Raw genomic sequence first — 115343 nt, 5'->3', positions numbered from 1 at the left:
CGCGATCCTGCACCAAACGCGAGAGGGCCGATGCCCTGCTTGGAGAAGTATTTGCAGTATTGATGCGGCTAATCGGTGGTGCGGATTTGCCTGGAGTGGAGGGGACTGACTACCATGAGGGCCGAGATTGAAGGGAAACACTGTTCAGTTTCGTCATAGGCTCCTTCTGGCCTTCATTTCGGGCGGACTTCTTCGGGAGTCCGCCACTTTTCGTTTTCGCTTTTTACTTCCCGTTTGACTTGTCTTCTTTTCCTGCAGACCTTGCGGCGCGGGGATGTCTTCTTTTTTCTGTTACGTGTTGATTCCGTGCGCCGGTGCGGCGTGACGCCTAACGCCAATGCGCATCGGCACAGCCGTGCTGCGCGATGGTCTGCAATTGATCTTGTATGGATTCACGTTGGAGGATGTCTGTACGCAAAACAGAGACATGACCGCCTTCCTTGCGCAGTTCGTTCGTGAGTTGCACAAATTGCGCCGCGTTCAGCTTGCGCAGGGCACAGGCCGCGTAGAGCCGCGCTTCCTTGGTGGCGGAGCCGTCGTCGATCAGCCGCGTGAATAGCTCCAGCGCGGCCGGGGATTGCAGCAAGCGGCGATAGCGTTGTTCGCTTTCACTGATGTGGCCGATGAAACCGACCTGGCCGAGGGCGAAGGTGGGGGTCTGGCGCAGGAGGGAGAGATCGTCCGCTGCGCTCTCCGTGGCATGGATGCAGGGAGGTGTGAGCAGCAGCAATCCATACATTGCCAGTGATCGTGACAGCGGCAAGCATCTCTTTGGTTTCATGGCAGTTTCTTCCGGGCAGGGGAGGGGGGAAACGGCATGATGCCTCAACAAGCAAGCCGTGATGTGCTCCTGGCCGCCCATACGATGAATGAAGCAGCACATGTCGAATCATTTGGATAAAAAAATCGGCCGCACAAAAGCGGCCGATCTTGAATCACGAGAATGCAGTGCAGGCAATCAGTAACGATACCCCAGCGTCAGCAAGATGGTCCGGTCATCCCCCAACGCCACCGCACGCGCCAGACCGCCCGCGTAATAGTGCGTATTGAAGATGTTCTTGACGTTGAGCGCAGCGCGCCAGCGTTCGGCGTTGTAGGCCACGCCGGTATCGGCCAGCACGTAGCCGGGCAGGGTATAGCCATTGGTGCGCATCATGCTCTGGCCGTGCACGCCGCCATTCCACTCCCATCCGGCCAGCTGGCCCTTGAAGCGATAACGGGCGCTGGTGGTGAAGTTGTGGCGCGGGACGTTGTCCAGCCACTGGCCCACGGTGGTGCTGCGCTGGCCGCCGTCATCGGTCACGATGGCCGCCGTATAGGAGTAGCCCGCGTTGAGGCTCAGGCCATTGCGCAGGTCCGAGGTCACGCTGATCTCGCCGCCCTGCGAACGCTGTTCACCCACGGCAATGTTGAAGCCGGTGTTGTTGGGATCGCTCACCAGCACGTTGCGGCGACGCAGGTCGAACACGGCCACGTTCACGCTGGTGCGGCCTTCGTCGAGGTCGAACTTCACGCCGGCTTCCCATTGCTTGCCGGTCTCGGGCTTGAAGGTGCCGCCGCTCACATCGGTGCCGCTGTTGGGATAGAACGAGGTCGCGTAGCTGATGTAGGGACGTACTCCGCGAACCAGCTCATACATCAATGCGGCCGAGCCCGTCGTGGCGCTGGCCGGATTGTCGGTATGCGCGCCGGTGCGCAGGTTGGTCGAGTAGGTCGAGACATTGTCGTAGCGCAGGCCGGTCAGCAATTGCCAACGTTGGCCGAAGCTGATCTTGTCGCGTGCATACAAGCCGGTATCGCGGATGCTGGTCGAGGTGTAGGTGGTGGGTGTGGTCGGGCAATTCAGGCGCGCGCCATACACCGGGTTGTAGACGTTGAGCGCTGCCACCGTGCAGGTGTAGGAGAGCGTGTCCTCGCGTGAATTGAGATAGTCCGTCCCCAGGGTGATCTCGTGCTTGCCGAAGTCCGTATTGAAGCTGCGCTGGATATTGGTATCGATGCTGAAGGTCTGGCCTTCATAGGTCTGGTCCGTACCGGTGCGCGTGAGACTGCGGCCGGTGCTCGACAGGACATTGTTGGCCACCAACTGCCCGCTCATCTCGAACTGCTGGTAACGCACGTTGTTGTTGAGCGTCCAGCCGTCATCGAAGCGGTGCGTCAGCGCATAGCCGATGCGGGTCTCGTTGGCCGCATAAGGACGCGCGCCCGGCTCGCCGATGAAGAGGCTGCGCGGCAGCGCGCCGTTGACGTTGCTGTTGATCGAGCCCGACAGCGGCAGCCCTTGCTGGCGCACGTAGTTGCGTTCCTGGTAGCTGGTCAGGATGGTGAAGTCGGTACGCGCACCCAGGTCCAGCGACAGCGAGGGCGCGATGTAGCGGTTCTTGAACCACACGTTGTCGGTGGCATCGTTCGAGTTGGAGATGAGACCGTTGATGCGGAAGGCCTGCTTGCCGTTTTCCGACAGCGATTTGTTCAGGTCCACGGTGCTCTGGTAGAAGTCGTGGCTGCCCACGGTCACGTCGACGTTGGCGAAGTCATTGCCCTGCGGACGCTTGCTGACCATGTTGACCAGCCCGCCCGGCAGCACCAGCCCGTACAGCAGCGAGCCCGGACCCTTGAGCACTTCGACCTGCTGCAGGCCGAACAGCTGCTCGGCCACGCGCGAGCTGGCGGTGGTGCGCAGGCCATCCAGATACAGCGAATCGGAAGCGACCTGGCCACGGATGATCAGGTCATCCCAGCCGCGCCGGCCGTATTGCTGCGCGACCACGCCGGGCACGTTCTCCAGCGCATCGGCCAGCGACACGGCTTGCTGGCTGTCCAGCATGGAGCGCGTGACCACCGATACCGATTGCGGGGTTTGCGACAGCGGCGTCGTCGATTTGTTGACCTGGCTTTGGGTGGCCTTGAACTTGGTGTCGTTGACGCCATCGGCCACCACATCGACGGTGGGCAATTGCGCAGCGGCCGCGCTGTTGTCCGTGCCGGCAGTCTGCGCCAGGGCGGTGGAAGCGGGCAAAACGGAAAAGGCGAGGAGGACGGCGAGGGCGCCGGGAGAAAGGGAGGGCATGAATCAGATAATAATGAGAATAATTACTATTCATGATATCGCATTCTTGTGCTTGGCAACAAATATTTACTGATCGTTTGCATCTTGTCGCCTGGCGCGCGTGAAGTGCGTTTGGTGCGTTGCATCAATCAGGAGCCAGGGTTCAGACCTTGAACGGCGGGAATGAAGCAGTCGCCCGAAAGCGCCCGTCTCATGCGCCGATCCATTCATATTGCCGTGCGAGAACGTGAGCGTGCCATTCATGGCATCTGTTCAAATTTTTCATCTGAAATAAGTTTGACCCGCTGGAATCCCGCTGCTATCTTGGAACCGGTTCCAAAAGATTCATATAAACGAGCAGCCCGGAACCTTCAGGCAAATCAACCGACGCAGTTCAACGATTTGGCGGGCAATAGTGAGACAAAGCACCAAGACCGGCACCGACCGGGTCACCATCGCGCAAGTGGCGCGGGAGGCCGGGGTGTCCAAGACCAGCGTATCGCGTTACCTGGGCGGCGAATTCGACGCGCTCTCGGCACGTCTGCGCGACCAGATCGGCAAGACCATCGCGCGACTGGGCTATCAGCCCAGCCAGATGGCGCGCGGGCTCAAGGGTGGCCGCACCCGCCTCATCGGCATGCTGGTGGCGGACATCCTCAACCCCTATTCGGTGGCCGTGCTGCATGGTGCGGAAGCGGCCTGCCAGAAGCATGGCTACACGCTCATGCTGTGCAATACCGGCAATGACGAGGCGCGTGAGAAGCAGTCCCTGGCGGCCCTGCATTCCTACAGCGTCGAAGGCCTGCTGTTCAACACCCAGGGCCGCAACGTGACGCCGCTGCGCGAGCTGGGGCAGGCGGCCTTTCCGGTGGTGCTGCTGGACCGGCACGTGGAAGGCTGCGACTTCGACCTGGTCGGCCTGGACAACGTCAAGGCCGCGCAATTGGGGACGCAGCACCTGCTGGCCCAGGGCTATACCGATATCGCGCTGGTGGTGCAGCCCCTGTATGGCGTGAGTTCGCGGCAAGGGCGGCAGGCGGGTTTTTTGCAGGCGATGGCGCAGCGGCCCGATTGCCATGCCGAGACGCTGGAAGTGGATGTGGACCAGCCCGGCCATGTGGCCACGATCGTGCGCGAATATTTCCTGCGCCGGGCAGCGGCCGGCAGTACGGGGCGAGTGGCGCTGCTGGCCGGCAACGGCATGGTGTCATTGCAGATCGCGCTGGCCTTGCAGAGCATGACGCTGCGCTTTCCTGACGATGTGGGGCTGCTCTGTTTCGATGAACTGGCCTGGTCGCCCTTGGTGGGCAGCGGCATCAGCACCATCGAACAACCGACTTATGACATCGGCTTCACGGCCATCGAACGCTTGCTGGTGCGCATCCATGGCGAGCGCTCGGTACGCATGGAAATGCTGCTGGACCCCCGCCTCATCTGCCGCGGCTCGACTGCCAGTGTGGAAGGCCATCCGCAGCGCGCGCTGGTGCGCGGTATTGCCGAGAAGATTTCCCCGGCACCGACGGGGCGGATGAGCCAAATTTAAACGCGTTGCTGGAACCGGTACCAAGACGCGGGACGGCTGACGTGATGATGCGCCCGATTGGTAAGACCTTGAAACAGGACTGCAGAGCTGTTCAGTAAAAGGGAAGCCCGTATTTCAGCCTCACGCAATCGTATTAATCGTATTACGGCCTTCCGGCCGCATCACAGACCTGCAAGCGGGAAGCACAAGCAGGCAGCAACAAAGAGGGGCAACGAGTCCATGCGGCCACGCGAGAGCGGGTGCGGGACCCGGCGCCTGTCGCACCCAACGGACTGCCGTCCACACGGCATTGATTGATCAGGAGACCAGGATGAGCATCAAGAAAATTTTCAACGCAAAATTCGTCGCACTGACGCTGGCCGCAGCCTGCGCAGTGGCAACCGCCGCCAGCGCCAGTGCGCAGAGCATCGCCGAGCTGACCAAGAAGGGCAAGATCACCATCGGTGTGGTCAGTGGCACTCCCCCGTTCGGTTCGGTCGATGCCAAGGGCGAGCCCATTGGTTATGACGTCGATGTGGCCAACCTGATCGGCAAGTATCTCGGCCTGCCGGTGGAGATCGTGCCACTGGTGCCGCCGGCCCGTATCCCGGCGCTGGAATCGGGCAAGGTCGACATGCTGGCCGCCACCCTGGCCCCTACGCCTGAGCGCGCCAAGTCGGTGCTGTTCACGATTCCCTACAGCGGTTTCGAACTCTCCATCGTCGGTCCGGTCGGCAGCAACTACAAGAAGCTGGACGATCTGGTGAAGAAGAAAGTGGGCGTCTCGCGCGGCTCCACCAACGACACCGCACTGACCCGCCTGGCCCCTCCGGGTACGGTGCTGGTGCGTTTCGAGGATGACTCCACGGTGACCCAGGCGCTGCTCTCGAACCAGGTCGATGCCATCTCCATTCCCAACACCATGGCCAATGAAATCGTCAAGAGCCGTGGCCAGGGCAAGATCGAAGTCAAGTTCCCGTACTCGGTGCAACCCAATTCGATGACCGTGCGCAAGGGCTCCTACGAGCTGCAGCAGTGGCTCAACAACTTCATCTACTACGTCAAGCTCAACGGCGAACTCGATGCCATCTCGCGCAAGTGGGCCGGTCCGCTGCCCAACCTGCCGGTGTTCTGATTCCGTCCTGCGGAATCTGTCTTGCAGAAGCGGCTGCGCAGCCATGAACTGCGCAGCCTGAGAAGAACAGATCACGCGCCGTTCAGGGGATGAACGGACGGCGCGGGTTTGTCGGAGGAGCACACGATGCATTACGATTTTCAGTTCGCGTTCATCTTCCAGCACCTGGATCAGTTGCTGGTCGGCGCTCTGCTCACCATCCGGTTGAGCGCGCTGTCGATGATCTGCGGTTTGGCCGTCGGCATTTTCGGCGCCATCATTTCCATTCACGGCAGCGCACCGGCGCGGCTGGCGGTCACCTCCTACGTGGAGCTGATCCGCAGCACGCCTTTCCTGGTGCAGCTGTTCATCATCTTCTTCGGCCTGCCTTCCATCGGCGTACAGGTCGATGCCAACATCGCCGCACTGGTGGCCATGACGGTCAACCTCGGGGCTTACTCCACCGAGATCGTGCGGGCCGGCATGATGGCCATCCACCCCTCGCAGATCGAGGCAGCGCATGCGCTGGCCATGACGCGCGGGCAGGTGATCCGGCATGTGGTGCTCACGCCCGCGCTGGAAAAGGTCTATCCGGCACTGGCCAGCCAGTTCACGCTGATGATGCTGGCCTCCAGCATCGTCTCGGCCATCTCGGCCGAAGAGTTGACGGCCACGGCCAACCTGCTTGATGCGGAGACCTTCCGCAGCTTCGAAATCTACCTGGTGGTGATGGTGCTCTACATCCTGCTGGCATTGCTGTTCCGCCTGGCCTTCTGGCTGATCGGACTGGTGGTCTTCAAACGCCGTCGCCGCCTGGGCGTGGCTCGTCCGAGGAGGATGTGATGCTCGCTGAATTTTCCTTTGATAATTTCCTGTTCCTGCTGGAGGCGGCGCGCTGGACGCTGCTGCTCTCGGTGCTGGCTTTCGTCGGCGGCGGCATCGCCGGTTTCATCGTGGCCCTGATGCGCACCTCGCACCTGGCGCCGCTGCGGCTGCTTTCGGCGGTGTACATCCAGATCATCCAGGGCACGCCGGTGCTGATCATCCTGTTCCTGTCCTTCTACGGACTGGCGATCTTCGGCTACAAGCTCCCGCCCATGGTGGCTGCCACCATCGCCATGACGATCTATTCCAGCGCCTATCTGGGCGAGATCTGGCGCGGCTGCATCGAGGCCGTGCCGGTGCCGCAGTGGGAAGCCTCGACCGCCCTGGCCATGACGCGCTGGCAGCAGCTGCGCTACGTGATCCTGCCGCAGGCGGTGCGTATTTCGCTGCCGCCGACCGTGGGCTTCCTGGTGCAGATCGTCAAGAACACCTCGATCGCCTCCATCATCGGCCTGGTGGAACTGGCGCAGGCCGGCAAGCTGGTCAGCAATGCGACCTTCCAGCCTTTCCTGGTCTTCCCCATCGTGGCCGGTATCTACTTCGTTTTCTGTTATCCGCTGTCCCGTTTCGCTTTTGCCCTGGAGAGGAAATACCATGCCCATCGTTGAGATTGACAACATCACCAAGCGCTTCGGCAGCAACCAGGTCTTGAACGGCATTTCGCTGTCGGTCGAGCGCGGCCAGGTGGTGGCCATCATCGGCCGTTCGGGCTCCGGCAAGAGCACCATGCTCCGCTGCATCAACGGGCTGGAGACCATCGATGGCGGCAGCATCACCGTGGCCGGCCACAAGCTCACCAACAAGCACGAACACCTCATCGAATTGCGCAAGGATGTGGGCATGGTGTTCCAGCATTACAATCTCTTTCCGCACCTGACCGTGGAGGAGAACATCATGCTGTCACCCCGCATCGTCAAGAAGACCGCCACCGACACCGCCCGCGAGACGGCCATCAAGGTCTTGAAGCAGGTCGGCCTGGATCACAAGCGCGACGCCTATCCCGAGCAGCTCTCCGGCGGCCAGCAGCAACGCGTGGCCATTGCCCGCTCGCTGGCCATGGAGCCGCAGGTGATGCTGTTCGATGAAGTGACTTCGGCGCTGGACCCGGAACTGACCGCCGAAGTATTGAAGGTCATGGAAGAGCTGGCACGCGGCGGCATGACCATGCTGCTGGTCACGCACGAGATGGAATTCGCGCGCCGGGTGGCGGACCTCACCGTCTTCATGCACCAGGGCAAGGTGTGGGAGGCGCGGCCTTCGGAGGAATTCTTCGCCGATCCGCAGACCCCGGAAGCCAGGCAGTTCATCGGTGCAGGGGCACTCAAGTGAGTCCGGTCCTGGTCGCCGCCTCGGCCTATGGGGCGGACCTGGTGCGGCGGGTCGGCCATGCCGACCTGGTCCCGATGGTGGCGGCGGCCGGGGCGGCTGGCCTTGAAATACGGCGTGAGCTGTTCGATGGTCCGCAGGACCTGCCTGCCTTGCGCGCACTGCTGGAGCAGCACAAGCTGTTTTCGGTGTATTCCGCGCCGTTTGAATTGTTCGGTGCCGACGGGCGATTTGATCGAGAGCAGATCGGCCAGGCGATGAATGAGGCCGAGGAGATCGGCGCGCGTTTCCTGAAGGTATCGCTCGGGCATTTTTCTGCAGGCAGTGACCTGCAATCGCTGCTGCGCTTCCTCTCGCATTCCCCCATCGAAGTGCTGCTGGAAAACGACCAGACCCCGCAGGGCGGACGGCTGGAGCCCATCGTCAGCTTCCTGGCGCTGTGCACCGGCAATGGCTATGCCTTCGGCATGACCTTCGATATGGGCAACTGGCACTGGCAGGGCGTCGATCCCGAGACCGCCGCGCGTTCGCTGGCACCGCACGTGCGCTACGTGCACTGCAAGGGCGTGCAGGAGGACAAGGGCAAGCTCAAGGCCGTGCCGCTGCAGGCCCAGGATACCCACTGGCCGTCCATGCTGGCGCATTTCCCCACGGGCATCTTGCGGGCCATCGAATTCCCGCTGGTGGGCACGGATCTGGAAGAAACGACGCGCCGCCACGTGGCGATGCTGGCGGCCGTCTGAGGACAAGCACTATGACGATGCAACTGGATGTGGTGACTTGGGGAGAGGCCCTGGCCTTGCTGGTGGCTGACGAAGTCGGCCCCTTCGAGGAAGTGGAGAAATATACGCGCCGACTGGCCGGTGCCGAGACCAATGTGGCCATCGGCCTGGCACGCCTGGGCTTGAAGGTGGGTTGGGCCAGCCGGGTGGGCAATGATGCCTTTGGCCGCTTCATCCGCAAGCGGGTGGCGCAGGAAGGGGTGGACGTCAGCCACGTGTTGACCGATATGGAATTCCGCACGGCCATCCAGTTGAAGGCCAAGGCGGTGGATGGGGCGGATCCCGCCATCGAGTATTACCGCAAGGGATCGGCGGCCAGCCACCTGTCGCTGGAGGATTTCGACCCGGTGTATTTCGGCGCGGCACGGCACCTGCACGCCACCGGCATCGCACCGGCCTTGTCGCCCACGACGATGGCCTTTGCCCATCACGCCATGGAGTTCATGCGGGCGCAGGGCAAGACGATTTCCTTCGATCCCAACCTGCGGCCGATGCTGTGGCCCTCGCGCGAAGTCATGGCGCAGCAGTTGAATGCGCTGGCCTTCAAGGCCGACTGGGTGCTGCCGGGTTTGTCGGAAGGCACGCTGTTGACCGGATATGAAGATCCGCGCGCCATCGCCGGCTTCTACCTGGAGCGCGGTGTGAAGATGGTGGTCATCAAGCTGGGCGCCGAGGGCGCTTACTGGCGCAACAGTGAAGGCGAGGGCAGGGTGGCCGGGGTGCCGGTGAAGGAAGTGGTCGATACCGTGGGGGCAGGGGACGGCTTCGCCGTGGGGGTCATCAGCGGCATGCTGGAAGGCTTGCCGGTACCCGAGGCCGTCATGCGCGGCAACCGCATCGGGGCGTTCGCCATCCAGGTGGTGGGTGACATGGAAGGCTTGCCTACCCGGGCCGAGCTGGAGGCGGCTTCGGCCTGATTTGACTTTCACAGGAACTGCCATGAAGCCGCACGTCGTCGTCTACAAAAAATTGCCCGAGCATCTGCTGCAGCGCCTGGAGGCGGAATGTGAGGTCACGCTCTTCGACCGTATTACGCAAGACAACCGTGCGGATTTCCTCGCGGCACTGAAAACCGCCCATGGCATGATCGGCGCCAGCCTGCCGATTACCAACGAGATGCTGGAGGGCGCGCCGCAACTCAAGATCGCCTCCACCATCTCGGTGGGCGTGGACAATTTCGACCTGGATTATTTCCGCCGGCGCGGGCTGATGCTGGCGCATACGCCCGGCGTGCTCACCGAAGCGACTGCCGACACCATCTTTGCCTTGATCCTCTCCACCGCGCGCCGCGTGGTGGAACTGGCCGAATACGTCAAGGCCGGACGCTGGAAGGGCAGCATCGGTGAGGCCCAGTTTGGCGTCAACGTGCACGGCAAGACGCTGGGCCTGATCGGCATGGGCCGCATCGGCTCTGCGGTGGCGCGGCGGGCGCATCATGGTTTCGGCATGCCGATCCTGTATCACAACCGCCGGCCCGATCCCGAGGCCGAGCGCGAACTCGGTGCGCGCTACGTCAGCCAGGACGAATTGCTGGCCCAGGCGGACTTCGTCTGCGTGATGCTGCCCTTGAACGCCGATACCGAACGGCTGATCGGCGCACGCGAATTCGCGCTCATGAAGCGCAGCGCCATCTTCATCAATGCCTCGCGCGGACGCATCGTCGATGAGGCCGCGCTGATTGCGGCCCTGCAGGACAAGACCCTCTACGGTGCCGGCCTGGATGTGTTCGAAGTTGAGCCGCTGCCCGCCGAATCGCCCTTGCTGCAACTCCCCAACGTGGTGGCCTTGCCCCACATCGGTTCGGCCACCCATGAAACCCGGCTGGCCATGGCCGAGCTGGCCGTCTCCAACCTGCTGGCCGGCCTGCGCGGCGAACCGGTACCCCACCTGGCGGTCTGAACGGCGCGGTGTTGCCTATGGGCAGGCCGCGCGTCAATTCCGCTGCATGAAGTTTTTTTCAGCTTCTCTTCATTTCCTCTTCCGCTCACGTGAATCTTTGGTGTATGCTGCGAACATTAAAAAGAACGATCGTGCTAAAAACCGGTAGGCACCCCGTTTTGCTTTTATAATCCTGCGGAAGTTTACGTTTACGTCAATTCCTTTTTGCAAGGGCCATGCGATGAAAGTATTAGTACCAGTCAAGCGCGTCGTGGATTACAACGTCAAGGTGCGCGTCAAGAGCGACGGCAGCGGCGTCGATATCGCCAACGTCAAGATGTCGATGAACCCGTTTGACGAAATCGCGGTGGAAGAAGCCGTGCGCCTGAAAGAAGGCGGCAAGGTCACCGAAGTGATCGCCGTCTCCGCCGGCGTGACCCAGTGCCAGGAAACCCTGCGCACCGCCATGGCCATTGGTGCCGATCGCGGCATCCTGGCCGAAGTGGCGGCCGATGTCGAACTGCAACCGCTGGCCGTGGCCAAGATCCTCAAGGCCCTGGCCGAGAAGGAGCAGCCGCAGCTGATCATCCTGGGCAAGCAGGCCATCGACGACGACTGCAACCAGACCGGCCAGATGCTGGCTGCCTTGCTGGGCTGGCCGCAAGCCACCTTCGCCTCCAAGGTGGTCCTGGAAGAGGGCAAGGTCACCGTGACCCGTGAAGTGGACGGCGGCCTGGAAACCCTGGCCCTGGCCCTGCCGGCCATCATCACCACCGACCTGCGCCTGAACGAGCCGCGTTACGTCACGCTGCCCAATATCATGAAGGCCAAGAAGAAGCAGCTCGATACCGTCAAGCCCGAAGAGCTGGGTGTGGACGTGGCCCCGCGCGTGAAGACCCTGAAGGTCACCGAGCCTGCCAAGCGCAGCGCCGGCGTGAAGGTGCCGGATGTCGCGACCCTGGTCGCCAAACTGAAAAATGAAGCCAAGGTGATCTGATCATGACCGCACTCGTTATTGCCGAACACGACAACGCCAGCCTCAAGGGCAGCACCCTCAACACCATCACCGCCGCAGCGCAAGCCGGTGGCGATGTCCACGTCCTGGTGGCCGGTTCCAACGCCAAGGCCGCCGCTGACGCTGCCGCCCAAGTGGCAGGCGTAGCCAAGGTGCTGCTGGCTGATGCTCCGCAATTCGCCGATGGCCTGGCCGAAAACGTGGCCGAACAAGTCCTGGCCATCGCCAAGGATTACCGCCACATCCTCGCGCCCGCCACTGCCTACGGCAAGAACATCCTGCCGCGCGTGGCTGCGAAGCTGGACGTGGGCCAGATTTCCGACATCACCAAGGTGGAGTCGGCTGATACCTTCGAGCGTCCCATCTACGCCGGCAACGCCATTGCCACCGTGCAGTCGATCGACCCGATCAAGGTCATCACCGTGCGCACCACCGGTTTCGATCCGGCCGCACAGGGTGGTTCGGCGGCCGTGGAAAGCATCCCGGCCGTGGCCGATTCGGGCAAGTCCAGTTTCGTGGGCCGTGAAGTGGCCAAGTCGGATCGTCCCGAACTGACCGCTGCCAAGATCATCGTTTCCGGTGGCCGTGGCATGGGCTCGGCGGAAAGCTTCAAGATCCTGGAGCCGCTGGCCGACAAGCTCAACGCTGCCATGGGCGCGTCCCGCGCCGCTGTTGACGCAGGCTACGTGCCCAACGACTGGCAGGTCGGCCAGACCGGCAAGATCGTCGCGCCGCAGCTCTATATCGCCGTCGGTATCTCCGGCGCGATCCAGCATTTGGCCGGCATGAAGGACTCCAAGGTCATCGTCGCCATCAACAAGGACGAGGAAGCGCCGATCTTCTCGGTGGCTGACTATGGCCTGGTGGGTGACCTCTTCGAGGTCGTCCCCGAGCTGGTCAAGCAGCTTGGCTGATCTGTCCTGAATCGTAGTATCCGCCCCGGCTCAAGCCGGGGTGTTTTCGTGTACCCAAGGAACGCCGGCAGAGCGTTCCCAATGGAGGTTGGAGATGAGTTACACCGCGCCCGTAAAGGATATGTTGTTCGTCATGAACGAACTGGCCGGTCTGGCAGCCGTGAATGCGCTGCCCGGCTGCGAGGATGCCACGCCAGAAACGGCCGAGGCCATTCTCGAAGAAAACGCCCGTTTCTGCAGTGAAGTGATCGCCCCGCTGAACCATTCCGCCGACAAGGCGCCCAGCAGCTGGTCCGACGGCAAGGTCACCACCAGCCCGGGTTTCAAGGAGGCCTTCCGCCAGTTCGGTGAGGCCGGCTGGCAAGGCGTGCAGCATCCCGTGGAGTTCGGCGGACAAGGCCTGCCCAAGCTGCTGGCCACGCCCTGCATCGAGATGCTGAACTCGGCCAATCTCTCCTTCGCGCTGTGCCCGCTGTTGACCGATGGCACCATCGAAGCGCTGATGACGGCCGGCACGCAGCAGCAGAAGGAAACCTTCATCGCCAACTTCATCTCCGGCAAGTGGACCGGCACCATGAACCTCACCGAGCCGCAGGCCGGCTCCGACCTGGCACTGGTGCGCACCCGCGCCGTGCCGGAGGGCGACGGGACCTACAAGCTCTTCGGTACCAAGATCTTCATCACCTATGGCGAGCACGACATGGCCGAGAACATCGTCCATCTGGTGCTGGCCCGCACGCCCAATGCGCCTGAAGGCGTGAAGGGCATTTCACTCTTCATCGTGCCCAAGTTCCTGGTCAATGCCGACGGTTCGCTGGGCGCGCGCAATGACGTGCACTGCGTCTCGATCGAACACAAGCTGGGTATCAAGGCCAGCCCGACTGCCGTGCTGCAGTTCGGCGACCATGGCGGCGCCATCGGCACCCTGGTCGGTGAAGAGAATCGCGGCCTGGAATACATGTTCATCATGATGAATGCGGCACGCTTCGCCGTGGGCATCCAGGGGCTGTCGGTGTCGGAACGTGCCTACCAGAAGGCGGTGTCCTATGCCCGCGACCGCATCCAGTCGCGCGACCTGGCCGGCTCGCCCGGTCCGGTGGCCATCATCCACCAGCCCGATGTGCGTCGCATGTTGATGTCCATGCGCGCCCAGATCGAGGCGGCGCGGGCCTTGTCCTATGTGGCCGCAGCTACCTCGGACGCGGCGCACTTCAGCGATGATGAAGCGACCCGCAAATCCAACCAGGCCTTCTACGAATACCTGGTGCCCATCGTCAAGGGCTGGATCACCGAGATGTCCGTCGACGTGACCTCCACCGGCGTGCAGGTGCACGGCGGCATGGGCTTCATCGAGGAAACCGGTGCGGCCCAGCATTATCGCGACGCCCGCATCCTGCCGATCTACGAAGGCACGACGGCCATCCAGGCCAATGACCTGGTGGGCCGCAAGACCGTGCGTGACGGCGGTGCCGTGGCCAAGGGCATCATCGCCCAGGTGCGCCAGACCGTGGCCGAGCTGCAGGGCGATGCGCAACTGCAGCCCATCGCGGCGCGCCTGGCCGACGCCGCCGATGCGCTGGAACAGGTGGTCGAGTATGTGGTGGCCAACGTCAAGAGCGATATCAAGGCGGTCTTCGCGGGCAGCGTCCCGTACCTGAAGATGGCTGGCGTGGTGCTGGGTGGCTGGCAAATGGCGCGTGCGGCAGCCATTGCGGCGGGCAAGCTGAAATCCGGCGAGGGCGACGGCAAGTTCTACGAAGCCAAGTTGGCGACCGCGCGTTTCTACGCCGAGCAGATCCTGCCGCAGGCGCTGGCCTATCGCACGGCCGTCGTCGATGGCGGTGCGGCAGTCATGGCGCTGGCTGAAGAGCAGTTCTGATCAGGTCTTCAGACAAAAGCCCGGAACAACGCCTTGGCGATGTTCCGGGCTTGTTCATTGGGAGGAGATGGCAGGGTAGCAGGTCAGCCGAAAGCCCCGCCGGTGAAGAGCAGGTCAAAGCTGCGCGCCAGCAGGGCGATCACGCCCATGGCGCCCAATCCCACGGTCAGGACCAGGATCAGGGCCAGGATCCAGTGCGATTCCGAGTTCTTGCCGCTGCCGGCGTTGTAGCGTGCATCCCACTTGTCGTCGGGCGTCAGGCCCAGCACCAGCGCTTCCAGGCAGGCAATGAGCACCGACAGCACGAAGGGCAGGCCGGTGAAGAGCTTGGGCGCCTCCGGCCGCGCCGCCATCAAGGCCAGTGACAAGGGAATGGCCAGGATGTGCAGCCAGCCGAAGCGGTCACGGCTGCCGTGGAGATAGAAGCGGTGCAGGCCGATGCTGCCGAAGACGGTGGCCAGGAAGGTCGTCAGGGTCTTGTTCTTGTGGCGGGGTGCGGAAGGCAAGGGCATGCTGCTCGTCTCTTTATTCTGTTGTAAGCCGTCAGAGATGAATCTGGCGGCCATATCGTTCGTGGTCAGGTCTGGCAGCAGTATAGCCGAGGCCCTGGCGCCGGGTGATTTCCGTCAGGACAAGCTGCCACGCGGCAGTCCTGGCCGGAGGAGGGGCAAAAGTGATGCCAAAAGACATCACTTTTGCCGTGTTTTGGGGAGTTTGCGGGGCGTTGTGCGTTGGTCTCTGGCACAAAAGCGCCAAGCAACTTGCCCGGGTGGGCGGAAGTCCGTTATAATCTGCGGCTTTTCCGTGTCCGTATTCTTACTGGAACCATTATGGTCGTTATTCGTTTAGCTCGTGGCGGCGCCAAGAAGCGCCCCTTCTACAACATCGTTGCAACCGACTCGCGCAATCGTCGCGATGGTCGTTTCATCGAGCGCATCGGCTTCTACAACCCGGTCGCTTCCGGCAAGGAAGAAACCGTGCGTATCGCTGCTGACCGTCTGGCTCACTGGCAAGGCGTTGGCGCACAACTGTCGCCGACCGTTGCTCGCCTGGTCGCTGAAGCCGGTTCCAAGGCTGCTGCTTAATACAGGTTTTCCTGTCTGATTCCGCGCCGGTTCTGCTGGCGCAAGGATGAAGAGCAGGTCTGGTGTACTCATGACTCATCCAGCCCAGGCGGGGTTCTCCGCACCCGACGATCTCGTGACCGTCGGCCATGTGACCGGAGCCTACGGAATCCAGGGCTGGATTCGCGTGCGTCCTTATTCTTCCGAGGCAGATGCCTTGTTGAATGCCAAGACCTGGTGGCTGGAGAAATCCGGCCAGCCCAAGCAGGATGTCGATGTCATGCAGTCCAAGGGGCACAGCGGCGATGTCGTTGCGCGCCTGACCGGGGTAGCGGACCGCAATGCGGCCGAAGCCATGAAGGGAACGGTGGTCTCCATCTCCCGCAAGCACTTCCCGGCGCTGGATGACAATGAATTCTACTGGGTCGATCTGATCGGCTCGGCAGTGGAAAATCTCCAGGGTGAACAACTGGGCGTGGTGTCCGACATGATGGACAACGGCGCCCATCCCATCCTGGTGGTGAAGGCCCCGGTGCAGGAAACTGCGCCAGCGCCGCAACCGCAAGCCGCTGCCGATGCAAAGCCGAAAAAGGGTGCCAAGGAGAAATCCGCGGCGGCGCCCGAATTGCTGATTCCGTTTGTCGACCAGTTCGTCAAGACGGTGCAGCAGAGCGAAAAAAAGATCATCGTCGACTGGGACAAGGATTACTGACCTTCAAGGTCAGTTTTTTCTTTTCCGGCTCGCTGATGTGAGCAGATTCAACAGATTCAAACGAGTCAAAAGAACCCAGGAAATGGAGGCGTGATGCAGTTTGATGTCGTCACTCTGTTTCCCGAGATGTTCGCCGCGCTCACGCAGTCCGGCATTACCCGCCGGGCGCTGGAGCAGCAGCGCTGGGGCTTGCAGTTGTGGAATCCGCGTGAATTCACCACTGACAATCACCGCACCGTGGATGACCGCCCCTATGGCGGCGGTCCCGGCATGGTGATGCTGGCCAAGCCGCTGCAGGCTGCCATCGAGGCGGCGCAGCAGCGGCAGCAAGCGCTTGGCTTGTCCCGGCCGCGTGTGATTTATCTTTCACCGCAAGGCGCACCGCTGACGCATGAGCGCGTGGTGCGGCTGTCGCAGGACAGCGGGGCAGTGTTGCTGTGCGGTCGCTATGAAGCGATTGACCAGCGCCTGCTCGACAAGTGTGTGGACGAGGAAATCAGCATCGGCGACTTCGTCCTCTCCGGCGGTGAATTGCCGGCGATGGCACTGATGGATGCAGTGATCCGGCTCTTGCCGGGTGCGCTCAACGACAGTGCCTCGGCCGTGGAAGACAGTTTTGTCAACGGATTGCTGGATTCGCCGCATTACACGCGTCCGGAAGTCTATGAAGGTGCACCGGTGCCGTCCATCCTCCTGGGCGGGCACCATGCCGAGATCCAGAAATGGCGCCGGCAGCGGGCACTGGAAGCCACGCAGAAGAAGCGCCCCGACCTCATCGTCAGGGCCCGCGAGCAGGGCTTGCTGAGCAAGACCGATGAAAAGTTTCTGGGCAGTTTGCCGCCGCAGTAAGCCTGCACGCGAGCAGATCGCCCGAGTGAAGTTTTAGCAGCAAATGCAGTACCGCAGGCCCGGCAACGGACCTGCACCGTGCGGTGGCCGATGTCACCGTGTTTGAAACCCCATCCTCTACCGGGCTTTACAATCGGCCCTCGTGGCAATGGCGCCGGCAAGATGGTTACAGGAGCAAAAAATGGATCTGATCCAGCAACTCGAGCAAGAAGAGATCGCGCGTCTCGCCAAGAACATTCCCGACTTCGCCCCCGGCGACACCGTGATTGTCAACGTGAACGTGGTTGAAGGTACCCGCAAGCGCGCTCAGGCTTACGAAGGCGTGGTCATCGCCCGCCGTAACCGTGGCCTGAACTCCAACTTCATCGTCCGCAAGATTTCTTCGGGCGAAGGCGTTGAGCGTACCTTCCAGCTGTACTCGCCGCTGATCGCCTCGATCGAAGTCAAGCGTCGTGGTGACGTGCGTCGTGCCAAGCTGTACTACCTGCGCGAACGTTCGGGCAAGTCGGCACGTATCAAGGAAAAGCTGCCCAGCCGTGCGGCAAAGGCTGCTGCTGCCGAGTAATCGGTCGCCTGTTGATGCGTCAGGAAAAGGGGTGTCTCGCGACGCCCCTTTTTCGTTTCTGACACCCAATTGAAGTCCTGACAACCTCACGATCAAGCGAGCACAACGTGGCCAGTTTCGATCCCGTCAATCTGCCTGTGGATGCCGTCGCCGGCGAAAGTGCGCTGGAGGCCGCGCGCCTGAATGCCGACTGGCTGCGCCAGCGCTTCGCCGACCCGCCGCGCTGGGAACCCGAGCACAGCGGCGACCAGATGGCACGTCTGGCCGAGTCCAAGGGACGGTTCCGGCTGGCCTCGGTGCTGATCCCGATCGTGCTGCGCGAAGAGGGGATGACGGTTCTCTTCACTCAGCGTACAGCTGACCTGAAGGATCACGCGGGACAGATCAGTTTCCCCGGCGGCCGCCGCGAAGACTATGACGGCTCGGCCATCGAGACCGCTCTGCGCGAGACCGAAGAGGAAATCGGCCTGGCGCGCCAGCACATCGAAGTCATCGGCTCGCTGCCTGATTACTTCACCGGCACCGGTTACCGGGTCACGCCGGTGGCCGGACTGATACAGCCGCCGTTCGAGGCCGTGGGCGATCCGCGTGAAGTGGCCGAGATCTTTGAAGTGCCGCTGGCTTTCCTCATGGATGGCCTGAACCATCAACGCCGCTCGGTCGAGCTGCCGGCGCCGGTGGGCCGTCGCAGCTTCTATACCATGCCCTATGACCGCTACTTCATCTGGGGTGCAACTGCCGGCATGCTGCGCAACCTGTTCCACTTCCTGCGCAGTTAGCGACAGAATTTGTCGCCTCTCAGCTACGCAATGTCGCTGTTAATGTTCAAATAAGTAAAAATCCGTGACATCGCGCTCTTGATTGTGATCAACGAATCAATTGTTTGATTCCCATCTTGCACTGCGCTATCGTACGGGCTACAGAGACCCCTAAGGCAGCTTGATGACATTTCTTTCCATTCTCTTTGCGCTGTTAATCGAACAACTCAAACCACTGCGCGCAGACAATCCGGTATACGCGTCGATCAAGTCTTTCGCGGCCACCATCGAAGGCTGGTTCAACGCCGGTCACGCCCATCACGGCCGCCTGGGCTGGGTGGTGATGGTGGGGGCGCTGACGGTGCCGGTGGCGCTGGTCTACTGGCTGCTGCTGCATGTGAGCCTGGTGGCGGCTTTCGCCTGGAACGTGCTGGTGGTCTACATGACCCTGGGTTTCCGCCATTACAGCCATTACTTCACCTCCATCCAGCTGGCCCTGAACACGGGCGACGAAATGACCGCCCGCACCCTGCTGGCCGAATGGACCAAGCTGGACACCACGGCAATGGATGTGAGCGAAATTTCCCGCATCGCCTCCGAGCGCGCACTCATCACCACGCATCGCCACGTCTTCGGCGTGTTCTTCTGGTTCCTGATGCCGGCTGGCCCGGCGCTGGCCGTGATGTACCGCGTGGCCGAATATCTCTCGCGCGCCTGGAACGAGCCGGATCACATGAAATATGAAGCCTTCGGCCGGTTTGCCGCCCAGGCCTTTTACTGGATCGACTGGATTCCGGCGCGCCTGACGGCCTCGGCCTTTGCGGTGGTCGGCAACTTCGAGGATGCCATCTACGCCTGGCGCAACTTCGCCAACCGCTGGGACGACGAGGCCGCCGGCATCATCCTGGCTGCCGGTGGCGGCGCCATGGGGGTGCGTTTCGGTACCGAGAAGGAAGCGGCCGCCGGCATCATCCTGCCGGCCGATGCTGCCACGGTCGATTCCATGGCCGAAGAAACCGACGGCCTGCCCGGTGATACCCCCTCGCCGCGCACCCTGCAGAGCACCGTGGGCCTGGTCTGGCGCGCCTTGCTGCTGTGGATGTTCCTGTTGCTGCTGCTGTCGGTAGCGGTGTGGATGGGCTAAGCGAATTGTCTTTGAAGAAGCGGGCTCAGGCCCGCTTTGTTTTTGGGAACGCGATTCTCGCCAACCCGGTATACTTCCAGCTTCACTTCAGAAGGCCGCCACATGCAGGGATGCATGCTTTGCCCGCAAGGCATGAGCGGCACGCAGTAGCCGGGGGAGACCGGTAGAAGCCAAGTCTTCTATAAGATATAATACTCAGTACCGCAGGCACCCAGGCAGTGGATCGCCGAGGCACCGCGGACTCCAGGGCTCCGGTCCCACCAGGACAAGGGCATTCGGTTGCAAGCGCTTTAGAAGAATGCATGTATGGCTGATCCCATCAAACCCGCAAACGCACCGGCCAAAGAATTCATCATCCTCGGCAAGACCTCGGATGGCCGGCAGTTCCGCCCCAGCGACTGGGCGGAGCGCCTGTGCGGCGTGATGTCGTGCTTCCGTCCCGAAGGCAGTGGCGGTCGCAATGCACACCTGAAATATTCTCCCTACGTGCTGCCCACCCACATCGATGGCGTGCGCTCGGTGGTGGTCAACGAAGCCCTGCGCGAGCTGGAGCCGCTGGCCTATCACTTCGTGGTCAACTTCGCCAAGGACAACGACCTGCAAGTGGTCGAGGCCTGTGTGCTGCCTGATCCGCCCAAGGACAACAAGGCCGGCTGATTGCCTGCCGAGCATTGCCGACCCCTCGCCAGCTTCATGCCGCCGCTTCCTGCGGGCGGTCCCGCCAGCAGTTACACTAGACGTCATCTTGTCGGTCTCGTCGGTGACTCAGCCTTCAGCTTGCGCCAGAGTCTCACGGGATCATCGGGCCGCTTGCGGCCCTCTCATCACGGAGAACCAGCATCATGAACCACCGCATGGAGCGCGACACCTTTGGACTGATTGAAGTCCCCGCCGATCGCCTGTGGGGCGCGCAGACCGAACGTTCGCTGCACCACTTCCATATTTCCACCGAGCGCATGCCGGCCGAGCTGATCGTGGCCTTGGCCGCCGTCAAGCGCGCCTGTGCCACGGTCAACCGCGACCTGGGCAAGCTGGACGGCAAGAAGGCCGAGGCCATCATTGCGGCTGCCGATGAGGTCATCGCCGGCAAGCATCCGCTGGAGTTTCCGCTGTCGGTCTGGCAGACCGGGTCCGGCACCCAGAGCAACATGAACATGAACGAGGTGCTGGCCAACCGCGCCTCCGAACTGCTGGGCGGCGTGCGCGGCGAGGATCGCCTGATCCACCCGAATGACGACGTCAACCGTGGCCAGTCCTCCAACGACATCTTCCCGACCGCCATGCACGTGGCCGCCTGCATGGCCGTGGCCACGCACCTGATTCCGTCGCTGCACACCCTGCGCGCCACGCTGGCGGACAAGTCCGCGCAGTTCGCCGACATCGTCAAGATCGGCCGCACCCACCTGCAGGACGCCACGCCGCTGACGCTGGGCCAGGAGTTCTCGGGCTACGTGGCCCAGCTGGATCATGCCGAATCGGCCATCATCGCCACCCTCAACGCCATCTCCGAGCTGGCCGCTGGTGGCACGGCCGTCGGTACCGGGCTCAATGCCCATCCCGAATTCGGCGAGCGCGTGGCGGCCGAGCTGGCCAAGTACTTCGGTTTCCCGTTCAAGACTGCGCCCAACAAGTTTGCCGCCCTGGCCGGACACGATGCCCTGGTGGCCGCGCACGGTGGACTCAAGACCCTGGCGGCGGCCATGATGAAGATCTCCAACGACGTCCGCTGGCTGGCTTCCGGCCCGCGTTCCGGGCTGGGCGAGATCACCATCCCCGAGAACGAGCCAGGCAGCTCCATCATGCCGGGCAAGGTCAACCCGACCCAGTGCGAAGCCATGACCATGCTGTGCGCCCAGGTCTTCGGCAACGATGTCGCACTCAACATTGGCGGTGCCAGCGGCAACTTCGAGCTCAACGTGTTCAAGCCGGTGATCATCCACAACTTCCTGCAGAGCGTACGCCTGCTGGGCGATGGCATGGCCAGCTTCGAGGAGCACTGCGCGCGCGGCATTGAAGCCAACCACAGCCGCATTGGCGAACTGATGGAAAAATCGCTCATGCTGGTGACGGCCCTGGCCCCGCACATCGGTTACGACAAGGCCGCCAAGATCGCCAAGCAGGCGCATCACGACGGTACCACCCTGAAGCAGGCGGCATTGGCGCTGGGCTTTGTGACCGAAGAGCAGTTTGCCGAGTGGATCAAGCCGGAGCAGATGACGCGGCCGGGTTGAGCGTGATATAGTTTCCCGGTCGCAGGGGCGCTGGAGGCTTTAAGTTACCCAGGACTGCGACCATAAACGGCCTTGAAAAAGGCCGTTTTGTTTTTGTGGCGTCGGCAGCGTCATGGGCATTGGCGCGGCTTGACCCAATCGCCGCGCGGGATGGTTGAAAACAATTCCGCCTTCGGTTTGCGCGCCGACAATTCGAGGACTGCCACATCATTGACACGATTTCCATATCCGTCGTCTCGGGGGCGAGGATTGCAGAGCGCCGACATCTTTTTTGTAGGGACTACTTCGGCCTGCGCACTGAGAGCGCTGGCGATCTGCTCCACCATGTCTTCAATCGAGTATCCGTCTGCATGGCGACTGCTGAAGAGGTGCCTGCCGAGAAAGAGAATTTCAGGATCCAGCAAACGCGGGAGGTCGGCGCTAATCCGCTGTGCGTTGAGAACGTCATGTTGCAAGGCGGTAAGCTTGCCAATCGCGATGACTTTCGCACGTTCGCCACGTGCGATGAGCATCAGATTGCTGCGGATGAGGGAATGACTGCCGTCGTATAAAGGCATGAGTTTCAAATCATGAAAATTCCCTCTTGGAAAATTATAGCGGCCGGCCACGAGCCCTCAGCTGGCGGGGCAAATTTGTACACAAAGAATCGCATGTTCTCGAATGGAACTAGCCGGGAGACCCGAGCCACCCCCTGATTGCAAAGCCTTTTCAACCCCGTGTATATCTCTGTTGATTAGGGTTACGAATTGAAACATCTCGAGATTTCACCGCAGCCCCGGCGTATATTGCTTTCCTGCGCCAGATGCGTCTGCAAGCCGCACCGGGCAAGGATTCCAGGCTGATGCGGCCGCGTGGGGAACGCGGCCTTGAGGCCATCCGGCAAGCATTCCCATTATTCTGAGACACACCCAAGGGCAACAACATGAAAAAACTAGCGGCAATTGGCGTCTGTGGCGCGCTGGCGGTAGCCGGCCTGGTTGCCAGCGCCTCGGCCTATGCGCACGGGCGCTTCTATGGTGGCGTGGTGATCGGCGGACCGGTATGGGTGCCGCCCCCTGTCTACTATCCGCCGCCGGTGTATTACCCGCCGCCGGTCTACGTGGAGCGGGCACCCGCACCGGTCTACGTGGAGCCGCAGCGCCAGGACTACTGGTACTACTGCGCTGATTCCAAGTCCTACTACCCCTACGTCCAGAACTGCCCCAGCCCCTGGATGAAGGTCGTGCCCAATACGCCGGGTGTGCCGGGTAGTACGCCGCCGCAGTAAGCCGCGTCTCAGCCAGGTAATTCGTCCGATCCCCGATAAAGGAAACATCGTGAAACCCCTCTACAAGACCGCCGCCACCGTCTCCGCCCTGGGTGCCATGCTGGCGCTGGGAGGCTGCGTGAGCGTGCCGACCGGCCCTTCGGTGATGGCCATGCCCGGCAAGGACAAGACGTATGAACAGTTCCGCGCCGACCAGCAGCAATGCCAGCAATACGCCCAGGACGCCATCGGCGGCCAGGCCGCGCAGACCCAGAACAATGCGGCCAACAGTGCCGCGGTCGGCACCGCCGTGGGTGCCGTGGCCGGTGCCCTCATCGGCGCGGCCTCGGGCAATGCCGGTGCGGGTGCGGCCATCGGTGCCGGCGGTGGCTTGCTGGTGGGCAGTGCGGCCGGCAGCAACGCCGCCGCAGGAGGCAACTACTCGATGCAGCAGCGCTACGACATGACCTACACCCAATGTATGTACAGCAAGGGCAACCAGGTGCAGCAGCCGGTGCAGACCACCACCGTCTACACCTATCACCCGCGCTACTACTACGCACCGCCGCCGCCCCCGGGGTATTACGGCCCGCCGCCGGTGTATTACGGTCCGCCACCGGGTGCGTATTGAATTCGCGCACAAGCTGAGCCCAGCGCCAGAACCGCCTCTTGCAGGCGGTTTTTTCTTATGCAACGCAACATGGGGCGCTGCCGGTGCTATACTCGCCGCCATGCTTTTCCGAAAAGATCAACTTGCGAAAACCCAGCATTGGTGGCGCGCCTGAACGAGGCGGCCCGTTTTCACACAGCTTGACCATGTGACCATGATGCCGCCGGTTCCGGCGGCATTGTTTCTTCAGCTTCGGGACCGGCGGCATTCCAGAGATTAACGATCAGGAATGACCATGTCTTCGAACGCCACGAGCTCCACCCCCACCACCAGCAGCCTGCCCGTCGTCCTCACCGGCGACCGTCCTACCGGTCCCTTGCACCTGGGCCACTACATCGGCTCGCTCAAGTCGCGCGTGGCGCTGCAGGAAACCTCGCGGCAGTTCCTGCTGCTGGCCGATACCCAGGCCATGACCGACAACGTCGGCCGCCACCAGAAAGTCACCGACAACGTGCTCGAAGTGGCGCTGGACTACCTGGCCGTGGGCATCGATCCCGAGAAGTCGACCATCTTCATCCAGTCCCAGGTGCGCGAGCTGTATGAATTGTCGATGGTGCTGCTGAACCTGGTGACGGTCTCGCGCCTGGAGCGCAACCCCACCATCAAGGAAGAAATCCGCCTGCGCGGCTTCGAGCGCGACATCCCGGCCGGCTTCCTGACCTATCCGGTCAGCCAGGCCGCCGACATCACCGCCTTCAAGGGCCAGCTGGTGCCGGTGGGCAGCGACCAGCTGCCCATGATCGAGCAGACCAATGAACTGGTGCGCAAATTCAATGCCACGGTGGATCGCGAAGTGCTGGTCGAATGCAAGGAAGTGCTCTCCGAAACCGGCCGCCTGCCCGGCATCGATGGCAAGGCCAAGATGAGCAAGTCGCTGGGCAACTCCATTGCCCTGGGCGCGACCCCGGCCGAGATCAAGCAGGCCGTGCACCGCATGTACACCGACCCCAACCACCTGCGCGTGGATGATCCGGGCCAGGTCGAGGGCAATGTGGTCTTCACCTTCCTGGATGCCTTCGACCCGGACCGCGATGCCGTGGCCGAACTGAAGGCCCACTACACCCGCGGCGGCCTGGGCGACAGCGTGGTCAAGCGCCGCCTGGAAGGGATCCTGCAGGAAATGCTGGAACCCATCCGCACCCGCCGCGAAGAATTCGCCAAGGATCGCGGCGAAGTGCTGGCCATCTTGAAGCGCGGTACCGAACGCGCCAGCGCCGTGGCTGCGCAGACGATGTCGGAAGTCAACGCCGCGCTGGGCCTGAACTACTTCGGTTGAGCTGGTAGCGGCCTTCCTGGCCGGGATATGAAAACCGCCGCATCCCGTGAGGGTTTGCGGCGGTTTTTTCATGCACGGGTGAAGGATTTCACCGATTTTTGGCAGGCGTCATGGGCGGCAATTCCAGCAGCACTTCCAGTCCGCCTTCAGGCAGGTTGCGCAGGCGCAGCTGGCCGTGGTGGTTCTCGGCGATATTGAGCGCAATGGTCAGCCCCAGGCCGGTGCCGCCGGTATCGCGCGAGCGCGAGGTCTCCAGGCGATAGAAGGGTTCGAACACCGCCTCCAGTTCGGACTCGGGAATGCCCGGCCCCTGGTCGCGGATGCGGATGGCGATCTTCTGCTGTTCCAGGGCGATGGACACGCGCGCCGACTTGCCGTACTTGCAGGCATTGTCGACCAGGTTGGTCAGACAGCGCCGCAGGGCGCCCGGCTGGGCCATCACGAAGGCGCGGGTACTGCCTTGCAGCGCCACGTCCTGGCCGGCATCGGCGGCGTCGGCGCAGACGCTGTCGAGCAGCGAATCGATATCCAATGCCTGGATCTTCTCGGAGGAATCCATGCTGCGTGCCAGGTCCAGTCCTTCCCGCACCATGCCATGCATCACCCCCAGGTCGTCGATGAGCTTCTGCTGCAGCGGGACATCGGTGACCTTCTCCAGCCGCAGGCGCATGCGCGTCAACGGTGTCTGCAGGTCATGCGTGATGGCCGCCAGCATGTGGGTGCGATGCTGGATCTGGCGGCGGATGCGCGCCTGCATGGCATTGAAGGCGTGGGCTGCCTGGCGGATCTCGGTCGGCCCGGCCTCGGGCAGCGGTGCATGGTCGATGTCGCTGCCCAGGCGCGAAGCGGCTTGCGCCAGCTGGCGGATCGGACGCGTGGCCATGCGCGCCACCAGCCAGGCCAGCATGGCGATCAAGACCAAAAACAGCAGGATGTATTGCAGCCCGAACAAGCCGGCCGGCCCGCCCGGACCGCGCCCGCGCAGGGCCGGGGGCTCGCCCGGCTGGTGCAGGCGCAGGCGCATGAGGGCCTGGTCATGCAGGCTGATGTAGATGACGCGGCAGGTATCGCGGCGCGGCCCGCGACCGTCGTCGGCACGCAAGGGCGGGCATTCGCTCTCGCGCTGCACAGCAATCTTGCGTTCCTCGCCCAGGCGCGCCTGCAGCATCTCGATGAGCGGACTGGTGCTGGCATTGGGGCCGATGGCATCGTTCATGTCCTCCACCATGCGCGCCTCGAAACCGAAGTTGGTGGCGGCCTGCAGCACGATGGGACGCTGCGCCGGGGGGATGTCGTCCACCGCCTGCACGATCTGCTCGACGCGGTCGGCCAGGTGCTGGAAGCGCAGCTCGCGCAGGGTATTGCGGCGCTCGTTGCCGGCCAGCCAGTTGGTGGCCAATACCGCGACCACGATCCCGCCGAGCAGCAGGAAGAAGATGCGGTTGCCGATGGAGCCCAGGAAGTTCTTCATGCGCTGCGGCCTGCGCCTTCGGCCGTGACGGTGGTGGCCAGCACATAACCCTCGTTGCGTACGGTCTTGATGATGGTGGGCGTGCGGGCATCGTCGCCCAGCTTCTGGCGCAGGCGGCTGATCTGGATATCCACCGAACGGTCGAAGGGATCGGATTCGCGGCCTTGCGTGAGCTCCAGCAACTGGTCGCGGTTGAGCACGCGGTTGGGATGGTCGAGGAACACCTTCAGCAGCCGGAACTCGGCGCCCGACAAGGCCACCACCACGCCATCCCGGTTCACCAGGTGGCGTGCGGTCAGGTCCAGCGTCCAGCCGGCAAAGCGCATGGTCGCCACATCCGGCTGGGCCATGTTGGGCGGCAGTGCCTGCGTGCGGCGCAGGACGCTGCGGATGCGGGCAAACAGTTCGCGAGGCTCGAAGGGCTTGGCCAGGTAATCATCGGCCCCCATTTCCAGGCCGAGGATGCGGTCCAGCGGCTCGCCGCGCGCGGTCAGCATGATCACCGGCACCGAGGAGGTGGCGCGCAGGTTGCGGCAGAGGGTCAGGCCGTCCTCGCCCGGCAGGGTCAGGTCCAGCACGATCAGGTCTACCCGCGACTCTTCCAGCACGCGGCGCATTTCGCTGCCATTGGTGGCGGTGAGGGTGCGCAGGCCGTTGCTGTCCAGGTATTCGGCCAGCAGGGTGCGGATGTCGCGGTCGTCGTCGACGACGAGGATGTGAGTATTTGTATCCATGGATCGCATTATGCCGAACTTGTCCGCAGGTGCAGGGCGGATTTGTATCGGGTCTTTACAAGGAGCCGGGCAGAAATAAAACGATACCTGGGCGGCCCCCGTATATACAAAACGATACAAATGACGCCACAGCGGAAAAACCGTTGATACACGCCGCCGGTTTAATGGGAACCATGCCAAGGCAGCACGTCGCTGCCGAACGCATCAGAGCACCATCCCCTGAAAGGAGCAAGCCATGTTGACAATGAAAAACCGTATCCTCGCCGGCATCGCCGCCGTTAGCATCAGCGCCGTGACCCTGTCGGCCTTCGCCCAGATGCCCCCGGGCGGCCCGGATGGCCCGCGCGGCCATGCCCCGAGCGCGGAACAGATCGCCAAGTTCGAGCAGATGCGCGCCAAGCACCAGGCCGAGATGCACGACAAGCTCAAGATCACGGCTTCCCAGGAAGCCGCCTGGAAGCTCTTCCTTGACAAGACCAAGCCGGCCCCCTTCGACCAGGCCGGCCGTCCCAACAAGGAAGAATGGGCCAAGCTGTCCACCCCGGAACGCCTGGACAAGCAGCTCGACATGATGCGCAAGCGTGAAGCCTTCGCCGAACAGCGCATCGCCGCCACCAAGGACTTCTACGCGACCCTGTCGCCGGAACAGCAGAAGATCTTTGATGCCGAACACGCCAAGATGGAACGCCATCGCTGGGAAAAGATGGAACACCAGCGCCACGGCGACCGCAAGGGCCCCCCGCGTGACGGCAAGCCGGCACCGGACGCCCCGCCGGCCAAGTAAGCCAGGCCAGGCAGGACTTGCCGCCGCGCCGCAAAAGCCTGACTCTGGCGCTGCGTGCAGTCCCACCCTACAGCCTTGCGGTGGTCCGCAAGGCTGTTCTCGTTGGCACATCGTGCAATGCGGGCAATAGCTGGGTACACTGCGTGCCAGCCCGGTTGCGGGATGGCTGGCGCACGTTGTTGTACAGCGGTCATCCTGGTCGGAGAGAATAACGGCGGGCGGCCCGGCTCCGGCAGGAGGGGCCGTCTTCCCTTGTGCTTTCGGCGAGCCTTGGCTTGGCCGTACGGGAAGACGTACAGAAAAATGAGCAAAAAGCAGTACAGGGACCTGTACTGAAAGAAATACAGAAAAAAACGCAGACAAATGCCGGCGGGCTGCCATGGTGGCGGCCCGCTGACGTGACTACTTGATGACGTGATCGGTTCACCGGTTTTCCTGACATGACAAATACTCCCAATTCCAAGCAGCCGTCCCCCTCCAACGTTTCGTCTCGCGGCAGCATCCTGCGCCGCTGGTGGTTCTGGGTCCTGGTGGCGGCGCTGGCGGCCGGTGGCGGCTACAAGTGGTGGTCCAAGAAGAAGGCCGATCAGGAACAGATGTCTGCCATGGGCGGTCCCGGCGGGCGCCCCGGCCCGGGTGGCCCGGGCGGGCCGGGCGCGCGCCGTCCCGGCGGCCCCGGCGCCTTCGCTGGCCAGACCATGCCGGTGGGCGTAGCCAAGGCCCAGGTGCAGAACGTCGATGTCTTCCTCAATGGCCTGGGTGCCGTGACCCCGACCGCGACGGCCACCGTGCGTGCCCGCGTGGACGGCCAGCTGATGAAGCTGCATTACAAGGAAGGCCAGGTGGTCAAGGCCGGCGACCTGCTGGCCGAGATCGATCCGCGCTCGCTGCAGGCCGCGCTGACCCAGGCCGAAGGGCAACTGGCGCGCGACCGCGCCTTGCTGGCCTCGGCCCGACTGGACCTGAAGCGTTACCAGACCCTGCTGTCGCAGGACTCGATCGCCAGCCAGCTGGTCGATACGCAGGCCGCGCTGGTCAAGCAATACGAAGGTACGGTCAAGGCCGATGAGGGCAGCGTCGCCAGCGCCCGCCTGCAACTGTCGTTTACCCGCGTGACCGCGCCCATCAGCGGCCGCCTCGGCCTGCGCCAGGCTGATGTCGGCAACAACGTCACCACCAGCGATACCAACGGGCTGGTCATCATCACCCAGCTGCAGCCGATCACGGCTATCTTCAGCATCCCCGAAGACAATATCCCCAAGGTCTTGCAGCAACTGCAGAGCGGCCGCAAGCTGCCGGCCCAGGCCTGGGACCGCGAGCAGAAGAAGAAGCTGGCCGACGGCGTGCTGCTGACCATCGACAACGTGGTCGATGCCACCACCGGCACCGTCAAGTTGAAGGCCCAGTTCCCCAATACCGATTACGCGCTCTTCCCCAGCCAGTTCGTCAACATCCGCCTGCAGCTCAAGACCGAGGAAGGCGCCATCGTCATCCCGACGGCGGCTATCCAGCGCGGTTCGAAGGGACTGTTCGTGTATGTGGTCAAGGAAGACAACACCGTCACCGTGCGCCTGGTCAAGACCGGTCCCGTGCAGGATGACCTGACCGTCATCACCGATGGCATCGCTGCCGGTGAAACCGTGGTCATCGACGGTATCGACCGCCTGCGCGAAGGCGCCAAGGTGGAAGCGGTGGCCCGTGGCGGGGCGGATGATCCGGCCAACAAGCTGACTACCGAGAACCCCGAACGCCGCCACGGCAAGCGCGGCCAGGGCGGCCAGGGTGGTGAGGTAGGCCAGGGCGGTCAAGCCAACCTGAGTCCGGAAGAACGCCAGAAGCGCTGGGCCGAGATCAACAAGCGCATCGACGCCGGTGAATTCGGCGAAGAGATCAAGAAGCTGCCCGAAGACCAGCGCCGCCAGAAGATGATGGAGCTGCGCCGCCAGCGTGAAGCGGGTGCCGGTGGTGGCAGCGCCAGCGGCGCCCCCGCCAGCAACGCAGGCAACGCCAATGGCGCCAAGTAAGGACAAGGCTCACGCATGAATCCCTCGCGCCAGTTCATCCTGCGGCCGGTCGCCACATCCTTGCTGATGCTGGCGATCCTGCTGGTGGGCATCGTCGCCTACCGGCTCCTGCCGCTGTCGGCCCTGCCCGAAGTCGATTACCCGACCATCCAGGTGGTCACGCTCTATCCCGGCGCCAGTCCGGACGTGATGACCTCCTCGGTCACCGCGCCCCTGGAACGCCAGTTCGGCCAGATGCCGGGCTTGAAGCAGATGTCGTCCACCAGCTCCGGCGGGGCTTCGGTGATCACGCTGCAATTCAATCTGGATCTCAGCCTGGACGTGGCCGAGCAGGAGGTGCAGGCGGCCATCAACGCCGGCAGCAACCTGCTCCCCTCGGACCTGCCGATGCCGCCGGTCTACAGCAAGGTCAACCCGGCCGATACGCCCATCATCACGCTGGCGGTCACCTCCAAGACCATCCCGCTACCCAAGGTGCAGGACCTGATCGATACCCGCCTGGCGCAAAAGATTTCGCAATTGTCCGGCGTGGGTCTGGTGAGCCTGTCGGGCGGCCAGCGTCCGGCCGTCCGCATGCAGTTGAATCCGCGTGCCGTGGCTGCACTGGGCCTGAACCTGGATGACGTGCGCACGGCCATTGGCAACGCCAACGTCAACCAGGCCAAGGGCAGTTTCGATGGCCCCACGCGCGCCTCCACCATCGATGCCAACGACCAGCTGCGTTCGGCCGATGAATACCGCAACCTGATCATCGCCTACAAGAACGGTGCGCCCATCCGCGTCTCGGATGTGGCCGATGTGATCGACGGTGCAGAAAACGTCCGCCTGGGTGCCTGGGCCAACCAGCAGCCGGCGGTGATCGTGAACATCCAGCGCCAGCCCGGCGCCAACGTGATCGCCGTGGTCGACAGCATCAAGAAGATCCTGCCGCAGCTGCAGGCCAGCCTGCCGGGAGCCATCGATGTCCACATCCTGACCGACCGCACCACCACCATCCGCGCTTCCGTGGAAGACGTGAAATTCGAACTGCTGCTTTCGGTGGCGCTGGTGGTGATGGTGATCTTCGTCTTCCTGCGCAACGTGCCGGCCACCATCATTCCCAGCGTGGCAGTGCCGCTGTCGCTGGTGGGCACCTTTGCGGTGATGTACCTGGCGGGCTTTTCGATCAACAACCTCACGCTCATGGCACTGACCATTGCCACCGGCTTCGTGGTCGATGATGCCATCGTGATGATCGAGAACATCTCGCGCTACATCGAAGAGGGCATGAAACCCATGCAGGCCGCCTTGAAGGGCGCGGAGCAGATCGGTTTCACCATCATCTCGCTGACCTTCTCGCTGACCTTCTCGCTGATCGCCGTGCTGATCCCGCTGCTCTTCATGGGTGATGTGGTCGGCCGCCTGTTCCACGAATTCGCGGTCACGCTGGCGGTCTCCATCCTGATCTCGGCGGTCGTCTCGCTGACCCTCACCCCGATGATGTGCGCGCGCCTGCTGCGCCACCAGCCGGAAGAAGAGCAGGGCTGGTTCTATCACAAGAGCCAGGCTTTCTTCGACCGCATCATCGCGCGCTATGGCGTGATGCTGGAATGGGTGCTGGAACGCCAGAAGCTCACGTTGCTGGTGGCCGTCGCTACCCTGGGCCTGACCGTGCTGCTGTACGTGTTCGTGCCCAAGGGTTTCTTCCCGCTGCAGGATACGGGCGTGATCCAGGGCATCTCGGAGGCCACGCAATCGATCTCCTTCGGTGCCATGGGCGAGAAGCAGCAGCAACTGGCCAAGGTGGTGCTGGAAGACCCGGCGGTGGAAAGCCTGTCCTCCTTCATCGGTGTGGATGGCACCAACGCCACGCTCAACAGCGGCCGCATGCTCATCAACCTGAAGCCGCATGAAACGCGCGATGTCTCGGCCTCGGATGTGATCCGCCGCCTGCAATCCAAGCTCGCGCAGGAAGTGCCGGGCGTGACGCTCTACATGCAGCCGGTGCAGGACCTGACCATCGAGGACAGCGTCTCGCGCACGCAATACCAGTTCACGCTGGAAGACGCCGATCCGGGCACGCTGAGCACCTGGGTGCCCAAGCTGATTGCACGCCTGCAGCAGCTCCCGCAGCTGGAAGACGTGGCCACCAACCTGCAGGACCAGGGCCTGCAGGCCTACATCGAGATCGACCGCAATGCCGCTTCACGGCTGGGCATCACCACGGCCGCCATCGACAATGCGCTCTACAACGCCTTCGGCCAGCGCTTGATTTCCACCATCTACACGCAATCGAACCTGTATCGCGTGGTGATGGAGGTCAAGCCGGAATTCCAGCGCGGCCCCGAGGCGCTGGACAGCATCTTCCTGGTCACATCGGCCGGCGGCAAGGTGCCGCTGTCCTCGATTGCCACCGTCACCGAACGCACGGCCCCGCTGGTGGTGAACCACATCGGCCAGTTCCCTGCGGCCACCGTCTCCTTCAACCTGGCCAAGGGCGCCTCCCTGGGCGAGGCGGTCAAGGCCATCAAGGCGGCCGAAGACGAGATCGGCATGCCCGACTCCACCGTCACCAACTTCCAGGGCGCGGCACTGGCCTTCCAGGCGTCGCTGTCCAATACCCTGTGGCTGATCCTGGCGGCCATCATCACCATGTACATCGTGCTGGGCGTGCTCTATGAGAGCTACATCCATCCCATCACCATCCTCTCCACCTTGCCCTCGGCGGGGGTGGGCGCGCTGCTGTCGCTGATGATCTCGGGGACCGATCTCGGCATCATCGGCATTATCGGCATCATCCTCTTGATCGGCATCGTCAAGAAGAACGCCATCATGATGATCGACTTCGCGCTGGAAGCCGAACGGCACCAGGGCAAGAGCCCGCGCGAGGCGATCTACCAGGCTTGCCTGCTGCGCTTCCGCCCGATCCTGATGACGACCATGGCCGCGCTCCTGGGGGCGCTGCCGCTGATGCTGGGCACCGGTGTCGGTTCCGAGCTGCGCCAGCCGCTGGGCATCACCATGGTGGGTGGCCTCTTGGTATCGCAGGTGCTGACCTTGTTCACCACGCCGGTGATCTATCTCGGTTTCGACAGCCTGGGCCGCCGCCTGCGTGCGCGCTTCGGGCAACGCGAGCCGGGCCATGGCAGCGAGGATGACGATGACGGCAAGCCGGCCACGCTGCCGCCGGCGGTGTAAGCGGATGCGCGCATGAATATCTCGCTTCCCTTCATCAAGCGTCCCATCGCGACCACGCTCTTGACCATCGGCATTGCGCTGGCGGGCATGGTGGCGTTCCGCCTGCTGCCGGTCTCGCCGCTGCCGCAGGTGGATTACCCGACCATCTCGATCTCGGCCTCGCTGCCCGGGGCCAGCCCCGAGACCATGGCGGCCACCGTCGCCACCCCGCTGGAACGCGCCATGGGTGCGATTGCGGGCGTGACCGAGATGACTTCGACGAGCTCGCAGAACTCCACCCGCATCACCCTGCAGTTCGACCTGAGCCGCGATATCGACGGTGCCGCCCGTGACGTGCAGGCCGCGCTCAATGCCGCGCGCAACCTGCTACCCACCGGCATGCCGAGCAATCCGACCTATCGCAAGGTCAACCCGGCCGATGCGCCCATCCTGATCCTGGCCATGACCTCGGAGACCATGACCCAGGGCCAGATGTATGACGCCGCCGACAGCATCGTGGCGCAGAAACTGTCGCAGGTACGCGGGGTGGGGCAGGTGAGCGTGGGGGGCAGTTCGCAGCCGGCGGTGCGCATCGAGTTGAACCCGACCGCCTTGAACAAGTACGGTATCGGCAGCGCCGACGTGCGTACGGCGGTGGCCGCCACCAATGCCAATCGTCCCAAGGGGTTGCTGGAGGATGATGGCCGCAACTGGCAGATCTACGCCAACGACCAGGCCAAGACTGCCGCCGAATATGCACCGCTGATCGTCTCCTACCGCAACGGCACGCCGGTGCGGGTGCAGGATGTGGCCGAGGTGCGCGACTCGGTGGCCGATGTACGCAATGCCGGTTCGTCCAACGGCAAGCCCTCGGTGCTCATCATCATCAACCGCCAGCCGGGGGCCAACATCATCGAGACGGTCGACAACGTGCGTGCCTTGCTGCCGCAATTGCAGGCCTCGATTCCGTCGGCCATCGACATGAAGGTGGTGCTGGACCGCACCCCGACCATCCGTGCTTCGTTGAAGGAAACCGAGTTCACCCTGATGCTGTCGGTGGCGCTGGTGATCATGGTGGTGTTCCTGTTCCTGCGCAATGCGCGGGCCACGCTGATCCCGGCGGTGGCCGTCCCCGTCTCGCTGATCGGGACCTTCGGCATCATGTACCTGGCCGGATTCAGCCTCGACAATCTTTCGCTCATGGCGCTGACCATCGCCACCGGCTTCGTGGTCGATGATGCCATCGTGGTGCTGGAAAACATTTCCCGTCACATCGAAGCCGGCATGAAGCCCTACAAGGCGGCCCTGCTGGGCGCGCGCGAAGTGGGCTTCACGGTGCTGTCGATGAGCATCTCGCTCATCGCCGTCTTCATTCCCATCCTGATGATGGAGGGCATCGTCGGGCGGCTCTTCCGCGAATTCGCCATCACCTTGTCGGTGGCCATCCTGGTCTCGCTGGTGGTGTCGCTGACGACCACGCCCATGATGTGCGCGCAGCTGCTGCGCCATGATCCCGAGGGCGATGCAGCGCGCCGCCAGCGCCGCCACCCCTGGCTGCAGAAGATGGCCGACCAGAGCGCAGCCATCTTCGATGACATGCTGCTGGCCTACGAGCGCACACTGGCCTGGGCATTGCGCGCCGCGCCGCTGATGATGCTGATCCTGCTGGGCACGATTGCGCTGAACGTGTATCTCTACAAGGCGATTCCCAAGGGCTTCTTCCCGCAGCAGGATACCGGCCGCCTGGTCGGCGGCATCCGCGGCGACCAGGCCATTTCCTTCCAGGCCATGCGCACCAAGCTCAACGAGTTCATTGACATCGTCAAGGCCGATCCGGCCGTCTCCGATGTGGTGGCCTTCACCGGCGGGCAGCGGCGCAACGGCGGCTTCATGTACGTGACACTCAAGCCCCTCTCCGAACGAAAAGACAGTGCCGACAAGATCGTGGCGCGGCTGCGCATGAAGACCGCCAAGGTGGCTGGTGCGCGGGTGTTCCTGGTGCCGGTGCAGGACATCCGCATCGGTGCGCGGCAGAGCGATTCGCAGTATGAGTATTCGCTCAAGTCGGACGATGTGGGCCTCTTGCGCATCTGGGAGCCCAAGATTCGCCTGGCGCTGTCCAACCTCAAGGAGCTGGAAGACATCAGCACCGACCAGCAGGACAACGGCCTGCAGACCACGCTGACCATCGACCGCGAAACCGCCATGCGTGCAGGCGTCACGCCGCAGCTGATCGATTCCACCCTGTCGGACCTGTTCGGCCAGCGCCAGATCTCCACCATCTACAGCGGCATGAACCAGTACCACGTGGTGATGGAAGCGGCCCCGCAATACTGGCAGAGTCCCGAAACCCTGCGCGATACCTATGTCAGCCTGGCCGGTTCGTCCAACCTGTCGCCGACCACCTCCAGTCTTTCGACGCCACCGGCGCTGTCGGCGGCCGGCAAACTGAACGCCAACACGGGACTGGCGCAAACCATCTCGACGGCGGTTTCGACGCAGATCCCGCTGGCGGCCTTCTCGCGCTTCGAGCCCACCACCACGGCGCTGTCGGTCAGCCATGAGGGCCAGTTCGTGGCTTCCACGCTGTCCTTCAACCTGGCCGAGGGCGTGTCGCTGTCGCAGGCCACCGCCGCCATCGACCGCGCCATGGCGCAGCTGGGCGTGCCCACCAGCGTGCTGGGCACCTTTGCGGGGACGGCCAATGCCTTCCAGGCCTCCACGTCGAGCCAGCCCATCCTGATCCTCACGGCCTTGCTGGCGGTGTACATCGTGCTGGGCATCCTCTACGAGAGCCTGATCCATCCCATCACCATCATCTCCACGCTGCCCTCGGCGGGGGTGGGTGCGCTGCTGGCCTTGATGGTGACCGGCACCGACTTCAGCCTCATTGCCCTGATCGGCGTGATCCTGCTCATTGGCATCGTCAAGAAGAACGCCATCATGATGGTGGACTTCGCCATCGATGCCGAGCGCAATCGCGGCATGTCGCCGCGCGACGCCATCTTCGAGGCCTGCAAGCTGCGCTTCCGTCCCATCATGATGACCACCATGGCCGCGCTCCTGGGCGCGATCCCGCTGGCCATCGGCCACGGCGATGGTGCTGAACTGCGCCAGCCGCTGGGCATCTCGATCGTCGGCGGGCTGGTGGTGAGCCAGCTGCTCACCCTCTATACGACCCCGGTGGTGTACCTGTACATGGAACGCCTGAGCGCCTGGAGCCGCCGCCGCTTCGGCCGCAAGAACAAGACAGAAACCTCGGCGGCCTGAGGCTGCCGCCATGGAGAAACGCATGACGCAACAAGACCTGTTCAAACTCAAGCCCCTGTTGGCGGTGCTGGCAGCCAGCTTCGCGCTGGCGGCCTGCTCGGTCGGGCCCGACTACGTACGCCCGCAGATGGACATCGGCCCGGCCGTCTTCAAGGAAGGCCAGAACTGGAAGCCGGCCCAGCCGCGCGACCTGTCTGCCGATGGCAAGTGGTGGGAAATGTTCGGTGATCCGCAATTGAACGCACTGGCCGAGCAGGTCGATATCTCCAACCAGAACCTGGCCCTGGCCGAAGCCAATTTCCGCAGCGCCGTGGCGCTGGTGCAAAGCTCGCGCTCGGCCTATTCGCCCACGCTGGCGGCCTCGGCCGGTGCCTCGCGCGGACGGTCGGGGTCGGCGGGTTCGTCTTCCAGCGGGTCCACATCGTCGAATTCATCATCCGGTAGTTCCAGTTCGGGCAGCGTGCGCAATTCCTACACCTTCTCACTGACGGCCTCGTGGGAGGCGGACATCTGGGGCAAGGTGCGGCGCGATGTGGAATCCAGCCAGGCCAGTGCCCAGGCCAGCGCGGCCGACCTGGCCGGTGCGCGCCTGTCGGCGCAGGCCCAGCTGGCGCAGAACTACCTGCAATTGCGCGTGCTGGACGCCCAGCAGCAATTGCTGGAAGACACGGTGCAGGCCTACCAGCGTTCGCTGCAGGTGACGCAGAACCAGTATGCCGCCGGGCTGGTGGCCAAGTCCGATGTGATCCAGGCGCAGACGCAACTCAAATCGGCGCAGGCCTCCGCACTGGACAACGGCGTCACGCGGGCGCAAGTGGAGCATGCCATCGCGCTGCTGGTCGGCAAGACGCCTGCCGAATTCTCGCTGCCGCGCGCACCGCTGACGGCCGTGGCCCCGCCGGTGCCGCAGGGCGTGCCGTCGATGCTGCTGGAGCGCCGTCCCGATGTGGCCGCCGCCGAGCGTCGCGTGGCCTCAGCCAATGCCAAGATCGGCGTAGCCAAGGCGGCCTATTTCCCCAGCCTGACCTTGTCGGCCTCGGGCGGGTATCAAAGCTCGACCTTCGCGGACTGGTTCACGCTGCCGGGACGCGTCTGGTCGCTCGGTCCGCAACTGGCGCAAACGATTTTCGATGGCGGCGCGCGTGCAGCGGCCACCGACCAGGCCATTGCCACCTATGACGGCACGGTGGCGACCTACAAGCAAACGGTGCTGACTGCCTTCCAGGATGTGGAAGACAACCTGGCCGCGCTGCGCATCCTGGAACAGGAAGCGGCGGTGCAGGGCGAAGCGCTGCAGGCCGCACGCCAGGCCGTCACGCTGGTGACCAACCAGTACAAGGCGGGGACGGTGAGCTACGTCAACGTCATCACGGCGCAGGCCACGGCGCTGTCGGCCGAGCTGACATCATTGAACATCCTCAATCGCCGCATGGCCGCCAGCGTGCTGCTGGCCAAGGCGCTGGGCGGCGGCTGGGACGGGCACAGCCTGGATGACCTCGGCCCGCTGCAGCAGCAGGTGGCCGACAAGGCCAAGGGTTTGAAGGACAACGCAGCGCTGCGTTGAGTTGCGTTGCGTAGGGAGCGTTGTCAGGTGGTGACCAGCACCGCCGGCAGCGCACCACGCAAGGCATTGCAGACCACGATTTCCTGCGCGGCCAGCAGGTCGGCGCGGGTGATGACGGCTTCTGCTGCATCCCATTGCGGGTCGGCCAGCAGTACGCGTCGCATCACGCCCGGCAGGACGCCGCAAGCCAGCGGCGGCGTGCACCAGCGGCCGCCGATCTTGACGAAAACATTGCTGCGGCCGCCCTCGGTCAGTTCATCCCGTTCATTGAAGAAAAGCTGGTCGAAGCCGCCGCGCCGCTCAGCCTCCTGCCAGGCGGCGTCGTAGCGGGCGCGCTGGCTGCTCTTGTGACGCAGGAAGAGGTCGCCACTGTCGGTGGCGGTATCGGCCAGGAAGACCTTGACCGGAGCGCTCAGCGGATGCAAGGGCGCATGCTGGACCGTGATGCCGCCTTGGGCATCCAGCGCCAGCCGCAGGCGGTGGGACGTTTGGTCGGAAAGTTCAGCACAGGCCGCATCGAGCCGCAGCGCAATCGCCGCTGCATCGCAGGGATAGCCCAGCTGTGAAGCAGAATCCTTCAGGCGCGCCAGATGCAGCGCCAGATGGCGGCAGCCTGCGCGGGTGGCGTGCAGGGTTTCGAACAAGGTGACGCCTTGCGCCAATTCCGTGAGGAAGCCCGACTTCAACTGGCATTCCGCAAATTCGGAGGCCGCCTCGCTGTCGTAGACGATGCCTGCACCGACCCCCATCACACCCTGGCGCAGGCCATCCTGCGCGGCCTGCAATTCCAGCGTGCGGATCGGCACCGAGAGACAGAAGTCACCGATGGCCGGACCAATCGCGCGGGGCGGATCGAACCAGCCAATGGCACCGGTATAGAGTCCGCGCGGCCCGCTCTCCAATTCATCGATGATTTCCATGGTGCGGCGTTTGGGCGCACCGGTAATGGAGCCGCAAGGGTAGAGCGCTGCCATCGTGTCGGCCAGCGTCGCGTCCTCGCGCAGGCGGGCGCGGATGGTCGAGGTCATCTGCAGCACCTGGCCGTAGCGGCGCACGTCGAACAGGTGCGGCACCTGCACCGAGCCCGGCACGGCCACGCGGCCCAGGTCGTTGCGCAGCAGGTCGACGATCATGAGGTTTTCTGCACGGTTCTTTTCATCGTTGGCCAGGGCGAGGGCGCGCTGGGCATTGAGCGTGTCCGCGCCTTCCCGGTCGGCCGGTACGGCGCGGGCGGTGCCCTTCATGGGCTTGGCCTTCAGCGTTCCTTGCTGATGCGCGACGAACAGTTCCGGCGAACACGACAGCACCATGCCGCCCACGTCATCGCGTACCAGTGCACCATACGGCACCGGCTGGCGCACACGCAGGCGGCGGTACAGCGTGATGGGGTCGCCCAGCACGTCGAAGTGCAGGCGATAGGTGTAGTTGACCTGGTAGGTATCACCGGCGGCGATGTAATCGCGGATACGATCGATGGCCGCAGTGAAGGCGGTCTCATCGACGCTGCTGCGCAGACGGGTGATGCCGGCGCTGTCGGAGCGCACCTGGGCAGAGAGCCATGTCTCCACCTCGGCGGCAGACAAATGCGCGCACTGTGCAAACAAGAGCACGCGCGCCAAGGGGCCGGACAGCGGGCGATGCGGCAGGCCCTGCAGCGCCGCGCCCAGTTCATAGCTCCACAAGGCCACGGCGTGCTGGCCCTCGGCCAGCGCCGTCTGCATCGCTTCCAGCATCGCCGGGAAGCCCGCCGCATCCGTGCAGGCCAGCGTACGCACATGCCCGCTGTAGAGGCGCGAGCGCGGTTCGGCCGGGCTGGCCTGGTGGTCGTCGAGGAGGGCGAAGCAATCGTTCATGAAGGGCAGTGCAAACAGAAGGGCAGGGTAGGCCGCAGGGAGGGGCGGGATGCCGTCGGGCAAGCCGTCGAGGCCCTGGTGGGGCGCGGTCGGCAGCATGATAGCGTAAAAGGTATACTTGAAGGCTTGCCGGGCGCCACGCAACGTCGGTCAATTGCCGGTCATTCGCGCTGCACGCCGCCGTCGCAGTCTCACTCATCACCGTTGACGATGCCCATACCCCGCACTTTCATCATTCCCCTGATCGTCGCCTGTGCGCTGTTCATGGAACAGATGGATTCCACCGTCATCTCGACTTCCCTGCCGGCGCTGGCGCTGGACATGAACGTCGATCCGATTTCACTCAAGCTGGCGCTGACCTCTTACCTGGTCTCGCTGGCGGTCTTCATTCCCATTTCCGGCTGGATGGCTGACCGCTTCGGCTCGCTCACCATCTTCCGCGCGGCCATCTGCGTGTTCATGCTGGGCTCCATCCTCTGCGGCGCGTCCTCGACCTTGCCGCAATTCGTCGCCGCGCGTTTCCTGCAGGGCATAGGCGGGGCCATGATGGTGCCGGTCGGACGCCTGGTGATCCTGCGCAGCGTGGAAAAGGTCAACCTGGTCAAGGCGCTGTCCTATCTCACCATCCCGGCCCTGTTCGGTCCCGTGCTGGGTCCGCCGCTGGGCGGCTTCATCACCACCTATTTCCATTGGCGCTGGATCTTCTTCATCAACATTCCCATCAGCATCCTCGGTCTCTACCTGGCTACGCGCTTCATTCCGGACCTGAAGGCAGAACAGGTTGCACGGCTCGACATCGTCGGCTTCATCCTCTCGGCGCTGGGCTGCTCGCTGCTGATGATGGGTCTGGCCACGTCGGGGCGCCACCTGGTTTCCGGCGATATCTCGCTGGCCTGCGTGGTGGCGGGCGTGCTCTTCCTCTGTGCCTACGTCTGGCACGCACGGCGCGCCACGGCACCGCTGATCGACCTGGCGCTGCTGAAGATTCCCACGCTGCGGGCTGGCGTGTTCGGTGGCTCGCTGTATCGCGTAGGCATCGGGGCCATTCCCTTCCTGCTGCCGCTGATGCTGCAGCTGGGCTTTGGCTATACGCCTTTCCATTCGGGCCTGCTGACCTGCGCTTCTGCCGCGGGTGCGATGTTCATGAAGACCATCGCCGCGCGCTTCCTGCGCCGCTACGGTTTTCGGCGGGTGCTGCTGGTCAATGGCGCGCTGGGCGTGCTGGGCTTGTGGGCGCTGGCTACCTTCACGCCGCAGATGCCTTACCTGCTCATGCTCATCATCCTGCTGGTCGGCGGCTGCTTCCGCTCGCTGCAGTTCACCAGCCTCAATGCGATTTCCTATGCCGATGTCGACAAGGTCCGCCTGAGCCAGGCCACCAGCATGGCCAGCGTGGCGCAGCAGCTCTCCATCGGCATGGGCGTGGTGCTGGCGGGGTTTGCGCTGCAGATGTCCAACGAGATCCAGGGCCATGCCACGCTGGTGGCGCAGGACTTCTGGCCAGCCTTCCTGGTGGTGGGGGCGGTGTCGGCGCTGGCCCTGCTGATGCTGCGCCAGCTGCCGCCCAACGCCGGGGCCGAGATGGCCGGGCAGCAAGAGAACAAGCCGGCCTGACGCAGCGTCATCAGGCCGACGTACAACGAGGAGAACCATGCAGCCCATGACGTACAAGTCCCTGTGGTTTCCACTGGGCGCGGTCCTGATCTGGGCCGGCAATACCGTCATCAGCAAGATGTCTGCGGGCGTGATTGCGCCGGAAGACATTTCCTTCTATCGCTGGGTGCTGGCCGCGCTGCTGATGTCGCCCTTCCTGGCGCGCCCGACCTGGGCGGCACGCGCGCAGATCCGTCCTCATCTGGGCAAGATCCTGGTGCTGGCCTTGCTGGGCATGGTGCTGTTCCAGAGCCTGGCGTATTTCGCGGCGGCCACGGCTTCAGCCACCAGCATGGGCATCATCGCCTCGTTGATGCCGCTGCTCACGCTGGTGCTGAGCATCAAGCTGCTCTCTGAACCGCCCACGGTGGGCACCCTGGCCGGCGGCATCCTCTCGCTCTTCGGCCTGGCGGTGCTGATCGGGCGCGGCCATCCGCTGGCGCTGTTCGACCAGGGCGTGGTCACGGGCGACCTGCTCATGCTGCTGGCCACCATCGCCTACGGCCTCTATGGCGTCATGCTGCGTCGCTGGGCGCTGCCGCTGCGTACCTGGCAACTGCTGTACATGCAGGTGTTGATGGCGGTGGTGCTGCTGTTTCCCGGCTATGTGCTGGGCCATCATTCGCCGCTCACGCGCGAGAACCTGCCCATCCTGCTCTATGCCGGCATTGCCGCCTCCATCCTGTCGCAGTTCCTGTGGATGCGCGGGGTGCAGTACCTGGGCGCGAGCCGCTGTGCCATTTTCGTGAACCTGATGCCGGTCTTCACTGTCATCATTGCGGTGGTGGCGCTGGGCGAGCAATTGCACGGCTATCACGCCATCGGTGGGCTCATCACGCTGGCCGGCGTGATCATGGCCCAGGTCTTCAAGCAGCGCCTGCGCTGGCGCACCGGCTGATCTGACAAGAACAGGAAAGAGACATGATCGATCCCGCCATGATCGTCAATTGCACGGTCTACAAGAAGGGCAAGAAGCTGCGCGACATCAGCCTCGATGAAATCAGCGACGTGCTGGAAGAAGAGGGTACCTTCGTCTGGCTGGGCCTGCTGGAGCCCAACGTCGAGCTGATGAACAAGATCAAGGAAGAATTCTGCCTGCACGAACTGGCCGTGGAAGATGCCTACGCGGCCCACCAGCGGCCCAAGATCGAGGAATACGGCGACACCCTCTTCGTGGTGCTGCACACGGCCCAGCTGGCCGGCGGCGAAGTGCTCTTCGGCGAGACCCACATCCTGACCGGCCCGCGCTTCGTGGTCACGGTGCGGCATGGTGCCTCGCGCAGCTATGCCAAGGTGCGCGAGCACTGCGAGATGCTGCCCGAGCGGCTCATGCGCGGTCCCAGCTTCGTGCTCTATTCCATCATGGACTTCGTGGTCGACAACTATCGTCCCATCATGGACGACCTTGAAACCAAGTTCAGCCAGTATGAGGAACAGCTCTTCAATCCCGGCGCACTGAGCGGCAAGGCCTACCTGCAGGAGCTGTACCAGCTGAAGCGCCAGCTGATCCGATTGCGCTCGGCTGCCACGCCGCTGCTGGACGTGTGTACCCAGCTGCTGCGCTTCCACGAAGGCTTGATCACCAAGGAAGGCAAGGCCTACTTCCGCGACATCTACGACCACGTGGTGCGCTTCATCGATACCGGCGACCGCCTGCGGGAAATGGTGGAGTCGGCCGTGCAGATCAACCTGGCCCAGGTCACCATCCACCAGAACGAAATCGTGCAGACCCTGGCCGGCTGGGGTGCCATCCTGGCCATCCCGACCATGATCTTCAGCCTCTACGGCATGAACTTCGCGCACATGCCGGGGCTGTCGTGGCAATGGAGCTTCCCGCTGGTACTGGGCGGCATCATCACTGCCTGTACGCTGCTGTGGCGGCGTTTGCGCAAGGCGGGGTGGCTTTAGGCCTAGTTGAAAATTCGCTGACGGGAAGTGGTCTTCGGACAGGATGGTGGATGCCATTGCGCAGTGCTGCCTTGCGTGGCGGTGCTAATATTGCCTGTATTGCCCATGTTTCTCCGCGATGTCCGCGCACTCAGCGGCCAAGGGGCAAAGAGCAGTGCAGATGAGGGCAGCAACGATGCCTAGTCCCACAAATGAAGGAGTCAAGTAATGGTCGACAAGTCGAAAATTGGCGAGGTTATTGTCATCGCGCAACATAGGAGCAAAACCGCTCCCGCACCCATGAGTTTGTCCGGGCCAGCGGGTAAGCGTGTCGTAGTCAGCGCGGCCAAGCGCGTGATGAAGACCCACAGCGAAGTCATCAAGGCGCTCGCCAAGAGATGATTGACTCCGCTCTGGTCATCGAAATTCACGATCTCATTCTGAGTACTGAACCAGGGCTTGCGGGAGATCACGGGGTAGGGCCAATCGAAGGTGCCTTGGCCCGCATAGAAAATCATATTCATTATCAGGATCTTGACGATGTATTCGAGATCGCCGCTATGTATGCGGTGGCAATCGCGCGAGGCCATGTCTTCAACGACGCCAATAAACGTACGGCCTTGGTGACGGCCCTGACCTACCTCGCCTTGCAAGGAATAGAACTCTCGCGTGAACCGTTCTTGGAAGAGATCATGGTGTGGGTAGCCGAGGGAGTCCTAGATGTCGAAGAGTTGGCGCTAATCTTCTACTCCATTGCCAAGAACGAGGGATTGATCGACTAAGGCGGCTACAGTTTGCCGCTCAATTTGAACTGGATCACGCCTTGGTCCGACGCCGCACTCTTCCTTTGTGTAAAGACCTCCGGCGGGTGCGGCAATATGTCGCACCCGCCGGCTCGTTTGCGGCCCATACACTAGCGGCGCCTACTGCCGCGGCCAACATCTTGTCCGCGCAAGACTGACTCGCGTCCTGAATGCGATTCATTCTTCTTGATAATTGCAACAAAGTTGCATTAGAATCCCGCCCTGACCGCGCACGACGGTCACTCCATCGCGGTCAGGCAGCCACGCACCCAGCCGCAGCACAACGACATCACAAGGGAAAAGATGAAAATGACCGCACTGCGGGCGGCCGTGCTGGGCGCGCTCGCTTTGGGCCAGAGCCAGCAACTGGCCTGGAGCGCCGATAATGCCACCGGCGCCACCAACGCCGCCAGCGCCGACAAGGGCCTGGGGCAGGTGGTGGTCACCGGCACCGGTGAACGCCAGCAATATCGCCAGAGCGCCACCTCCAGCGCCACCCGTACCGAGACGCCGCTGCAGGAGTTGCCGCAGTCGGTGCAGGTGGTGTCGCGCCAATTGATGGATGACCTGGCCGCTACTCGCCTGGATGATGTGCTGCTTTACGTGAGCGGCGTGGCCAAGCAGAACAACTTCGGCGGGCTGTGGGACAACTATTCGATCCGTGGATTTTCCGGCAGCGAGAATGGCGGCATGAACATTCTCTGGAATGGCTTTGCCTCCAATCGCGGCTACGCGCCTCCGCGCGATACCGCCAATGTCGAGAGCATCGATTTCCTCAAGGGGCCGGCCGCGGCGCTCTATGGCAACAGCGAGCCGGGCGGCACCATCAACGTGGTCACCAAGAAGCCGCAGTTCAAGGCGGCCAATTCGCTGGACCTGTCGGTGGACAGCCGGGGCGGCTACCGCAGCGCAGTCGACTCCACCGGCGCGCTCAACAGCGAGGTGGCCTATCGCCTCAACGCGGCCCTGGAGCACAAGAACAGCTTCCGTGACAACGTCAGCAGCGACCGCGAATTCCTGGCGCCGGCCTTTACCTGGGTGCTCAGCGATCGCACCATCCTGAACTATGAAGGCGAATACCTGCGCCAGAAGGCCCCGCTGGATCGCGGCATCGTGGCCGTCAACGGCAACCTGGGCGTGCTGCCGGTCTCGCGCTTCCTGGGCGAGCCGCGCGATGGCGACATCAAGATGCAGAACGCCAACCACCTGGTCACGCTGGAGCATCGCCTGGACGACAACTGGCACTTGCGCACCGGCGTGTTCCACAAGGATGGCACGCTGGATGGCTACTCCACCGAGGCCTCAGCCCTGCAGGCCGACAACGCTACCCTGCGCCGCCAGCGCCGCTACCGCGATTACAGCTGGCACGACACGTCGCTGCAGGCAGAACTGGGCGGCAAGCTGCAGACCGGGGGCATACAGCATGAAGTGCTGGTAGGCACCGAAGTGGATTGGCTGACGCTGGACCAGCGCATGCTGCGGGTGAACCCCAGCGGTGCGGCGCCCTATGCGCTCAACATCTACAACCCGGTTTACGGCCAGCCACAACCTGCGCCCGCGCCCAATACCGATACCAGCGAACGCCAGATCAGCACCGCGCTCTACCTGCAGGATCAAGTGAGTCTGGGCGATCGCTGGAAACTGCTGGCCGGCCTGCGTGCCGACGGCTTCCGCTCCACGCTCAACAACCTGCGCACCAGCACCACCACCCGCCAGGACAAGACCGCCTATTCCCCGCGCCTGGGCCTGACCTATCTGTTCACGCCGGCCTGGTCAGCTTACGCCAGCGCCAGCAAATCCTTCCGTCCCAACAGCGGCAGTGACGTGAGCGGCAATGCCTTCAACCCGGAGACTTCGCGCGCCGCCGAAATCGGCCTGAAGTTCCAGAGCGAAGACCAGCGCAGCGGTGCGACCCTGGCCGTCTTCGACATCACCAAGCAGAACGTGCTGACCACCGACCCCGCCAACGCATCCTTCTCGATTGCCGCCGGCGAAGTGCGCAGCAAGGGCGTGGAGCTGGACGCCAATGCGCGCCTGGGCCACCACTGGCGCCTGACCGGCAACCTGGCCTATACCGACGCCTACGTCAGCAAGGACAATACCTTGGCGGTCGGCTCGCGGCTGATCAATGTGCCGCGTGTATCGGGAAGTGTACTGGCGGTGTTTGAGGACGTGTCCGCAAGTGGCTCGCCCTACGGTATCGGTAGTGGCCTGAACTACGTGGGCAACCGTACCGGTGACCAGGCTGGCAGTTTCAAGCTGCCCGCCTACGTGACGGCGCGTGCCCTGGCTTACTGGCAGTTCACGCCGAAGATGAAGCTGTCGCTGGACGTGAACAACCTCTTCAACAAGCGGTATTACAGCAGCTCCTACAGCAACGTATGGATCATGCCGGGCGATGAGCGTACCGCCACGCTGGCGCTCAACGTCAAGTTCTGAGTGGAGCGCCATTTGACTTGTCCACCTCGCGCGCCACGCCGGCGCGCCTTGCTGGGGCTGCTGGCAGCTGCGCCCTGGCCGCTGGCATGGGCGCATGGCGATGAGGCGGCCGGACCCCATTCCCACGCCATCGCCCAGGCGGGCAGCGATGTCCTGACCGTGGTGGGCCCGTGGGAAATGACCGGGCTCGATCCTTCGCGCTCCGGCTACATGTTCGCCCGCATGGAAGTCGTGCAGACCCTGCTGGAAGTCGATGATGACGGCCGGTTGCAGCCGGGACTGGCCACGGGCTGGCAGGTCAGCGCCGATGGTTTGCAATGGCGCTTCACGCTGGCACGCGCACGGCGTTACCACGACGGCAGCGAAGTCACGCCGGCCAGCATCCTGGCCTGCCTGCAGCGCGCCGCTGTCCGCCCAGGTGTACTGCAACTGGCAGGAATCACCGGCATGGCTGTACAGCAAAGTGAACTGGTACTGTCCTTGCGCCAGCCTTTCGGGCCGCTGCCTTACCTGCTCACGCATTACTCCACGCAGATCCTGGCACCGGCCAGTTTCGATGCGCAGGGCAATGTGGTGGCCATCCTCGGCACCGGGCCGTTCCGCATCAGGTCGATCAGCCTGCCGCAGCAGTTCGATGTCGAACGCGTGGAGGCCGCGCCGGGCAGGGCGGTGCAGCGGGCCCGTTACATCAGCGTCTCGCGCGCGGAAACGCGCACGCTGCTGGTCCAGAGCGGACAGGCCGACCTTGCCTTCTCGCTGGATCCGCCCAGCATCCGCGCCTTGCAGGGGAGTTCCCGGGCCGTGCTGCTGTCGGCCATGCTGCCGCGCACGACGCTGCTCAAGCTCAACGCCGGCCATCCCTTCCTGGCCGATGTGCGGGTACGCCGCGCCATCGCCCTGTGCATCGAACGTGAGGGCATCGCCCGTGCCTTGTTGCGCGATGCCGACCTGGGCGCCACGCAACTGCTGCCGCCTTCGCTGGCGCGCTGGCATGACGCGCGCCTGCCGCCCCTGCATACCGACCTCAAGCAGGCGCGCCGCCTGCTCGAAGAAGCCGGCTGGCGCCTCGGTGCCGATGGCACGCGCTGGAAGGATGGGCAGAAGCTGGAACTGGCGCTGACCACCTTCGTCGATCGGCCCGAACTGCCGCTCATCGCCACGGCCCTCCAGGAAGAGATGCGCCAGATCGGCATCGCCGTGCGCGTGAGCATCGGCAATTCCAGCGACATTCCCGCCGGCCATCGCAGCGGCCAGTTGCAGATGGCGCTGGCTGCGCGCAACTACGGCAACCTGCCTGACCCGGTGGCCAGTCTCCTGCAGGACTTCGGCCCGCAAGGCGGCGACTGGGGTGCCATGGGCTGGCGCAACGACGAAGTACCGGCCTTGCTGGCAAGGTTGGCCGCCATGCCGCCGGGCAGCACCGACAGCGGCCGCGCCGAACGCGCACGCATCGTGGCGGTGCTGCAGGAGCAGTTGCCGGTAATCCCGGTGGTCTGGTATCGCCAGACCTGCGCCGTCAGCCGCCGCCTGCGCGGTGCCAGCATCGATCCCTTTGAACGCAGTTATCGTATCGCTTCCCTGCAATGGACCTGACCCGCCTCCTGAGCTTACCTCCGGCCACGCGCCGGCAACTGGCCAGCGCGCTTGGCCAGCGCCTGCTGCAAGCGGCGCTGGTGGCGCTGCTGGTCGGCACGCTTTGCTTTTTCATGACGCGCATGCTGCCTGGCGACATGGCCTATCGCATCGCCGCCGGCCGCTACGGCTACGACATGGTGACCACGGAAGCGGCCCTGGCCGTGCGCGCCGAACTGGGACTGGATCAACCCTGGTTCATGGCCTTGAGCCAATGGTGGAGCCGCCTGCTGCATCTGGACCTGGGCGTGTCGCAGGTGACGGCGCTGCCGGTGCTGGTAGAGATCACGCATCAGCTGGGCCCGACGCTGCGCCTGTCTTTCCTTGCGATGGTGCTGTCGCTGCTGGTCGGCCCGACCCTGGGCGTGCTGGCCGGGCTGCACCCCGGTGGCTGGCTGGATCGCACCACGCTGGCCGTGTCGGTGCTGTTGCGGGCCTTGCCATCCTTCCTGCTGGGATTGGTGCTGGTGCTGCTGTTCTCGGTGCAGCTGGGGGCCTTGCCAGCGGCCGGGCACACCGACCACGGCGGCATCCTGCTGCCCGCACTGACGCTGGCGCTGGGGCTGGCCGCGGTGTCCTGCCGGGTAGCGCGCGATGCCATGGTGCAGGTGCGCGGCTCCGAGTATTTCGCCTTCGCATTGACCAAGGGCCTCACGCCCGCGCAGGCCTTGCTGCGCCATGGCGTGCGCAACGTGGCCGCACCGGTCACGGCCTACCTGGGCGTGCAGCTGGTCATGCTGGTCGAAGGCGTGGTGCTGGTGGAAACCATCTTCGCCTGGCCGGGCATCGGACACGCGCTGGTGCATGCCATCTTCGGACGCGACGTGCCGATGATCCAGGGTACGGCGCTGGTGCTGGGTTTGCTGTTCGTTCTCTTCAACGCGCTGGTGGATGCCGCCTGCGCCTTCATCGATCCGCGTCGCCGACCATGAGCCTGTCTTCTGAATATTTGCTTGAGCCCGAGGGGCGGCGCTGGACCTCCGCGCAGATCGCAGGCGTGCTGCTGCTGGTGGGGATCGTGCTGTTCGCCTGGCTGGGCCCCTTGCTGATGAATGCCGATCCGGCGCGCCAGCAACTGGCGCGCTTCCTGGAAGCCCCGAGCCTGGCCCATCCGCTGGGGTACGACCAGTTGGGCCGCGACATGCTGGCGCGACTGGTCCATGGCACCCGGCTGTCCCTGTCGCTGGCGGTGGTGAGCGTGCTCTCGGCAGCCATTCCCGGGGTGCTGATCGGGTTGCTGGCGGCCTGGTGCGGTGGCTGGATCGAGCGCGTGCTGGCGGCCTTCGCTGACGCCGTCCTGGCCTTGCCCGGCCTGCTGCTGGTGCTGTTGCTGGCGGCGTTTGCGCCGGGTGGCTTTTGGCCGCTGTATGTCGGCATTTCGCTGGCCTTGTGGGTCGAATATTTCCGCGTGGTGCGCGCCGCCAGCCGCATCCTGCTGGCCAGCCCGCAGGTGGAAGCCTCGCGCTTGCTGGGCTTCGGCCCCGGCTATATCGTGCGCCGCCACCTGCTGCCGGCGCTGCTGCCGCGCCTGTTCACGCTGATGCGCTTCGGGCTGGCGGGAGCGGTGCTGGCGATGTCGGCCCTCGGTTTCGTCGGCGTTGGCTTGCAGCCGCCCACGCCGGAACTGGGCGTGATGATGATCGAACTGCTGCCGTATTACCGCGAGGCCCCCTGGCTGCTGGGTGCGCCGGTGGGGGTGCTGACGCTCACCTTGCTGGGTTTGCTGTTGTTGTCACCGCAGAAGGGGCAGGCATGAACACACTTTCTTCGAACTTGGCCTTGCGGGTGCAGGACCTGTCCGTCTGGCACGGCCAGAGGGCGCTGGTGCAGGGTATCGATTTTTCCATTGCGCGTGGCGGGGTGATGACCCTGCTGGGCGAGAGCGGTTCGGGCAAGTCGCTGCTGGCCCAGGCCATCATGGGCAACCTGCCGGGTAGCCTGCGCTGCAGCGGCCAGATCGAGATCGATGGCCAGCGCAGTGATGCGGCCGATGCCGCCTCGCGCCAGCATGGCTGGGGGCGGCGCATCGCGCTCTTGCCGCAGGAGCCCTGGCTGGCGCTGGACCCGACCATGACGGTGGCGCGCCAGGTGGCCGAGACTTACGAACTGGTCAGCCATCCCGCCGCCGATACGCAGGACGAGAGCCTGCGCGCCGCACGCCGGCAGGCGCACACCCTGGCCGGGCAGGCGCTGGCCCGCCTGGGACTGTCGGATGCGGCCGACAAGTATCCCTTCATGATCTCCGGCGGCATGGCCCAGCGCGTGGCCTTCCTGGCCACGCATGCGGCCGGCGCCCCCTTGTTGATCATCGATGAGCCGACCAAGGGGCTGGACGCGGACCGGCGCGGCGAGGTCCTGGCCTTGCTGCAGACGGCGCAGCAGCAGGGCATGAGCCTGCTGTGCATCACGCATGACGTGTGGCTGGCGCGTGCCTTGGGCGGTGAACTGGCCGTGATGCTGGAGGGCCGCATGGTCGAGCGCGGCCAGGCCGATGCGCTGCTGGCCCAGCCCCGCCATGCCTATACGCGCAAGCTGCTGGAGGCTGATCCGGCGTGCTGGGCGCAGCCCAGGTCGCTACCAGCAGCCCACCCGCCGTCGCCGGTCGTCGTGGAGGTCAGCAATGTGGCCAAATCCTTCGGCCCGCAGGCGCTCTTCAGCGGTATCAGCACGCGTCTGCATGCGGGAGAAATCGTCGCTGTCAGCGGGCCCAGCGGGGCCGGCAAGACGACGTTCGGCAATATCGTGCTGGGGCTGCTGCCGCCCGATGCGGGCCAGGTGAGGCGCGGCGCCGGGCTGCCCCGTACCGCCTTCCAGAAGATCTACCAGGATCCTGCGGCAGCCTTCGCGCCGGCCATCACGCTGCGTCAGTCGCTACGCGATCTGGTGCGATTGCACGGGCTGGACTGGCAGCAGCTGGAGGACTTGCTGGCGCGCATGCGCGTCTCGCTCGCCCTGCTGGAGCGCTTGCCACGCCAGGTATCGGGCGGCGAGCTGCAGCGTATCGCGCTGGCGCGCGTGCTGCTCATGCGCCCGGCGCTCATCTTTGCCGATGAGCCGACCTCGCGCCTGGACCCGCTGACGCAGCAGGAGGTCATGGCGCTGCTGGTGGAACAAGCCCGGCAAGCGGGCAGTGCGGTGCTGCTGGTCACCCATGACGTGGATATCGTGCGATGCGTGGCGGATCGGCGCCTGTCGCTGGGGCTGGCGGACGAAGCCGCCTGAAGGCGCCGAGCGTTCAGGGGCCGCTTGACGGGCTGTCTTCCTCGCTGAAGCCGGCCGACGAGATCTGGCCGCCCAGCAGTACGCTGGTCCATTTCCCCTGGGCCGAACTGGCCCCTTCCGGCAGCAGCATGTAGGACAGGCTCTTGAGCCCGCAATATTGTTCCAGGTAATCACGTGCATGCGCCATGCGGGCGCGCAGTTGCGGGATGCTGCCCTCTTGGCCTGGCACCAGTGGCAGGAATTCGAAGACCACTTCGGGATGCAGGAATTCGGTCAGGTGCTGGATGACCTGTTCGGCATCGGAGGCCTCGGTGCTGAATTCATGGTGGGCTGGCGTTTCTTCGTCGCGCAGCTGGTAGCGGATCAGGCAGCGCATCGTTCACCTCAGGCCAGGATAGTCGGGGATCACGGACAAGCGCGGATAGTCGTGCTGGATGGCGCGGTCGCGCCCTTGCTCCTTGGCGCGATAGAGGGCCGCATCGGCGGTATCGATCAGTTCGCGGGCATCGACCTGGGCACCCTTGCCGCTGGCCAGGCTGGCCGCGCCCACGCTGATGGTGACGTGGCCTACCGAACTGCCTTCGTGCGGGATATCGAGCGCACGCACCGCCTGCACCAGGCGGTTGGAGATCGCATTGGCACTGGCGGCGTTGCAGTTGGGCAGGATCAGCGCGAATTCCTCGCCGCCGTAGCGCGCCACGATGTCGCCCTGGCGGCGCGCCACGCTGTTGAGGGCGGCTGCCACCTGCCTGAGGCAGATGTCGCCGGCGGCGTGTCCGTAGGTATCGTTGTAGCGCTTGAAGTGGTCCACATCGACCATGATCAGCGAGAGCGATTCCCCGGAACGGTTCAGGCGCGCCAGCTCGGCCGTCAGGGCGGCGTCGAAGTAGCGGCGGTTGAAGACGTCGGTCAGGCCATCCTTCTGCGACTGCGCCTCCAGGGTGCGATAGAGCCGCTCCAGTTCGGTACGGGCCGTGATGGCTTCCAGTTCGGCATTTTCACGCCCGGCCACTTGTGCCACCAGGCGGTTGCCGCCAAAACCGATGATGACCAGCAGCAGCAGCACCGCCACGCCGCGGATCCAGACGCGCCGCGTCCAGTCTTCCAGCACGTCGTCCTTGGCCAGGGCTACCGCCACGAAGAGGGGATAGAGGCTGCAGCGCTGGAAGCTGGTCAGGCGCACGATGTCGTCGCGCGGGGAGCGCATCTCGAAGCTGCCCTGATCCGCTTTGCTCACGTATTGCGTCAGCAGCACCGACTTGGACAGGTCCCGCCCGATGGAATCGCTCAGCAGCGGCTGGCGATAGATCACGCTGCCTTCGGTGAGCCCGAAGAGGATCGCACCGTCCCGGCCGATGGCGAACTGTTCGTAATAGCGCTGGAAGTGCGCCAGGTCCACGTCGGCCACGACTACCCCGGCGAAGCTGCCGTCAGCATGGTTGACGCGCCGGCTCATGGTCACGATCCACTGGCCGGTGGTGCGGCTGCGCATGGGCTTGCCGATGTAGGCCTGGTCGGTGCGCACGCGCTGGTGATGCAGGAAGTAGTCATCCTGGATGTAGCGATGTTCCAGCGTGGACTGCGAGGAGCCGATGGCCAGGCCCTCTTCGTCGAATACCGTCAGGCTGGCCAGCTGCGGCACGGCCGCAACAGAGGCCACCATGAAGTCGTGGGTACGCTGGCGCCCGGCTACGCCGGGGCCGTCATATTCCATGTGCTCCTGGATGCCCAGCAGCACCACGTCGATCTCCTTGAAGGACTGGTCGGCATGCTGGGTCAGGGCCAGGGCCATGTTGGAGGCGTTGCGGATGGCCTCGTCGCCGGCGACCTCATAGGCCCGCCAGGCCGACCAGGCCTCCAGCACCACGATGATGAGACAGACCACGACCACGAACAGCTTGGCTGTCCTGGATGCACGCTGAATTCTTTGTCCTGGCATGTTGTCGCTTTCCCCCGGAAACGGCTTCGCCCCCCGGCGCCTTTGTTGCCCTGTTGCATTGTTGTGTCAGCTCTTGGGCGCGTCTATCAGGGATGTCCTGAACTTGTGTGGAGATTAACAGATTCCCCCCTCGCAAGGGCAAGCCCGAGCCCGGTCTATCACTAGTGCCGGGGTCGTTGCCTGCCGGTATCGCGCGTCCTTTTCGTTTCAGTCGTAACGGCGGCTGAACAGGATGTTGAGGCCATTGATGGTCCCCGCCCGCGCCACCACCGACCAGCGCCGCGAGATCTGCCAGGTGGCCTTGGCCACGCTGGCGGCACCTTGCAGGCTTTGCTCATAGCCCAGCGTGATCTTCTCGGTGATGGCCTTGCCCAGGTTGACCACCTGTTCATCGGTGAGCCCCGATTCGCTGGAGCCGATGCTGAACTGGTCCAGCCCGAAATCCTTGGCGATGCGCTTGCCGCCCATGTTGCCCACCAGCGCCAGGGCCTGGCTGCTGGCAGAGCGCTGGCCGATGCTGGAACTGTCGGTGCCGTGGCCGAACATCATCCAGGACAGCTTTTCGTCATCCGGCACATTGGGTTCGGACACCAGTTGCACGCGTGGCTGGTTGGCGTTCCCGGTCACCGATACCCCGGCCTCGACATCCTGGTTGCGCCGCATGGCCAGGATGTTGATGTTGGGATTGGCAATCGGCCCCTGGAAGTTGATGATGCCGCGCTCGATATTGAGCTTTGTGCCAAAAGCTTCATAGCTGCCTTCGGCGACGTTGATGGTGCCGGTTGCGCGCAGCGGGGAGAGCGGTTCGCTGCGAACATTCATATCGCCGCGCAAAAGCAGGTCAGCGCCACTGCCACGGAAGCGGAAGTCATTGCCCAGGTCGAGCGCCAGGTTGATGACCGGGGCGAACTTGCTGGCCGGCTTTTCGGTGGCCGCTTCCAGTTTCTGTTGCGACGAGGCTGCCGCGCCCACCCGGTTCTTGCCGCTGCGGCTGACGATGACCACGTCATCGCCCAGCTTGGGCGCGCTGCTCTTGGGCAGGTCGAAGAGGGCCCGATCCACGGTGAACTTGCCATCCACGCGCAACTGCTCGTTGACGTTGCTGATCTTGCCTTCCCCGGAGAGCATCAGCTGGCGGTCGGGGCTGGCGAACAGTTCCAGGTGGTCGGCGGTGAGGGTGGCGTTGAGGTCGGGATTGTCGTTGCCCAGCTGGATCTTGCCACCGGCGCGCAGGGTGCCGCGTCCGCCGTGGAATTCGATCTGGCGCAGATCGATCACGTTGCTGTCCATGACGATGCGCACAATGCCTTCCTTCAACTGGATGCCCTGGTCGAATTCGGTCACGGCCAGGTTGTCGCCATTGATGGCCCCGGAAAGACGCGGTTGCGCCAGCGTGCCAGCGGCGGTGAGCGTGGCGGCCAGCTTGCCGTTGAGGCTCACTTGCGGGCCGATCAGGTCGCCCACGCGCTTGAGTTCGGGCACATCGAGAGTGGCCTTGAGGTTCAGCGGTGACTCGGCGGCCAGCGCCAGCAGCGCATCCACCCGGCGCAGTCCGATGTCCCCGCCGAGCGCAAGCGTCCCGATGCGGGCGGCGTTGACGCGGCCGCTCACGTTCATCCGTTCGCCCTGGAACTGGCTGCGCAGCTGCAGTTCGGACAGGCCCAGCGCCGCTTCACCGACGCTGGTAGTCACCCGCACATCGCCCGACTTGCGCGCAATCTGCAGGAAGCCGCTGGCGGTCTCGGCCAGGCTGAAGTCCCAGTCGCTGTCGAGCACCAGGTCGGTCTTGACCGGTGGCGGCGTGCCGGTGAACTGCTGCACCAGTTCCAGCACCCGGCCTACGTCCAGCGCGCGCACCTGGCCGGCCGAAGCGAGGCGGCCCTGGCGATAGGACAGCCGTTTCAGGTCGAGGGCCATGCGGTCGATCTCGATGCGGGTGCTGCCGGCCTCGACGCCATCGGCCGACGCCTCCAGCGCAAGCGGGCTGGCCATGGCAATGCGCGGCAAGCCCTGGTTGCTGAGCTGGTCAAGGCTGCCGGCCCAGCCATAGCTGCCGCGGGTTTTTTCGGTGACCTTGCCACGGGCGGCCAGGTTCAGGTCCAGGACCTGGTCGGCGACCTTGCCCTTGGCTTGCAGGGCCAGCGTGTGGCTGGCATAGGTGCCATCGAGTTTGAGTCCCAGGCGTGCCAGTTCGGCTTGCGGGCCGCTGTAGCCATCGCCCTCCAGGGTCAGGGCCAGGCGGTTGTCCGGCGAGGCCACGCCAGCGGCCAGGTTGCTGTGCAACTCGCTCTGGCCGGACAGGTGATGCAGCTTGTGCGGGCCGAAGGCCAGTTGCTCGGCCTGGAAGCTGGCCAGCAGGTTGGGACGCTCACGCGTGCCGCTGAGGATGCCATCCACGCGCAACAGGCCCGCCAGTCCATAGCCCAGACGCGCCAGTTGCGGCGCGTCGACCTTGAGCTTGAGCTTGTCGCGGGCGGCGCCGAAGCTGCCGTCCAGGTCCAGCGTATTGCCGGCGACCTGCACATTGGCGCGGCTGGGCAAGAGACGCATGCCGGCCAGGTTGATGTCGCCCTGGCCGCTCATGGGCAGGGCATCGTAGGTGCTGTCGTGGATGCGGAAACCCAGCTTGAGTTTCAGTTCGGGCGAGAGTGCACCGGCCGCATTGAAATCCATGTTGATGCGCGCCGGGATGGGCTTGGAGACCGCTGCAGCAGCGCGCTTGCGGCCTTTGGCTGGCGTTGCCGGTGGCGGTGTCACGGCTTGCAGCACGGCGGTCGGATCGAAGTCCACCAGCCGCCCCTTGAGGGCGTACTCCATGGCATCCACGGTCTGCAGCGTGCCGGAGGTTTCCAGGCGCGACTTGCCGGCGGTCAGCGAGGCCTCCCGCAGCTGCACGCGGTCCTTTGCGATCACGCTGTCGAGGTGCAGCTTGAGGGTGCTGTCCTGCAGGCTCAGCAGGAGTTGCTGTGCGTCGGGAGCGAGCGTGACCTCCACCGGGCCCGAGAGCCGGGTCGGGCGTACCTGGTGGTGCAGCTGGTTCAGGTCGAGCTCGCTGACCTGCAGCTTGAATTGCCCGGACAGCGCTTCCTGCTTGCCGGGTTCGCTGCTGCCGGGCCGGAACTGGCCGCTGCCTTCGATGCGCCCCTGCTGCGGCAGCCGGATGTCCAGCCGCGTCAGGGTTTGCTGCTGCAAGTCCAGTGTCAGGTCGGCGCTGGCCGAGAGCAGCGGCAGGCGTTGCTGGTCCAGGCTGCCGGGGCGGGCATTGGCGATCTCGATACGGCCGGCCACTTGCAACGGTGCGTCGGCGGCCAGGCCAGCCGGGGGCGCGAGGTCGGCGCGCAGGTTCAGGTCGGCGGCCGGTGCGGCGGCGTTGAAGGCTTGCGGATTGATGTGTTGCAGGTCCACCTTGGCCCGCTTGAGCGGCACGCTGGCAAAGGGCGTGGCGACGACGTCGGCATGGCCCTTGAGCTTGTCGCCGCTGGCGGTGAGGGCGATGCCCAGTTCCTGCAGCGAGCCCGACAGCTGTGCAGCCAGCTGGTATTGCTCCTTGTCCTGGCCGTATTGGTAGGCGCCGGCCAACTCCAGCCCGCCGCCGATGGCGAAGGGCTGCTTGCCGTTCAGGTGCAGCAGGGCAGTGGCGTCGCCAAAAGGCGTGGTGAGGCTGTCGAGCACCAGCGTGTGCTGCACGCCGTCGGAGTTGCCGTGCAATTTCAGCTTGGAGAGTTCGGTGGTGGACGTGCCTTGGGTCAGGCTGAGGCTGGCCAGGCTGATCTCGCCGATGTCCAGCGCCAGCGGGATCTCCAGTGAGTCCGGCATGCTGCTCGGTTCGGACGGCGAGGGTTGCTGGTTCAGGCGCACCTTGCCCACGCGCAGGTAATCGAGACTGAACCGGCGTTGCAGCAGCGCCAGATGCCAGCGTGCCTCCACGCTGTCGATGTCGAGGATGCGCTTCTCATCCTGGTAGTGCAGGTCGCGCAAGCGCAGGCCATCGGCGATGGTACCGCCGAGCAGCTGGCCAGAGAGCTTGCCCTCCAGGGTCTTGACGGCGGTATTCCAGACCAGGCGTGCACCGCTCTCGGTCTGGGTGGCATACAGGGCGGCACCAGCGGCTGCCAGCACCAGCACGGCCACGGTACCACCGCTCCACGCGGCGATGCGGCGGCCATGGCTGGCGCGACGGCGCGGCGGCGGTGCGGAAGGGGCTTGCTGCGGATCGTGTTGCGGTTCGCTCATGCTGGGTGGTGATTCGAATTCAGTTCATGGTGAGGCGGCCGGGTCCGGGCCACGCTAGAAGGCGATGCCCAGCGAGATGTGCGGCCGGATCTGGCGCTTCTGGATGCCATAGGCCAGGTCCAGGTTGAGCGTGCCGACCGGACTGCGCCAGCGCGCGCCGGTACCGACGCCGTGATAGAAGGTCTTGTTGTTCCAGTTGTCGGCCGCCGCACCCATGTCGTAAAACACCGCCGCACCCCAGTTCTCACTGAACCAGCGCTGGTATTCGGAACTGCCCACGGCCAGGTACTTGGTCGGATAGACGGTGCCGTTCTGCTCATTGCCGATGCTCTGGTAGCTGTAGCCGCGCACCGAGTCATTGCCGCCGGTACGGAACAGCAGCGAGGGCGGCACCGCGCCCGCACGGCCGGCGGTGAAGACCCCGCCCAGTTCGGCGCGCAGCACCACGATGTCGCGCCGGCCGACCGGGACGAACTGCTTGAAGCGGCCATACAGCCGCGAGAAGCTCTGGTCAGTCAGCAAGCCCTTGAGCGCGAAGCCGGCTTCCAGCGTCAGCAGATTGCCTTTACGCGGGAAGATCGGATCATCGACATTGCGGCGCGACCACGCAAAGCCCGGCACCAGCGCACGGTGCTTGCCGGGGGTGACGATGGTGTTGGCGGGCAGGGTGCTGCCGTCTTCCTGGCTCAGTTCGTCGCGGTAGTAGGTGAGCGAGTAGGTGGTGTCGTAGTTCTCGCTGTTGCGCGCACGCTTGAAACCGACCTGCTGGCTGCGCAGGTCGATGCCTTCGAGCTTGGTGCGGTCGTAGGAGCTGTTGATGCTGTTGACGAAGGCTTTTTCATCCGGCGGCATGGCCAGCGACAGCACGCCATATTGCCGCTTCTGTTCCAGTCGCAGTTGGCTGTCGAAGACGTAGGCCTTGTTGAATACGTTGTAGTGCGAATAGCGGCCTTCGACCTGGGCGCCGGTATCGGTACTGTAGCCCACCCCGGCGCGGATGCGCTGGGCCGGGAATTCGGTGACCTGCACCTTCACCGGCGTTTGCTCCGGGTGCGCCGGATCGTCATCGATGGCCACGATGGCATTGGAAAAATAGGGCGTATTCTGGATCTGCCGCTGCAGGGCCAGCAGGCGGTTGACATCATAGGGCTCACCCACGGCGAGCGGATTGACGTTGCGGATGATGCTTTCCGGATAGCGCCGCGTGCCGGTGATCTGCAATGCCCCCAATGTGAAAGCCGGGCCGCTGTCATAACGCACGGCCAGGTCGGCCTGGTGTTCGTCCGGATCGACGCGCGCCTCGGAGCTGGCGATGCGGGCGGCGGCGTATTTCTTTTGCTGCAGTTTCTCCAGGCCGGCGTTCTTTGCACGGTTCCAGTCTTCCTGGCGGAAGGCCTGGCCCACCGGCAGCGACCAATCCTCGCGAATGCGCGCCACCGTGGCCTGGTCGTCCTGCGCGGCCACACCCGTGACGCTGATGTCGGCCGTGCTGATGTCGGTACGCGGGCCGGGGTCCACGCTGATGGTGATGCGGCGCACGGCTTGCTTGCCTTCGGCCGCGCCCTCCGTTTGTTCACTGACCTTGGTGAGCGGTGTGAAATAACCTTCCGTGGAGGTCAGTTCGCGCACCTGGTCGCCGGCGGTATCCATCATGAACTTGAGTTGTTCATCGCTGATGTCGTCGCGGTCCTGGTAGCGCGAGATATCCAGGAAATCCTTCAGCAGCGACTGCACCGGCTTGGGTGCGTCGATCTGTACCTTGTAGGCGGCATGGGCGGTGTCGGCGGCACAAAAGAAAAAGGCGATGGCCAGGCTGCGGGTCCAAGTCATTGATTCACTGCATCATCGGTTGTCGGTTGAGGCGGCCGGCCTGACGCGCCGCAGGGCAAGTCGGGTAGGATGAGGGCTGGCGGCGCACGCCACCCTGGCCTGACCCGCGCGCAGCGCGGATAGTTCCTGGCCGGGGCAGGTGGCGAGAGCTTCATTTCCAGGTCGTCCCGGATGTCATCTGTTGAGCGTAGTTCTCGCTGGCCGCATGCATCATTGCGTCATGGTGGGCCGGCTTGCGCTCCACCTTGTTCATTCCGCTATTGTAATGCCCTGGCACGACTTGCCGTATGGGCAATCTGGCAGCAAACCGAAGGAGAATTCAGTGAGTAGTACCGCGATGGTGAGTATTGATGCGTATTCCGGCAAGGCGACCTGCGAGCGCCTGCTGTGGGTACACCGATGGACCGACAAGCTGTTGAGCTTTCGCACCACGCGCCCGGCGGGCTATCGCTTCACGGCCGGCCAGTTCGCGCGCCTCGGGCTGGAGATCGATGGCGAGGTGGTCTCGCGTGCCTATTCGATCACCTCGGCCGAAGGGGACGATTACCTGGAGTACTACGCCATCATCGTCCCGGAAGGAAAATTCACATCCCGCCTGAACCAGCTCCAGCCGGGCGATGCCGTCTGGGTGGAAAAACTGAGCTATGGTTTCATGACCGCCGATCGCTTCGTCGATGGGGAGCAAGTCTGGATGCTGGCCACCGGGACCGGGCTGGGACCCTACATTTCCATCCTGCAGCAGCCCGAGGTGTGGCAGCGCTTCACGGACCTGGTGGTGGTACATGGCGTGCGCCAGCGCGAGGAGCTGGCCTACGCCGAGACCTTCTCCCACCTTCAGCAACACGCCCGGGAGCAGGGCTGGCCGGCGCGCCTGCATCTGCTGCGCTGCGTGACGCGGCAGGCCGACCTGCCGGCCGAACCCGGCTGGCTCGGGGGACGCATCACGACCCTGCTCAAGGATGGCCGCCTCGAACAGGCCTGCGGCCTCACCCTGAGTCCGGAGCACAGCCGCGTCATGGCCTGCGGCAATCCCGAGATGGTCACCGAGGTGCGCGAGCTGCTGCGCGAACGCGGCATGACACCTCTGCGGCGCACAGGCGGTGGACAGTTCGTGACCGAGGATTATTGGTGAGGATGTGATGGGGACCAAGCGGAGTGCGCGCTTGCGAAATTCGCGGGAACTTCACAAGATATCGAGTCGGGGTGCAAATTATTTTTAGATATCGTCACTAAATGCCGTGGATCGAATTTCTTCTATTGACACCTCGAATTAATTCGATTTTTTGCAGGAAAAACGCAGTTTTCTTTCTATTTTCTCCAGATTTTCTCTATCTCCTAGGGGTGGAAGTTTTTGCGATGCCGTTGCGGCATTGCCCGAGGCAGGGAGACGACATCGATGCAGTCAAATCGAGGGCCGCAAGTCGAGGCAAACCAGGGGAGGATGAGTGCGGGCAATGCCATCGCGCAATCGCCACCTGTCAGTCAATTGAACCATTTGGGGGTAGCATGAATTTGAAGAAAGTCCTGCACGTTGCCATAGCCGATGATCACCCTATCGTGCTGGGAGCGCTTCGGGGTGAGCTGGCGCGCCTGCCGGAAATCCGCATCGACCTGGAGGTCGAGAATGGCGATGCGTTGATCAGTGCCTTGAAGCGCTCGCCCTGCGAGATCGTCATCACCGACTTCGCCATGCCGGCCGATGACAGCGATGAATCGGATGGCTTTGCGCTGGTCAAGCGGCTCAAGACCGAGCATCCGTCGACCAAGGTGATCGTCTACACCGCCATGAACAATGGCGCCGTGATCCGGCGCTTGTATCGCATGGGCGTGTTCGCCGTGATCAACAAGCGTGAAAAGACCGACGAACTGATCAACGCCTGCCTGGCGACCCAAAGCAGCAAGCAGCTGTATTTCCCGGTCTCGCTGCGTGGCGAGCTGGAGATGAGCTGGGCCCAGGGTGAAGGTTTCGGACTGGTGCGCGAGCTGACCCAGAGCGAACTGGAAGTGGTGCGCCTGTTCGTGGAAGGGCAGACCTTCGCCACCATTCTGCCGTCGGCGTGGCCGCTGGCCTCACCGGTGCGCGTGGTCTCATCGTTGGAGTCCAGGCGGTCTGTGATCGAAGTCGGCCGCATGTTGGCCAGGGTGAACCGCTCGAACTTCTTTCCTTCCTCCTTAGCCAGTTCCTCGCAGTAGACCATCAGGCGTGTCCAGATCGTATTCCAGCCGCTGCGGGTGTATGGCTGGCCTTCGGCATTCCCGAATAGGTAGATGCTTGCGGTGCGCTGCAGCGTCTTTGCCTCATCAATCACGGCACGCAGCTCGGGAGACCACTCGATCAGCTTGTGTTTCTGGGCCTGTCCTGCCTTGCGTTTGCCAACGGCGATGCGCAGCCCTTCCGGCGACTCGCTCTGCCGCGTCAGCATGCGCATCTCGGTAGGCCGGCTGACGGTCAGGTAGGCGGCCATGACGCACAGCGCGCAGACCAGATAACTGCCGCCCCGGCGTCTGGCTTCGGCCATGACAAACTCCACATGGGCCCACTCCACGAACTTGGTGCTGGGCCGCGTCTTGTTGTAGCGGATGTCGCGGCATGGGTTCACTTCCAGCTGGCCCAGGCGGCGTCCGTATTCCAGGATCGCCGACAGCAGTGCGATTTCCTTGTTGGCCTTGGCCGGAGCCCGCTGCGCGGCACGCGCGGCCAGGTAGCCATAGACATCCTTGGGGCGAATGTCCTGCGGCGCCATCAGGCCGAAAACCTTTTCCAGGTTCTTCTTCTCGCGCTTGTTCTCGATCAGCGTTCCTTCTGCCTTCCGGTCCTCGCTGTCGCGCGGCATCTTGTCCTGCCAGCGGAAATAGGCGGTGATGAGCGCGCCTACAGTGCCGGGCGCGGCCGCATGCCCATTCAAGATTTCGGCCCGGCCAATGGCATCCTTGCGCACGGCGGCCACCTCGGCGGCATTGTTGGCGCGCGCGGTGAGGCTGAACGCCAGCTTGCCGCCGGGCAGCTTGTAGAAGTAGCGGACCTTGAACTTCCCTTTGGTCACATAGAGGCGGAACGGCAGGCCGTCCGGAGTCTTGCGGCGGCCGATCATGCCAGCAGCGCCGCGAAGTTCGGCTCGACGCGTTGCTCGGCCTGCGTCACATCCACAGAAGCGCCAGCAAGGCGCGCATCGTGGTAGGCGCGGGAAACAAGCGGAAAACCTACTCGATTGCATTCGTATGGCCAGCCATTTCTGTCCAGCCAGCGGCGCATGCATGCTTTGCTGCCAGGCAGGCAGCCGACCAATGTGGCCAGCTCATGCGCACCCAGGTAGTTATTTGTCATCATCATCTCCCGGATTTCTTTTCCTCTCACGCGCATTTCTGCTCTCGTCTCGTCGGGGGCGCTTGCTCATGGCATGTTCCTCCCGATTTCGGCTGCTGCTCGGACGATGGCGCGGCGCGTGGCGGCCTCGTAGTCGTCGGCCTGCACGTACTCAACGTGCAGCGGGTCGGCGTCATCTTCCCGCCAGACCTCTACAAAGCCCGGCGTGCTGATGCCTTCAGCTTGGCTGGCCGAGAAAATACACACATGGAAGCGGCGCCGCACCGCCAGCCGCAGCGCATCGCCATGGTCCTGCAAAGGATTCCATGGGCGCCACAGTCCGCCTGGATGTTCCACAAGCCATTCATCTGGGATACCCCAACCAGATCCGCCTGACCCAGCGTGAGCCCGGTGACGCTTTCTACGTCAGCCGCGACCTGGTGAACCCGCCGGCCGGCACCAACGGCATTTTCGTCTACAACGGCACCACCAATCTGCCACAGATGATGACGCTGGGGACTGGCCTGCAATTCAGCGGCAACAGCATCGTTTCGGCGCCTGCCTACAGCCTGCCGGCTGCCAAAACCGTGGCCATGGATACCGCATTCCAGTGCGCCGACACCTCCAAGGGCTGCATCATCAGCGTCACCGTGGGCTCCACTGCATCGCTCTCGCTGTCCGGCGGCACCGCCAACACGGCAGACATGGTGATTGGCACCACTTCCGGCATTGGCAGCACTGGCGGCACCACCTGGGCGCGCTACCGCAGCACCCTGACCGGCACGCTGGTGGCCGGCCTCGCGGTGAACACCGATGGCAACCAGACTTTCGAATTCAAGCTCCCCGCCGGCGCGTATGGCGCTGTGCGCACCACCGGTGGCAGCCCCGCCATCGTCCTGGCCACCGAGCAGACCACGAACTGACATGGACCGCGCTGGCCTCTTGGACTTCGTGTTCCAGGAAGTGAGCAAGCGCTTCCCGATTGCGAAAGCGCAGTTTATTGCTGGCATGCAGCGGTTCGAAATTTGCCCGATTGAGGTTGGCGGGAAGGTTGTCGGCGCAGTCATGAAGTGCGGGCCAGAGATACACATCGAGGTTTCTGACGCTGGGCGCCGGCGCTGGGCATCCAAAGGGTTCATCAGAGGGCAGATTGCCCCCTTGATCGCGAAATATGGGTTTGCTGAAACCGTAGTCCCTGAAGGCAACGAAGCAGGCCTGAATTTCTGCAAGCGCCTGGGGTTTGAAGAGAGCAGCAATTCCGGCGGACTGATTAAATTGATTTGCAAGGAAATACCATGAACCGTTACCGCGCTGAATTTGCAGAACACCCAATCGGAGACCCTTTCGGCGGCCCAGCCGCAGGAAAGCGGGAAGACATCACGGGCGGCCTGTTGACTGCCGGCGCGAGTATCGTCGGCGGCCTTCTCTCGAATGACGCATCGAACAATGCCGCGGGCGCGCAACTCGAGGGCGTGAATTCCGCCAATGCGCTATCCGACCGGCAATATCAGCAGACCCGTTCCGACTATTCCCCCTACCTGCGCACGGGGACTGCCGCCAATGACATCCTGGCGCACTATCTGGGCATCCAGACGCAAGACAACGCCAATCCGTTCAACAGCGCCGAGGCCAACAGCGAAGTAACCCGCCTGATGGGCTTGAACGGTGGCGACCGCAATGCAGCGATCAACCAGGTTGCGGCTGGCTGGGGCTTGACGCCAAATCAGACCGGTGCCAACACGGCCGGCTTCGGCTCGCTGCTCAAGTCCTTCGACGCCAACGACCTGAGCAGCGATCCGATCTATCAGGCCACCTATGGGACGGCATTGCGCACCGGCACGCAGCAGTTGAACCGCCTGGCCGCCGCCAACGGTACGCTGAACTCTGGCGCGCAGGCCAAAGCGCTGGCGCGGTTTGGCGCGGACACGCAGAGCACCTATGCCAACGATGCCTACAACCGCTACAACACCAACCAGGGCAACCAGTACAACCGCCTGGCCGGGCTTTCTGGCGCCGGCCAGCAGGCAGTTGGCGCTGTGTCTGCTGCCGGCCAGCAAAACGCCGCTACCGTCGGCAATAACCTGATCGGTGCTGGCAACGCTCGTGCAGCGAGCTCCGTAGCTGGCGGAAATGCCCTGTCCGGCGCGCTGAACTCGATCCCGAACTACTACAACACGCAGAACATTTTGAGCCGGCTTGGTGGTGGCCCGCAGAGTTCTGGTTCGCCGACTATCTATGGGAACAACGATTTGAGCCAATCCCTGAGTGGATTCCTGATGAATGGCTTGAAGTAAGGAAAGATCATGCCAGTCGATACCAACATCCTCCTCCAAGCCGGCCGCCCCACGGTGCAGCTTGACGATCCGCTGAACCGGCTGGCGCAGCTCGGCCAGCTCCAGGGCTTCCAGAACCAGAACGCGCTGGCGCAACTGCAGTTGAAACAGGTCCAGCAGCAGGATCAGGACCGCACGGCTCTAGCCGGCGCTTATCAGGGCGCAGTAGACCCTGTCACGGGGAAGGTTGACTATGCCAAGGTGACCGGAAACCTGGCCGGCGCTGGCGCTGGCGCGGCCATTCCTGGCGTGCAGAAGAGCGCCGCAGAGGCTTCCAAGGCCCAGCGCGAGGCGGAGGCAGCGCAGTTCGACCTGGCACACAAGAGGACCACGGCGCTGCTCAATATCGTCGGCTCAGCCACCGATCAGGCCTCCTATGACTTGGCCAAGCAGAACGCTGCGGCCATGGGCCTGGATGTCTCTACCGCACCCGCACAGTATGATCCCGCCTATGTCAAGGCCTTCGGCCAGCAGGTTCTGACCCAGCAGCAGCGCATTGAGAACTTGGCCAAGGATCGCGGCCTGAACATCCAACAGCAGCAGGCCGACGAGCAGGCCCGCAACAACCGCGCCAACAACGCAATTGCGCAGGGCCAGCTCGGTGTGGCGCAGGCTGGTCTTGGATTGCGTCGTCAGGAACTGGAGGCCGGCAAGGTTCCAGCAGGATATCGGCGCACCGCCGATGGCAACCTGGAGGCGATCCCCGGCGGCCCGGCTGAGAAGGACAAAGCCCCCACCGAATTCCAAGGCAAGAATGCCGTCTTCGGCTCGCGCGCGGAAGCCGCAGACAAGATCTTGACCGATCTGACCGGCGATTACAGCGTCGGCGGCGTGAACCTGAAATCGAGTTCGAAGGGTGCGCTTGGCACGGCCATGAACTACGCTCTGTCGCCCAACTCGCAGAAGGCTGAGCAGGCGCAGCGCGATTTCATCAACGCGGTGCTGCGTCAGGAGTCCGGTGCGGCGATTGCCGAATCTGAGTTTGATAATGCGCGGAAACAGTATTTCCCGCAGCCTGGCGATTCGCAGGCCGTCATTGCGCAGAAGGCAGCCAACCGTAAGCTGGTGGTGCAGGGCTTCAAGGACAATTCCGGGCCACTGGCCAAGAAGTCATTCAGCCAGAGCGCGCCAGCGGCAACGTCTGCTGTCCCAGCCGACATCAACGACTTGCTGAAAAAGTACGGTGGCTGACATGGCGGACCGCGACCAACTCTATACAGCACTGCGCAATGCCGATGCGGCCGGCGACGTGGAAGGCGCGCGCAAGCTGGCGGCATACATCAAGTCGATGCCGGCCGATGCCGCGCCGGCCAAGCCAGAAACGACCATTGGCCAGGACATTGCCGCCGGCGCAAAAAATGCTGCCGCAGGCTTTGGCCGTGGTCTCAAGGATGTGGTGGATACCGGCGCGCAACTGCTTTCCAGCGGCTTCGATAAGCTCGCCGGCACGAATGAAGGCGACCGAGTGCGGCAGATGAACCAAGCCGGCCAAGACGAATTCAAGCGCGATTATGGCGACAGCACGGCAGCCAGCATCGGGCGCGTGGGTGGCAACATTGCAGCGACACTGCCCATCGGCCCCGCATTGGGCGCCGTGGTGCGTACCGTTGCGCCTGCTGCTGCGCCGCTGGCGAATGCCCTGGCCACGAGCGGGATGCGCGCTGGTGCCACTCCCGGCGTGGGTAACATGCTGCTCCGCATGGCTGGCGGCGCTGGCACTGGCGCTGTTTCGGCCGGGCTGGTGAATCCTGAAGATACAGGCACTGGCGCCGTGGTCGGCGCGCTGCTGCCGCCGGCATTGGCTGGCGCCGGGAAGGTCGGCGCCAAGATCGGCCAGGTTATCGCCGGGCCCGGTGTCAGCAACGAGACTCGCGCGGCTGTGTCGGCTGCACGCGATGCCGGCTATGTCATCCCACCATCGCAAGCCAATCCCACGCTGCTGAACAATGCTGTCGAGGGGTTTGCGGGCAAGGTATCAACTGCGCAGAAGGCCAGCGTGCGCAATCAGACGGTGACCAATGACCTGGTGAAGCGCGATCTGGGTCTGGCCGCAGATCAGCCTATTACCGTTGATGCCCTGAAGGCCATCCGCCAAGATGCCGGGCAAGCTTATGACGCCGTTGCAGGGGCGGGAACGATCACGCCTACGCAGGCCTATGGCGATGCCCTGGACAAGATCGTTGCCCCATTCCAAAAGGCCTCGCAAGGTTTCCCGAATGCCAAGCCAAGCCCGATCATTTCCGAGATCGAGTCTCTGCGCAGCCCGCAGTTTGATGCTGATTCTGCGCTGGCGAAAATCAAGGAGCTGCGCGGCATGGCTGATTCTGCCTATGCCAAGGGCGACAAGGACATGGGCAAGGCGCTCAAGGCTGGCGCAGGCGCCCTGGAAGATGCCATCGACACGCACCTGCAATCCATCGGCGCCCCGGCCGACCTCATCAACAATTTCCGCAATGCACGTCAGACCATCGCAAAAACATATTCGGTGGAAAGCGCGCTCAATGCGGAATCAGGGAATGTGAGTGCGGCCAAGCTGGCCGCGCAGCTCAAGAAGGGGCGCCCGCTGTCGGGCGAAACCCGTGATGCGGCCGAATTCGCCTCCCGGTTCCCCAAGGCTGCGCAGAACGTGGAGAACATCGGCAGCACTCCGGGTGTTTCCCCGTTGGATTATTTCGGGGCGGGAACGGCGAGTATCACGACTGGCAATCCGCTTGCGATGCTGGGTGTTGTCGCCCGTCCGCTGGCACGTAGTGCAGCGCTGTCAGGCCCGATCCAGAACCGACTGGCACAGGCTCAGCAAGCGCCAGGATTCGTCAATCGACTGGCTTCTTCGCCTGAGTTGCAGCAGCTTCTCTATCGCGCCGCACCTCTTCAAGTGAACGGCCGGTGACGGCGGAAAAGATCAAATTGCCAAAGAAGGCAAGCAGCACCAAGACGATGAACTTGCAAATCATGTAACCGGTGAAGTCCATTATGGGCGCCTGAGAGAAGAAATTGAGTAGCCAAATCATACCCCTTTTCGGCCTTGGAAATAGCAGCCGCTCGCCGTTTGTGAGCGCGCAGCGGCGCATCAACGTGCTTTCCGAGGTCTCGGCCACGCCCGACAAGGGGGCGCTGTCCCTGTATTCCATGCCGGGCCTGACGCTTTTCAGCGACCTGGGCGATACGCCTGTGCGGGGCATGATCGAGTACCAAGATTTCATGTACGTGGTGCACCGTGGCACCTTCTACGAGATCAACAACGCCGGGGTAGCGACCCCGCGCGGCTCCATCGGCACGACCACCGGGCGCGTGCAGTTGTCCCAGAATGGGCTGCAGATCGGGCTCGCTGACGGCGCGGCCGGCTACATGTACACGCTCGACCGCCGCGCGCGCACCATCCAGACGCTGACCAGCGTTGGCGCCCTGGCCACGATGGTGACGAACGAGGCACATGGCCGCAAAACTGGCGAGACAATCATCATTGCAGGCGCTACGCCAGCTGCCTATAACGGCACGTTCACCGTGACCGTGGTGGACGATGTCACGATGACCTTCACGCTACTGTCTTCGCCAGGCACTCCGGCATCGCCAGCAGGAGCCTACACCGTGGATTCCTCTTTCACCCGCGTGACATCGGAGCTGTTCGTCAACCCGTTTGACATCACCTGGGGACGTCACTACTTCATCTGGGGCTTCAACGACAGCGGGCAGTTCCAACTTTCCGCGATTGATGATGGCACGCAGGCTGATGGCTTGGACTTCGGTGAGGCTGAATCGGAGCCCGACCGGCTGGTCCGGGTGATGTTCGACCATGGCGAGCTTGTGCTGCCCGGCACGAACACCACGGAATATTGGGGATCGAGCACCGGCGACCTGGCCTTCTCGCCGCAGCCCGGCAGCACTGCGCAGTTCGGTGTGGCCGCGCCGTGGTCAATGGTCAAGTTCAACGACTCAATCGCCGCGCTGATGCGCAACGAGCTGGGCCAGGTTCAGGTGATGTTCTTGCAAAACCATGTCTGGGCGCCGCTCAACGGCACGGACATGAATTTCACCAACGAGATCAACACCTATGCCAACGTGGACGATGCGACGGGCCTGGCGTACAACCTGGGCGGCCATCCGATCTACCAAATCAACTTCCCGACCGCCGGCAAGAGCTGGCGCTATGACGCTGCCACCGGTGATTGGTCTGAGCTGCAGTCAGGGCTGAAGGGTGGCCGGCACCGTGGCGAGATCGCTGTCAACTACCTGAACAAGATCCGCATCAGCGACTTTGAGAACGGGAAAATCTACACGCTGGATCCGGAGGCAGTGACCGACAACGGCATGCAGCGGCCCTGGGAAATCACCAGCCGCCACCTGTTCCAGAACCTGAACGACTTCCGCACCGGCGCGATCTTCCTCGATTTTGAGGTCGGCGTCGGCCTGGTCAGCGGCCAGGGCCAAGACCCGCAGGTCATGCTGCAGGTCTCGCGCGACAACGGAAAGACCTGGGGCAATGAGCTGTGGCGCTCGCTGGGCAAGGTGGGCGAGTACCGGCGCCGGATTGTCTTCCGACGTCTTGGCCATGGCCGTGACTTCGTTTTCCGCCTGCGCGTGACCGATCCTGTCAACGTGACGCTGGCCGCAGCGGGGGTACTTGCAGATGCCTGATATCAGCCAGCCACGGAACCAGGAAGCGCTGGATATGCGCAACGGGAAGCCGTATTTCTCGACCGGTCAGCAGCAATGGAACAAAGAGGTGTCGGAGGCGCTGAACGCCATCTTGCCGGGCGTGTCGTCTGCCAACAAGGCCAGTTTCTCCATGAACTTCGGCAGCATCCCGCTGCAGAGCGCGGTGAACCAGACGACAGCGGCGGCCGGCGCCAAACCGGGCGACATCGTTGCGTTGCACCCGTCATCCTATGTGGCAGGCGTCATCTTCACCGGCGTGGTGGGCAGCAGCGGAAATGTCACCGTCTACGCGCACAACTACACCAGCGACACCGTCACACCTGGCACTGTTCAATTCACCGCCATTTTTCTACGATAAGGGGGCGCCATGCCAGCCGTAAAACTCAGCCCGATCTTCAACAGCCAAATCATTGACGGCACCGGCGCGCCGCTGGTTGGCGGCCAGATTGCCACGTATGAGGCCGGCTCTACCAATCCGCTGGCAACTTACACCACCAGCGCGGGGGATGTCGCGCAGACCAATCCGGTCATTATCAACACGCTCGGGTTTGTCGAGCTGGGCCAACTTTGGCTCCAAGCAGGGAAATCCTACAAGCTGGTGCTGATGGATGCCAATGGCGTCGTGCTGAAGACCGAAGACAACGTTTCTGGCGTCAACGATACGACCACTTCGACCGATGAATGGACTGACTCCGGCTTGGCACCATCCTACCTGACCGCTTCCAGCTTCTCCTTCAACGGTGACCAGACCAGCACCTTCCACATCGGCCGCCGGGTGAAGTTCCAGGTGACCGCTGGCGCGGTTTATGGCCGCATTACCAACTCGGTATTCGCGGCCGGCGTCACCACCGTGACCATGCAGATGGACGGCGCGCAGGCGCTGGACTCTGGCCTTTCGATTGCCAAGCCTTCCATCCTGCGCGCAAACATCTTGTCTCTGCCCGAGCGGATTGCGACCGCCACAGGCACCGATACCTACTCGGCAAAGGTCGGCATTTTGCGCCTGGTCATCGGGGATCAATACAAGATCAAGTTCCCGAACGTCAACCTGACCAACGCTGCGACCCTGAACCTGGATTCCACCGGGGATCTGGCGATCATGACAACGGCAGGCGTGGCTGTTCCGCCAGGCGCGATCAACGGTGAGCATGAGCTGCGCTACAACGGCTCCAATTTCACGCTGCTCAATCCAGCGCCTCGCATCATGCTGCGCGCCCGCCACTGCGTGAATTTCGGCCCGACCACCAACAACCCAGCGCAGCCGGACCTGATCCCGAAGAGCCAGATCGGCCGCACGCTGGCGCAGGGCGTGATTGTGAACCCGACGAATGCCAACGTGCTGTACTCGCTGGCCAATGGGTTCAACAGCGACGGCAGCCCCCTCGACATCAATTTCATCTCCACGCAGAGCTTCAACGTGACGGGGCTGACGGGCCGCACTGGCGCCGGGGCGAACTTCACCGGTTCGATCAGCGGGAACACCCTGACCGTCAGCGCAGTAGCCAGCGGTACCCTGGCAATCGGGCAAAGCGTGCATGGCCCTGGCGTGATGCCGAATACCTCGATTACGGCGCTGGGGACCGGAACCGGCGGCACCGGCACCTATACGTTGAATCGGAACCAGAATGTCAGCTCGAACACGATGGCGTCCAACTGTGTGACCAACACCATCTACATGGATGTGGGCGCCAAGACTGCGGGCTTTGTCGCTGCCGTGGATGCTGACCAGAACGGCGGCACCATTCCGGTAACCAACAACCAGATCACCTTCGACCATCAGGCCATGGTCAATTACATCGGGAACGGCACCACGGCATCGCAGAGCAACCGCCTTCCGATTGCGGTCGTTGACTGCGACAACGGAAAGATCATTGATATCCGGGTTCGCGCCTATGCAGGCAAGGCCATCAACCTCTGGACGACCGGTCTCCCAGCGGCTGGCGTGGCATGCAATTTTGTGCATGAGATGGGAACAGCGAATCTCCGCGTGAAGCTGGTTCTGCAGGCGCTGTCAGGGGATATCAACTATCTTCCTGGCATGTATTTGGACGATGTGGCGCAGCAGAATAGCGCCCCCGTCAATTACTGGCGTGAGCGCGGCGTCTCGGGCTTCATCGTCAACAGCACCGGTGGATTTACTGCTGCGAACCTGATCGGCGGCGGACAAAACAACTTGACGGCCGGCAGTTGGCAGTGGCGGCTGGAGGTTACTCGCGGCTCCGAGTGGGGTGCCTGATGGCCGATGAACAAGAAATGATCGTGCGCATGACCAGGATGGAAACCATGATGGACGGTTTCCGGGAAGGCCAGGCCGACATCAAGGACATGCTTCGCCGGTTCCTGGCCACACAGGAGATCGTCACGCAGCATGGCGAGGCCATCAAGGCGCTGCTCGACAGTGACCAACGCATGGTGCTGCGCATGGACTCGCACTCTCAGTGGCAGGCCCAGCACGAAGAATTGACAGGCCGGACACTGGAAAAGATCGACCTGAAATTCGATGCCAAGATTGACGATGTATGGAAGAGCCAGCGCGCCGGCTTCGCGGAGATTGCGACGTTCCAGAACCGGCTGCGCGGTGGCATGGTGGTGACCTATGCGCTGCTGGGCATCATCGGCACCGTTTGCATGGCTGGCGGCAGCTGGCTCATCAACACCGTGAACAAGGCCGAGCAGATCAACCTGGTGCAGGCTCAGGAGCTTTCCGAGCTGCGCCGCATGGTGACCAAGGAGGGAAAGTGAACTTTGACCAGGCATTTGACGCGCTGATCGGCCATGAGGGCGGTTACAGCAACAACCCGGCCGATCCCGGCGGTGAAACCATGTGGGGCGTGACGCTGACCGTGGCGCGCGCCAGCGGCTACACCGGCACGATGAAGGATCTACCGCGCGACACGGCCAAGACCATCTACCGCGCGCAGTATTGGGACGCCGTGCGCGCCGACCAACTGCCCGACCAGGTGCGCTTTGACATCTTCGACGCCGCGGTTAATTCCGGCGTGAAGCAGGCCGTGAAGTGGCTGCAGCGCGTGGTGGGCGTGAGCGAAGATGGAATCATCGGCCCGGCCACGCTGGGTGCGGCTTCTGCGGTGGGCGCCGACATCGGCCGCCGATACAGCGGTGTGCGCCTGAAATTCATGACCGACCTGCCGACCTGGCCGAGCTTTGGCCGTGGCTGGGCTCGCCGGATCGCATCCAACCTGACGAGAGAGGTGGCTTGATGGACTGGAAATCACTGATCGCGACCGTGGCGCCGTGGATTGGCACTGCCTTGGGCGGACCGCTGGGCGGCATGGCCGTGACAGCTGCGGCGGATGCCCTGGGCCTTTCCGAGAAGACGGAAACCGCTCTCAAGACGGCCCTGAGCGGCGCTTCACCGGCAGACCTGCTGGCCATCAAGCAGGCCGACCAGGCTTTCCAGGCCAAGATGCAGGAGCTGGGCTTCCAGAACATTAAGGATATGGAGAGCATCGCCGCGGCGGATCGTGACAGCGCGCGCAATCGTGAGATCAAGACCGGTGACAGCGCAACGCCGCGCGTGCTGGCCGGCATCGTCACCGTGGGGTTCTTCGGGATGCTGGCGCTGCTGCTGTTCAATGGCCTGCCGCCGGCCGCCAACGAGGCCGCACTCCTGATGCTGGGCGGCCTAAACAGCGCATTCGCCCTGGTGCTGGGCTACTACTTCGGATCGACGGCAGGCAGCCTGGCGAAGTCGAAGCTGCTGGCGCAGGCTGCTCCGCCTGACCAGAAATAAAAAGCGGCTCTACCGATTGGTGAGCCGCTTTTATGTTCCCGAAAAATTGTTTTCAAGTTCCCTGAAAATTCAGGTTAAGTTCTGAAAGCCTTGTGTATTCTGGGGTGGCTGATGGGACTCGAACCCACGACGACAGGAATCACAATCCTGGACTCTACCAACTGAGCTACAGCCACCGTCGACTGTCAGACAGACTTGCGTCCGTCATCAAGTAAGCAAAAGATTATACAAACACTTGCAGGGAATGGCAACATATTTCAATGCAAATTGGCAATTGCGCTGAAATTTCTTTTCGCCACCCCGGGCATCCGCGTCAGCCGGCCGCTTGCGGCTGCAAAGCCTGCACCGGTGGATCAAGCTTGAGCAGTCCCCGGAAGGCCTGTTCCAGCGTCGAGCGGCTGGCCGTGGTGAAGCCGGCCAGTGAGCCGGTCGCCGCTTGCGCTTGCAGGCCTTCGGTGGCCAGCAGGCGCTGCAATTGCCGGGTAACGGCCTGGCCGGTATCGATGATGTCCGGGACGCCCCCTGCCAGGCGTTGGCAGACGCTTTCGATTGCCGGGCGCACGAAGGGGTAGTGGGTGCAGCCCAGTACCAGCGTATCGGCCCCTTGTTCCAGCAGCGGACGCAGGTAGCGCTCCAGCAATTGCACCGTGGCCGGCGAAAACAGTTCGCCTTTCTCGATCAGGTCCACCAGGCCCACGCACGCCTGGGGCAGGTAGCGCACCTGGTACTGCGCCTGCATCTGCTGCTGCAGCAAGGCAAAGCGCTGGCTGGCCAGGGTGCTGCGGGTGGCCAGCACGCCGACAGTGCCGCTGCGGGTTTGCTGGGCCGCAGGCTTGAGGCCGGGCTCGATGCCCACCACGACCAGTTGCGGCCAGCGCGCGCGTATGGCCTGGATGGCCGCCGCCGTGGCGGTGTTGCAGGCCACCACCAGGGCTTTTACGCCTTGCTCCAGCAGGAAGGAAGCGATGGCCAGCGAGCGCTCCACGATCTGCGCCTCGGTCTTGTCGCCATACGGCGCATAGCCGGAGTCGGCGAAGTAGATCAATTGTTCGCGCGGCAAGGCGGCGTGGATGTGCCGCAGCACCGACAGGCCGCCGATGCCGGAATCGAAAATGCCGACCGCAGCGTTGGCTGCGGCCGGCATCGATGTACTGCTGTCGGACCCGGCGGCAGAAGGCGCACTGACCTGCTTGACGGCTTCATTCATGGTGCTGCGCGCGCTCCTGCAACGGGGTCGGCCTGGTATGAATCAGGCAGTGGTAACGGGGATCTTGGACAGGGATACGCTCTGGGCGATCTTTTCCTTCCACTCGGCAGGCCCGGTGTTGTGCACCGAGATGCCGTTGGCGTCCACGGCCACCGTGACCGGCATGTCCTTGACGTCGAATTCGTAGATCGCTTCCATGCCCAGGTCGGCAAAACCCAGCACCTTGGCCGACTTGATCGCCTTGGAGACCAGGTAGGCCGAACCACCCACGGCCATCAGGTAGGCCGACTTGTGCTTCTTGATCGCCTCGATGGCCGCCGGGCCGCGCTCGGACTTGCCGATCATGGAGATCAGGCCGGTCTGCTCCAGCATCATGTCGGTGAACTTGTCCATGCGGGTGGCGGTGGTCGGGCCGGCCGGCCCCACCACTTCGTCGCGCACCGGATCGACCGGGCCGACGTAGTAGATCACGCGGTTGGTGAAGTCCACCGGCAGCTTCTCGCCCTTGGCCAGCATGTCCTGGATGCGCTTGTGGGCGGCATCGCGGCCGGTCAGCATCTTGCCGTTCAAGAGCAGGGTCTGGCCCGGCTTCCAGGAGGCGACTTCTTCCTTGGTCAGGGTATCCAGGTTGACGCGCTTGGACTTCTCGGTGTCGGCGACCCAGTGCACTTCCGGCCAGTCCGACAGCGACGGCGGCTCCATGTAGGCCGGGCCCGAGCCATCCAGTACGAAGTGGCCGTGACGGGTCGCGGCACAGTTGGGGATCATGGCCACCGGCTTGGAAGCCGCGTGGGTCGGGTGCATCATGATCTTCACATCCAGCACGGTGGTCAGGCCGCCCAGGCCCTGTGCGCCGATGCCCAGTGCGTTGACCTTCTCATAGAGCTCGATCCGCAGCTCTTCGGTCTTGTTCTGCGGGCCGCGCTTCAGCAGCTCGTACATGTCGATGTCTTCCATCAGGACTTCCTTGGCCATCAGCATGGCCTTCTCGGCCGTGCCGCCGATGCCGATGCCCAGCATGCCCGGCGGGCACCAGCCGGCGCCCATGGTCGGGACCGTCTTCAGGACCCAGTCCACCAGGTTGTCGGAGGGGTTGAGCATGACGAACTTGGTCTTGTTCTCGGAGCCGCCGCCCTTGGCCGCGATTTGCACATCCACGGTGTTGCCGGGCACCAGTTCCATGTGGATCACGGCCGGGGTGTTGTCCTTGGTGTTCTTGCGCTCGAACTGCGGGTCGGCCACGATGGAGGCGCGCAGCACGTTGTCCGGGTGCGAGTAGCCGCGGCGCACGCCTTCGTTGACGGCGTCGGCGATCGAGCCCGAGAAGCCCTCGAAGCGCACGCCCATGCCGATCTTCAGGAAGACGTTGACGATGCCGGTGTCCTGGCAGATCGGGCGTTTGCCTTCGGCGCACATGCGCGAGTTGGTCAGGATCTGGGCGATCGCATCCTTGGCGGCCGGGCTCTGCTCGGTCTCGTAGGCGCGCGCCAGGTGCTGGATGTAATCGGCCGGATGGTAGTAGCTGATGTACTGCAGCGCGGCGGCGACGGATTCGATGAGATCGTCTTGCTTGATGATGGTCATGGCTGGTTCTCTCGGTTTGGATGAGGCAAAGTCAGTGCGGCTTGTCGGAGGGTTCGGAAGGATGCACCATCAGCCGGTCGCAATACGCGATGGCCATGGCCGACAAGAGGAAGGCGATATGGATGCCGGTCTGCGCGATCAGGGTCTTGGCGTCGTAGAGGTTGGCATTGATGAAGGTCTTGAGCAGGTGGATCGACGAGATCCCGATGATGGCCGTGGCCAGCTTGACCTTCAGCACGGAAGCGTTCACATGCGAGAGCCACTCGGGCTGGTCGGGATGGCCTTCCAGGTTCATGCGCGAGACGAAGGTTTCATATCCGCCCACGATCACCATGATGAGCAGGTTGGAAATCATCACCACGTCGATCAAGGCCAATACCACCAGCATGATGGTTTGTTCGTTGAGCTTGTCGGGGCGGGTGGCGCCGGGAATGGCGACCGCATCCAGGATATGGTCCAGCGAGCTGGCGCTGCCCATGGCCGCGCCGATGAGATCGACCAGCTCGACCCAGAAGTGATACACGTAGACGCACTGTGCCAGGATCAGGCCCAGGTAGAGCGGCAGCTGCAGCCAGCGGCTCATGAAAATCAGGTTGGGCAGGATGCCGATCTTGCGGGGTGGCTGGGGCGACGAGTTTTTCATGGAGTGTCCGTGCTACACGTGATTCTGGCTGAGGATGACGATATCCGTTGAGCCGTTGCAGCTGCGTTTGCGTTCACTGTCCGGCTCCGGATTTGGGGCCGTATTCTACACGCCCTTGGCCCATTTCCGCGGCATGCCTTGCATCCCGCGTGCGCAGTGCCTGCGGGAAACATCGTCCTGTGCCAGAATGCCAATATGTTGTCTGGATCGTCAGAGAACATCGCAGCGATATGAAGGTCTGCGTCTATGGAGCCAGCCGGGTGCGGTCCTGCCCGGGCTGGCGCAAGGGTGCCGGCGTCGCTGTCCCAGCCCTGATGCAAGCGGCCTCCCGCCGGGATGGGCGCTGCTTGTGTAAGGACTGAGTAAGTGAAACGGCCTATGTTTTGCGGAAAGCAAAAACAAACCTACTGGAGACTACCGTGGCAGACATCGAGACATTCAAGCAAGAGAACCGCGTATTCGCACCCCCGGCCGAGCTGGCCCGCCACGCCGCCATTTCCGGCATGGACGCCTACCAGGCCCTGAACGCCGAATTCGAAAAAGACTACGAAGGCACCTGGGCCAAACTGGCCAAGGACAACCTCCAATGGCACAAGCCCTTCACCCAGACCCTGGATGAAACCAACGCGCCGTTCTACAAGTGGTTCGCCGATGGCCAGGTGAACGTTTCGTACAACTGCCTGGACGTCAACCTGGAAAACGGCAATGCCGACAAGACCGCCGTCATCTTCGAATCCGACGACGGCAAGGTGACCCGCGTGTCCTATCGCGAACTGCACCAGAAGGTTTGCCAGTTCGCCAATGGCCTCAAATCGCTGGGCATCAAGAAGGGTGACCGCGTGGTCATCTACATGCCCATGTCGGTTGAAGGCGTGGCTGCCATGCAGGCCTGTGCCCGCATCGGCGCGACGCACTCGGTGGTCTTCGGCGGCTTCTCCGCCAAGTCCCTGCACGAGCGGGTGATCGATGCCGGTGCCGTGGCCGTGCTGACCGCTGACTACCAGGTGCGCGGCGGCAAGCAACTGCCCTTGAAATCCATCGTCGACGAAGCCCTGGCCATGGGCGGCTGCGATACCTTGAAGCACGTGGTCGTCTACAAGCGCGCCGGTGCCGAGATCAACTGGGTCGAAGGCCGCGACCTCTGGCTTTCCGATGTGGTGGCGAACCAGCCGGACACCTGCGAGCCGGAATGGGTGGACGCCGAGCATCCGCTGTTCATCCTCTACACCTCCGGTTCCACCGGCAAGCCCAAGGGCGTGCAGCATTCTTCGGCGGGCTACCTGTTGTGGGCCGTGCTGACCATGAAGTGGACCTTCGACATCAAGCCCGACGATGTCTACTGGTGCACCGCCGACATCGGCTGGATCACCGGTCACACCTACATCGCTTATGGTCCGCTGGCCGTGGGTGCGACCCAGATCGTCTTTGAAGGCGTGCCGACCTATCCGAACGCCGGCCGCTTCTGGGACATGGTGGCGCGCCATAAGGCGACCATCTTCTACACCGCGCCCACCGCGATCCGTTCGCTGATCAAGGCGGCTGATGCGGATGAGAAGGTCCATCCCAAGCAATACGACTTGTCCTCGCTGCGCATCCTCGGTTCGGTGGGCGAACCCATCAATCCGGAAGCCTGGATGTGGTATTACAAGAACGTCGGCCGCGAGAACTGCCCCATCGTCGATACCTTCTGGCAGACCGAGACCGGTGGCCACATGATTTCGCCGCTGCCGGGTGCCACACCGCAGGTGCCTGGTTCGTGCACGCTGCCGCTGCCGGGCATCACGGCGGCCATCGTCGACGAGACCGGCAACGACATCCCCAACGGCAATGGCGGCATCCTGGTGGTCAAGCGTCCTTGGCCGTCGATGATCCGTACCATCTGGAACGATCCGGAACGCTTCAAGAAGAGCTACTTCCCCGAGGAGCTGGGTGGCAACATCTATCTCGCTGGTGATGGCGCCGTGCGCAACAAGGAGACCGGCTACTTCACCATCACCGGCCGTATCGATGATGTGCTCAACGTGTCGGGTCACCGCATGGGCACCATGGAAATCGAATCGGCGCTGGTGGCCAACAGCATCGTGGCTGAAGCCGCCGTGGTGGGCAAACCGGATGAAACGACCGGCGAGTCGATCTGCGCCTTCGTGGTCTTGAAGCGTCCGCGTCCGACCGGTGAAGAAGCCAAGCAGATCGCCAAGGAATTGCGTGACTGGGTGGCCAAGGAAATCGGCCCCATCGCCAAGCCCAAGGAAATCCGCTTCGGTGACAACTTGCCCAAGACGCGCTCCGGGAAGATCATGCGCCGCCTGCTGCGCGTGCTGGCCAAGGGCGAGGCGATCACCCAGGACGTTTCCACGCTCGAAAATCCGGCCATCCTGGATCAGCTCAAGGAAGCGCAGTAAGCCGGAAGTCGCCGCTGCAAGGCGGTGTCAGGCGAGCCGGCAGGGCAGGGCGTTGCAGGATGGACGCCGGCCTTGCCGGTTTTTTATGGTCTTTTTGAAAAATATGCAGAAAAGACTTGGCTTCGGCGAGAAGCTTGCTATAATGCATGGCTTCGCTGAACGCGAACCCAAATCCAGGAGAGGTGGATGAGTGGTTTAAGTCGCACGCCTGGAAAGCGTGTATAGGTTCATAGCCTATCGGGGGTTCGAATCCCCCCCTCTCCGCCAGAACACAGTCTCAGAGATTCTCCAGAAATCTCTAGCAGCCTCAGAAGCCCAGAGTAGGAAGGCTTTTCGGGGGTAACAACATTCTTGCCCGGTCTCAGGGCTACCCACATAATCGCAGCATCAAATGTGGGTAGGCTCGCGGGTATGTCATCTAGATCTCTTCATCGACTCAATGCAGTAAAAGTGACCAAAGAGGTCGCGCCGGGCTATCACGCAGATGGCGGCGGCCTTTATCTCCAAATTTCTCCGAGCGGCTCCAGGTCCTGGATCTTCCGGTTCACGTTGGCCAAGCGGTCACGGGAAATGGGTTTGGGACCTTTGTCGGCCATCTCCCTCGCGGAGGCCCGCTCCGAGGCGGCACGTTGCCGCAAGCTGCTCCTAAATGGTGTAGATCCTATCGACGATCGGAAAACGAGGGTAGGCCATTACTGCGCCAAAGCCTGACACCGGCAGGTATTCGCTGCTGTCGAGATTCTTGCCATTCAGGGAGCGCTGGTGGCGTAGCGCGCCCGTGACGCTCACTGCCCAGGGCAGCAGCATCACCCGGTTCAGATCGACTGCCAGCTTCTGATAGCCACCCTGTGTGCATGGTCCCGCCGCGTCCAGTGCGCGGGCGGTGGCGTCTCCGATCTTCAGTTCCCCCAAGCTGACGGCGACCTGTCCCTGCGTCGCGCCCGCCATCCCGAACACAGGGGTTTCGTCGCGCAATGCCAGTTGCGCCGTGGCCGAGGACAGTGTCTTGGGCGTACGGATTCCGGCGCTGGCCATCTTGTCCTCCAGGTCACGGTACCTGGCATTGAGACTTGCCTCGATGGTTTGCGCACGGACGCGACGCAGCGGATAGCTCAGCGTCGCCTCCAGGGTGCGGGCCGTACCGCGGGCATTCAGGCTGGCATACGCATCGCCTAGCTCATATTCGAGCTGGCTGGCCGCCACTTCGCCACGCAGGCCGTCGGCTGCCAGCAGCATCGAATAGGCCAGGCGCCCGCTGACCAGTTCCCCGGTGTCGCTCACGAGCCCGCTGACCGACAGGCGGTCGCCCCGGCCGGTGGGGGAATTGCTCTCCAGATTGAACGAAAGACGGCGACTGCCGGTATAGCGGGAACCGAAATTGTCCCCCATCAGATAGCCGGAAAAAGGCGCAGTCGGGCCGGTGGCCACCACAAAGCCTGAACTGCCGACCTGTTCGCCGGGCAGGACTTCGGCTCGCTCGACGCGCACACCGGGTGTGTCATTGATGATGAGCAGGCTGCGCTCCAGGCTCTCCGCCGACACCGCTGCACTCGCCTTGGTCTGGTCAAGGATGGCTTGTACCGTCGGATCCCCCACCCGCGAGGAATTTTTCAGCTGGAACGAGCCATAACGGCCCTCGACCACCTGGATCCGCAGTACGCCTGCGGTGATATCCTGGGCTGGAATGTAAGCGCGCGCGACGAAGTATCCCCGGCTGCGGTAGTAGCGTGTGATGCGCTGTGCAAGGGAGTCCATTTCCGGCAGCTGCAGCGATTTGCCGACGCCCTCAGCCACCAGGGGCGCAAGCTGTTCGGTATCGATGACATGGTTACCCTGGATCTGGATGGCACGCACCGGAATTGCCTGCCCCGGGGGGAGCGGTGCCATTGCCGGCTCCATTGCCTGCCTGTCACCCAACGAAGGGAGACTCGGTACCGGCTCTGCAGGGACCGCCGGCGGCTGTGCCTGTTGCAGAATGCTGCCGCTGTTGGGGGCCCCCTGGGCCCAGGTGTTGAGGCCGGCCATCGCCAATGCCATGGTCAGTCCGAGCTGTTGAAATGGTGAAGAATGCTTGTTCATGGTGTTCTGTGAGGGCCTGCGCACCGCTCCTTACCGCGCGACTCCGGATGGAAGGCGGACTCCTCCCTCCACGACGGTAAACAGCGTGCTGGCCTCGCTCGTGGCGAAGAGCGCCTGGGGGGCTTTCTCCGCGCGTTGTCGTCGATGACGGTGATCGTCGCAGTCGTGCGCGTGGCAGAGATCGCCCGATTGGCGCCGGTGAGGTCGGGGGCGGAGCCAAGGACATTGGTCGCGCTTCCGTCGGTTGTTCCGGAGGCGGTAACGGCAGCCGCGGGGGAGGCGGGGCCGTCGACAATGGTCAATGTGCCGCTGCCAATATTGAAGTCATAGTTGATGGACGAGAGCCCTGTCGCATTGCCGCTGATCACATAACTGCCTGAGGCACTGGCTGCCGTTGCCGTGCTGCTGCCCACCCCCAGGGTTCCGCCCAGTACGCTCAGGTCTTCACCATTCGTGAAGCCGGTGACGGTCTGGGCAAAGACAGGATTGGCATCGCCATAACGCCTGATCTGGTCGTTCGGCGTGATGGTCAGGGTCGCCTTGTTGATCGTGAGGCTGCCCCCGCTCATTTCAATGTCGTAGCCAAACTGGCTGGAATAGAGGCCATCAAGGCGCAGGTTGGCACCCGTGTAGGTCCCGGCGTTCGCGCTGCTGGCGGTGTAGAAGGCGTTGCCGGACACCAGCGACGAATCGTAGCCGACCGGGAACACCAGGGTACCGGCAGCGCTGTTGGCATTGCCGTCGTAGGTTTTGCTGGCACTGCCGGCGCTCAGGGTCAAGGATGTCAGGAAGGTACGCAGCAGCGGTGCACTGTGCCCTTCATATATCCGCCAGGTCGCGCCGGTCCCGCCGGCATTGTCGATGCTCCAGCCGGCGGCCGTGAAGCTGGCCAGGCTGGTGAGCTGCGTACCGGTCAACCCGGCAACACCGCTGGCGTTACCCGCGCCGACACCCTGGATCAGGCTGCTGCTGGTGGTGTTCCAGAAGCTGCCGCTGATGGTTCCGACATTGCTGCCTACCAGGCCGCCTGCCGCACCACCAGCCGATGCGGCGTTGCCGGTTGCATAGACACGCAGCAGGCCGCCGTCATTGAAGCCCACCAGGCCGCCAGCGGTGGCACTGCCCTGTACGCTGCCGGTGGCATAGCTGTCGCTGATGGTGCCGGTACTGGCATTGCTGCCGGCCAGACCGCCGCCATTGAGACCGCCGCTGACATTGCCCGAGGCCAGGGACTGGCTGATGCTGCCTGCGTTGCTGCCTGCGAGCGCACCGACATTGCCCGTACCCGTCACGCTCACATCACTGCTGACCCGCTCGACCACTCCGGTGGAGGCGTTGTAGCCCACCAGTGCAGCGCTGTAGGTTCCTCCATCCACGCTTCCACTTGCCAGGTACAGGTTGCCGACATAGCCGGCGTTGTAGCCGAACAGGCCGCTGTAAGTGCTGCCGGGACGATTGATGACCAGGCCGCTGATACGGTGGCCTTGCCCGTCCAGCCGCCCAGTGAACGGATTGGCCAGGCTGCCGGCAGGAACGAAACCGCTGCCGCTGTTCCATGACGCGCTGCCGGAGGCAGCGATGTCGCCGGCCAGTACGAAGTTCGTGCCCCCCAGTCCGGCGGAGGCCAGCCCCTGCAAACCATAAACATCGGCGATGCGATAAGGCGTGGCAGCACTGCCATCGCCGCCGATGGCGCGCACAAACGTGGCGCTGGAGCCGAGACGGAAGTCGGTGACGCTCAAGCCCGGCAGGCTTGCGGCCACCTGGATCCAGCTGCCGCCGTTGAAATTGAGCACGCCGAGATTGACGTCGCCGGTACTGGACACGGAGCCGCCAGCCGAGATCGTCAGGCTGCCATTGGCCGCATGGATGCCATCGCCCAGGACGATGTTGCCGGCGCTGGTGGTGCTCAAGCTCAGCGCAGCGTTGTCAGTCCAGGCCAAGCGGTCGGCCAGATTGAGGTTGCCGCCTGCCGAAAGATGGCGGGTACCGCTGACAATGAAAGTGCCGCCACTGTCGAGGCTCAGCAGGCCGCTGGAGCCCAGGTCGGTGTCCAGGCTGAAGCTGGTGGCGCTGGCCGTCAGTGAGAGGCCGTAACCATTGCTGGTCAAGGCGGAGAAGTCGCTGGGGGCGAAGAAAGCGAGGTCGGCAGCGCTGTAGCTGCCGCGTGCGCCCAGATAGCGATTGCGGGTGGCCGACAGACCGGCCTGCCCCGTGACCAGCCGCACCGAGGATCCATACAGATCCAGGCCCTGGATGCCATTGATGCCGCTCACGTCGCTGAAGGCGGCCCCTTTGGTGGTACTGCCAGCCAGGTAGGTGATGGCGCCGTTGCTGTCAAACTGACTGGCTGCTCCGAGCACATAGTAATAGCCGTTGGCTCCGCTGGAGGCGCTGCCGATCAGCTGCCCGCCGGACACCGCAGCCACGGTGGCACCGGCCAGTGCGGTACTGCCCGCATCGCTGAAGACCTGGCCGCTCACCGCATGGGGCGTGGTGGAATAGCGCCATGTCAGGTACGGGTAGAGGTTGCTGCTGATCCCCCATATCGAGGAAGCGAAACCAGTGGGCAGTGAGCCCTGGAGTTGTGCTGTGCTGCGCCCGGTCATGCCGCTGGCCAGGCCGCCGGCGGTCCCTTGCGCCTGGCCGCTGGTCTGGGTGTTCCAGTAGGCGTTGCTGATGGCACCGTTCACACCATTGTTGTAGCCGACGAAGCCGCCCGACTGGTTGCCTTCGACGTAGCCGGTGGCATAGCTGTTGCTGATGGTGCCGTTGATGAAGTTGACGCCGGCGAAGCCACCGATGTTGCTGGCAGCGCCTTGTCCGATGACCGCGCCGCTGGCATAGGAGTCAGTGATGCTGCCCTCGTTGTGGCCGACGAATCCGCCGATGGGCCCGCCTGCACCCCTCACTGTGCCGGTTGCGTAGGACTGGCTGATGGCGCCGCCGTCACCGCTATAGCCGTTGCCCCCCACCAGACCACCAACATAGCCGCCCACGGACGAATTGGTGCCGGTGACGTCGCCGCTGGCATAGGAGCGGGTGATGCTGCCGCCGTTGACGTTGAAACCGACCAGGCCACCAACCTGGTAGCCGGCACCGTTGACATTGCCACTGGCGGAAGCATCGGCAATCGCGCCGCCATCATTTGTGCCTACCAGCCCGCCCGTATTGGCCTCGCCCGAGGAGGTACCGTTCACATTGGCGCTGGCCGCAGCATTGGCCAGCGTGCCGCCCAGCATGTAGCCGACCAGGGCGCCCACGCCGTCGGCACCTGTAATACTGCCTCCCGTCAGTGTCACGTTGCTCAGGCTCGCCCCGGAGGTATAGCCGAACAGGCCGACGTAATTGGTGGCCGCGCGGTTGATGGCCAGGCCCATGATGCTGTGCCCCTGTCCATCGAAACTGCCGGTGAACTGCTGGGGGCTGTTGCCGATCGGAACGAAGCCCGATGCGCCCCAGACCTCGCCGTAGGAGCCAGCATTGCCCGCCAGCGCAGCGGTCAAACTCAGGTCTGAGCCCAAGCGGTAGCTGGCCGAGAGATCAAGACCCATCAGCTGCAAGGCGTGTGGTGTGAATATGGTCGTGGAATACTCGTTGCGCAACATCGGCCGGGTATTGCCCTCAAACATGACCCAGGTGTTGGTGAAGTCCAGACCAACATAGCTCGCTTGGTTGCGCGGGGCAGACAGCCCTGTGCCACCGCCCCGGGAGCTGGACTGGCCGGTACTGTTGACGTCCCAGTAGCTGTTGTTGACCGTGATGGTTGGCAGGTAGCCGCCTCCGACCAGGCCGCCCGTGGCGGTATAGCCCGTCACCTTGCCGCTGGCGTAGGTGTTGGTAAGTGTGGCGCTGGAGATCACTTCGCCCAACAGTCCCCCAGCGAACGCGCTGGTGTTGCTGACGGTCGCGGTCACGGAGCCAGTGGAATAGGAGTCGGCAATGGCGATGCTGGATACGCTGCCCGCCAACCCACCCACCACAGTCAGACCGGTCACGTCTGCTGCAGAGGAAGAGTAGCGGATCAGGCCGTTGTACACCGTGCCGGCCAGGCCGCCGACGAAGGCTCCGGAGCCCGAGATGATGCCGGTCAGATGAACATTGCTGAGGGTGCCGCCGAGGTTGGCAGCAACGCCGGCGACGTTCAACTGGCCGTTGATGCTGGCGTTGGAGAGAGTCAGGTCACGTACATTCCCGGATACGGTACGGAATAGCGCGACGTCACTCTCCTGACCGCGATTGATGGTCAGCTTGTCGATGCTGTGGCCGAGCCCGGCGAAGTTCGTGCCGACTCCGTCCAGCGGATTGAAACCGGCGCCGGCGTTCCAACTGGCCGTGCTGCTGGCATCGATGTCATTGGCCAGCGCATAGAAGCCGGTGCTGGTGATGCCTTGCAACGCACCGATATCATGGATCAGCGTATAGCCGGTGCCCGCCATGCTGAGGCTGGCGTTTCTGCCGGACAGGGTGACGCGGGCGCCCTTGTTCAGGCTGTAGCCGCCGCTGTAGGAAAGCGAAAGCCCGGCATTGTTGCCGGTAGCAGTGATGTCCTTGTTGATCAGGATGCTGCCGGCAGCATTCAACGCCAGCACCGTATTGGCGCTCCAGCTGATGGGGGCGTCCACGGTGATATTGCCTGCCTGGCTGCCGCCGACACCGGTAGTGACCGTGACGCCTGTGCTGGCCAAGGCATTGGCAAGTGTCGTGACGTTGAGCACACTGTCGTTGGCATTGCCATTGAAGCCGCCCATGCCTGAGCTGATTGCGTTTGAAATCGTCACGTTGTAGGGATCGATCAGCCACTCGCCGGTTTTGCCCCCGGGGGCCAGGGTAGTGATCTTCACCTCGTCAGCGATCTGGATGCGGGCGGCGCTGGTTTCGATGAAGCCGCCATTGCCACCGTCGGGCGCACTGGCATCCAGCTTGCCGCTGACCTGTACGCTGCCTGAGGTCATGTCGCCCAGCAGGAGAATGCGTCCTTCCTTGTTGACGACCGTTTGAGCCCGGATCTCCCCGCTGTTGTTCACCAGCCCGGACAGCACCGTATCGAGTCCCTTGGCGGTCAGTATCACCAGTCCGCCGTCGGCCCGGATCGCCTGTTTGTTTTCCACCAGGCTCTCCAGGCTTCCCTTGTCGACCGAAACCCCGACCAATGAGTCACCGTTGAAATTCAGGCTCACCCGTTCGCCAGCGGCCAGGATCGCGCTCCCGACGCGGGCAGTGATGCTGCCTTCATTCTTCACTTGATTGCCCAGCAAAGCGACGTAGCCGCCGTCCCTCGCTGTAAGCGAGCCGAAGTTGATGACACGGCCGCTGCCGCTGCCGCTGAAAGTCGTTCGCCCTGCCATGAAGTCGGCGTCCGACAGGTTAAGCGTGGAAGCCACCAGGCCGCCGACATTGACTTGTGCTCCCTGGGCGAACAGCACACCATTGGCATTGAGCAGGTAGAGTTGGCCATTGGCGTTCATCGCCCCGGCAATCACCGACTGCTCGTTGCCTACCACGCGGTTCAGGGTGACGGCGGCAGCATTGGGCTGCTGGAAATTGACGGTACCGCCAGCCCCGATGGAGAAGCCTTGCCAGTTGATTGCGGCGCGCTGGGTGCTCTGCTGCACTGTCATCGTGTTGGCGTTGACGCTGATAGTCGCGCTGCCGGCAGTCACCTGGCCACCGTGAGGCAGCGTACCGGCAGCAGGCGCCGCCATGGCCGATCCAAGCAGGCCCGTCAGCAGGCCTGCGCCCACGATGCTGCCGCCCGACCGCCCCCGCGCCCGGACTTTTTCATGGGTGACCACAAACTTCTGCTGGCGATTGCTCCAGACCAGCCGGTAGATTCGATTCACAAAATTTCCCTCGATCGTCAGAGCCCTTCTTCCCCACCTGCCGGGAAGGCAGACGCACTGCCGCATCCGCAACGTCTTCCTTTATTCAGATAATGGATTGGAAGTTGATCGTGCGTGCGGCTAATGACTCGGCAATCTGAGCTACACCTTTTCTGATGGCTCCAGAAATTGTGCGTGTGGCGCTACAGGGGAAGAGATGGTTTGTTTGGAATTTTTTTAAGACTTTGGGCGAATATAGCAGCAAGCGCTGGCTGCTCATATAGTCCAAATGGAGGGGGCGCTACGCTTGCTTGCTCAAGCTCAGCAGGGATCGATTGGCGTCTTGAAGGCCGAGGTGGTGAAGTGGATGTTCAAATGTGGACTGGGTTTTCTCGCGCCGTTGCCGCCAAGGGCAGGCGTCCTCCACCGCAAGAAAAACACCCCAAAGCCTGGATTGATGTCCAACTTTTGGGGTGAGGTGCAAAGCGGGTCTTTTTCCTGTGCCATTTCATCAGGCGTGTGCCATTGAAAATGCTGCGCTTGCGTCCAAGCCGCAGCTACGGCGGGGGCCAGGTCAGAAGCGCATTTTCAGGTAAGCAGAAGGTCCTTTCAGCTTGATGTCGAAGGCCGCCTGCGAATTGCCGCCGTCGCGGTCGATATGAATGCGGGTAATGCCATAGTCCGCGCCGATGCCGATGTTCTTCAGCGGGTACCATTCCACACCCAATGCCCCGCCGTAGATGTGGCCGGTCACTGTGCCCCAGTTCTTCTTCACGCCCGAGGCTTCGGCATAAATGCGCAGGTCCTTGCTGAAAGCGTGTTTCCATCCAAGCTCGAGCAGGGGGGCGAAGGTCTTCTCGGTCTGGCTTTCACTGAGTGCCCCCGTTGTTCCGTTGAATACGCCGCTGGCCTGCAGATCGTAGTGCGCCCGGTAGTAGCCTGCGCCCACCCCGATACCGAAAACGTCATTGCCCGAGCCCAGCCACCACTTGTAAGCCAGAGAGGCAAAATCCACCTCGATGTTGGCGTTCGCGCTGCCGGCCAGGATAGCCGGTGTGCCGCCGACGTTGAACGAGCGGGATGTGCTGTAGGTATAGTCGTTGCGGTAGCGGAAATAATCGAAGGACAAGCCGTGGCTGTCCCCCAGCAGCAGCTCGGCACGTACCCGAGGCAACGTGGTGCGATCGCGGTCGATGTCACCGCTCTGAGCTGAACCGTAACGGGTATTGCCCTGGACGTTGAAGGTCGGATCAACGTAATAGCCACCTGCGGAGAGGCTGAAGCGATCCAGTGCCGGCGAGGGATCCGCATGGGCTCCCTGGGCAAAGAGACCCAGCGCGACGGTGCCGGAAAAAGAGGCCATCAAACGTAATGTCCTGGTGTGCAAGCCGAAACGTGCGAACGAGTGGAGGTTCATGGTGGTAATTGCCCGGTAATGTGTTGTCATCGAACAGGTCGCGAGGACCCGAAAGCCGCGTCATCGTAAATCGTCGCGTCTGGACACATCGATCAGCGCATTTCTCTAACTTTTGTAGGAAATGGAGAGCGCTGATTCCGGGAGGAGAGGAGGAGCGGTGGGGCACTGAATGCGGTGCCCTGCGATTGAAGATGGCTGAGCTTGCCGCATCGCAGAGACTGGCCCGCCCGATGCGTAGGCCAATCGCGAGTCCGTGCGCAAATGTCGCAGCGCCAAGAGGTGAAGAACGCGATTGGAAAGTCGCGGCGCCGGAGCAGGCCGACTGCTTCAGTGGAGCGTGTCTGCGGCGCTTGTTCCGATATCCCCGGACAGCGCCAGCCCTTCTTGCTCCTCGATGAAGAGCAGGAATTCCATATGGTTGCGGGCCTGTATCCAGGCCGCCAGCGTACGCACGCTTTGTGCCTGCAAGCTGTTGATGTGCCGCGCGATCAGTGCGCCCAGGTGCTGCCTGATTTCGGAGGACTCCGCCCCAGCCGCGTGCATGCCGACCAGGCAATTTCGGGTGGCATTGCGGATCAGGTCGCCCACGATCAGGTTGGCCCCGGCCATCTCGGCCAGCTTCTGCACGATCAACGCATATCGGTGGGCTATCTCTTCTGCAAAACTGTTTAGCATTTTTTCTCCTGTTGCCCAGCTTAAACCGGCCAGGGCAACGCCCGCCATCGGGAGAATCCTGAGAAGTGCGCCTGCGCGGGATGGCGCGCGGGCGCTTCACCTCAGGCAATCTCTGATAGCGAAGCCTTCCCGGGCGAACAATAATGGCACTACGAGACGTCACCGTTCAGGGGAGAACAATGGAAGTGTGTCCGATCAAGGTGGCGTCCCGGGCGGCCAAGGGGTTCGTGGCGGCCGTGTGCATCATCATCGTCCTGTTGGAAGCGTGGACCATCTGGCACGAACGTACGGCCGAGATGGAGGAATCCTCGCGCGCCACCGCCAACATGGCGCTGGCGCTGGCCCAGCACGCCGACCAGGCGCTGGACGAAGTCGATATCGTGCTCAAGTCCGTCATCGAGCAGGCCCAGGGCAAGCCGCTGGGCGCCGCAAGCAAGGAGCGGCTGCACAACTTCCTGGTGCGCAATGTGGGCGAAGTACCGCAACTGGCGGGCCTGTTCATCTACGATGAAAAGGGCAAGTGGTTGGCGTCGTCCCAGCAGGTCCTCGAAACACGGTTCAACAACAGCGACCGTGACTATTTCCAATACCACAGGACGCATCGCCAGGACGCCGTCTTCATCGGCAAGCCGATCCGCAGCAAGTCCACCGGCCATTGGGTGCTCACCATGAGCCGGCGCCTCAACAAGCCCGACGGCGCCTTCGCCGGGGTCGTGCTGGCCACGCTGGATATCCAGTTCTTCGAGCGCTTCTATCACAAGTTCGATATCGGCCAGAAGGGGGCGATCCTGTTCGGCTCCAATGATGCCACCGTGTTGTACCGCCGTCCTCTACTGGCCGATTCGATGGGCAAATCGCTCGCGCAGTCGCCCTTGTTCCGCCAGCACATCAGTACTGCAGACGCCGGCCAGGTGACCATCCGCTCCAACCAGGACGGCGTATCGCGCGTGCATGGCTTCAAGCACCTGGGCAATTATCCGTTGTTCGTCATCGTTGCCGTGTCGGAAGATGAGGTCCTGCAGAGCTGGCTTCACCATGCCATCGTGCGGGCCGTCGGGGTCGCGCTGCTGCTGCTGGCCATCGGTTACGGTGGCAACAAGATGGTGGCGCAGGTGTCGCTGCGCGAGCGTGCCCAGGCCGACGCCGTGCGGGCCCAAGCCGAGCTGGAGACGATGTTTGAATTGCTGCAGAAGCAGTCACGTCGCGACGGGCTGACCGGCGCCGTCAACCGCCGTCATTTCGACGAACTGCTGGAGGCGGAAGCCGCGCGTTTCGCACGGGTGGGGGGAGCGTTTTCATTGCTCATGATCGATGTGGATCACTTCAAGCAATACAACGACCACTACGGCCATGTGGTGGGTGACGTGTGCCTGAGGAACATTGCGGCCGCCATCTCCAACGCCGCCCAGCGCGAGATCGATACCGTCGCGCGATACGGTGGCGAAGAATTTTCAGTGCTGCTGCCCGAGTGCGGCAGCGCCGGCGCACTGGTCGTGGCCGAGCGGATCGGCGCGGCCGTCAAGGCCTTGGGCATCCCGCATGCAGCGACCACGAAGGGCCTGGTCAGCGTCAGCATCGGCGTGACTTCCATCGCCAGCGCTGACGGCTTCTCCTGGCAGCCGCGCGAACTGGTTGAAAGCGCCGACAAGGCGCTTTACGAGGCCAAGGAAGCAGGACGGGGCAGGGCGGTCTTCCGGGAATTCATCGCCAGGAAACCGACCCTGGCCTGGTCTGCCTAGGGCCTGTTCACATTAAATCTGCGAGATGCGTTGCCCCCAGAAGGCGGGCTGGCAAGGCGCGCGTCAGGGCTGGTGGTGGTGCCACCAGCCCTGACGTGCAACGCGGCCAGCACGCCTTCTGGGGGCAACCCTCCGGGAGAGGCCGCCAAGCGTCGCCTGCCGTTGTTGCAGCTCCTTGCCGTGGCACCACCACGGCGCGTCGCTGCGCCTAGGCAGTCAACGCTTGGCGACCTCTCGCACTCGCAGATTTAATGTGAACAGGCCCTAGCCAAGTCCGCACCTGCTCATTGCGGCTTTTGGGGTTTGCCAGCCTCGCCATTGTCGCTGGCCGCATTCGGGCTCTTTTCCACCAGTACCCCGCCGCGTCCGGCACGCTGGATCCCGGCCGGTGCATTGAGCGGCGGCTGTCCGCCCAGTGTGCCTTCATGGCCTTCCGGCTCCTGCTCGAAGCGGGTCTCGGCGGGGCCTTCCTTGGGACGGCGGGATTGATCCTCGACGCGCTCGTCATCGCGTGGTGCAGCGTTTTCTGGCAAGTTCATGGCAGTCTCCCTGAAAGCTGCAAGGTAGCCTTGCCGGCCAGCCTGCGTTATCAGCGCTGCACGCACAATGACGTCAGCCAGGCACGGACAAGCCTCAGTCGGGTTCGTCCAGGGCGTGCATTGCACGCGTACGGATTTTTTCCATGGCCTGCAGCAAGGCTTCGCACTCGCTGCGCTCCAGGGCCTGCAGCAGATAGGCCTCGCGCGCCTGGACCATCGGCACGATCTTGCGGTAGAGCTTGCGGCCTTGCGCCGTGGGCTTGACCAGCCGGGCACGCGCATCGTCCGGACTGGGCTGGCGCGTCACCAGGCCGTCCTGCTCCATGCGCGCCAGCGCGCGGCTGACCTGCATCTTGTCCAGCGAAGTGTGGGGGACCAGGTCACTGGCCTGCATCTGGCCCTCTTCGGCGAGGGCCGCCAGGATGCGCCATTCATCGCGGTTCAGTCCGAACCGGTCCGCGTAGACGGCCGCGACCGACCGGCTGACGGCTTCGGCGAGCTGGGCCAGTTGATAGGGAAAGAAGGTTTGCAGTTTCATCCCCGGATGGTAACAGACGTTACCATCCGGGCAGGGCAGTGGCGCGCTTGATCCACATCAAGAACCCTGTACTTGCCGCAAGGCCGGCGCAACTTGCGCGTTGACCTGGGCTGTACGCTCTCCATATAGTAACAAATGTTACTAATCTTAAAATGACCCTCCAGGAGACTGCCATGAAGATCGATCGCATCCACCACGTTGCCTACCGCTGCAAGGACGCCAGGGAAACCGTCCTCTGGTATCAGAAATACCTGAACATGGATTTCATCCTGGCCATCGCCGAGGACCAGGTCCCGTCCACCAAGGCAGCCGATCCCTACATGCATGTCTTCCTCGATGCCGGCCAGGGCAATGTGCTGGCCTTCTTCGAGATCCCCAATTCGCCGCCCATGGGGCGCGACATCAATACCCCGGCCTGGGTCCAGCACATCGCCTTCAAGGTCGACAGCGAGGCCACTCTCAAGGAAGTCATGCAGCGCCTGCAGGCTGATGGCATCGAGGTGGTCGGGATCACCGATCACACCATTTTCAAATCCATTTATTTTTTCGATCCCAGCGGCCACCGTGTGGAGTTGGCAGCCGATTGCGCCAGCCCGCAGCAGTTGCAGCGCCTTGATGAGGTCAAGTGGGAGATGCTGGAGGAATGGGCGCGCACCCGGCGCGCACCCAGGCACGCGGCCTGGATGCATGCGCAGGAGTTCACGCCAGCGGCGCAGTGAGCGTGGCCAGGCTCAGTAGATGTCCAGCCCGAAATACTGCGCAACGTCACCTTCGGTCCAGTCCTTGATGACATTGCGCTCCAGCAGCACGCGATATTCCGGGCGTTGCCGGCCGGATGCCTCCTGGATGATGCGGCTTTCCAGGGTGTAGAGCGTTTCGTGGATGCGTGCCGTCATCGAGGCATGCTTGATGACGCTGCCCACTTCCGCGTTCCGTTGATCGTCATTGGCGGGGATGTCCATCAGAGCTCCCTCATTTCATCTGCGCGCGCCGCGCCAGGATCTTTTCGATCTTTTCCTTGAGCGTGGCGGCGTTGAAAGGTTTGACGATGTAGCCATCGGCACCTTCCTGGGCGGCCGTGACGATGTTTTCCTTCTTGGCTTCTGCCGTGATCATCAATACCGGCAGGTGGGCCAGCGCAGGCGTGCCGCGGATCTTCTTGAGCAGGGTCAGGCCATCCATGACCGGCATGTTCCAATCGGTCAGCACGAAGGTAATGCCGGCGGCGCCGGACTCCAGGATCTTCAGCGCCGTGGAGCCGTCATCGGCTTCCACGATCTTGGTGTATTCGAGTTCCTTGAGCAGGCCGCTGACGATGCGGCGCATCGTCGAGAAATCGTCGACGACGAGAAAGTGTTGGTCTGTATCAGCCATGGTGAAGCTACCTTGAGGGGGAAGGTGTGATGTACAGCAACGAGCAAAAAGCGTGCCGATGACACGCTGAGTCGCCGCAAATAACGCGGCTGCAGGCAGGGCGCAGTGTGGCCGCAGCCGCCACCGCGTCCTGCGCAAGCGCAGGATGCCGGGTCAGTGGGGCAGGGGCGCTGTCCTTAGTTGCTCAGGGCCCATTTGCCCGCGCTGTTCTTGCAATAACGCAATTTGAGCGGTTCGGTGCCACGCTTGCTGCTCACCACCAGGTCCACATTGGCGCAAGGCGGGGTGCTTTGCTCGAAGGTGGGGGTGATCTTGGCCGTGGTGCTGGGCTTGGGGCCATCGGTCCACTGCGAAGTCTTGCCGCTCACGCTGGCGTCCAGGGACGCGGTAATGGCGGCGTAGAGGGAGTTGATCTGTTCCTTCTTCAGGTCGGCCACGGCCGTGTTGGCGAAGAAATCAAGGTTGGCCTGCGCGTGGGCCTGATGGCTCAGGGCTGCGGCGCAGATCAGGCCAGCCTGGGCGGCCAGCTTCAGGAAGCGGAAGCGAGAGTGGGGGCGCTTGTTCATGGCTTGCTCTTTTCTCATATCGGGAGGTCAATGGCGCCAACCGCCATCGGGGGGAGAGGCGGCGGCGTTCCAGTCCACGTTTATACCAGAAGTCACGTCACCACCAAACTTGTGCTTGCGCGGTAAAGGCCTTGCTTTTCCCGCTTTGCGTTACGTTGCACCTCGTCATAATGCGCCAGGCTGGCGATGCTGCGCATGCGGCGCCGGCCTTGCCGATCCTGCCGTGCAGGAGTGCTGCAAACGATTGCAGCGATTATTTCCGATACAAGAAAAGGGGAAGTGATGAAGTCATGCCTGAGACGTGCCAGCCTGGTCCTCGCCGCGCTGAGTGCAATATTGTCGATCCTGTCATCTCCGGCATTGGCCCAGGCGCCCGCCGCTGCGCCGGTGCAGGCGGTGGCCTCCGGCGTGCGCTATCAGCTCATCGGCCGCTGGGATGTGGACAAGCTCAACACCATCCTGCAAAAGGACACGCCGGCCTTCTCCGGCGTGCCCGTCACCTACTCGCCCGCGCGCAATGCCGTGCTGCTCTATCGCATCACGTATCCTTCCGTGATCCCGGAACGCGGCAACCAGCCCATCCTGGCCTCGGGCCTGCTGGCGCTGCCGGATACGCCAGCCAAAGCCTTTTCGCTGGTGTCCTACCAGCACGGCACCGTCTACGAGCGCCAGCAGGTCCCCTCCTTCCCCGACCAATCACCCGAGACGCAGCTGATGATTGCCCAGTTCGCCGGCCAGGGTTACGCCCTCATCGGCGCCGATTATTTCGGCATGGGCATTTCCACCGAGCCGGAAGGCTACATGGTCAAGGGCAGCCACCAGCAAGCGACCTACGACATGCTGCTGGCCGCGCGCAGCGTGCTGGCCAGCATGGGCGTGCGCGAGGAGAGGCTGTTTCTTTCCGGCTGGTCGCAGGGTGGTTTCGTGACCATGGCCTTCCTCGAAAAACTGGAAGCGGCCGGCATCAAGGTGGATGCGGCCACTACGGCCAGTGCGCCGCTGGACGTGTTTGCGCTGCTCGAAGGCTTCCTCACTTTTCCGCGCCCCAACGATGCCTCCTGGCTCAACAGCATCGTGATCCTATCGGCCTTCGCCTTCGAAAATTATTACGGCGTGCCTGGGCTGGCGCGCTCGGTGCTCACCGATGCCTCCTATCCGGTGGCCAAGAAAGCCTACGATCGCCAGCCCTTCAACGTGTCCGACATCCCGACCGACTTGCACAAGCTGATGCGGCCCGAATATTTTGACCCGCAGTATTTCGCCCGTTCCGCCTATGGCCGCCTGATCGCGACCACCCAGGCCTATCGCTGGGTGATCCGTTCCGACGTGCGCAATTACTACGGCGAAACCGACGAGGCCATCACCCCCGGCGTGGGCCGCATGGCGATGACTTATGCGCAAGCCATGGGGGCCGGCAATGCACGGGTGCAGGCGGTCTCCACCGGACCGACCACGCATCGCGGCACCTTTGCCACGGCGGTGCCGGCCTGGAAGCGCTGGTTTGACGAGAAGGCAGCGGGCCAGTAGCCTGCCCACCCTGTCGGGGAAGTGACGCAGGTCCGAGGCAGCCGCGCAAGGGCCGATCAGACCTGTCTCTTCCCCCTTATTCCTCCCTGGGGTGCCAGCTCATCTGCCTTATCATCACCGCGCCGGTACTTCCGCCGGCTGTCCGACTCCACTGCGCAATCCACATGAATACTCTCCGCCGTCTCCGCCTTGGCGCTCGCCTGGCAGCGGGCTTTGCTGCCCTCCTGCTGTTGCTGGTCATCATTACCTTCATCGGCATCACGCGCATGTCCTCTCTGGATGCGACCTCCTCCGATTTGAGCAGCGGGATTTATCCCAAGGTCAATGCGTCCCAGAAGATGCAATACCTGATGATGAACATCGCCCGGTCGGCGCGTAACATCATCATTCTGGAGGATGAGGGCCAGATGCTCAGCAACAAGCAGGCCATCGACAAGGACCTGGCGGAATTCCAGAAGGCGCTCGAATTTGTCCGCACCCATGTGGTCACCGACGAGGGCCGCCGTCTTGCGGCACTGGTTGACGAGCAAAGCAAGGCCTACTTCGCGTTCACGGGCGATGTGGTCGCACTGGGACTGAAGAACCAGAACGTGGAAGGGCAGCGCCTGCTCTTCGGTCCGCGCTACAAGACCCAGGGCGAACTGCTGGCCACGCTGCAGCAATTGGTTGCCTTGTTCGAAGGCCAGATGCGCACGGCCAGCGAGCAGGCCCACGCAACTTACGTCACTTCTGCAACTATCCTCGGCGTCTCGGCGGCGGTGGCGATCCTGCTTGGCTTGATCGCTGCGCTGGCCATCAGCCGCTCCATCACGGTCCCCATGGCCGATGCTGTCGATGCCGCGCGCAAGGTGGCCAACGGCGACCTGACCAAGACCATCAACGATCGCGCACCGGATGAAACCGGTGACCTGCTCGGCGCGCTGCGCGACATGAATGCCGCCCTGGTCGATATCGTCTCCAACGTGCGCACCGGTGCCGACACCATCGCGACGGCCTCGCAGGAGATTGCGGCCGGCAACCAGGACCTGTCGGCCCGCACCGAGCACCAGGCCAGCTCGCTGGAAGAAACCGCTTCCTCGATGGAGGAGCTGACCTCCACCGTGCAGCAAAACAGCGCCAATGCCCGCCAGGCCGCGGAGATGGCACAAGCCGCTTCGCACATCGCCGGGCAGGGTGGTGCCATCGTGGGTGAGGTGGTCAGCACCATGGACGCCATCGATGCTTCGGCACGCAAGATCGTGGACATCATCGGCGTGATCGACGGCATCGCCTTCCAGACCAACATCCTGGCCTTGAACGCCGCCGTGGAAGCGGCGCGTGCCGGTGAACAGGGGCGCGGCTTTGCGGTGGTGGCCACCGAAGTGCGCAGCCTGGCCCAGCGCTCGGCGGCTGCCGCCAAGGAAATCAAGGTCTTGATTGGCGACTCGGTTGAGAAGGTCGATTCAGGAGCCCAGCTGGTCAAGAAGGCCGGCCAGACCATGGACGAAATCGTGCAAAGCGTAGCCCAGGTCAACACCATCATCGGCCAGATCAGTGCCGCCGGCGAAGAGCAGCGTGCCGGCATCGAACAGGTGCATCAGGCCGTGGCGCAGATGGATGAGGTCACACAGCAGAATGCCGCCCTGGTGGAAGAGGCCGCTGCAGCGTCCCGTTCCATGCAGGGCCAGGCCGCTGAACTGGCCGAGAAGGTGGCTGTGTTCCGCTTGCCGCAGCAGGCGCGTGCAGCAGTGATGTAAGTCCCGGCGACTGTTCAGGTCGCCTTGCCAGAGAAAAGCTGTCCGCACAACGGGCAGCTTTTTTTATGGGCGTTTGCGGCCGCAGGCGAGCCATGGCCCGGATCGGCTGGTGCAAGGGAATGTGGGAGCAAGCCGCAACCAGGAGCGGTTGCGGCGAGGAAGAGGGAGCGCGAACAGCTCTTAGTTGTCGGGCAGTTCGCCCTTGGCGGCCAGGTCGATGGCACGCACGATGGCCACGGCCTTTTCGATGACTTCCGCCTGGCTGGAGACGCGCATGCTCTTCTTGAGGTGATGGATGTGATCGCGGGTCTTGCGGCTCACCGGAACGTTGAGGAAACCATCCGGTTCTGTCAGGAACTGCGGCGGAACCACCACGACGGGTTCGACGGTCTTGGAACGCTTGGGCATGGGTATCTCCCTTGTGATTGGTCTGGAGTGACGTTGGTAGAGTGCCTGCGGCAATATAACTTTGATCGTGAAGACAGAAGAACTTATTTCTTCGATTTTACGATTTTTATCTGGCCGCTCTTATTTGGCGGGAATGCTGCGGCTGATCTTTGACGAGATCGCAACAGCGACGATGCCCCCGCTTTTTATTCCTGCTTGGAGATCGTGTCAAGCGAATTTCTAAACAATTGCCCGAGTGGACAGGTTTCCCAATCCTTAGATTTTGCCCCCTTGCCATGCCTTCTGCAGAGCGGGTCGTCGTTGGGTTTTCGCTAGGGGGATGGGCATTGGCGGGCAGGTCGAGGTCACATCGCATCCTTGGGAAACCTTACAACTTCACGCAGTACGCTGATTGATATCCGTAGCGATATCGAAGTTCCGCAGCCAGCGGCAGTCCGGCAGATGATTTACGCCAACAAGCGGCCGCTGGCATGCTCCTTGCACAGGTCGGGACAGCGTCCCGGCGTGCCTGCTCCTGAGCAAGCGCCCGGGACGTACATACAGTCAGTCGCGTGATTTTCTAAGTGTTTGCACGCTGCAAGGTTTTTCACGCGACGTCCGACATCCACGACAACAAGGGAACCCTCATGAAGTTCGTCAAGACCATCCTCGCCCTGGCCGCTCTGGCCACCCTCAGCGGTACCGCCTGCGCCGACAACCTGGCTGACATCCAGAAAGCCGGCGTGGTCAAGATCGGTGTGCCGCAGGACTTTGCGCCCTATGGCTCGGTGAGGTCCGACCTGAAGCTGCAGGGCCTGGACATCGACGTGGCCAAACTGGTTGCCAAGGGCCTGGGCGTGAAGGCCGAGCTGGTGCCGGTACCTATTTCCAGCCGCATGGCTTTCCTGCAGACGCACAAGATCGACCTCATCATTTCCACCCTGGGCAAGAATGCCGAGCGTGAAAAGGTGATCGACTTCTCGCAGGGCTACGCGCCCTACAACAACAGCGTCTTCGGCGTGGCGGCGATCAAGGTCTCCGGTCCGGCCGACCTGGCCAACCAGACCGTGGGCGTGGCCCGTTCCACCTTCGAGGACCTGATGCTGACTGACAGCGTCCCCAAGAGCACCACCATCAAGCGCTACGAAGACAACAACGGCCTGATCTCGGCCTATGTCTCGGGCCAGGTGCAGATCGTGGGTACGGGCGATTTCGTGGCCTATGCGCTGGCGGAGAAAACCCCCACCAACAAGCCGCTGCTGAAGTACATCATCAACGTCTCGACCTGCTATGTGGGCATGAACAAGGGCGAGCCGGCGCTCATGGCCAAGGTCAACGAGGCGCTGACTGCGTCCAAGAAGAGCGGGGAGCTCAACGGCATTGTGCAGAAGTGGCTCAACGTGCCGCTGCCGGAAAAGATCGCGACCACTTACCAGTAAGCGGTCCGGTACAGGAGGACGGCCCGCCTTGGCGGGCCGTTTTGCTTATTGGAAGGTCGTGGCCATCTTTGCGGGCAGGGGCACGTTCAGCCATTTCTGGACGATACCGTTGAGTTCGCCACTTTTCTTGGCAGCCGTGAGCACGTCGTTGACCTTGGCCAGCAAGGCCGCTTCTCCCTTGTTCAGGCCGACGCTGCAGCTGGATTCATTGATGATGTACTTGAGCACGGGCTTGTTGCCGGGCGCTTTTTCGGCCAGCGCGTAGGCCACGAAGTCGCCGGTGCCGACCAGCTGTACCTGGCCGGAAACGTAGGCCGAGATCATGGCGTTGTTGTCTTCATAGCGCTTGATGGTGGCGCTCTTGGGGGCGGTGTCGGTCAGTTGCAGGTCCTGGAAGGTGCCGCGCGCCACCCCCACTGTCTTGCCGGCCAGGTCCTCTGGTCCGCTGACCTTCACCGAGGCCACGCCGAAGACGCTGTTGTTGTAGGGAGCATAGGATTGGGAGAAGTCGATCACCTTTTCGCGCTCTGCATTTTTGCCCAAGGTGGAGATGACCAGGTCGGCCTTGTGCGTTTGCAGGTAGGCGATGCGATTGGCGCTGGCCACGGGCACGAGTTCGACCTTGACGCCCATCTTCTGGGCGATCAGCCTGGCCACGTCGATATCCAGGCCTTGCAGCTGCAGGTCGGCCGTCACCGAGCCGAAGGGGGCAAAGTCCTGTGGCACCGCAATGCGCACCGTGCCCGCCTTCTGGATATCGGCCAGGGCGTCCGCGTGCGCGACTTGAACGGACAGGCCCAGCAGGGCCAGCGAGACGGCGAGCACCGGTTTGGCAAATTTCATGTGATCCCTTTCGTTGAATGAACTGTATCGTCCCGTGCAGGTTTGCAATGACCATGCCAGCAGGCGTGCGACACCTGAGGAACTGCACATGGTTGGGCGTGCACGCTGGCAGCATCGATGCGGGCGATGCTGATCCGGCATGGTGTCATGCCAATCTGGACTGGCTGATGGCGGGGCGGGGAGGGGCGATCTTGGGGCGGGGGTTCACCAAGTTTGCGCTTGTCCCGGTGCTCGATAATTTTGGATATCCGAACTCAATTTTTTGACAAAGCGATAGTTGGCGCAGGCATCTCTCAGGATTATATGTTCTGTGAAGCGGATTCTGTTTAGCGGAATCCGTACCGCGTTATACAATCCTTATCCAGATGATTCATTCATTTGCCTGTTCAGAAACCGAGATGCTCTTCAACAGTTCTCCGTTCACCGTTTTCACAATATCGAACGGGTGGCTCGGCGCAAGCTCCAGATGATCCATGCTGCCCGTGATCTGGGCGCATTGAGAGTGCCGCCGGGTAATCGACTCGAACTGCTCAAGGGAGATCGCAAAGGGCAGCACAGCATTCGTGTGAGTGATCAGTGGCGTATCTGTTTCAGATGGGTAGATGGAGCGGCCCACGATGTCGAGATCGTGGACTATCACTAGGAAGGCATCATGAGCAAAAAGTTGGAAGAGATTCACCCTGGCGAAATCCTCCTTGAGGAATTCATCAAGCCCATGGGAATGACTGCTGCGCGCGTCGCGTCCGATATCGATGTGCCGGTTTCGCGCATCAGTGAAATCATTAACGGCAAGCGGCCCGTAACAGTAGATACCGCCGTACGCCTTGGCGTTTACTTCAAGATGGATCCACTGTTCTGGCTTAATCTCCAGTCAGAATACGATGTGCGCATCGCCTATCGGGACTTGCTGCCGGTCATCAAGTCCCGGATTCGTCCCTTGATGACCGCTCATGGCTAAGGTCAAAGCGATCGATTCAATGGCGCATAAAAAACACGGATCACTCCGTGGCTTGCAGTAATACACGCCGGCCTGGCGTTATGCACGCTTCTGCGGTAGCCCCGGCTCTGCGGGGCATCCCGGCGGTGTGACAGGGAGACGGTGCAGTCTGCCCGAGCGCATCAGAAGGCGCGGCGAATTGGCCAGCGCCCGGGCGATGCCCACGCGCTGGCGCAGGCCGAGCAGGGCTTCATGGCCCAGGCCGGTAATGTCTTCGCCGTCGATGAGGACGGGCCCGCGGTCGGGGCGTTCGAGGACGTTGAGGGTGCGGATCAGGGTGCTCTTGCCGGCGCCGGAACGGCCGATGATGCCGAAGATCTCGCCCTGGGCGATGTCCAGGTTGATGTCCTGCAGCGCGATGATGTCGCGCTGGCCGGCACGGTAAGTCTTGTGGAGTTGCTCGATACGAATCACGCTGGTCAGTTCTAAGGAAGCGGCCCCGAGTCTAACCGGGGCTGACCCACGTGAGAACTTATAAAAAGTTCTTGGCTTATGAGAGAAAACGCTAGTTGAAACCTAATGAACGGGAATGATGGAGCCGGCGCATCCCCTATGAGAAAACTAAGTCCGCCGGTCCGTCAATCTTAATGCTCCGCCAGCACGGCCGTCTCGACCTCATGCGCCAGCACCTGCCGCACGGTGGCCACGACATAGTCGATCTCGGCCTCGGTGGTGCCGCGTCCCAGCGAAAAGCGCACGGCATTGCGTGCCACGTCGGGCGAACGGCCGATGGCCAGCAGCACGAAGGAGGGCGCGGAAGCGGCTGAATTGCAGGCTGAGCCGGCCGACACCGCGATGCCCAGCAACTGGCTGCCCAGCGTGCCGTAGCGCGTGGGCGGAAAGCTCACGTTGAGGTTATGCGGCACGCGTGCCTCGGCGCTGCCATTCAACTGCACGCCGGGCAGGTCCGCCAGCCCGGCCCAGAGGCGATCCCGCAGGCAACGGATGCGGCGTCCTTCTTCTTCCAGCACATCACCGGCCAGTGCGAAGGCTTCGCCCATGCCCACGATCTGATGCGTGGCCAGGGTGCCGGAGCGCATGCCGTTCTCATGACCGCCGCCGTCAATCTGGGCTTCCAGCTTCAGGGCAGGATTGTGGCGGACATACAGGGCACCTATGCCCTTGGGCCCATAGACCTTGTGCGCCGAGAAGGACATCAGGTCCACCTTCAGCTGCTGCAGGTCGATGGCGATCTTGCCGGCCGCCTGCACCGCATCGACGTGGAACACCACGCCGTGCGCGGCACACAGTTCGCCCAGCTCGGCAATGGGCTGTATCACGCCGATCTCGTTGTTGACATACATCACCGAGGCCAGCAGCGTGTCCGGCCGCAAAGCCGCACGGAACTGGGCCAGCGTGATGAGGCCGTCCGCGCCGGGCTGCAGGTAGGTGACGTCGAAGCCGGCCTTTTCCAGCGTATGCATGGTGTCCAGCACGGCCTTGTGCTCGGTGGCCACGGTGATGAGATGCTTGCCCCGCCCCTGCGCGCGCAGCGCGTGGGCACAGCCTTTGAGGGCCAGGTTGTTGGATTCGGTCGCGCCCGAGGTCCAGATGATTTCATCGGGGCGGGCGCCGACCAGCCCGGCTACCTGGGCACGCGCCTTGTCCACCGCACGCCGCGCTTCCCAGCCAAAGGGGTGGGAGCTGCTGGCCGCATTGCCGAACTTCTCGGTGAGGAAGTCGCACATGACACGCGCCACATGCGGATCGACCGGCGTGGTAGCGCCATAGTCCAGGTAGATGGGGAAGCGAAGATCGGCCGGCGGGCGACAGGGGGCAGGGGCGTTCATGACGGTGTTCCGGAGAGTCCAGAGGGTTCCAGTTGAGCAGGGTGGCCAAGGGCCTGGTCATACAGTAACGCCGCTGCCGTTCCTTGGAAAACGACTTTGCGCTCATTTGTATATACGGAATTCGAAAGTTGCCCGCAGGCATCCCGATCGGCCAGGCAGCAAGACAGGAGGGCAGCGGGATTCCCGGTCACATGCCACCTCATGCATTTGCTTATACAAAATTATTATACTGAAATAGAATACAAGCAAACCTATAATTCGAAAATCATATGCAAGGACCTTAATCAAGGAAAGCGATTTCGATGGATCTGAATCAGCTGGAGGCATTTGCGGCCGTAATGACCCTGGGGAGCGTGACCGGTGCCGGCCGCAGCCTGGGCCGTTCGCAGCCCGCCGTCAGCAAGGCCATCGGCGAACTGGAAGCCGAGCTGGGCTACGCCCTGTTCGACCGCAACGGTCCGCGCGTCACGCCCACGGCCAAGGCCTTCCTGCTCTACGAAGAGGTGGAGCGCTCACTGGTGGGCCTGCGCAGCATCCGCGAGCGGGCGCAGGAAATCGCCCGCGAAGAGGTCCATCCGGTCCATCTGGTCGCCACCCCCGCGCTGGCTTCCACCATCGCCCCGGCGGCCCTGCAATTGCTGGCCGCCGACAAGGAGCGCGCTTTCCCCGAACACATCCACCTGCGCAGCGCTTCGGCCGAGCAGGTGGTGCATGCGGTCCTGCATCGTACCGTCAGCCTGGGGCTGACCTCGTTGCCGGTGGCCCATCGCGGGCTGGACCTGCACTGGATCGGCGAAGCGCCCTGCGTGGCGGTGGTGCGCGCCGATCATCCGCTGGCGGGCAAGGACAAGCTCACGCGCGCCGCCCTGCGCGGCCAGCGCGTCATCACCATGTCCAACCGCTATCGCCTGCGCCAGCGCGTGGAATTGGCGCTGGGCGAGGACAGCCAGCTCGATGTGGCCATCGATACCAACACCTCCTTCAACGCCATCATGGCTGCCCGCGCCGGGCTGGGCGTGGCGCTGGTGGAGCCGGCCACGGCCTACGGCATGCCCATCGAGGGCATGGTGGTCAAGCGCCTGGCGGTGGAGATTCCGTTTTACTTCGGTGTGGTCACGCCCTATGGCAAACCGGTCGAGGGCGTCACGCAACGCCTGATCGATGCCGTGGAAAAGGCCGCCCGCACGACCTTGCAGGGCTTCGTCAAGCGCGATGCCAGCCTGCATGACGAATTGTTGTAAATGATTTCGCAGTAGCAGTGTAGTAAAAACCAAGCAAGCAGCGTCAACCGGGAAGGGCGTTGCATCACAAAACCCGAATCGAGACGATCGCAGGCCCTTGCCGGCGACGTCTCTTCATGCTTTTGACGAGGCGCTATGCACGACACCGAACCGACCCTGATCCCCGCTGCTCCCCCGCAAGGACTGGCCGCCCTGGAGGCGCGCGTACGCCAGGACCTGCAATGGCTGGCGCTGCCCGGCAAGTCCTGGACCCCGGCCACCGTGCGCGACGGTGTGCCGGTGATCGACGTGGCCATCATCGGCGGCGGCCAAGCCGGCATGGCGGCTTCGGTGGCGTTGTCGCACCTGGGTATTCCCAATGTGATCTACGACCAGTCGCCCAAGGACTTCGAAGGCCCCTGGGCCACTACTGCGCGCATGGAAACCCTGCGTTCCCCCAAGACCCTGACCGGCCCGGCGCTGGGCTTCCCGGCGCTGACTTTCCGTGCCTGGTTCGAGGCTCAGTTCGGGCTGGACGCCTGGGAAGCGCTGGACAAGATCCCGCGCCTGCAATGGATGGAGTATTTGCGCTGGTTCCGTCGCGTCATGCAACTCGATATCCGCAACGAACACCGCGTGCTGGCGGTGCAGCCGCGCGCCGATGGCATCGTGGCGCTGCAGCTGCAATCGCCTGCGGGCACATCGACCGTGCTGGCGCGCCGCGTGGTGGTAGCCACCGGCCGCGACGGCCTGGGCGGTGCCTACCTCCCGCCGCTGGTGGAGCAACTGCCGCGCGACCGCTGGGCGCATTCCTCCGACCTGTTCGACTACGCCAGCCTGAAGGGCAAGCGCGTGGGGGTGATCGGCGGTGGCGCTTCGGCCATGGACAGCGCCGCGACCGCACTGGAAGAGGGGGCTGCGCGCGTGGATATGCTGATCCGCCGCAAGGACCTGCCGCGCATCAACAAGGGCAAGGGCTCGGGTAACCCCGGGCTGGTCAACGGCCACCTGCACCTGCCGGATGAATGGAAATGGCGCATCCGCCATTACGTCAACGCCCAGCAAGTGCCGCCGCCTTCTGGCAGCACGCGCCGCGTCTCGCGCTTTGCCAATGCCCGCTTCCTGCTGGGCACGGCGATCGAATCCGTTGAGGTCAAGCCGGATGGGGCGCTGCTGCTGCAGACCAACCGTGGTCCGCTGGAACTGGATTTCCTGTTCTTCTCCACCGGTTTCAAGATCGACTGGAGCCTGCGCCGCGAGTTCAAGGACATCGCACCGCACATCCTCAACTGGAGCGACCGCTACACCCCGCCGGCCGGTGAAGAAGACCAGGAACTGGCCGACTCGCCCTACCTGGGCCCGGTGTTCGAGTTCCAGCAGAAGACGCCGGGCAGCCTGCCGGGACTGGAGCGTGTGCACTGCTTCTGCTATCCGGCCGCCGCCAGCCATGGCACGGTGTCCGGCGACATCCCGGCCATCAGCGATGGCGCCTACCGCCTGGCGCAGGGCATCGCCGCGCTGATGTACAGCGAGGACATCGACTACCACTACCGCAACATCCAGGCCTATGAAGAACCGGAACTGGAAGGCGACGAGTGGAGCGAATCGCCCTGGGAGCTGCCCGCATGAGTGGGGCCATCGCAAAGAGCGTGCTGCAGGCGCTCATGGTGGTGCTGTTGATGACGGTGATCGTTTTCTTCGGCCTGCACATGATCGGCAACCCGGTCGATATCCTGATCGGCCAGGACGTGGACCAGGTGGACCGCCTGCGCATCATCAAGGAGCTGGGACTGGACCAGCCGGTATGGCGCCAGTACCTGGCCTTCCTCAATGGCGCGCTGCACGGCAACCTGGGCAACAGTTTCGTCTACAACACCCCGGCCATCCTGCTGATCTTCCAGCGCCTGCCGGCCACGCTGGAGCTGGCCGTGGCCGCATTGCTGCTGGCGCTGGCGGTGGGCGTACCGCTGGGGCTGTTTGCGGGCATGAAGCCGGATCATCCGGTCTCGCGCCTGGTGATGACCACCAGCATCTTCGGGTTTTCGCTGCCAACCTTCTGGATCGGGCTGATGCTGATCATGGCCTTCTCGGTCACGCTGGGCTGGCTGCCTTCGGGCGGACGCGGGCAGACCGCCGAACTGTTCGGTGTGCAATGGTCGTGGCTTACCGCCGATGGTTGGCGTCACATGATCCTGCCGGCCATCAACCTGTCGCTGTTCAAGATTTCGCTGGTCATTCGCTTGACCCGCGCCAATGTGCGTGAGGTGCTGCCGATGGACTACGTGAAGTTCGCCCGTGCCAAGGGCTTGTCCCCGGCGCGCGTGGTGCTGATGTACGTGCTGCGCAATACGCTCATCCCGCTGGTGACGGTGGTCGGGCTGGAGTTCGGCTCCACCATTGCCTTTGCGGTGGTTACCGAGAGCATCTTTGCGTGGCCGGGTGCGGGCAAGCTGATCCTGGACAGCATCAATGCGCTGGATCGTCCTGTCATCGTGGCTTACCTGATGGTGATCGTCTGCATGTTCGTCACCATCAACCTGGTGGTGGACGTGCTCTACAAACTGCTTGATCCGCGCGTGCGGGTGGAGGCCCGTGCATGAGCGCGCCGCAAACTGAAGTGACCATGACGCAAGAACAGGTGCGCGCCCGCGTGGCCGAGCTGTCGGCCTTCCGGGCCCCGCGCCGCGAGTCCCCATGGCGGCGCGTGATGCGCCATTTCGTGGCCTCGCGCTCGGCCATGCTGGGGCTGGTGATCGTGCTGCTGCTCATCGTCGGTGCCATTGCCGCCCCCTGGATCACGCCGCAGAACCCGTATGACCTGATGCAGCTCGATGTGCTCGATGCACGCTTGCATCCTGGCACCATCAATGGCGCCGGCACCTATACCTATTGGCTCGGCACCGATGGCCAGGGCCGCGACCTGGTCTCGGCGATCCTCTATGGCCTGCGCATCAGCGTGGGCATCGGCGTGGGCTCGGCCCTGATCGCAGGCGTGATCGGCACGCTCATCGGCTTGCTGGCTGCGTATGCGGGCGGCAAGGTCGATACGGTGCTCATGCGCTTTGCCGACCTGGTGCTGTCCTTCCCCTCGATCCTGGTAGCGATGCTGATCCTGGCCTACGTGGGCAAGGGCATCTTCAACGTGATGGCCACGCTGGTGGTGCTGGAGTGGGCGTATTACGCGCGCACCGCACGCGGCCAGGCATTGGTGGAACGGCGCAAGGAATACGTGGAAGCCGCCAGGGGCCTGAACCTGTCGTCCTGGCGCATCATGGTGCGCCACATCCTGCCCAACTGCCTGCCGCCGCTGATCGTCATCGGCACCCTGCAGGTGGCACGCGCCATCACGCTGGAAGCGACCCTGTCCTTCCTCGGCCTGGGCGTGCCGATCACCGAACCCTCGCTGGGCCTGCTCATCTCCAATGGTTACCAATACATGCTCTCGGGCGAATACTGGATCAGCTTCTATCCCGGCATCACGCTGTTGGTCGTGATCGTGGCCATCAACCTGGTCGGCGACCGCCTGCGCGACATCCTCAACCCACGGTGGCAGAAATGAGCGCGCCCACTCTTGAGGTGCGCAACCTGCGCACGCATTTCTTCACGCCCGACGGCGTGCTGCCGGCGGTCGATGATGTTTCGCTGTCGGTCGGTCGTGGCCGCATCCTGGGTCTCGTGGGTGAATCCGGTTCGGGCAAGAGCGTGACCGGTTTTTCCATCCTCGGCATGGTCGATGCGCCCGGCCGCATCGTTGGCGGCGAAATCCTGTTCCAGGGCCGCGACCTGGTGAGCATGGACAAGACTTCGCTGCGCGAACTGCAGGGCAACCGCATCGCCATGATCTTCCAGGATCCGATGATGACCTTGAATCCGGTCCTGAAGGTGGAAGCGCAGATGGTCGATGCCGTGCTGGCGCACAGCAAGCTCAGCCGCCAGCAGGCGCGCGAACTGGCGCGCGATACCCTGGGCATGATGGGCATCGCCAGTCCGGAAGAACGGCTGCAGGCCTATCCGCATCAACTCTCGGGCGGCATGCGCCAGCGCGTGGCCATTGCCATCGCGATGCTGCACAAGCCCGACCTCATCATTGCCGATGAGCCGACCACGGCCCTGGATGTGACCATCCAGGCGCAGATCCTGTCGGAAGTGCAGAAGCTGGCGCGCCAGCATGGCACGGCGCTGATCTGGATCACGCACGACCTGTCGGTGGTGGCTGGCCTGGCCGATGAAGTGGCGGTGATGTATGCCGGGCGCATCGTCGAGCAGGGCAGTGTGGATGCGGTGCTCGATGCGCCGCTGCACCCCTACACGCAAGGCCTCATCGGCAGCCTGCCCAGCAACAACCGGCGCGGTGCGCGGCTGCGCCAGATTCCCGGGATGACGCCCAACCTGCTGCACCTGCCGCCGACCTGCGCCTTCGCTGCCCGCTGCGAGCGCCTGTCCCAGCAGTGCCTGGTGGCACCCGCGATCAGCGAGCCACGGCCAGCGCACCGGGTGCGCTGCTATCACCCGACCCCAAGCATACAGAGCAACGAGCACCATGGATAAGGCCGTCATTCCCCTGATCGAAACCCGCGCCGTCAGCCGCCGTTTCGGCGAGCGCCGCCAGGGCTGGCTGGATCGCCAGTTGCAGGCACGCGGCTGGAGCCGCCCGCCGGCCGTCACCCACGCGCTGGACCAGGTGGACCTGAAGGTCTTGCCGGGTGAAGTGGTGGGGCTGGTCGGCGAATCGGGTTGCGGCAAGTCCACGCTGGGCCGGGTGGCCTGCGGCCTGCTCGATCCTTCCGATGGCCAGGTGCTGGTCAACGGCCGCGACCGCGCCAGCCTCAGCAGCAAGGAAGAGGCCGAGGCCCGGCTGCAGGTGCAAATGATTTTCCAGAATCCCTATGCCAGCCTGAATCCGCGTTTGCGCATCGACCAGATCGTGGGCGAAGCGGCACAAGTGAATGGAAAGGTCGAGGGCGACCTCGACGCCTATGTCTGCCAGCAGTTGCTGCGCGCCGGTCTCGATCCGGCCCTGCGCGACCGTTATCCGCACCAGTTCTCCGGCGGCCAGCGCCAACGCATCGGCATCGCGCGCGCACTCGCGGTGCAGCCGCAGATGCTGGTGTGCGACGAGGCCGTGGCGGCGCTGGATGTGTCGATCCAGGCGCAGATCCTCAATCTCTTCATGGATCTGCGCGAGCAACTGGGCCTGACCTATCTTTTCATCAGCCATGACCTGGGCGTGGTGGAGCACGTATCGGACCGCGTGGTGATCATGTACCTGGGCCGCGTGGTGGAGAGTGCGCCGGTGGGCGAACTGTTCGGCCAGCCCAACCACCCCTATACGCAGGCGCTGCTGGCCGAGGTGCCCCGCATGGGCGCGCGCAAGAAGGAATTCACCGCCATCAAGGGCGAGATCCCCAGTCCGCTGAACCCGCCGACCGGCTGCCACTTCAACCCGCGCTGCCCGCATGCCACGCAGCGCTGCCGCGAAGAGCAGCCGCTGTTGCGCGAGATCGCACCGGGGCACATGAGTGCCTGCCATCTCAATGATGGCCGCTGAGATGATGTGAAACGATAGAAACGAAGAACCGAAGAACCGAGCAGTCAAGAACTTGGCAACCCCGCAGTGCTTCCACCCTGACCACAGAGGAACCCGACCATGAAGAAAACCCTCCTGACCCGCCTGCTCGCCGTCGCCCTGACCGGTGCCGCGCTGGCTGCCGCTGCCGACGCCGCGCATGCGCAGAACCTCAACATCGCCTTTGCCGATCCGCTCTCCTCGCTGGATCCGCAGCTGAACAACCACGCCGGCGACCGCTCGGTCGACCTGCATTTCTGGGACCTGCTGGTCCAGAACGATTACAACAAGCTGGTCCCCGGCCTGGCCGTGAGCTGGAAGAACATCGACCCCAAGACCTGGGAGTTCAAGCTGCGCCCCAACGTCAAGTGGCAGGACGGCAAGCCCTTCACTGCTGACGACGTGATCTTCTCCTACCAGCGCGCCCGCGCCGTACCGGGCAGCGTGGCCACCTTCGCCGGCTATCTGCGCACGGTGGAATCGGTCACTGCCAAGGATCCGCTGACCCTGGTCATCAAGACCAACATTCCCAACCCGGACCTGCCGCTGAACCTGGCCTCGGTGCACATCGTCGGCAAGCACGTGGGCGAGAAGTCCACCACCGAGAACTACAACAGCGGCGCGGCCGTGGTCGGTACCGGTCCCTACAAGTTCGTCTCCTACACCCCGGGCGACCGCGTGGTGATGCAGCGTAATGATGACTACTGGAACGGCAAGGCCCTGTGGGAAAAGGTCAACTACCGCTACATCAACAATGGCGCGGCCCGTACTGCCGCGCTGCTGTCGGGCGACGTGGACGTGATCGACAAGGTGTCGGTGTCTGACCTGGCCAAGCTGAAGCAGTCGCCCAACGTCAAGGTCTACCCCTACAACGGCCTGCGCGTGCTGCTGATCCAGCCGAGCTTCCATGAAGGCCCCAGCCCCTTCATCACCGACAACAACGGCAAGCAGCTGGAGAAAAATCCGCTGCTGGACGTGCGCGTGCGCCGTGCCATGTCGCTGGCCATCAACCGCAAGGCCCTGATCGACCGCATCCTGCAGGGTGCGGCCACCGAGGCCAACCAGTGGATGCCGGCCGATACCTTTGGCTACAACCCGGAGATCAAGAACATTCCCTTCGACGCCGCCCAAGCCAAGAAGCTGCTGGCCGACGCCGGATTCCCCGAAGGTTTCAAGCTGACCATCCACGTGCCCAACGACCGCTATCCGCAAGCACCGGAAACCATGCAGGCCGTGGCGCAGTTCTGGACCCGCATCGGCATCAAGACCCAGGTCGAAGTGCTGCCATGGGCTTCCTATTCCTCGCGTGCCAACAAGAACGAGTTCGCCGTCTCGGTGCTGGCTTGGGGTAACGGTACCGGTGAAGCCAGCTACGCGCTGGTCAACGTGCTGGGCACGGTCGATCCCAAGAAGGGCATCGGCGCCTCCAACTGGAACCACTACAGCAGCCCGGCAGTGGACAAGGCCCTGGCCGATTCGACCGCCGAGTTCGATGCTGCCAAGCGCGAAGCCATCCTGCGCGGCGCGGCCAAGACCGTCTCGGATGAGGTTGGCGTGATCCCGCTGTACCACTACCAGAACATCTGGGCGGCCAAGAAGGGCCTGAAGGTCACTCCCATCAGCAGCGACCGCACCACCGCCATGATGGTGACCCAGGACAAGAAGTAAGGCCATGCCCAACTTCTCCATCGAGGTCAGCCCGGCCGACGACCTGATCGACGTACCCCGCCGCATCATCGTGCGGGGTGCGCATCCGGGCGAGCCGGTGCGCATTTCTTCGGCCACCGTGCGCAACGGCGCGCAGTGGCGCAGCACGGCGTGCTACATCGCCGATGCCTACGGCCACGTCGATGTGAGCATGAACCCGGCCATCGATGGCGATTACTACGGCATCGATCCCATGGGTTTGCTGTGGTCGCAGAAGCCGGTGCAAGCCGGCCGTCGCGACAACTTCCACGCCGATGTCATGGCACCGCTGGTGACCACGCTGACCGTTTCCTCACTGGATCAGCCGGGCCTGGCGCCGTGCGCGCCGGCCAGTACCGAGCTGGTACAGCGGCTGGCCGCTGCCGGGGTGACCCGGCGCGAGGTGCGCGAAGAGGGGCTGGTCGGCACCTTGTTCCTGCCGGCTACGCCCGGACCGCATCCGGCGGTGATGATCCTCAACGGGTCCGGTGGCGGCATCAACGAACCGCGTGCGGCCCTGTTTGCCTCGCGGGGGGTGGCCGCGTTTGCGCTGGCGTATTTCAAGGCGCCGGGCCTGTCGGATTACATTTCCAATACGCCGCTGGAGTATTTCGAACGCGGACTGGACTGGCTGCGCGCCGAAGTGCAACCGCTGCACGATTTCGTCGCCATCAGCGGCCAGTCGCGCGGTGGCGAACTGGTGTTGCTGCTGGGGGCGACCTTTCCGCAGAAGGTCTCGGCGGTGCTGGCCTATGTGCCCAGTGCGCTGGTGCACAGCGGCCAGAACGCGGCCGATCCGGCAGTCGGCCGCGAAGGCCCGACCTGGCTGCTGCGCGGCCAGCCCTTGCCGCATCAATGGCAGGACAACCGCACCGCCAGCTGGACGCCGTTTGACGAAGGCCCGGCACCGCATCGCCACGAGCTGGCCATGCTGACCGCGCTGCAGGACGAGGAAGCGGTGGCGCGTGCCCGCATCCCGGTGGAGAAGATCGCCGCACCGGTGCTGCTGCTGTCGGCCACCGATGATGGCTCCTGGCCCTCCAGCCTGTATTGCGCGATGGTCAAGGACAAACTAACTGCGGTGTCCCACCCGTGGCCGGTGGTGTGGCGCAACTATGCGCATGCCGGCCATTCGATCCTGTTCCCCTTCGTCCCGACCACGCAGACCACGTATGCGCATCCGGTCTCGGGGCGCATCAGTACCGGTGGCGGCGAACCCGCCGCCAATGCCCGCGCCGATCTCGACGCCTGGCAGCAGGCGCAGCACTTCCTGCGCGACGCGCTGGCCAGGCATTCATCCACAAAGGAAAACGCATGAGTACCCCCGTCTACGACATCAGCAAGGATGTCATCGACCAGCTGGCCGGCCTGGCCGCTGGCAGCCCCCTGCACGGCCTGCGCCATCAGCGCGACAAGGTGGCTGTGGCTTCGCAGGGCAGCTATGACACCCTGTTCGACCCCGCCCTGGAAGGCATCGGCCTGGACGAACGCCTGCTGGTGGCGCTCTACGCCTGCCGCCTGGCTGGCGCATCCGACCTGGCCGCGCATTACCGTGCCCGTGCAGAAGCGGTGCCGGCCGATGCTGCGCAACTGGCTGCGGCTGACAGCGGTGAGCCTGAGCAATTACCGGCGGGCCGTCTGCGCGCCATGCTGGTCTTCACGCGTGCGCTGACGCAGCGTCCGGTGGAAGGTGACAAAGCCGCCATTGAAAAGCTGCCGGCGGCAGGCATCAGCACGCCGGCGGTGGTGGCACTGTCGCAGCTGATTGCTTTCGTGTCCTATCAATTACGCGTGGTCGCGGGCCTGAAGGCCATGCGTGCTGCGGCGGCCCAACAAGGAGAGTCGGCATGAGCGAGATCATCAAGGCCAACGGTTTTACCAATGAGACCCTGGAATGGGATGCCTGGCTGGACGTGATCGAGCTCGACGCGGCCAGCGAAGACCAGGTCAAGGTGCTGGAAGAAAGCCATCCCAAGGCCAAGACCTCGGACTACTACCTGTTCCTGGCGCACCAGCCTGACATCCTGCGCCAGCGCTCGGCGGCCTTCAACGCCATCATGTATGCGCCGGGTGGCCTCTCGCGTGCCGAGCGCGAGCTGGGTTCGCTGGTGGTGTCGCGCATCAATGGCTGCGTGTATTGCGCTTCCGTTCATGCGCAGCGTTTCGAGCAGCTGGCCAAGCGCAACGATACGGTGCGCCAGGTGTTCGATACGCCCTATGGTGCCGGTGTGGATGCGCGCGAGCAGGCCATTGCCAAGTTCTCGGCGGAGCTGACCGAGGCGCCGGGCGAGATCGGGGCGGACCAGATCAAGGCCTTGTATGAGGTGGGCTTGAATGAACTGGAAGTGCTGGACCTGATTCACTCGGTGGCCATCTTTGCCTGGGCCAATCGTTTGATGCTCAACCTGGGCGAGCCGGTGTTTGCCGATGGCAGCCAGGCTGAAGCCAAGTAAATCATTTCCATGAGGAGACAGTGATGCACATTCCGGATCATCTGGTCTATGCCGAGACCCATGAATGGGTCAAGCTTGAAGACGATGGCACGTTGACCATCGGCATTACCGATTTCGGCCAGGAGCAGTTGGGGCCGCTGGTGTATGTCGATATGCCGGCGGTGGGCAAGGTGTTGGCGAAGGGGGCCGAGTCGGGCATCGTCGAGTCCAACAAGACGGCGTCGGACTTGCATGCCCCGGTTGATGGCGAGGTGATCGCCATCAACGAGTTGCTGGTGGAGACGCCTGATGCCATCAATGGTGCGCCGTATGAGCAATGGATCTTCAAGCTCAAGCCGGCTGCGCCATTTTCGGTTGAAGGCTTCCTTGATGCGGCGGGTTACATCAAGCTGATTTCCTGACGCGCTGCTGCGTTCAGGAGGCCGACGCGGCGGCGCGGATATCGAAAGCGCCGCCGGTCTGTGCGCGGTCACGCAAGGTGACGGTGTTCTTGCCCAGCAGGGGGAAGACCAGTTCGGCGAAGCGTATCGCTTCTTCCAGGTGCGGGTAGCCGGAGAGGACGAAGGTATCTACGCCCAGGTCCGCATATTCCTGCAGGCGTTCGGCCACGGTGGCTGCGTCGCCCACCAGCGAGGTGCCGGCACCGCCGCGTACCAGGCCCACACCGGCCCACAGGTTGGGGGCGATTTCCAGTTTGTCGCGGCGGCCGCCGTGCAGGGCGGCCATTCTTTGTTGTCCCACTGAATCCATCTTGGCGTAGTTCTGCTGGGCGCGGGCGATGTCTTCGTCGGTGAGTTTGCTGATGAGGCGTTCGGCGTCGGCCCAGGCTTCGGCCGTGGTTTCGCGCACGATGGCATGCAGGCGTACGCCGAACCTGACGGTGCGGCCTTGCTTGGCGGCGCGTTCGCGGACGTCTTCGATCTTCTGTTTGACGGCAGCGGGTGGTTCGCCCCAGGTGAGGTAGGCGTCAACGTGCTTGGCGGCGAGGTCGTGGGCAGCAGGGGAGGAGCCGCCGAAATACAGCGGGGGGTAGGGCTGTTGTATGGCCGGATGGAACAGCTGGCCGTTGCGGATGCGGAAGTGCTTGCCTTCGTAGTTGACGGTTTCACCTTGCAGCAGTTTGCGCCAGATGGTGAGGTATTCGTCGGCGGCTTCGTAGCGTTCGTCGTGTTTCAGGAAGACGCCGTCGGCTTCCAGTTCCGTGGCATCTCCTCCTGGCACGACATTGAGCAGGAGGCGGCCGTTCAGGGCCTGGTCCAGTGTTGCGGCTTGTCTTGCCGAGGGGCCGGGGGCGCCCAGGGACGTTCTCAGGGCTACCAGCAGCTTGATGCGCTGTGTGACCGTGACCAGGCTTGCGGCTACTACCCAAGGGTCCAGGCAGGAAGCGCCCGTCGGGATCAGCAATCCGTCGTAACCTAACGTTTCGCTGGTCACCGCTATCTGACGCATGTAATCCAGCGTGGGCGCACGGCCGAAGTCGGATTTGCCCAGGTAACGAGTGTCGCCTGATGTGGGGAGGAACCAGAAGAGTTCTAATGACATGCCAGAGTTTCCTTTTGCATTTTTCGCTTTGGCGTTATTAGAGCGCTCTGTTGTCTTTGTAAAGTGGACCCATCCGTCAAGACAGCGTTTGCCAGAATTTAAGCTGCATCCATGACTTCACTTGCAGCAGAACAGCGCTGCCCTGATCCTGC

Annotated in this window: 99 protein-coding genes, 2 tRNA genes and 1 pseudogene; 71 read left to right on the top strand and 31 right to left on the bottom strand. The window is 63.3% G+C overall.

The genetic code is table 11. The features are described 5' to 3' along the window. Positions 1-328 precede the first annotated feature (328 nt). Together mchS3 and CEJ45_RS19675 are read right to left on the bottom strand one after the other, a co-directional pair. Positions 329-781, bottom strand: a complete 453-nt coding sequence (mchS3, locus tag CEJ45_RS19680; protein WP_088756761.1) for an MchS3 family protein — start codon at positions 779-781, stop codon at positions 329-331. 177 nt (positions 782-958) lie between these two features. Then, complete coding sequence (locus CEJ45_RS19675) at positions 959-3070, bottom strand: TonB-dependent siderophore receptor (protein WP_088756759.1); 2112 nt, start codon at positions 3068-3070, stop codon at positions 959-961. Between the two features lie 394 nt (positions 3071-3464). Between CEJ45_RS19675 and CEJ45_RS19670 the strand changes: the two genes are divergently transcribed. The 11 genes from CEJ45_RS19670 (at position 3465) to CEJ45_RS19620 (ending at position 14364) form a co-directional block, all read left to right on the top strand. Beyond that, a complete protein-coding gene (locus CEJ45_RS19670) occupies positions 3465-4592 on the top strand; it encodes a LacI family DNA-binding transcriptional regulator (RefSeq protein WP_187697716.1) in 1128 nt (375 codons plus the stop codon). Positions 4593-4902: 310 nt separating this feature from the next. Next, on the top strand, positions 4903-5706 hold the full coding sequence (locus CEJ45_RS19665) for a transporter substrate-binding domain-containing protein (RefSeq protein ID WP_088756756.1): 804 nt from the start codon (positions 4903-4905) through the stop codon (positions 5704-5706). 126 nt (positions 5707-5832) lie between these two features. Then, positions 5833-6528, top strand: a complete 696-nt coding sequence (locus CEJ45_RS19660; RefSeq protein WP_088756753.1) for an amino acid ABC transporter permease — start codon at positions 5833-5835, stop codon at positions 6526-6528. Beyond that, positions 6528-7178 carry an amino acid ABC transporter permease gene (locus tag CEJ45_RS19655; protein WP_088756751.1) on the top strand — a complete coding sequence of 217 codons (651 nt, stop codon included), beginning with the start codon at positions 6528-6530 and terminating at the stop codon, positions 7176-7178. The genes CEJ45_RS19660 and CEJ45_RS19655 overlap by 1 nt, the downstream gene beginning before the upstream one ends. Then, the gene (locus tag CEJ45_RS19650; RefSeq protein ID WP_088756750.1) at positions 7165-7899 is read left to right on the top strand and encodes an amino acid ABC transporter ATP-binding protein; all 735 of its coding nucleotides are present in this window, start codon (positions 7165-7167) and stop codon (positions 7897-7899) included. The genes CEJ45_RS19655 and CEJ45_RS19650 overlap by 14 nt, the downstream gene beginning before the upstream one ends. After that, on the top strand, positions 7896-8639 hold the full coding sequence (locus tag CEJ45_RS19645; protein WP_088756748.1) for a sugar phosphate isomerase/epimerase family protein: 744 nt from the start codon (positions 7896-7898) through the stop codon (positions 8637-8639). The genes CEJ45_RS19650 and CEJ45_RS19645 overlap by 4 nt, the downstream gene beginning before the upstream one ends. 11 nt (positions 8640-8650) lie before the next feature. After that, the gene (locus CEJ45_RS19640; protein WP_088756746.1) at positions 8651-9595 is read left to right on the top strand and encodes a sugar kinase; all 945 of its coding nucleotides are present in this window, start codon (positions 8651-8653) and stop codon (positions 9593-9595) included. 22 nt (positions 9596-9617) lie between these two features. Next, positions 9618-10577, top strand: coding sequence for a 2-hydroxyacid dehydrogenase (locus CEJ45_RS19635; RefSeq protein WP_088756745.1), 960 nt, complete (start codon positions 9618-9620; stop codon positions 10575-10577). Between the two features lie 220 nt (positions 10578-10797). After that, complete coding sequence (locus tag CEJ45_RS19630) at positions 10798-11553, top strand: electron transfer flavoprotein subunit beta/FixA family protein (RefSeq protein ID WP_088756743.1); 756 nt, start codon at positions 10798-10800, stop codon at positions 11551-11553. A gap of 2 nt (positions 11554-11555) precedes the next feature. Next, positions 11556-12485: an electron transfer flavoprotein subunit alpha/FixB family protein gene (locus tag CEJ45_RS19625; RefSeq protein WP_088756741.1), complete on the top strand. Its 930-nt coding sequence runs from the start codon at positions 11556-11558 to the stop codon at positions 12483-12485. 94 nt (positions 12486-12579) lie between these two features. Next, positions 12580-14364 (top strand): acyl-CoA dehydrogenase, encoded by a 1785-nt coding sequence (locus CEJ45_RS19620; RefSeq protein ID WP_088756739.1) that lies wholly within the window; start codon positions 12580-12582, stop codon positions 14362-14364. Positions 14365-14447: 83 nt separating this feature from the next. Here CEJ45_RS19620 and CEJ45_RS19615 read toward each other — a convergent pair whose 3' ends face one another. Next, a complete protein-coding gene (locus CEJ45_RS19615) occupies positions 14448-14876 on the bottom strand; it encodes an NINE protein (RefSeq protein ID WP_088756737.1) in 429 nt (142 codons plus the stop codon). 318 nt (positions 14877-15194) lie between these two features. Here CEJ45_RS19615 and rpsP point away from each other — a divergent pair, with 318 nt between their 5' ends. From rpsP to fumC, 8 genes are all read left to right on the top strand, one after another. Next, entirely contained in the window at positions 15195-15449 is a 255-nt protein-coding gene (rpsP, locus tag CEJ45_RS19610) for a 30S ribosomal protein S16 (RefSeq protein ID WP_008327198.1), read from the top strand. Positions 15450-15519: 70 nt separating this feature from the next. Further along, positions 15520-16140, top strand: coding sequence for a ribosome maturation factor RimM (gene rimM, locus CEJ45_RS19605; protein WP_088756736.1), 621 nt, complete (start codon positions 15520-15522; stop codon positions 16138-16140). Positions 16141-16233: 93 nt separating this feature from the next. Beyond that, positions 16234-16989: a tRNA (guanosine(37)-N1)-methyltransferase TrmD gene (trmD, locus tag CEJ45_RS19600; RefSeq protein WP_088756735.1), complete on the top strand. Its 756-nt coding sequence runs from the start codon at positions 16234-16236 to the stop codon at positions 16987-16989. A gap of 181 nt (positions 16990-17170) precedes the next feature. Further along, positions 17171-17554 carry a 50S ribosomal protein L19 gene (rplS, locus tag CEJ45_RS19595; protein WP_008327243.1) on the top strand — a complete coding sequence of 128 codons (384 nt, stop codon included), beginning with the start codon at positions 17171-17173 and terminating at the stop codon, positions 17552-17554. Positions 17555-17661: 107 nt separating this feature from the next. After that, the gene (locus CEJ45_RS19590) at positions 17662-18333 is read left to right on the top strand and encodes a CoA pyrophosphatase (protein ID WP_034332353.1); all 672 of its coding nucleotides are present in this window, start codon (positions 17662-17664) and stop codon (positions 18331-18333) included. 163 nt (positions 18334-18496) lie between these two features. Next, the gene (locus CEJ45_RS19585; RefSeq protein WP_088756733.1) at positions 18497-19456 is read left to right on the top strand and encodes a CobD/CbiB family protein; all 960 of its coding nucleotides are present in this window, start codon (positions 18497-18499) and stop codon (positions 19454-19456) included. Between the two features lie 306 nt (positions 19457-19762). Beyond that, positions 19763-20113: a DUF3579 domain-containing protein gene (locus CEJ45_RS19580; protein WP_008327247.1), complete on the top strand. Its 351-nt coding sequence runs from the start codon at positions 19763-19765 to the stop codon at positions 20111-20113. Positions 20114-20298: 185 nt separating this feature from the next. Next, complete coding sequence (gene fumC / locus CEJ45_RS19575; RefSeq protein WP_088756732.1) at positions 20299-21687, top strand: class II fumarate hydratase; 1389 nt, start codon at positions 20299-20301, stop codon at positions 21685-21687. A 110-nt stretch (positions 21688-21797) separates the two neighbouring features. Here fumC and CEJ45_RS19570 read toward each other — a convergent pair whose 3' ends face one another. Beyond that, positions 21798-22295 carry a hypothetical protein gene (locus tag CEJ45_RS19570; protein WP_141107029.1) on the bottom strand — a complete coding sequence of 166 codons (498 nt, stop codon included), beginning with the start codon at positions 22293-22295 and terminating at the stop codon, positions 21798-21800. A 314-nt stretch (positions 22296-22609) separates the two neighbouring features. Here CEJ45_RS19570 and CEJ45_RS19565 point away from each other — a divergent pair, with 314 nt between their 5' ends. From CEJ45_RS19565 to trpS, 3 genes are all read left to right on the top strand, one after another. Beyond that, entirely contained in the window at positions 22610-22954 is a 345-nt protein-coding gene (locus CEJ45_RS19565; RefSeq protein WP_088756729.1) for a hypothetical protein, read from the top strand. A gap of 49 nt (positions 22955-23003) precedes the next feature. Further along, the gene (locus tag CEJ45_RS19560) at positions 23004-23564 is read left to right on the top strand and encodes a glycine zipper family protein (RefSeq protein ID WP_088756727.1); all 561 of its coding nucleotides are present in this window, start codon (positions 23004-23006) and stop codon (positions 23562-23564) included. Between the two features lie 274 nt (positions 23565-23838). Beyond that, entirely contained in the window at positions 23839-24879 is a 1041-nt protein-coding gene (gene trpS, locus CEJ45_RS19555) for a tryptophan--tRNA ligase (RefSeq protein WP_034338894.1), read from the top strand. A gap of 88 nt (positions 24880-24967) precedes the next feature. Here trpS and CEJ45_RS19550 read toward each other — a convergent pair whose 3' ends face one another. Both CEJ45_RS19550 and CEJ45_RS19545 read right to left on the bottom strand, forming a co-directional pair. Beyond that, positions 24968-26350, bottom strand: a complete 1383-nt coding sequence (locus tag CEJ45_RS19550) for an ATP-binding protein (RefSeq protein WP_088756726.1) — start codon at positions 26348-26350, stop codon at positions 24968-24970. Continuing rightward, positions 26347-27084 carry a response regulator gene (locus CEJ45_RS19545; protein WP_194294672.1) on the bottom strand — a complete coding sequence of 246 codons (738 nt, stop codon included), beginning with the start codon at positions 27082-27084 and terminating at the stop codon, positions 26347-26349. Before CEJ45_RS19545 ends, CEJ45_RS19550 begins: the two co-directional genes overlap by 4 nt. A 235-nt stretch (positions 27085-27319) precedes the next feature. Here CEJ45_RS19545 and CEJ45_RS19540 point away from each other — a divergent pair, with 235 nt between their 5' ends. From CEJ45_RS19540 to CEJ45_RS19520, 5 genes are all read left to right on the top strand, one after another. Next, positions 27320-27868 (top strand): Spy/CpxP family protein refolding chaperone, encoded by a 549-nt coding sequence (locus tag CEJ45_RS19540; RefSeq protein WP_088756724.1) that lies wholly within the window; start codon positions 27320-27322, stop codon positions 27866-27868. 440 nt (positions 27869-28308) lie between these two features. Then, positions 28309-29892, top strand: coding sequence for an MdtA/MuxA family multidrug efflux RND transporter periplasmic adaptor subunit (locus CEJ45_RS19535; protein ID WP_088756722.1), 1584 nt, complete (start codon positions 28309-28311; stop codon positions 29890-29892). Positions 29893-29907: 15 nt separating this feature from the next. Beyond that, a complete protein-coding gene (locus CEJ45_RS19530) occupies positions 29908-33069 on the top strand; it encodes an MdtB/MuxB family multidrug efflux RND transporter permease subunit (protein ID WP_088756720.1) in 3162 nt (1053 codons plus the stop codon). Positions 33070-33081: 12 nt separating this feature from the next. Further along, positions 33082-36318 carry an efflux RND transporter permease subunit gene (locus CEJ45_RS19525; protein ID WP_088756718.1) on the top strand — a complete coding sequence of 1079 codons (3237 nt, stop codon included), beginning with the start codon at positions 33082-33084 and terminating at the stop codon, positions 36316-36318. 22 nt (positions 36319-36340) lie between these two features. Beyond that, complete coding sequence (locus CEJ45_RS19520) at positions 36341-37882, top strand: efflux transporter outer membrane subunit (RefSeq protein ID WP_088756716.1); 1542 nt, start codon at positions 36341-36343, stop codon at positions 37880-37882. Between the two features lie 23 nt (positions 37883-37905). Here CEJ45_RS19520 and pabB read toward each other — a convergent pair whose 3' ends face one another. Next, positions 37906-39735 (bottom strand): aminodeoxychorismate synthase component I, encoded by a 1830-nt coding sequence (pabB, locus tag CEJ45_RS19515; RefSeq protein WP_088756779.1) that lies wholly within the window; start codon positions 39733-39735, stop codon positions 37906-37908. 210 nt (positions 39736-39945) lie between these two features. Between pabB and CEJ45_RS19510 the strand changes: the two genes are divergently transcribed. From CEJ45_RS19510 to CEJ45_RS19465, 10 genes are all read left to right on the top strand, one after another. Next, entirely contained in the window at positions 39946-41349 is a 1404-nt protein-coding gene (locus CEJ45_RS19510) for a DHA2 family efflux MFS transporter permease subunit (protein WP_088756715.1), read from the top strand. 46 nt (positions 41350-41395) lie between these two features. Continuing rightward, a complete protein-coding gene (locus CEJ45_RS19505) occupies positions 41396-42286 on the top strand; it encodes a DMT family transporter (RefSeq protein ID WP_088756778.1) in 891 nt (296 codons plus the stop codon). A gap of 23 nt (positions 42287-42309) precedes the next feature. Then, complete coding sequence (locus tag CEJ45_RS19500; RefSeq protein ID WP_088756714.1) at positions 42310-43296, top strand: magnesium and cobalt transport protein CorA; 987 nt, start codon at positions 42310-42312, stop codon at positions 43294-43296. Positions 43297-43503: 207 nt separating this feature from the next. Next, the gene (locus CEJ45_RS24850; RefSeq protein WP_088756712.1) at positions 43504-43677 is read left to right on the top strand and encodes a hypothetical protein; all 174 of its coding nucleotides are present in this window, start codon (positions 43504-43506) and stop codon (positions 43675-43677) included. Then, complete coding sequence (locus CEJ45_RS19490; RefSeq protein WP_088756710.1) at positions 43674-44057, top strand: type II toxin-antitoxin system death-on-curing family toxin; 384 nt, start codon at positions 43674-43676, stop codon at positions 44055-44057. The genes CEJ45_RS24850 and CEJ45_RS19490 overlap by 4 nt, the downstream gene beginning before the upstream one ends. A 324-nt stretch (positions 44058-44381) precedes the next feature. Further along, positions 44382-46517 carry a TonB-dependent siderophore receptor gene (locus CEJ45_RS19485; RefSeq protein WP_088756708.1) on the top strand — a complete coding sequence of 712 codons (2136 nt, stop codon included), beginning with the start codon at positions 44382-44384 and terminating at the stop codon, positions 46515-46517. 177 nt (positions 46518-46694) lie between these two features. Then, a complete protein-coding gene (locus CEJ45_RS19480; RefSeq protein WP_241517388.1) occupies positions 46695-48110 on the top strand; it encodes an ABC transporter substrate-binding protein in 1416 nt (471 codons plus the stop codon). Further along, positions 48101-49081 carry an ABC transporter permease gene (locus CEJ45_RS19475; protein WP_088756705.1) on the top strand — a complete coding sequence of 327 codons (981 nt, stop codon included), beginning with the start codon at positions 48101-48103 and terminating at the stop codon, positions 49079-49081. The genes CEJ45_RS19480 and CEJ45_RS19475 overlap by 10 nt, the downstream gene beginning before the upstream one ends. After that, a complete protein-coding gene (locus CEJ45_RS19470; RefSeq protein WP_088756704.1) occupies positions 49078-49905 on the top strand; it encodes an ABC transporter permease in 828 nt (275 codons plus the stop codon). Before CEJ45_RS19475 ends, CEJ45_RS19470 begins: the two co-directional genes overlap by 4 nt. Beyond that, positions 49902-51371 carry an ABC transporter ATP-binding protein gene (locus CEJ45_RS19465; protein ID WP_088756701.1) on the top strand — a complete coding sequence of 490 codons (1470 nt, stop codon included), beginning with the start codon at positions 49902-49904 and terminating at the stop codon, positions 51369-51371. The genes CEJ45_RS19470 and CEJ45_RS19465 overlap by 4 nt, the downstream gene beginning before the upstream one ends. 13 nt (positions 51372-51384) lie before the next feature. Here the strand turns inward: CEJ45_RS19465 and CEJ45_RS19460 are convergent, their stop codons facing one another. The 4 genes from CEJ45_RS19460 to CEJ45_RS19445 all read right to left on the bottom strand — a co-directional run bounded on the left by CEJ45_RS19460 (position 51385) and on the right by CEJ45_RS19445 (position 59373). Beyond that, on the bottom strand, positions 51385-51747 hold the full coding sequence (locus tag CEJ45_RS19460) for a hypothetical protein (protein WP_088756698.1): 363 nt from the start codon (positions 51745-51747) through the stop codon (positions 51385-51387). 3 nt (positions 51748-51750) lie between these two features. Next, positions 51751-53310, bottom strand: a complete 1560-nt coding sequence (locus CEJ45_RS19455; RefSeq protein ID WP_088756695.1) for a sensor domain-containing diguanylate cyclase — start codon at positions 53308-53310, stop codon at positions 51751-51753. A 207-nt stretch (positions 53311-53517) separates the two neighbouring features. Beyond that, complete coding sequence (locus CEJ45_RS19450; RefSeq protein ID WP_088756693.1) at positions 53518-57543, bottom strand: translocation/assembly module TamB domain-containing protein; 4026 nt, start codon at positions 57541-57543, stop codon at positions 53518-53520. A gap of 54 nt (positions 57544-57597) precedes the next feature. Further along, the gene (locus tag CEJ45_RS19445) at positions 57598-59373 is read right to left on the bottom strand and encodes an autotransporter assembly complex protein TamA (RefSeq protein WP_088756691.1); all 1776 of its coding nucleotides are present in this window, start codon (positions 59371-59373) and stop codon (positions 57598-57600) included. A gap of 322 nt (positions 59374-59695) precedes the next feature. On the opposite strand from CEJ45_RS19445, the gene CEJ45_RS19440 reads away from it, so the two are divergent. Together CEJ45_RS19440 and CEJ45_RS19435 are read left to right on the top strand one after the other, a co-directional pair. Beyond that, complete coding sequence (locus tag CEJ45_RS19440; RefSeq protein WP_088756689.1) at positions 59696-60505, top strand: ferredoxin--NADP reductase; 810 nt, start codon at positions 59696-59698, stop codon at positions 60503-60505. A 101-nt stretch (positions 60506-60606) separates the two neighbouring features. Beyond that, positions 60607-61566 (top strand): response regulator, encoded by a 960-nt coding sequence (locus tag CEJ45_RS19435; protein ID WP_338152876.1) that lies wholly within the window; start codon positions 60607-60609, stop codon positions 61564-61566. 895 nt (positions 61567-62461) lie between these two features. On the opposite strand, the gene CEJ45_RS19430 is transcribed toward CEJ45_RS19435, so the two are convergent. Both CEJ45_RS19430 and CEJ45_RS19425 read right to left on the bottom strand, forming a co-directional pair. Further along, a complete protein-coding gene (locus tag CEJ45_RS19430) occupies positions 62462-62698 on the bottom strand; it encodes a DUF4224 domain-containing protein (protein WP_158214933.1) in 237 nt (78 codons plus the stop codon). A gap of 66 nt (positions 62699-62764) precedes the next feature. Beyond that, a complete protein-coding gene (locus CEJ45_RS19425) occupies positions 62765-62995 on the bottom strand; it encodes a hypothetical protein (protein ID WP_088756685.1) in 231 nt (76 codons plus the stop codon). 8 nt (positions 62996-63003) lie between these two features. Here CEJ45_RS19425 and CEJ45_RS19420 point away from each other — a divergent pair, with 8 nt between their 5' ends. The 11 genes from CEJ45_RS19420 to CEJ45_RS19370 all read left to right on the top strand — a co-directional run bounded on the left by CEJ45_RS19420 (position 63004) and on the right by CEJ45_RS19370 (position 73420). Next, complete coding sequence (locus CEJ45_RS19420) at positions 63004-63600, top strand: hypothetical protein (RefSeq protein WP_088756684.1); 597 nt, start codon at positions 63004-63006, stop codon at positions 63598-63600. Between the two features lies 1 nt (position 63601). Beyond that, on the top strand, positions 63602-63976 hold the full coding sequence (locus tag CEJ45_RS19415) for a hypothetical protein (protein ID WP_088756682.1): 375 nt from the start codon (positions 63602-63604) through the stop codon (positions 63974-63976). Continuing rightward, on the top strand, positions 63973-64971 hold the full coding sequence (locus CEJ45_RS19410) for a hypothetical protein (protein ID WP_088756681.1): 999 nt from the start codon (positions 63973-63975) through the stop codon (positions 64969-64971). The genes CEJ45_RS19415 and CEJ45_RS19410 overlap by 4 nt, the downstream gene beginning before the upstream one ends. Before the next feature lie 9 nt (positions 64972-64980). After that, positions 64981-66201 carry a hypothetical protein gene (locus CEJ45_RS19405; RefSeq protein ID WP_088756680.1) on the top strand — a complete coding sequence of 407 codons (1221 nt, stop codon included), beginning with the start codon at positions 64981-64983 and terminating at the stop codon, positions 66199-66201. 1 nt (position 66202) lies between these two features. Continuing rightward, complete coding sequence (locus tag CEJ45_RS19400; protein ID WP_088756678.1) at positions 66203-67900, top strand: hypothetical protein; 1698 nt, start codon at positions 66203-66205, stop codon at positions 67898-67900. Positions 67901-68004: 104 nt separating this feature from the next. Then, positions 68005-69645 carry a packaged DNA stabilization protein gene (locus tag CEJ45_RS19395; RefSeq protein ID WP_141107028.1) on the top strand — a complete coding sequence of 547 codons (1641 nt, stop codon included), beginning with the start codon at positions 68005-68007 and terminating at the stop codon, positions 69643-69645. Beyond that, positions 69638-70024 (top strand): hypothetical protein, encoded by a 387-nt coding sequence (locus tag CEJ45_RS19390; RefSeq protein WP_141107027.1) that lies wholly within the window; start codon positions 69638-69640, stop codon positions 70022-70024. Before CEJ45_RS19395 ends, CEJ45_RS19390 begins: the two co-directional genes overlap by 8 nt. A gap of 9 nt (positions 70025-70033) precedes the next feature. Then, entirely contained in the window at positions 70034-71902 is a 1869-nt protein-coding gene (locus tag CEJ45_RS19385) for a hypothetical protein (RefSeq protein ID WP_088756669.1), read from the top strand. After that, positions 71902-72408: a hypothetical protein gene (locus CEJ45_RS19380; RefSeq protein ID WP_088756667.1), complete on the top strand. Its 507-nt coding sequence runs from the start codon at positions 71902-71904 to the stop codon at positions 72406-72408. Before CEJ45_RS19385 ends, CEJ45_RS19380 begins: the two co-directional genes overlap by 1 nt. Next, positions 72405-72887: a glycoside hydrolase family 108 protein gene (locus tag CEJ45_RS19375; protein WP_088756665.1), complete on the top strand. Its 483-nt coding sequence runs from the start codon at positions 72405-72407 to the stop codon at positions 72885-72887. Before CEJ45_RS19380 ends, CEJ45_RS19375 begins: the two co-directional genes overlap by 4 nt. Next, complete coding sequence (locus CEJ45_RS19370; RefSeq protein WP_187697714.1) at positions 72887-73420, top strand: hypothetical protein; 534 nt, start codon at positions 72887-72889, stop codon at positions 73418-73420. Before CEJ45_RS19375 ends, CEJ45_RS19370 begins: the two co-directional genes overlap by 1 nt. Before the next feature lie 100 nt (positions 73421-73520). On the opposite strand, the gene CEJ45_RS19365 is transcribed toward CEJ45_RS19370, so the two are convergent. The 4 genes from CEJ45_RS19365 to CEJ45_RS19350 form a co-directional block, all read right to left on the bottom strand. After that, positions 73521-73596, bottom strand: a tRNA-His gene (locus CEJ45_RS19365). Positions 73597-73733: 137 nt separating this feature from the next. Then, positions 73734-74627 (bottom strand): glutamate racemase, encoded by an 894-nt coding sequence (gene murI, locus CEJ45_RS19360; RefSeq protein ID WP_088756664.1) that lies wholly within the window; start codon positions 74625-74627, stop codon positions 73734-73736. 42 nt (positions 74628-74669) lie between these two features. Beyond that, positions 74670-76211, bottom strand: a complete 1542-nt coding sequence (locus tag CEJ45_RS19355) for a fumarate hydratase (RefSeq protein ID WP_075257626.1) — start codon at positions 76209-76211, stop codon at positions 74670-74672. A 31-nt stretch (positions 76212-76242) separates the two neighbouring features. Then, the gene (locus tag CEJ45_RS19350) at positions 76243-76854 is read right to left on the bottom strand and encodes a YqhA family protein (RefSeq protein WP_088756663.1); all 612 of its coding nucleotides are present in this window, start codon (positions 76852-76854) and stop codon (positions 76243-76245) included. 419 nt (positions 76855-77273) lie between these two features. On the opposite strand from CEJ45_RS19350, the gene acs reads away from it, so the two are divergent. The 3 genes from acs (at position 77274) to CEJ45_RS19335 (ending at position 79967) form a co-directional block, all read left to right on the top strand. Next, positions 77274-79256 (top strand): acetate--CoA ligase, encoded by a 1983-nt coding sequence (acs, locus tag CEJ45_RS19345; RefSeq protein ID WP_088756662.1) that lies wholly within the window; start codon positions 77274-77276, stop codon positions 79254-79256. A gap of 176 nt (positions 79257-79432) precedes the next feature. Then, a tRNA-Ser gene (locus CEJ45_RS19340) sits at positions 79433-79523 on the top strand. Positions 79524-79667: 144 nt separating this feature from the next. Beyond that, positions 79668-79967 (top strand): Arm DNA-binding domain-containing protein, encoded by a 300-nt coding sequence (locus CEJ45_RS19335; protein WP_338152875.1) that lies wholly within the window; start codon positions 79668-79670, stop codon positions 79965-79967. Here CEJ45_RS19335 and CEJ45_RS19330 read toward each other — a convergent pair. From CEJ45_RS19330 to CEJ45_RS19315, 4 genes are all read right to left on the bottom strand, one after another. Next, entirely contained in the window at positions 79902-81335 is a 1434-nt protein-coding gene (locus tag CEJ45_RS19330; RefSeq protein WP_088756661.1) for a ShlB/FhaC/HecB family hemolysin secretion/activation protein, read from the bottom strand. The genes CEJ45_RS19335 and CEJ45_RS19330 overlap by 66 nt on opposite strands. Beyond that, on the bottom strand, positions 81332-87178 hold the full coding sequence (locus CEJ45_RS19325; protein ID WP_158214932.1) for a two-partner secretion domain-containing protein: 5847 nt from the start codon (positions 87176-87178) through the stop codon (positions 81332-81334). The genes CEJ45_RS19330 and CEJ45_RS19325 overlap by 4 nt, the downstream gene beginning before the upstream one ends. Positions 87179-87731: 553 nt before the next feature. Further along, a complete protein-coding gene (locus CEJ45_RS19320; protein ID WP_088756659.1) occupies positions 87732-88574 on the bottom strand; it encodes a hypothetical protein in 843 nt (280 codons plus the stop codon). 327 nt (positions 88575-88901) lie between these two features. Then, on the bottom strand, positions 88902-89297 hold the full coding sequence (locus CEJ45_RS19315) for a hypothetical protein (RefSeq protein ID WP_241517384.1): 396 nt from the start codon (positions 89295-89297) through the stop codon (positions 88902-88904). 131 nt (positions 89298-89428) lie between these two features. Here CEJ45_RS19315 and CEJ45_RS19310 point away from each other — a divergent pair, with 131 nt between their 5' ends. Next, positions 89429-90988, top strand: a complete 1560-nt coding sequence (locus CEJ45_RS19310) for a sensor domain-containing diguanylate cyclase (protein ID WP_088756657.1) — start codon at positions 89429-89431, stop codon at positions 90986-90988. A 284-nt stretch (positions 90989-91272) separates the two neighbouring features. Here the strand turns inward: CEJ45_RS19310 and CEJ45_RS19305 are convergent, their stop codons facing one another. Further along, positions 91273-91527 carry a hypothetical protein gene (locus tag CEJ45_RS19305; protein WP_088756656.1) on the bottom strand — a complete coding sequence of 85 codons (255 nt, stop codon included), beginning with the start codon at positions 91525-91527 and terminating at the stop codon, positions 91273-91275. Between the two features lie 94 nt (positions 91528-91621). Then, entirely contained in the window at positions 91622-92065 is a 444-nt protein-coding gene (locus CEJ45_RS19300; RefSeq protein ID WP_088756655.1) for a MarR family winged helix-turn-helix transcriptional regulator, read from the bottom strand. 173 nt (positions 92066-92238) lie between these two features. Between CEJ45_RS19300 and CEJ45_RS19295 the strand changes: the two genes are divergently transcribed. After that, positions 92239-92784: a VOC family protein gene (locus tag CEJ45_RS19295; RefSeq protein WP_088756654.1), complete on the top strand. Its 546-nt coding sequence runs from the start codon at positions 92239-92241 to the stop codon at positions 92782-92784. Between the two features lie 12 nt (positions 92785-92796). Here the strand turns inward: CEJ45_RS19295 and CEJ45_RS19290 are convergent, their stop codons facing one another. The 3 genes from CEJ45_RS19290 to CEJ45_RS19280 form a co-directional block, all read right to left on the bottom strand. Further along, the gene (locus CEJ45_RS19290; protein ID WP_088756653.1) at positions 92797-93027 is read right to left on the bottom strand and encodes a hypothetical protein; all 231 of its coding nucleotides are present in this window, start codon (positions 93025-93027) and stop codon (positions 92797-92799) included. Between the two features lie 10 nt (positions 93028-93037). Then, positions 93038-93439 (bottom strand): response regulator, encoded by a 402-nt coding sequence (locus tag CEJ45_RS19285; protein ID WP_088756652.1) that lies wholly within the window; start codon positions 93437-93439, stop codon positions 93038-93040. 176 nt (positions 93440-93615) lie between these two features. Further along, positions 93616-94005: a hypothetical protein gene (locus CEJ45_RS19280; RefSeq protein WP_088756651.1), complete on the bottom strand. Its 390-nt coding sequence runs from the start codon at positions 94003-94005 to the stop codon at positions 93616-93618. A 282-nt stretch (positions 94006-94287) separates the two neighbouring features. Here CEJ45_RS19280 and CEJ45_RS19275 point away from each other — a divergent pair, with 282 nt between their 5' ends. Further along, positions 94288-95532, top strand: a complete 1245-nt coding sequence (locus CEJ45_RS19275) for an alpha/beta hydrolase family protein (protein WP_088756650.1) — start codon at positions 94288-94290, stop codon at positions 95530-95532. A gap of 164 nt (positions 95533-95696) precedes the next feature. Continuing rightward, complete coding sequence (locus tag CEJ45_RS19270) at positions 95697-97268, top strand: methyl-accepting chemotaxis protein (RefSeq protein WP_088756649.1); 1572 nt, start codon at positions 95697-95699, stop codon at positions 97266-97268. A gap of 180 nt (positions 97269-97448) precedes the next feature. Here CEJ45_RS19270 and CEJ45_RS19265 read toward each other — a convergent pair whose 3' ends face one another. After that, on the bottom strand, positions 97449-97676 hold the full coding sequence (locus tag CEJ45_RS19265; protein ID WP_088756648.1) for a hypothetical protein: 228 nt from the start codon (positions 97674-97676) through the stop codon (positions 97449-97451). Between the two features lie 626 nt (positions 97677-98302). On the opposite strand from CEJ45_RS19265, the gene CEJ45_RS19260 reads away from it, so the two are divergent. Then, complete coding sequence (locus tag CEJ45_RS19260) at positions 98303-99094, top strand: transporter substrate-binding domain-containing protein (protein ID WP_088756647.1); 792 nt, start codon at positions 98303-98305, stop codon at positions 99092-99094. A gap of 45 nt (positions 99095-99139) precedes the next feature. On the opposite strand, the gene CEJ45_RS19255 is transcribed toward CEJ45_RS19260, so the two are convergent. After that, entirely contained in the window at positions 99140-99937 is a 798-nt protein-coding gene (locus CEJ45_RS19255; RefSeq protein ID WP_088756646.1) for a transporter substrate-binding domain-containing protein, read from the bottom strand. Positions 99938-100403: 466 nt separating this feature from the next. On the opposite strand from CEJ45_RS19255, the gene CEJ45_RS25345 reads away from it, so the two are divergent. Together CEJ45_RS25345 and CEJ45_RS19240 are read left to right on the top strand one after the other, a co-directional pair. Continuing rightward, a complete protein-coding gene (locus tag CEJ45_RS25345) occupies positions 100404-100580 on the top strand; it encodes a type II toxin-antitoxin system RelE/ParE family toxin (protein ID WP_088756776.1) in 177 nt (58 codons plus the stop codon). A gap of 9 nt (positions 100581-100589) precedes the next feature. Beyond that, a complete protein-coding gene (locus CEJ45_RS19240; protein WP_039786028.1) occupies positions 100590-100895 on the top strand; it encodes a HigA family addiction module antitoxin in 306 nt (101 codons plus the stop codon). Between the two features lie 272 nt (positions 100896-101167). Here CEJ45_RS19240 and CEJ45_RS25385 read toward each other — a convergent pair. After that, positions 101168-101297, bottom strand: a pseudogene (locus tag CEJ45_RS25385) (ATP-binding cassette domain-containing protein); the annotation flags it as partial. A gap of 221 nt (positions 101298-101518) precedes the next feature. Then, positions 101519-102724, bottom strand: coding sequence for an aminotransferase class V-fold PLP-dependent enzyme (locus tag CEJ45_RS19230; RefSeq protein ID WP_088756644.1), 1206 nt, complete (start codon positions 102722-102724; stop codon positions 101519-101521). Positions 102725-103026: 302 nt separating this feature from the next. Here CEJ45_RS19230 and CEJ45_RS19225 point away from each other — a divergent pair, with 302 nt between their 5' ends. From CEJ45_RS19225 to gcvH, 11 genes are all read left to right on the top strand, one after another. Next, positions 103027-103965: a LysR family transcriptional regulator gene (locus tag CEJ45_RS19225; protein ID WP_088756643.1), complete on the top strand. Its 939-nt coding sequence runs from the start codon at positions 103027-103029 to the stop codon at positions 103963-103965. A 135-nt stretch (positions 103966-104100) separates the two neighbouring features. Next, the gene (locus tag CEJ45_RS19220; protein WP_088756642.1) at positions 104101-105573 is read left to right on the top strand and encodes an NAD(P)-binding domain-containing protein; all 1473 of its coding nucleotides are present in this window, start codon (positions 104101-104103) and stop codon (positions 105571-105573) included. Beyond that, complete coding sequence (locus CEJ45_RS19215) at positions 105570-106544, top strand: ABC transporter permease (protein ID WP_088756641.1); 975 nt, start codon at positions 105570-105572, stop codon at positions 106542-106544. The genes CEJ45_RS19220 and CEJ45_RS19215 overlap by 4 nt, the downstream gene beginning before the upstream one ends. Before the next feature lie 23 nt (positions 106545-106567). Beyond that, the gene (locus CEJ45_RS19210; RefSeq protein WP_370516427.1) at positions 106568-107503 is read left to right on the top strand and encodes an ABC transporter permease; all 936 of its coding nucleotides are present in this window, start codon (positions 106568-106570) and stop codon (positions 107501-107503) included. Continuing rightward, complete coding sequence (locus CEJ45_RS19205) at positions 107500-108492, top strand: ABC transporter ATP-binding protein (RefSeq protein ID WP_088756639.1); 993 nt, start codon at positions 107500-107502, stop codon at positions 108490-108492. The genes CEJ45_RS19210 and CEJ45_RS19205 overlap by 4 nt, the downstream gene beginning before the upstream one ends. Then, positions 108485-109492: an ABC transporter ATP-binding protein gene (locus CEJ45_RS19200; protein WP_088756638.1), complete on the top strand. Its 1008-nt coding sequence runs from the start codon at positions 108485-108487 to the stop codon at positions 109490-109492. Before CEJ45_RS19205 ends, CEJ45_RS19200 begins: the two co-directional genes overlap by 8 nt. A gap of 99 nt (positions 109493-109591) precedes the next feature. Beyond that, on the top strand, positions 109592-111178 hold the full coding sequence (locus CEJ45_RS19195) for an ABC transporter substrate-binding protein (RefSeq protein ID WP_088756637.1): 1587 nt from the start codon (positions 109592-109594) through the stop codon (positions 111176-111178). Between the two features lie 4 nt (positions 111179-111182). After that, positions 111183-112514 (top strand): acyl-CoA thioester hydrolase/BAAT C-terminal domain-containing protein, encoded by a 1332-nt coding sequence (locus tag CEJ45_RS19190; RefSeq protein WP_088756636.1) that lies wholly within the window; start codon positions 111183-111185, stop codon positions 112512-112514. After that, positions 112511-113047 carry a CMD domain protein gene (locus CEJ45_RS19185; protein WP_088756635.1) on the top strand — a complete coding sequence of 179 codons (537 nt, stop codon included), beginning with the start codon at positions 112511-112513 and terminating at the stop codon, positions 113045-113047. The genes CEJ45_RS19190 and CEJ45_RS19185 overlap by 4 nt, the downstream gene beginning before the upstream one ends. Next, the gene (locus CEJ45_RS19180) at positions 113044-113649 is read left to right on the top strand and encodes a peroxidase-related enzyme (RefSeq protein WP_088756634.1); all 606 of its coding nucleotides are present in this window, start codon (positions 113044-113046) and stop codon (positions 113647-113649) included. The genes CEJ45_RS19185 and CEJ45_RS19180 overlap by 4 nt, the downstream gene beginning before the upstream one ends. Positions 113650-113672: 23 nt before the next feature. Then, positions 113673-114050, top strand: a complete 378-nt coding sequence (gene gcvH, locus CEJ45_RS19175; protein WP_088756633.1) for a glycine cleavage system protein GcvH — start codon at positions 113673-113675, stop codon at positions 114048-114050. Positions 114051-114063: 13 nt separating this feature from the next. Here gcvH and ssuD read toward each other — a convergent pair whose 3' ends face one another. Further along, positions 114064-115191 (bottom strand): FMNH2-dependent alkanesulfonate monooxygenase, encoded by a 1128-nt coding sequence (ssuD, locus tag CEJ45_RS19170; protein ID WP_088756632.1) that lies wholly within the window; start codon positions 115189-115191, stop codon positions 114064-114066. Positions 115192-115343 lie beyond the last annotated feature (152 nt).

It is taken from the genome of Herbaspirillum aquaticum, from assembly GCF_002213425.1.
GTDB classification, from domain to species: domain Bacteria; phylum Pseudomonadota; class Gammaproteobacteria; order Burkholderiales; family Burkholderiaceae_D; genus Herbaspirillum; species Herbaspirillum aquaticum.
Note: the sequence above shows the minus strand (reverse complement) of the source record. Positions and strands in the feature narration are given on the sequence as shown.

Excerpts from the sequence above, each read along its gene's own strand:
- mchS3 (WP_088756761.1), bottom strand. The coding sequence starts at position 781 with ATGAAACCAAAGAGATGCTTGCCGCTGTCACGATCACTGGCAATGTAT.
- CEJ45_RS19675 (WP_088756759.1), bottom strand. The coding sequence starts at position 3,070 with ATGCCCTCCCTTTCTCCCGGCGCCCTCGCCGTCCTCCTCGCCTTTTCC.
- CEJ45_RS19665 (WP_088756756.1), top strand. The coding sequence starts at position 4,903 with ATGAGCATCAAGAAAATTTTCAACGCAAAATTCGTCGCACTGACGCTG.
- CEJ45_RS19660 (WP_088756753.1), top strand. The coding sequence starts at position 5,833 with ATGCATTACGATTTTCAGTTCGCGTTCATCTTCCAGCACCTGGATCAG.
- CEJ45_RS19655 (WP_088756751.1), top strand. The coding sequence starts at position 6,528 with ATGCTCGCTGAATTTTCCTTTGATAATTTCCTGTTCCTGCTGGAGGCG.
- CEJ45_RS19650 (WP_088756750.1), top strand. The coding sequence starts at position 7,165 with ATGCCCATCGTTGAGATTGACAACATCACCAAGCGCTTCGGCAGCAAC.
- CEJ45_RS19640 (WP_088756746.1), top strand. The coding sequence starts at position 8,651 with ATGACGATGCAACTGGATGTGGTGACTTGGGGAGAGGCCCTGGCCTTG.
- CEJ45_RS19635 (WP_088756745.1), top strand. The coding sequence starts at position 9,618 with ATGAAGCCGCACGTCGTCGTCTACAAAAAATTGCCCGAGCATCTGCTG.
- CEJ45_RS19630 (WP_088756743.1), top strand. The coding sequence starts at position 10,798 with ATGAAAGTATTAGTACCAGTCAAGCGCGTCGTGGATTACAACGTCAAG.
- CEJ45_RS19625 (WP_088756741.1), top strand. The coding sequence starts at position 11,556 with ATGACCGCACTCGTTATTGCCGAACACGACAACGCCAGCCTCAAGGGC.
- CEJ45_RS19620 (WP_088756739.1), top strand. The coding sequence starts at position 12,580 with ATGAGTTACACCGCGCCCGTAAAGGATATGTTGTTCGTCATGAACGAA.
- CEJ45_RS19615 (WP_088756737.1), bottom strand. The coding sequence starts at position 14,876 with ATGCCCTTGCCTTCCGCACCCCGCCACAAGAACAAGACCCTGACGACC.
- rpsP (WP_008327198.1), top strand. The coding sequence starts at position 15,195 with ATGGTCGTTATTCGTTTAGCTCGTGGCGGCGCCAAGAAGCGCCCCTTC.
- rimM (WP_088756736.1), top strand. The coding sequence starts at position 15,520 with ATGACTCATCCAGCCCAGGCGGGGTTCTCCGCACCCGACGATCTCGTG.
- trmD (WP_088756735.1), top strand. The coding sequence starts at position 16,234 with ATGCAGTTTGATGTCGTCACTCTGTTTCCCGAGATGTTCGCCGCGCTC.
- rplS (WP_008327243.1), top strand. The coding sequence starts at position 17,171 with ATGGATCTGATCCAGCAACTCGAGCAAGAAGAGATCGCGCGTCTCGCC.
- CEJ45_RS19585 (WP_088756733.1), top strand. The coding sequence starts at position 18,497 with ATGACATTTCTTTCCATTCTCTTTGCGCTGTTAATCGAACAACTCAAA.
- CEJ45_RS19580 (WP_008327247.1), top strand. The coding sequence starts at position 19,763 with ATGGCTGATCCCATCAAACCCGCAAACGCACCGGCCAAAGAATTCATC.
- fumC (WP_088756732.1), top strand. The coding sequence starts at position 20,299 with ATGAACCACCGCATGGAGCGCGACACCTTTGGACTGATTGAAGTCCCC.
- CEJ45_RS19565 (WP_088756729.1), top strand. The coding sequence starts at position 22,610 with ATGAAAAAACTAGCGGCAATTGGCGTCTGTGGCGCGCTGGCGGTAGCC.
- trpS (WP_034338894.1), top strand. The coding sequence starts at position 23,839 with ATGTCTTCGAACGCCACGAGCTCCACCCCCACCACCAGCAGCCTGCCC.
- CEJ45_RS19550 (WP_088756726.1), bottom strand. The coding sequence starts at position 26,350 with ATGAAGAACTTCCTGGGCTCCATCGGCAACCGCATCTTCTTCCTGCTG.
- CEJ45_RS19545 (WP_194294672.1), bottom strand. The coding sequence starts at position 27,084 with ATGGATACAAATACTCACATCCTCGTCGTCGACGACGACCGCGACATC.
- CEJ45_RS19540 (WP_088756724.1), top strand. The coding sequence starts at position 27,320 with ATGTTGACAATGAAAAACCGTATCCTCGCCGGCATCGCCGCCGTTAGC.
- CEJ45_RS19535 (WP_088756722.1), top strand. The coding sequence starts at position 28,309 with ATGACAAATACTCCCAATTCCAAGCAGCCGTCCCCCTCCAACGTTTCG.
- CEJ45_RS19530 (WP_088756720.1), top strand. The coding sequence starts at position 29,908 with ATGAATCCCTCGCGCCAGTTCATCCTGCGGCCGGTCGCCACATCCTTG.
- CEJ45_RS19525 (WP_088756718.1), top strand. The coding sequence starts at position 33,082 with ATGAATATCTCGCTTCCCTTCATCAAGCGTCCCATCGCGACCACGCTC.
- CEJ45_RS19520 (WP_088756716.1), top strand. The coding sequence starts at position 36,341 with ATGACGCAACAAGACCTGTTCAAACTCAAGCCCCTGTTGGCGGTGCTG.
- pabB (WP_088756779.1), bottom strand. The coding sequence starts at position 39,735 with ATGAACGATTGCTTCGCCCTCCTCGACGACCACCAGGCCAGCCCGGCC.
- CEJ45_RS19510 (WP_088756715.1), top strand. The coding sequence starts at position 39,946 with ATGCCCATACCCCGCACTTTCATCATTCCCCTGATCGTCGCCTGTGCG.
- CEJ45_RS19505 (WP_088756778.1), top strand. The coding sequence starts at position 41,396 with ATGACGTACAAGTCCCTGTGGTTTCCACTGGGCGCGGTCCTGATCTGG.
- CEJ45_RS19500 (WP_088756714.1), top strand. The coding sequence starts at position 42,310 with ATGATCGATCCCGCCATGATCGTCAATTGCACGGTCTACAAGAAGGGC.
- CEJ45_RS24850 (WP_088756712.1), top strand. The coding sequence starts at position 43,504 with ATGGTCGACAAGTCGAAAATTGGCGAGGTTATTGTCATCGCGCAACAT.
- CEJ45_RS19490 (WP_088756710.1), top strand. The coding sequence starts at position 43,674 with ATGATTGACTCCGCTCTGGTCATCGAAATTCACGATCTCATTCTGAGT.
- CEJ45_RS19485 (WP_088756708.1), top strand. The coding sequence starts at position 44,382 with ATGAAAATGACCGCACTGCGGGCGGCCGTGCTGGGCGCGCTCGCTTTG.
- CEJ45_RS19480 (WP_241517388.1), top strand. The coding sequence starts at position 46,695 with ATGACCGGGCTCGATCCTTCGCGCTCCGGCTACATGTTCGCCCGCATG.
- CEJ45_RS19475 (WP_088756705.1), top strand. The coding sequence starts at position 48,101 with ATGGACCTGACCCGCCTCCTGAGCTTACCTCCGGCCACGCGCCGGCAA.
- CEJ45_RS19470 (WP_088756704.1), top strand. The coding sequence starts at position 49,078 with ATGAGCCTGTCTTCTGAATATTTGCTTGAGCCCGAGGGGCGGCGCTGG.
- CEJ45_RS19465 (WP_088756701.1), top strand. The coding sequence starts at position 49,902 with ATGAACACACTTTCTTCGAACTTGGCCTTGCGGGTGCAGGACCTGTCC.
- CEJ45_RS19460 (WP_088756698.1), bottom strand. The coding sequence starts at position 51,747 with ATGCGCTGCCTGATCCGCTACCAGCTGCGCGACGAAGAAACGCCAGCC.
- CEJ45_RS19455 (WP_088756695.1), bottom strand. The coding sequence starts at position 53,310 with ATGCCAGGACAAAGAATTCAGCGTGCATCCAGGACAGCCAAGCTGTTC.
- CEJ45_RS19450 (WP_088756693.1), bottom strand. The coding sequence starts at position 57,543 with ATGAGCGAACCGCAACACGATCCGCAGCAAGCCCCTTCCGCACCGCCG.
- CEJ45_RS19445 (WP_088756691.1), bottom strand. The coding sequence starts at position 59,373 with ATGACTTGGACCCGCAGCCTGGCCATCGCCTTTTTCTTTTGTGCCGCC.
- CEJ45_RS19435 (WP_338152876.1), top strand. The coding sequence starts at position 60,607 with ATGCCGTGGATCGAATTTCTTCTATTGACACCTCGAATTAATTCGATT.
- CEJ45_RS19430 (WP_158214933.1), bottom strand. The coding sequence starts at position 62,698 with ATGACAAATAACTACCTGGGTGCGCATGAGCTGGCCACATTGGTCGGC.
- CEJ45_RS19420 (WP_088756684.1), top strand. The coding sequence starts at position 63,004 with ATGGGCGCCACAGTCCGCCTGGATGTTCCACAAGCCATTCATCTGGGA.
- CEJ45_RS19415 (WP_088756682.1), top strand. The coding sequence starts at position 63,602 with ATGGACCGCGCTGGCCTCTTGGACTTCGTGTTCCAGGAAGTGAGCAAG.
- CEJ45_RS19410 (WP_088756681.1), top strand. The coding sequence starts at position 63,973 with ATGAACCGTTACCGCGCTGAATTTGCAGAACACCCAATCGGAGACCCT.
- CEJ45_RS19405 (WP_088756680.1), top strand. The coding sequence starts at position 64,981 with ATGCCAGTCGATACCAACATCCTCCTCCAAGCCGGCCGCCCCACGGTG.
- CEJ45_RS19400 (WP_088756678.1), top strand. The coding sequence starts at position 66,203 with ATGGCGGACCGCGACCAACTCTATACAGCACTGCGCAATGCCGATGCG.
- CEJ45_RS19390 (WP_141107027.1), top strand. The coding sequence starts at position 69,638 with ATGCCTGATATCAGCCAGCCACGGAACCAGGAAGCGCTGGATATGCGC.
- CEJ45_RS19385 (WP_088756669.1), top strand. The coding sequence starts at position 70,034 with ATGCCAGCCGTAAAACTCAGCCCGATCTTCAACAGCCAAATCATTGAC.
- CEJ45_RS19380 (WP_088756667.1), top strand. The coding sequence starts at position 71,902 with ATGGCCGATGAACAAGAAATGATCGTGCGCATGACCAGGATGGAAACC.
- CEJ45_RS19370 (WP_187697714.1), top strand. The coding sequence starts at position 72,887 with ATGGACTGGAAATCACTGATCGCGACCGTGGCGCCGTGGATTGGCACT.
- murI (WP_088756664.1), bottom strand. The coding sequence starts at position 74,627 with ATGAATGAAGCCGTCAAGCAGGTCAGTGCGCCTTCTGCCGCCGGGTCC.
- CEJ45_RS19355 (WP_075257626.1), bottom strand. The coding sequence starts at position 76,211 with ATGACCATCATCAAGCAAGACGATCTCATCGAATCCGTCGCCGCCGCG.
- CEJ45_RS19350 (WP_088756663.1), bottom strand. The coding sequence starts at position 76,854 with ATGAAAAACTCGTCGCCCCAGCCACCCCGCAAGATCGGCATCCTGCCC.
- CEJ45_RS19335 (WP_338152875.1), top strand. The coding sequence starts at position 79,668 with ATGTCATCTAGATCTCTTCATCGACTCAATGCAGTAAAAGTGACCAAA.
- CEJ45_RS19330 (WP_088756661.1), bottom strand. The coding sequence starts at position 81,335 with ATGAACAAGCATTCTTCACCATTTCAACAGCTCGGACTGACCATGGCA.
- CEJ45_RS19320 (WP_088756659.1), bottom strand. The coding sequence starts at position 88,574 with ATGAACCTCCACTCGTTCGCACGTTTCGGCTTGCACACCAGGACATTA.
- CEJ45_RS19315 (WP_241517384.1), bottom strand. The coding sequence starts at position 89,297 with ATGGCGGGCGTTGCCCTGGCCGGTTTAAGCTGGGCAACAGGAGAAAAA.
- CEJ45_RS19310 (WP_088756657.1), top strand. The coding sequence starts at position 89,429 with ATGGAAGTGTGTCCGATCAAGGTGGCGTCCCGGGCGGCCAAGGGGTTC.
- CEJ45_RS19305 (WP_088756656.1), bottom strand. The coding sequence starts at position 91,527 with ATGAACTTGCCAGAAAACGCTGCACCACGCGATGACGAGCGCGTCGAG.
- CEJ45_RS19300 (WP_088756655.1), bottom strand. The coding sequence starts at position 92,065 with ATGAAACTGCAAACCTTCTTTCCCTATCAACTGGCCCAGCTCGCCGAA.
- CEJ45_RS19295 (WP_088756654.1), top strand. The coding sequence starts at position 92,239 with ATGAAGATCGATCGCATCCACCACGTTGCCTACCGCTGCAAGGACGCC.
- CEJ45_RS19290 (WP_088756653.1), bottom strand. The coding sequence starts at position 93,027 with ATGGACATCCCCGCCAATGACGATCAACGGAACGCGGAAGTGGGCAGC.
- CEJ45_RS19285 (WP_088756652.1), bottom strand. The coding sequence starts at position 93,439 with ATGGCTGATACAGACCAACACTTTCTCGTCGTCGACGATTTCTCGACG.
- CEJ45_RS19280 (WP_088756651.1), bottom strand. The coding sequence starts at position 94,005 with ATGAACAAGCGCCCCCACTCTCGCTTCCGCTTCCTGAAGCTGGCCGCC.
- CEJ45_RS19275 (WP_088756650.1), top strand. The coding sequence starts at position 94,288 with ATGAAGTCATGCCTGAGACGTGCCAGCCTGGTCCTCGCCGCGCTGAGT.
- CEJ45_RS19270 (WP_088756649.1), top strand. The coding sequence starts at position 95,697 with ATGAATACTCTCCGCCGTCTCCGCCTTGGCGCTCGCCTGGCAGCGGGC.
- CEJ45_RS19265 (WP_088756648.1), bottom strand. The coding sequence starts at position 97,676 with ATGCCCAAGCGTTCCAAGACCGTCGAACCCGTCGTGGTGGTTCCGCCG.
- CEJ45_RS19260 (WP_088756647.1), top strand. The coding sequence starts at position 98,303 with ATGAAGTTCGTCAAGACCATCCTCGCCCTGGCCGCTCTGGCCACCCTC.
- CEJ45_RS19255 (WP_088756646.1), bottom strand. The coding sequence starts at position 99,937 with ATGAAATTTGCCAAACCGGTGCTCGCCGTCTCGCTGGCCCTGCTGGGC.
- CEJ45_RS25345 (WP_088756776.1), top strand. The coding sequence starts at position 100,404 with ATGATCCATGCTGCCCGTGATCTGGGCGCATTGAGAGTGCCGCCGGGT.
- CEJ45_RS19240 (WP_039786028.1), top strand. The coding sequence starts at position 100,590 with ATGAGCAAAAAGTTGGAAGAGATTCACCCTGGCGAAATCCTCCTTGAG.
- CEJ45_RS19230 (WP_088756644.1), bottom strand. The coding sequence starts at position 102,724 with ATGAACGCCCCTGCCCCCTGTCGCCCGCCGGCCGATCTTCGCTTCCCC.
- CEJ45_RS19225 (WP_088756643.1), top strand. The coding sequence starts at position 103,027 with ATGGATCTGAATCAGCTGGAGGCATTTGCGGCCGTAATGACCCTGGGG.
- CEJ45_RS19220 (WP_088756642.1), top strand. The coding sequence starts at position 104,101 with ATGCACGACACCGAACCGACCCTGATCCCCGCTGCTCCCCCGCAAGGA.
- CEJ45_RS19215 (WP_088756641.1), top strand. The coding sequence starts at position 105,570 with ATGAGTGGGGCCATCGCAAAGAGCGTGCTGCAGGCGCTCATGGTGGTG.
- CEJ45_RS19210 (WP_370516427.1), top strand. The coding sequence starts at position 106,568 with ATGACGCAAGAACAGGTGCGCGCCCGCGTGGCCGAGCTGTCGGCCTTC.
- CEJ45_RS19205 (WP_088756639.1), top strand. The coding sequence starts at position 107,500 with ATGAGCGCGCCCACTCTTGAGGTGCGCAACCTGCGCACGCATTTCTTC.
- CEJ45_RS19200 (WP_088756638.1), top strand. The coding sequence starts at position 108,485 with ATGGATAAGGCCGTCATTCCCCTGATCGAAACCCGCGCCGTCAGCCGC.
- CEJ45_RS19195 (WP_088756637.1), top strand. The coding sequence starts at position 109,592 with ATGAAGAAAACCCTCCTGACCCGCCTGCTCGCCGTCGCCCTGACCGGT.
- CEJ45_RS19190 (WP_088756636.1), top strand. The coding sequence starts at position 111,183 with ATGCCCAACTTCTCCATCGAGGTCAGCCCGGCCGACGACCTGATCGAC.
- CEJ45_RS19185 (WP_088756635.1), top strand. The coding sequence starts at position 112,511 with ATGAGTACCCCCGTCTACGACATCAGCAAGGATGTCATCGACCAGCTG.
- CEJ45_RS19180 (WP_088756634.1), top strand. The coding sequence starts at position 113,044 with ATGAGCGAGATCATCAAGGCCAACGGTTTTACCAATGAGACCCTGGAA.
- gcvH (WP_088756633.1), top strand. The coding sequence starts at position 113,673 with ATGCACATTCCGGATCATCTGGTCTATGCCGAGACCCATGAATGGGTC.
- ssuD (WP_088756632.1), bottom strand. The coding sequence starts at position 115,191 with ATGTCATTAGAACTCTTCTGGTTCCTCCCCACATCAGGCGACACTCGT.